The organism is Paenibacillus sp. 1-8 (genome assembly GCF_056316205.1).
This window is the reverse complement of sequence record NZ_CM149995.1, coordinates 5115062-5230404: the sequence shown is the minus strand read 5'-3', so window position 1 is coordinate 5230404 and position 115343 is coordinate 5115062. Positions and strand designations below refer to the sequence as shown.

The 115343-nt window shown below is 45.9% G+C and carries 103 protein-coding genes, 7 pseudogenes and 1 riboswitch (2 of these 111 running past the window's edge); of the genes and pseudogenes, 65 read left to right on the top strand and 45 right to left on the bottom strand.

Annotated features, from left to right (window positions below; translation table 11 throughout):
• A protein-coding gene (locus AC0WRU_RS24095; RefSeq protein WP_476126607.1) for an ABC transporter substrate-binding protein crosses the window boundary here: on the bottom strand, positions 1-1586 show its 5' portion. It extends 154 nt beyond the left edge of the window; the window shows 1586 of its 1740 coding nt (coding positions 1-1586); its start codon is at positions 1584-1586; its stop codon lies off the left edge, out of view.
• A 145-nt stretch (positions 1587-1731) separates the two neighbouring features.
• Between AC0WRU_RS24095 and AC0WRU_RS24090 the strand changes: the two genes are divergently transcribed.
• From AC0WRU_RS24090 to AC0WRU_RS24080, 3 genes are read left to right on the top strand one after another with little or no spacing between them, the layout of a single operon-like run.
• A complete protein-coding gene (locus AC0WRU_RS24090; protein ID WP_476126606.1) occupies positions 1732-3270 on the top strand; it encodes a DUF4153 domain-containing protein in 1539 nt (512 codons plus the stop codon).
• Between the two features lie 13 nt (positions 3271-3283).
• Complete coding sequence (locus AC0WRU_RS24085) at positions 3284-3850, top strand: hypothetical protein (RefSeq protein WP_476126605.1); 567 nt, start codon at positions 3284-3286, stop codon at positions 3848-3850.
• Between the two features lie 9 nt (positions 3851-3859).
• Positions 3860-4039: a hypothetical protein gene (locus AC0WRU_RS24080; protein WP_049827419.1), complete on the top strand. Its 180-nt coding sequence runs from the start codon at positions 3860-3862 to the stop codon at positions 4037-4039.
• Positions 4040-4055: 16 nt separating this feature from the next.
• Here the strand turns inward: AC0WRU_RS24080 and AC0WRU_RS24075 are convergent, their stop codons facing one another.
• The gene (locus tag AC0WRU_RS24075; RefSeq protein WP_476126604.1) at positions 4056-5000 is read right to left on the bottom strand and encodes a helix-turn-helix transcriptional regulator; all 945 of its coding nucleotides are present in this window, start codon (positions 4998-5000) and stop codon (positions 4056-4058) included.
• A 100-nt stretch (positions 5001-5100) separates the two neighbouring features.
• On the opposite strand from AC0WRU_RS24075, the gene AC0WRU_RS24070 reads away from it, so the two are divergent.
• Positions 5101-5529 (top strand): pyridoxamine 5'-phosphate oxidase family protein, encoded by a 429-nt coding sequence (locus AC0WRU_RS24070; protein ID WP_476126603.1) that lies wholly within the window; start codon positions 5101-5103, stop codon positions 5527-5529.
• Positions 5530-6030: 501 nt separating this feature from the next.
• On the opposite strand, the gene AC0WRU_RS24065 is transcribed toward AC0WRU_RS24070, so the two are convergent.
• Positions 6031-6123, bottom strand: a complete 93-nt coding sequence (locus tag AC0WRU_RS24065) for a hypothetical protein (RefSeq protein ID WP_476128707.1) — start codon at positions 6121-6123, stop codon at positions 6031-6033.
• Between the two features lie 56 nt (positions 6124-6179).
• On the opposite strand from AC0WRU_RS24065, the pseudogene AC0WRU_RS24060 reads away from it, so the two are divergent.
• The 7 genes and pseudogenes from AC0WRU_RS24060 to AC0WRU_RS24030 form a co-directional block, all read left to right on the top strand.
• Positions 6180-6293 (top strand): annotated as a pseudogene (locus tag AC0WRU_RS24060) (matrixin family metalloprotease); the annotation flags it as partial.
• A gap of 17 nt (positions 6294-6310) precedes the next feature.
• Positions 6311-6904 (top strand): cell surface protein, encoded by a 594-nt coding sequence (locus tag AC0WRU_RS24055; RefSeq protein ID WP_476126602.1) that lies wholly within the window; start codon positions 6311-6313, stop codon positions 6902-6904.
• A gap of 574 nt (positions 6905-7478) precedes the next feature.
• Positions 7479-7796, top strand: a complete 318-nt coding sequence (locus AC0WRU_RS24050) for a PTS sugar transporter subunit IIB (protein WP_025684653.1) — start codon at positions 7479-7481, stop codon at positions 7794-7796.
• Positions 7789-8121, top strand: a complete 333-nt coding sequence (locus AC0WRU_RS24045; protein WP_025684654.1) for a PTS sugar transporter subunit IIA — start codon at positions 7789-7791, stop codon at positions 8119-8121. Before AC0WRU_RS24050 ends, AC0WRU_RS24045 begins: the two co-directional genes overlap by 8 nt.
• 86 nt (positions 8122-8207) lie before the next feature.
• Complete coding sequence (gene celB / locus AC0WRU_RS24040) at positions 8208-9536, top strand: PTS cellobiose transporter subunit IIC (RefSeq protein ID WP_476126601.1); 1329 nt, start codon at positions 8208-8210, stop codon at positions 9534-9536.
• 75 nt (positions 9537-9611) lie between these two features.
• Positions 9612-11021, top strand: a complete 1410-nt coding sequence (locus AC0WRU_RS24035) for a glycoside hydrolase family 1 protein (protein WP_476128706.1) — start codon at positions 9612-9614, stop codon at positions 11019-11021.
• A gap of 200 nt (positions 11022-11221) precedes the next feature.
• On the top strand, positions 11222-11932 hold the full coding sequence (locus AC0WRU_RS24030; RefSeq protein ID WP_476126600.1) for a GntR family transcriptional regulator: 711 nt from the start codon (positions 11222-11224) through the stop codon (positions 11930-11932).
• 96 nt (positions 11933-12028) lie between these two features.
• Here AC0WRU_RS24030 and AC0WRU_RS24025 read toward each other — a convergent pair whose 3' ends face one another.
• Positions 12029-13570 (bottom strand): family 43 glycosylhydrolase, encoded by a 1542-nt coding sequence (locus AC0WRU_RS24025; RefSeq protein WP_476126599.1) that lies wholly within the window; start codon positions 13568-13570, stop codon positions 12029-12031.
• A 363-nt stretch (positions 13571-13933) separates the two neighbouring features.
• On the opposite strand from AC0WRU_RS24025, the gene hmpA reads away from it, so the two are divergent.
• Positions 13934-15163, top strand: a complete 1230-nt coding sequence (hmpA, locus tag AC0WRU_RS24020; protein WP_476126598.1) for an NO-inducible flavohemoprotein — start codon at positions 13934-13936, stop codon at positions 15161-15163.
• Between the two features lie 103 nt (positions 15164-15266).
• On the opposite strand, the gene serS is transcribed toward hmpA, so the two are convergent.
• From serS to AC0WRU_RS24005, 3 genes are all read right to left on the bottom strand, one after another.
• Entirely contained in the window at positions 15267-16568 is a 1302-nt protein-coding gene (gene serS / locus AC0WRU_RS24015) for a serine--tRNA ligase (protein WP_476126597.1), read from the bottom strand.
• 296 nt (positions 16569-16864) lie between these two features.
• A complete protein-coding gene (locus AC0WRU_RS24010; RefSeq protein WP_025684660.1) occupies positions 16865-17314 on the bottom strand; it encodes an AbrB/MazE/SpoVT family DNA-binding domain-containing protein in 450 nt (149 codons plus the stop codon).
• Between the two features lie 35 nt (positions 17315-17349).
• A complete protein-coding gene (locus AC0WRU_RS24005; RefSeq protein WP_025684661.1) occupies positions 17350-17781 on the bottom strand; it encodes an AbrB/MazE/SpoVT family DNA-binding domain-containing protein in 432 nt (143 codons plus the stop codon).
• Between the two features lie 134 nt (positions 17782-17915).
• Between AC0WRU_RS24005 and AC0WRU_RS24000 the strand changes: the two genes are divergently transcribed.
• The 4 genes from AC0WRU_RS24000 to ltrA all read left to right on the top strand — a co-directional run bounded on the left by AC0WRU_RS24000 (position 17916) and on the right by ltrA (position 22910).
• Positions 17916-19301 carry a helix-turn-helix domain-containing protein gene (locus AC0WRU_RS24000; protein ID WP_476126596.1) on the top strand — a complete coding sequence of 462 codons (1386 nt, stop codon included), beginning with the start codon at positions 17916-17918 and terminating at the stop codon, positions 19299-19301.
• A 229-nt stretch (positions 19302-19530) separates the two neighbouring features.
• Positions 19531-19710 carry a Spo0E family sporulation regulatory protein-aspartic acid phosphatase gene (locus tag AC0WRU_RS23995; protein WP_476126595.1) on the top strand — a complete coding sequence of 60 codons (180 nt, stop codon included), beginning with the start codon at positions 19531-19533 and terminating at the stop codon, positions 19708-19710.
• Positions 19711-20323: 613 nt separating this feature from the next.
• The gene (locus AC0WRU_RS23990) at positions 20324-21055 is read left to right on the top strand and encodes a hypothetical protein (protein ID WP_476126594.1); all 732 of its coding nucleotides are present in this window, start codon (positions 20324-20326) and stop codon (positions 21053-21055) included.
• Positions 21056-21518: 463 nt separating this feature from the next.
• Positions 21519-22910 (top strand): group II intron reverse transcriptase/maturase, encoded by a 1392-nt coding sequence (gene ltrA / locus AC0WRU_RS23985; protein ID WP_476125132.1) that lies wholly within the window; start codon positions 21519-21521, stop codon positions 22908-22910.
• An 869-nt stretch (positions 22911-23779) separates the two neighbouring features.
• Here the strand turns inward: ltrA and AC0WRU_RS23980 are convergent.
• The gene (locus AC0WRU_RS23980; protein WP_476126593.1) at positions 23780-23914 is read right to left on the bottom strand and encodes a hypothetical protein; all 135 of its coding nucleotides are present in this window, start codon (positions 23912-23914) and stop codon (positions 23780-23782) included.
• 82 nt (positions 23915-23996) lie between these two features.
• Here AC0WRU_RS23980 and AC0WRU_RS23975 point away from each other — a divergent pair, with 82 nt between their 5' ends.
• The 6 genes from AC0WRU_RS23975 (at position 23997) to AC0WRU_RS23950 (ending at position 33597) form a co-directional block, all read left to right on the top strand.
• On the top strand, positions 23997-26549 hold the full coding sequence (locus AC0WRU_RS23975; protein WP_476126592.1) for a DUF2339 domain-containing protein: 2553 nt from the start codon (positions 23997-23999) through the stop codon (positions 26547-26549).
• 161 nt (positions 26550-26710) lie between these two features.
• Positions 26711-28060, top strand: coding sequence for a sodium-dependent transporter (locus AC0WRU_RS23970; protein ID WP_025683841.1), 1350 nt, complete (start codon positions 26711-26713; stop codon positions 28058-28060).
• 271 nt (positions 28061-28331) lie between these two features.
• Positions 28332-30290: an acyltransferase family protein gene (locus AC0WRU_RS23965; protein ID WP_476126591.1), complete on the top strand. Its 1959-nt coding sequence runs from the start codon at positions 28332-28334 to the stop codon at positions 30288-30290.
• Positions 30291-30485: 195 nt separating this feature from the next.
• Complete coding sequence (locus AC0WRU_RS23960) at positions 30486-31442, top strand: polysaccharide deacetylase family protein (RefSeq protein ID WP_476126590.1); 957 nt, start codon at positions 30486-30488, stop codon at positions 31440-31442.
• 134 nt (positions 31443-31576) lie between these two features.
• Positions 31577-32785 (top strand): ATP-binding protein, encoded by a 1209-nt coding sequence (locus AC0WRU_RS23955; protein ID WP_476126589.1) that lies wholly within the window; start codon positions 31577-31579, stop codon positions 32783-32785.
• On the top strand, positions 32785-33597 hold the full coding sequence (locus AC0WRU_RS23950) for a PD-(D/E)XK nuclease domain-containing protein (protein ID WP_476126588.1): 813 nt from the start codon (positions 32785-32787) through the stop codon (positions 33595-33597). The genes AC0WRU_RS23955 and AC0WRU_RS23950 overlap by 1 nt, the downstream gene beginning before the upstream one ends.
• Positions 33598-33730: 133 nt before the next feature.
• Here AC0WRU_RS23950 and AC0WRU_RS23945 read toward each other — a convergent pair whose 3' ends face one another.
• The 3 genes from AC0WRU_RS23945 to AC0WRU_RS23935 form a co-directional block, all read right to left on the bottom strand.
• Positions 33731-34858: a glycoside hydrolase family 88/105 protein gene (locus AC0WRU_RS23945; protein ID WP_476126587.1), complete on the bottom strand. Its 1128-nt coding sequence runs from the start codon at positions 34856-34858 to the stop codon at positions 33731-33733.
• A gap of 50 nt (positions 34859-34908) precedes the next feature.
• Positions 34909-36441 carry an MFS transporter gene (locus AC0WRU_RS23940; RefSeq protein ID WP_476126586.1) on the bottom strand — a complete coding sequence of 511 codons (1533 nt, stop codon included), beginning with the start codon at positions 36439-36441 and terminating at the stop codon, positions 34909-34911.
• A gap of 111 nt (positions 36442-36552) precedes the next feature.
• Entirely contained in the window at positions 36553-37902 is a 1350-nt protein-coding gene (locus AC0WRU_RS23935; protein WP_476126585.1) for a right-handed parallel beta-helix repeat-containing protein, read from the bottom strand.
• 329 nt (positions 37903-38231) lie between these two features.
• Between AC0WRU_RS23935 and lepB the strand changes: the two genes are divergently transcribed.
• Positions 38232-38855, top strand: coding sequence for a signal peptidase I (gene lepB / locus AC0WRU_RS23930; protein WP_025683849.1), 624 nt, complete (start codon positions 38232-38234; stop codon positions 38853-38855).
• Positions 38856-38915: 60 nt separating this feature from the next.
• On the opposite strand, the pseudogene AC0WRU_RS23925 reads toward lepB, so the two are convergent.
• A pseudogene (locus AC0WRU_RS23925) lies at positions 38916-39676 on the bottom strand (CobW family GTP-binding protein).
• 282 nt (positions 39677-39958) lie between these two features.
• On the opposite strand from AC0WRU_RS23925, the gene AC0WRU_RS23920 reads away from it, so the two are divergent.
• The 3 genes and pseudogenes from AC0WRU_RS23920 to AC0WRU_RS23910 all read left to right on the top strand — a co-directional run bounded on the left by AC0WRU_RS23920 (position 39959) and on the right by AC0WRU_RS23910 (position 43320).
• Entirely contained in the window at positions 39959-41776 is a 1818-nt protein-coding gene (locus AC0WRU_RS23920) for a methyl-accepting chemotaxis protein (protein WP_476126584.1), read from the top strand.
• Positions 41766-41972: pseudogene (locus AC0WRU_RS23915) on the top strand (sugar ABC transporter substrate-binding protein); the annotation flags it as partial. The gene AC0WRU_RS23920 and the pseudogene AC0WRU_RS23915, both read left to right, overlap by 11 nt.
• 319 nt (positions 41973-42291) lie before the next feature.
• Complete coding sequence (locus AC0WRU_RS23910) at positions 42292-43320, top strand: NADH:flavin oxidoreductase/NADH oxidase (RefSeq protein ID WP_476126583.1); 1029 nt, start codon at positions 42292-42294, stop codon at positions 43318-43320.
• 153 nt (positions 43321-43473) lie between these two features.
• Here the strand turns inward: AC0WRU_RS23910 and AC0WRU_RS23905 are convergent, their stop codons facing one another.
• The 4 genes from AC0WRU_RS23905 to papA (AC0WRU_RS23890) form a co-directional block, all read right to left on the bottom strand.
• Entirely contained in the window at positions 43474-45204 is a 1731-nt protein-coding gene (locus tag AC0WRU_RS23905; RefSeq protein WP_476126582.1) for an ABC transporter ATP-binding protein, read from the bottom strand.
• A gap of 112 nt (positions 45205-45316) precedes the next feature.
• Entirely contained in the window at positions 45317-46720 is a 1404-nt protein-coding gene (papB, locus tag AC0WRU_RS23900) for a PapB family radical SAM/SPASM ranthipeptide maturase (RefSeq protein ID WP_476126581.1), read from the bottom strand.
• A gap of 146 nt (positions 46721-46866) precedes the next feature.
• On the bottom strand, positions 46867-47016 hold the full coding sequence (gene papA / locus AC0WRU_RS23895; RefSeq protein ID WP_476126580.1) for a freyrasin family ranthipeptide: 150 nt from the start codon (positions 47014-47016) through the stop codon (positions 46867-46869).
• Positions 47017-47091: 75 nt separating this feature from the next.
• Positions 47092-47241, bottom strand: coding sequence for a freyrasin family ranthipeptide (papA, locus tag AC0WRU_RS23890; RefSeq protein WP_476126580.1), 150 nt, complete (start codon positions 47239-47241; stop codon positions 47092-47094).
• Between the two features lie 294 nt (positions 47242-47535).
• On the opposite strand from papA (AC0WRU_RS23890), the gene AC0WRU_RS23885 reads away from it, so the two are divergent.
• From AC0WRU_RS23885 to AC0WRU_RS23870, 4 genes are read left to right on the top strand one after another with little or no spacing between them, the layout of a single operon-like run.
• Entirely contained in the window at positions 47536-48462 is a 927-nt protein-coding gene (locus tag AC0WRU_RS23885; RefSeq protein ID WP_476126579.1) for an ABC transporter ATP-binding protein, read from the top strand.
• On the top strand, positions 48446-49165 hold the full coding sequence (locus tag AC0WRU_RS23880; protein ID WP_476126578.1) for an ABC transporter permease: 720 nt from the start codon (positions 48446-48448) through the stop codon (positions 49163-49165). The genes AC0WRU_RS23885 and AC0WRU_RS23880 overlap by 17 nt, the downstream gene beginning before the upstream one ends.
• A gap of 29 nt (positions 49166-49194) precedes the next feature.
• Positions 49195-49929, top strand: a complete 735-nt coding sequence (locus AC0WRU_RS23875; protein WP_476126577.1) for an ABC transporter permease — start codon at positions 49195-49197, stop codon at positions 49927-49929.
• A 4-nt stretch (positions 49930-49933) separates the two neighbouring features.
• Complete coding sequence (locus AC0WRU_RS23870) at positions 49934-50038, top strand: putative holin-like toxin (RefSeq protein ID WP_476126576.1); 105 nt, start codon at positions 49934-49936, stop codon at positions 50036-50038.
• A 167-nt stretch (positions 50039-50205) separates the two neighbouring features.
• On the opposite strand, the pseudogene AC0WRU_RS23865 reads toward AC0WRU_RS23870, so the two are convergent.
• Positions 50206-51747, bottom strand: a pseudogene (locus tag AC0WRU_RS23865) (alpha-amylase family glycosyl hydrolase); the annotation flags it as partial.
• A gap of 115 nt (positions 51748-51862) precedes the next feature.
• Between AC0WRU_RS23865 and AC0WRU_RS23860 the strand changes: the two are divergent.
• Positions 51863-52819, top strand: coding sequence for an IS30 family transposase (locus AC0WRU_RS23860; RefSeq protein ID WP_476126575.1), 957 nt, complete (start codon positions 51863-51865; stop codon positions 52817-52819).
• Here AC0WRU_RS23860 and AC0WRU_RS23855 read toward each other — a convergent pair.
• The 4 genes and pseudogenes from AC0WRU_RS23855 to AC0WRU_RS23840 form a co-directional block, all read right to left on the bottom strand.
• Positions 52780-54387 carry a family 14 glycosylhydrolase gene (locus AC0WRU_RS23855; RefSeq protein WP_476126574.1) on the bottom strand — a complete coding sequence of 536 codons (1608 nt, stop codon included), beginning with the start codon at positions 54385-54387 and terminating at the stop codon, positions 52780-52782. The genes AC0WRU_RS23860 and AC0WRU_RS23855 overlap by 40 nt on opposite strands.
• A gap of 348 nt (positions 54388-54735) precedes the next feature.
• A pseudogene (locus AC0WRU_RS23850) lies at positions 54736-55029 on the bottom strand (alpha-glucuronidase); the annotation flags it as partial.
• Positions 54944-55543, bottom strand: coding sequence for an alpha-glucuronidase family glycosyl hydrolase (locus AC0WRU_RS23845; RefSeq protein WP_476128705.1), 600 nt, complete (start codon positions 55541-55543; stop codon positions 54944-54946). The pseudogene AC0WRU_RS23850 and the gene AC0WRU_RS23845, both read right to left, overlap by 86 nt.
• 52 nt (positions 55544-55595) lie before the next feature.
• A complete protein-coding gene (locus tag AC0WRU_RS23840; protein ID WP_476126573.1) occupies positions 55596-57791 on the bottom strand; it encodes a glycoside hydrolase family 52 protein in 2196 nt (731 codons plus the stop codon).
• Between the two features lie 181 nt (positions 57792-57972).
• Between AC0WRU_RS23840 and AC0WRU_RS23835 the strand changes: the two genes are divergently transcribed.
• Entirely contained in the window at positions 57973-58914 is a 942-nt protein-coding gene (locus tag AC0WRU_RS23835) for a helix-turn-helix domain-containing protein (RefSeq protein WP_476126572.1), read from the top strand.
• A 489-nt stretch (positions 58915-59403) separates the two neighbouring features.
• Positions 59404-59847 carry an Lrp/AsnC family transcriptional regulator gene (locus AC0WRU_RS23830; RefSeq protein WP_134911967.1) on the top strand — a complete coding sequence of 148 codons (444 nt, stop codon included), beginning with the start codon at positions 59404-59406 and terminating at the stop codon, positions 59845-59847.
• On the opposite strand, the gene AC0WRU_RS23825 is transcribed toward AC0WRU_RS23830, so the two are convergent.
• Positions 59833-61014, bottom strand: a complete 1182-nt coding sequence (locus AC0WRU_RS23825; RefSeq protein WP_476126571.1) for a serine hydrolase domain-containing protein — start codon at positions 61012-61014, stop codon at positions 59833-59835. The genes AC0WRU_RS23830 and AC0WRU_RS23825 overlap by 15 nt on opposite strands.
• A gap of 276 nt (positions 61015-61290) precedes the next feature.
• Between AC0WRU_RS23825 and AC0WRU_RS23820 the strand changes: the two genes are divergently transcribed.
• The gene (locus tag AC0WRU_RS23820) at positions 61291-61785 is read left to right on the top strand and encodes a hypothetical protein (RefSeq protein ID WP_476126570.1); all 495 of its coding nucleotides are present in this window, start codon (positions 61291-61293) and stop codon (positions 61783-61785) included.
• Between the two features lie 53 nt (positions 61786-61838).
• Positions 61839-62096: a SunI/YnzG family protein gene (locus AC0WRU_RS23815; RefSeq protein WP_025683874.1), complete on the top strand. Its 258-nt coding sequence runs from the start codon at positions 61839-61841 to the stop codon at positions 62094-62096.
• A gap of 648 nt (positions 62097-62744) precedes the next feature.
• Here the strand turns inward: AC0WRU_RS23815 and AC0WRU_RS23810 are convergent.
• Entirely contained in the window at positions 62745-63509 is a 765-nt protein-coding gene (locus AC0WRU_RS23810; protein ID WP_025683875.1) for an ABC transporter permease, read from the bottom strand.
• A complete protein-coding gene (locus AC0WRU_RS23805; protein ID WP_476126569.1) occupies positions 63506-64246 on the bottom strand; it encodes an ABC transporter ATP-binding protein in 741 nt (246 codons plus the stop codon). Before AC0WRU_RS23805 ends, AC0WRU_RS23810 begins: the two co-directional genes overlap by 4 nt.
• 143 nt (positions 64247-64389) lie before the next feature.
• Between AC0WRU_RS23805 and AC0WRU_RS23800 the strand changes: the two genes are divergently transcribed.
• Together AC0WRU_RS23800 and AC0WRU_RS23795 are read left to right on the top strand one after the other, a co-directional pair.
• Entirely contained in the window at positions 64390-64758 is a 369-nt protein-coding gene (locus AC0WRU_RS23800) for a TetR-like C-terminal domain-containing protein (RefSeq protein WP_476126568.1), read from the top strand.
• A gap of 173 nt (positions 64759-64931) precedes the next feature.
• Positions 64932-66338: an alanine/glycine:cation symporter family protein gene (locus AC0WRU_RS23795; RefSeq protein WP_476126567.1), complete on the top strand. Its 1407-nt coding sequence runs from the start codon at positions 64932-64934 to the stop codon at positions 66336-66338.
• 487 nt (positions 66339-66825) lie between these two features.
• On the opposite strand, the gene AC0WRU_RS23790 is transcribed toward AC0WRU_RS23795, so the two are convergent.
• Genes AC0WRU_RS23790 through AC0WRU_RS23775 form a run of 4 tightly spaced genes read right to left on the bottom strand, consistent with a single transcriptional unit; the run spans position 66826 to position 70231 of the window.
• Positions 66826-67545, bottom strand: coding sequence for a Crp/Fnr family transcriptional regulator (locus tag AC0WRU_RS23790; protein WP_476126566.1), 720 nt, complete (start codon positions 67543-67545; stop codon positions 66826-66828).
• A gap of 56 nt (positions 67546-67601) precedes the next feature.
• Positions 67602-67763 (bottom strand): rubredoxin, encoded by a 162-nt coding sequence (gene rd / locus AC0WRU_RS23785; RefSeq protein ID WP_476126565.1) that lies wholly within the window; start codon positions 67761-67763, stop codon positions 67602-67604.
• A gap of 2 nt (positions 67764-67765) precedes the next feature.
• Entirely contained in the window at positions 67766-68959 is a 1194-nt protein-coding gene (locus tag AC0WRU_RS23780; RefSeq protein WP_476126564.1) for an NAD(P)/FAD-dependent oxidoreductase, read from the bottom strand.
• 36 nt (positions 68960-68995) lie between these two features.
• The gene (locus AC0WRU_RS23775; protein ID WP_476126563.1) at positions 68996-70231 is read right to left on the bottom strand and encodes an FprA family A-type flavoprotein; all 1236 of its coding nucleotides are present in this window, start codon (positions 70229-70231) and stop codon (positions 68996-68998) included.
• A 256-nt stretch (positions 70232-70487) separates the two neighbouring features.
• On the opposite strand from AC0WRU_RS23775, the gene AC0WRU_RS23770 reads away from it, so the two are divergent.
• The gene (locus AC0WRU_RS23770) at positions 70488-70829 is read left to right on the top strand and encodes a cupin domain-containing protein (protein WP_025683884.1); all 342 of its coding nucleotides are present in this window, start codon (positions 70488-70490) and stop codon (positions 70827-70829) included.
• 88 nt (positions 70830-70917) lie between these two features.
• Here AC0WRU_RS23770 and AC0WRU_RS23765 read toward each other — a convergent pair.
• The 3 genes and pseudogenes from AC0WRU_RS23765 to hxlA form a co-directional block, all read right to left on the bottom strand.
• A pseudogene (locus AC0WRU_RS23765) lies at positions 70918-71112 on the bottom strand (D-mannonate oxidoreductase); the annotation flags it as partial.
• Between the two features lie 64 nt (positions 71113-71176).
• On the bottom strand, positions 71177-71734 hold the full coding sequence (hxlB, locus tag AC0WRU_RS23760; RefSeq protein ID WP_476126562.1) for a 6-phospho-3-hexuloisomerase: 558 nt from the start codon (positions 71732-71734) through the stop codon (positions 71177-71179).
• A gap of 5 nt (positions 71735-71739) precedes the next feature.
• On the bottom strand, positions 71740-72375 hold the full coding sequence (gene hxlA, locus AC0WRU_RS23755; RefSeq protein ID WP_476126561.1) for a 3-hexulose-6-phosphate synthase: 636 nt from the start codon (positions 72373-72375) through the stop codon (positions 71740-71742).
• 450 nt (positions 72376-72825) lie between these two features.
• Here hxlA and AC0WRU_RS23750 point away from each other — a divergent pair, with 450 nt between their 5' ends.
• Positions 72826-73701 (top strand): DNA-binding protein, encoded by an 876-nt coding sequence (locus AC0WRU_RS23750; RefSeq protein WP_476126559.1) that lies wholly within the window; start codon positions 72826-72828, stop codon positions 73699-73701.
• 190 nt (positions 73702-73891) lie between these two features.
• Here the strand turns inward: AC0WRU_RS23750 and AC0WRU_RS23745 are convergent, their stop codons facing one another.
• Together AC0WRU_RS23745 and pepT are read right to left on the bottom strand one after the other, a co-directional pair.
• Entirely contained in the window at positions 73892-74728 is an 837-nt protein-coding gene (locus AC0WRU_RS23745; protein ID WP_025683888.1) for a methyl-accepting chemotaxis protein, read from the bottom strand.
• A gap of 202 nt (positions 74729-74930) precedes the next feature.
• A complete protein-coding gene (gene pepT / locus AC0WRU_RS23740) occupies positions 74931-76166 on the bottom strand; it encodes a peptidase T (protein ID WP_476126558.1) in 1236 nt (411 codons plus the stop codon).
• Between the two features lie 177 nt (positions 76167-76343).
• Here pepT and AC0WRU_RS23735 point away from each other — a divergent pair, with 177 nt between their 5' ends.
• The 4 genes from AC0WRU_RS23735 to AC0WRU_RS23720 all read left to right on the top strand — a co-directional run bounded on the left by AC0WRU_RS23735 (position 76344) and on the right by AC0WRU_RS23720 (position 81345).
• Positions 76344-77426, top strand: a complete 1083-nt coding sequence (locus AC0WRU_RS23735; protein WP_476126557.1) for a LacI family DNA-binding transcriptional regulator — start codon at positions 76344-76346, stop codon at positions 77424-77426.
• 212 nt (positions 77427-77638) lie between these two features.
• On the top strand, positions 77639-79933 hold the full coding sequence (locus tag AC0WRU_RS23730; RefSeq protein ID WP_476126556.1) for a glycoside hydrolase family 2 protein: 2295 nt from the start codon (positions 77639-77641) through the stop codon (positions 79931-79933).
• A 235-nt stretch (positions 79934-80168) separates the two neighbouring features.
• A complete protein-coding gene (locus AC0WRU_RS23725) occupies positions 80169-80456 on the top strand; it encodes a hypothetical protein (protein ID WP_476126555.1) in 288 nt (95 codons plus the stop codon).
• A 148-nt stretch (positions 80457-80604) separates the two neighbouring features.
• Positions 80605-81345: a Bax inhibitor-1/YccA family protein gene (locus tag AC0WRU_RS23720; protein WP_476126554.1), complete on the top strand. Its 741-nt coding sequence runs from the start codon at positions 80605-80607 to the stop codon at positions 81343-81345.
• A gap of 110 nt (positions 81346-81455) precedes the next feature.
• Here the strand turns inward: AC0WRU_RS23720 and AC0WRU_RS23715 are convergent, their stop codons facing one another.
• Positions 81456-82304, bottom strand: a complete 849-nt coding sequence (locus AC0WRU_RS23715) for a DNA-binding protein (RefSeq protein ID WP_476126553.1) — start codon at positions 82302-82304, stop codon at positions 81456-81458.
• Between the two features lie 36 nt (positions 82305-82340).
• Positions 82341-82790, bottom strand: a complete 450-nt coding sequence (locus AC0WRU_RS23710) for an AbrB/MazE/SpoVT family DNA-binding domain-containing protein (RefSeq protein ID WP_476126552.1) — start codon at positions 82788-82790, stop codon at positions 82341-82343.
• Between the two features lie 227 nt (positions 82791-83017).
• Here AC0WRU_RS23710 and AC0WRU_RS23705 point away from each other — a divergent pair, with 227 nt between their 5' ends.
• Together AC0WRU_RS23705 and AC0WRU_RS23700 are read left to right on the top strand one after the other, a co-directional pair.
• The gene (locus AC0WRU_RS23705; protein WP_476126551.1) at positions 83018-84370 is read left to right on the top strand and encodes a helix-turn-helix domain-containing protein; all 1353 of its coding nucleotides are present in this window, start codon (positions 83018-83020) and stop codon (positions 84368-84370) included.
• 234 nt (positions 84371-84604) lie between these two features.
• On the top strand, positions 84605-84856 hold the full coding sequence (locus AC0WRU_RS23700; protein WP_476126550.1) for a Spo0E family sporulation regulatory protein-aspartic acid phosphatase: 252 nt from the start codon (positions 84605-84607) through the stop codon (positions 84854-84856).
• An 864-nt stretch (positions 84857-85720) separates the two neighbouring features.
• Here the strand turns inward: AC0WRU_RS23700 and AC0WRU_RS23695 are convergent.
• The 4 genes from AC0WRU_RS23695 to AC0WRU_RS23680 all read right to left on the bottom strand — a co-directional run bounded on the left by AC0WRU_RS23695 (position 85721) and on the right by AC0WRU_RS23680 (position 89798).
• Positions 85721-86293 (bottom strand): DinB family protein, encoded by a 573-nt coding sequence (locus AC0WRU_RS23695; protein WP_452485767.1) that lies wholly within the window; start codon positions 86291-86293, stop codon positions 85721-85723.
• A gap of 1313 nt (positions 86294-87606) precedes the next feature.
• The gene (locus tag AC0WRU_RS23690; RefSeq protein ID WP_476126549.1) at positions 87607-88122 is read right to left on the bottom strand and encodes a hypothetical protein; all 516 of its coding nucleotides are present in this window, start codon (positions 88120-88122) and stop codon (positions 87607-87609) included.
• A 192-nt stretch (positions 88123-88314) separates the two neighbouring features.
• Entirely contained in the window at positions 88315-88827 is a 513-nt protein-coding gene (locus AC0WRU_RS23685; protein WP_476126548.1) for a hypothetical protein, read from the bottom strand.
• A gap of 650 nt (positions 88828-89477) precedes the next feature.
• Entirely contained in the window at positions 89478-89798 is a 321-nt protein-coding gene (locus AC0WRU_RS23680; protein ID WP_476126547.1) for a hypothetical protein, read from the bottom strand.
• A 133-nt stretch (positions 89799-89931) separates the two neighbouring features.
• On the opposite strand from AC0WRU_RS23680, the gene gpmA reads away from it, so the two are divergent.
• Positions 89932-90681: a 2,3-diphosphoglycerate-dependent phosphoglycerate mutase gene (gene gpmA, locus AC0WRU_RS23675; protein ID WP_476126546.1), complete on the top strand. Its 750-nt coding sequence runs from the start codon at positions 89932-89934 to the stop codon at positions 90679-90681.
• A 60-nt stretch (positions 90682-90741) separates the two neighbouring features.
• Here the strand turns inward: gpmA and AC0WRU_RS23670 are convergent, their stop codons facing one another.
• Positions 90742-92235, bottom strand: coding sequence for an alpha-amylase (locus AC0WRU_RS23670; protein WP_476126545.1), 1494 nt, complete (start codon positions 92233-92235; stop codon positions 90742-90744).
• A gap of 262 nt (positions 92236-92497) precedes the next feature.
• Between AC0WRU_RS23670 and AC0WRU_RS23665 the strand changes: the two genes are divergently transcribed.
• The 5 genes from AC0WRU_RS23665 to AC0WRU_RS23645 all read left to right on the top strand — a co-directional run bounded on the left by AC0WRU_RS23665 (position 92498) and on the right by AC0WRU_RS23645 (position 97701).
• Positions 92498-93313 (top strand): HNH endonuclease, encoded by an 816-nt coding sequence (locus tag AC0WRU_RS23665; protein WP_476126544.1) that lies wholly within the window; start codon positions 92498-92500, stop codon positions 93311-93313.
• A gap of 594 nt (positions 93314-93907) precedes the next feature.
• Positions 93908-94339 (top strand): DUF1641 domain-containing protein, encoded by a 432-nt coding sequence (locus AC0WRU_RS23660; RefSeq protein ID WP_137060749.1) that lies wholly within the window; start codon positions 93908-93910, stop codon positions 94337-94339.
• 27 nt (positions 94340-94366) lie between these two features.
• Complete coding sequence (locus AC0WRU_RS23655) at positions 94367-95548, top strand: NAD(P)/FAD-dependent oxidoreductase (protein WP_476126543.1); 1182 nt, start codon at positions 94367-94369, stop codon at positions 95546-95548.
• Between the two features lie 221 nt (positions 95549-95769).
• Positions 95770-96798 carry a hypothetical protein gene (locus AC0WRU_RS23650; RefSeq protein WP_476126542.1) on the top strand — a complete coding sequence of 343 codons (1029 nt, stop codon included), beginning with the start codon at positions 95770-95772 and terminating at the stop codon, positions 96796-96798.
• A gap of 117 nt (positions 96799-96915) precedes the next feature.
• Positions 96916-97701 carry a copper amine oxidase N-terminal domain-containing protein gene (locus AC0WRU_RS23645; RefSeq protein WP_476126541.1) on the top strand — a complete coding sequence of 262 codons (786 nt, stop codon included), beginning with the start codon at positions 96916-96918 and terminating at the stop codon, positions 97699-97701.
• Positions 97702-97828: 127 nt separating this feature from the next.
• Here the strand turns inward: AC0WRU_RS23645 and AC0WRU_RS23640 are convergent, their stop codons facing one another.
• Complete coding sequence (locus AC0WRU_RS23640) at positions 97829-98872, bottom strand: stalk domain-containing protein (protein ID WP_476126540.1); 1044 nt, start codon at positions 98870-98872, stop codon at positions 97829-97831.
• 257 nt (positions 98873-99129) lie between these two features.
• Positions 99130-99306, bottom strand: coding sequence for a CsbD family protein (locus tag AC0WRU_RS23635; RefSeq protein WP_068939077.1), 177 nt, complete (start codon positions 99304-99306; stop codon positions 99130-99132).
• A 154-nt stretch (positions 99307-99460) separates the two neighbouring features.
• Between AC0WRU_RS23635 and AC0WRU_RS23630 the strand changes: the two genes are divergently transcribed.
• The 3 genes and pseudogenes from AC0WRU_RS23630 to AC0WRU_RS23620 all read left to right on the top strand — a co-directional run bounded on the left by AC0WRU_RS23630 (position 99461) and on the right by AC0WRU_RS23620 (position 100533).
• Positions 99461-99976: a DUF2179 domain-containing protein gene (locus tag AC0WRU_RS23630; RefSeq protein ID WP_025683910.1), complete on the top strand. Its 516-nt coding sequence runs from the start codon at positions 99461-99463 to the stop codon at positions 99974-99976.
• Positions 99977-100065: 89 nt separating this feature from the next.
• Positions 100066-100214 (top strand): annotated as a pseudogene (locus AC0WRU_RS23625) (cold-shock protein).
• 106 nt (positions 100215-100320) lie between these two features.
• Positions 100321-100533 (top strand): cold-shock protein, encoded by a 213-nt coding sequence (locus tag AC0WRU_RS23620; protein WP_025683911.1) that lies wholly within the window; start codon positions 100321-100323, stop codon positions 100531-100533.
• Between the two features lie 99 nt (positions 100534-100632).
• On the opposite strand, the gene AC0WRU_RS23615 is transcribed toward AC0WRU_RS23620, so the two are convergent.
• From AC0WRU_RS23615 to AC0WRU_RS23605, 3 genes are all read right to left on the bottom strand, one after another.
• The gene (locus tag AC0WRU_RS23615; protein WP_476126539.1) at positions 100633-101646 is read right to left on the bottom strand and encodes a substrate-binding domain-containing protein; all 1014 of its coding nucleotides are present in this window, start codon (positions 101644-101646) and stop codon (positions 100633-100635) included.
• Positions 101647-101847: 201 nt separating this feature from the next.
• Positions 101848-103035, bottom strand: a complete 1188-nt coding sequence (locus AC0WRU_RS23610; RefSeq protein ID WP_476128704.1) for a glycoside hydrolase family 130 protein — start codon at positions 103033-103035, stop codon at positions 101848-101850.
• The gene (locus AC0WRU_RS23605; RefSeq protein WP_476126538.1) at positions 103032-104207 is read right to left on the bottom strand and encodes an AGE family epimerase/isomerase; all 1176 of its coding nucleotides are present in this window, start codon (positions 104205-104207) and stop codon (positions 103032-103034) included. Before AC0WRU_RS23605 ends, AC0WRU_RS23610 begins: the two co-directional genes overlap by 4 nt.
• 321 nt (positions 104208-104528) lie before the next feature.
• Here AC0WRU_RS23605 and AC0WRU_RS23600 point away from each other — a divergent pair, with 321 nt between their 5' ends.
• The 11 genes from AC0WRU_RS23600 to AC0WRU_RS23550 all read left to right on the top strand — a co-directional run.
• Positions 104529-105851, top strand: a complete 1323-nt coding sequence (locus AC0WRU_RS23600) for an ABC transporter substrate-binding protein (protein WP_476126537.1) — start codon at positions 104529-104531, stop codon at positions 105849-105851.
• Between the two features lie 67 nt (positions 105852-105918).
• Positions 105919-106803 (top strand): carbohydrate ABC transporter permease, encoded by an 885-nt coding sequence (locus tag AC0WRU_RS23595; RefSeq protein ID WP_476126536.1) that lies wholly within the window; start codon positions 105919-105921, stop codon positions 106801-106803.
• 2 nt (positions 106804-106805) lie between these two features.
• Complete coding sequence (locus AC0WRU_RS23590; RefSeq protein ID WP_025683917.1) at positions 106806-107639, top strand: carbohydrate ABC transporter permease; 834 nt, start codon at positions 106806-106808, stop codon at positions 107637-107639.
• Positions 107640-107700: 61 nt separating this feature from the next.
• A complete protein-coding gene (locus tag AC0WRU_RS23585) occupies positions 107701-108750 on the top strand; it encodes a glycoside hydrolase family 130 protein (protein WP_476126535.1) in 1050 nt (349 codons plus the stop codon).
• A 12-nt stretch (positions 108751-108762) separates the two neighbouring features.
• Complete coding sequence (locus tag AC0WRU_RS23580) at positions 108763-109722, top strand: acetylxylan esterase (protein WP_476126534.1); 960 nt, start codon at positions 108763-108765, stop codon at positions 109720-109722.
• Between the two features lie 56 nt (positions 109723-109778).
• Positions 109779-109878, top strand: a riboswitch (purine riboswitch).
• Between the two features lie 68 nt (positions 109879-109946).
• Positions 109947-111125: an MFS transporter gene (locus AC0WRU_RS23575; protein ID WP_476126533.1), complete on the top strand. Its 1179-nt coding sequence runs from the start codon at positions 109947-109949 to the stop codon at positions 111123-111125.
• A gap of 52 nt (positions 111126-111177) precedes the next feature.
• Entirely contained in the window at positions 111178-111321 is a 144-nt protein-coding gene (locus tag AC0WRU_RS23570; RefSeq protein ID WP_162833912.1) for an RAxF-45 family protein, read from the top strand.
• A gap of 106 nt (positions 111322-111427) precedes the next feature.
• Positions 111428-113530 (top strand): ribosomal protection-like ABC-F family protein, encoded by a 2103-nt coding sequence (gene abc-f / locus AC0WRU_RS23565; RefSeq protein ID WP_476126532.1) that lies wholly within the window; start codon positions 111428-111430, stop codon positions 113528-113530.
• Between the two features lie 461 nt (positions 113531-113991).
• On the top strand, positions 113992-114168 hold the full coding sequence (locus tag AC0WRU_RS23560; RefSeq protein ID WP_134912015.1) for a gallidermin/nisin family lantibiotic: 177 nt from the start codon (positions 113992-113994) through the stop codon (positions 114166-114168).
• A gap of 169 nt (positions 114169-114337) precedes the next feature.
• Complete coding sequence (locus AC0WRU_RS23555; RefSeq protein WP_025684308.1) at positions 114338-115066, top strand: ABC transporter ATP-binding protein; 729 nt, start codon at positions 114338-114340, stop codon at positions 115064-115066.
• Positions 115063-115343: the beginning of an ABC transporter permease gene (locus AC0WRU_RS23550; RefSeq protein ID WP_025684309.1), read on the top strand. Its footprint extends 520 nt past the window's final position; the window shows 281 of its 801 coding nt (coding positions 1-281); the start codon lies at positions 115063-115065; its stop codon lies off the right edge, out of view. Before AC0WRU_RS23555 ends, AC0WRU_RS23550 begins: the two co-directional genes overlap by 4 nt.

Sequence of the window (115343 nt, the reverse complement as noted above, 5' to 3'; positions counted from 1 at the left end):
AGTCGGGTTTCGATATGCTCGAATTGACGCGCCCTGACCGTATGATCCGCTTCTCGTGCAATATCTCGCAGCAGTCTTTCGATATCAACGCGGCTATGCGGCTCGACATGCCCGGATACATTGAGATACAGATCGAACAGGCGCAATTGCTCATCACGGTCACGAAACAGAGAAAAGATGATCAGGTCCGACTCCATACGGATAGAGGAGCTTTTAAATTCATTCATGGATGCGGCCACGATGTTACAGGTATACCCGCACGATTCCAGTTGGGCCGCGACCCGGTCTGCATCGGCTTTATACTCGGGAATGGTGGCAATTTGCAACGTTGCCGGGGGTTCATACGAATCGTCGGATGCATCCACCATCGGAGGGAGGCGGCGATGATCCAGACACGCCACGATACGGGCACGTACTTCCGGGTTACGTAACGGCCCATCCTTGTGGGTATTGCATGTAATAAATTTACGCACCGAAGCCGCCGAGTGAATCTGACTCCATGCAGTATCCGTGTTCCCGGCCAATACGGGATTGTGGATGATATGAAAAGGCGAAGCCGAATCTGCGGTATCTGCCGCCGATTCTGGCTTGGCCGCCCACGGGAGCTGAACAATTTCCACCCGGTCGAGATGAGCGCGGCCCTGAAAATAAGGAGCGAATGCCTCCAGTATGCATAAGCTCTCGTTCATCTCCGTGACCTTGAAAGCCCCTGTGCCAACAGGACGGATGCCAAAGGCCGCTTCACCTGCCTGATTCAGCTCACGGGGTACGATGGCGGCACGACTGGTACACAGGAAGGAGAGAAACAGCTCGTTCGGTTCCGTCAGCTCGAAACGTACCATTGTCGGACTTAGCGCCTGTACGTGCTTGATCTGCCGAACGATAAAATGGTACAGTCTCCGTCCTGGCACGCGAATCAGCCGCTCAAAAGTATAGACCACATCCTCGGCGGTCAGTATTTTGCCGTTATGGAACAGCACTTCCTTACGCAAGAAAAAGGTCCATTGCGTACGGGTAGCGTCTACTTCCCAAGCGTGGGCCAGTCCCGGTAAAATCTCACCGCTCTCGTTCGCCCGCCGGGCCAGCCCGTCAAAGACATGGCTGGATACGAAGGACTCCGCGAGCCAGTTCATATACAGCGGGTCCAGTGTATACAACTGCTGGCGAATGGGCAGACGCAACGTATCAATCTGCTGCTGGTCGCCGCGAACCTCTGCATGATGCCCGAAGTAGTTCAGCAGCCAGCCTTGCAAATGCTCCTGCATCGTGGATGAACGCGAATGGGTCCGGATTTCATCCAGCGCGCGTTTGATGTCGTGACGGTCGATGGCCTGCATCATGGACTGCACCGCAATGTCCTCCGGCTGAATCAGGAATCGCAGGCTGGAGCGGCGGCCCCTGCCTCGGCGGGGAGTCCATTGTATCCAGTCATGCTGCTCCATTTTCTGAATAATCATTAAGGCATTGCGGTGGGTGCAGTCAAAAATAGCCGCCAGCTCATCCAGCGTAGTCTCTATCGTATGGTTCTCGTCCCTGTCGTCAGCGGTGTGCGAGTGAAGCCGTAAAAATTGGGCATGAAGTTTCATAAATGGTTGCTCCGTTTCCCTGTGGATGATTAAAGTGCAGTCGTATATATAAAATAGGAAATTTTACGTCGATTAATTTCTCTTTATCTTCTTATTTTATCATCTACAATAAGGCTTATAAAGCATAGTTGTGGAGGTATTTACCATGCATGACAAGTTGAGTGGAACGTCTTTGCCGAAACCGTCGTTTCTGTCTGCCTTTGCTGCCGCGATTGTGTTGGCACTGGTTCATCAATATCTGTTTTATGGGCATGCGCTGGGCGTGTCTCTGCCGATTTTTGTCATTTTGTTCTACACCTATATGTATGTCTATAACCGGGATCGTATCCGGCTGGACTCGTGGATGGGGCGATTGCTGTTTGCCGTGATTGTGCTGCTGTCACTGACATATGCGCTGTTTGATAATCCGGTTCTATATGTGTTAAATGCGCTGGCTATACCGGCTCTGATTAGTGTACATATGGTGATGCTGCTCGGGGAGAAGAGGCATAGCTGGTCGGAACCCGGTATCATCGGGCAGGCGTTAAGCCATTTGTTTTATCAAAATCTGCGGCATATTGTGACTCCGTTTCGGATGTTCAAGATAGCAGCCCTTCGGAATGTAAAGGATGAGCGCAAGCGTGTATTGGGGAAAGTGATAGTCGGTTTGCTGATCGCCCTGCCGCTGCTGTTCATCATTATATCTCTGCTAGCATCAGCGGATGGGATGTTCGAGGAACTGTTATCGGGTATACCTTCATGGATCGGCACGCTTTCATTTGGTAGCGGAATGCTGCGGCTAATCTGGACCTGTTTTTTTACCTTTTGTTTTTTCTGCTATTTGTGGGGATTTGTACAGCCTGCTCCGCGTAATACGGAGAGAGAAGTTCAGTCATGGCATGGGTTAGACGAGCGCACGAATGGTCAAGTACCTTACCATGAGCCGGTCGCGATCAAGTTTGATCCTGTGATTACCGCTACGGTGCTGATCGTTATGAATCTGGTGTATGTTGTGTTCGTCGTGTTGCAGTTTGGATATCTGTTTGGTGCATGGGAAGGCGCTCTGCCCGAAGGAACCTCGTATGCAGAATATGCGAGAAGGGGATTCGGGGAGCTGGTTATGGTGACAGGCATCAACTTTGTTCTGATGATCAGTGTGTTGAAGTGGACCGAATTCGGCTCAAGTCTATTGCAAAAAATGAACAACGGCCTGCTGTATGTACTCGTGGGCTGCTCGGGTGTGATGCTGTATTCGGGCTATACCCGGCTGGTCATGTACGAAGAGGCCTACGGATATACGTATACCCGTTATCTGGTACACGCGTTTATGATTTTTCTGGGCTTGCTGCTGCTCATTGCAGCGGTGCGCATTCATGTCCGTCAGCTTCCGCTGGCGAAATATTATGTTGTACTCGCTCTGGTGGCGTATGTCGTCGTGAATTATGTGGGCATTGATGTACGGATTGCTGAAAATAATCTCGAACGGTATCGCACTACATCGGTGATCGATAAGGAATATTTGAGTGAGCTATCGGCGGATGCTATTCCGCTGCTGATTGAATTTAGCCGTAAGGAACACGGAGCGATGGATGGATTTTTACAAGCTCGCCTGACGAGCATGACGAGGGAAGAAACGGCATGGCCGGCGTTCAATTGGGCAGAATATCGGGCACAGCGCAAGCTGCACGACTATATTTTGGAATGAGAGGTGCTTGGGAATGATCGGAACAGATGCAGTGCAGGGTATGGTGTTGGAGTTACAAAATGAAATGTCACAGTATCAGCATCAGTTTGTTGGAAGACGGAACGCTTTTCTCGCGGAGGCTATGTATCTCGGCTTGGGTGAGGGGGAGGCCCGCTCTTATGCTATCCAGAGCATCGGTCCGGTCGTTCCCGTCACATGTATGCCCACGCTGGCTCCCGGCAAAGCCCGGCCGCTCAGTCCGATGCTGGAAGCACGCTACCGTTATGCCGGGTACTGGAAGGACATGGGGGAGCATATGCTCTTGCCGGATGACGTGCTACGGATCGCAGGTACAGAGCGGTTTCGCAGTTGGATCAGCGATATGCGGAATTATTGGGTGGAATCGGCCCCATACCGATTTGGGGATGATCGCCTTTCGCTCCTGTCTGTCGCCAATGAGGAGGAAGGCCACTTTTCCATGCTGGTTTGGAAGGAACCCGGTGAAGAGCCAGAGGTGTGGACCTACGCTTCGCAGCATGAATACCGATTCAGCCATCTGTTGCATTGGTTCAAATGGCTGAACGGGCGAAGTGAGGATTGAGGGATAACCATGATTAAAAAGAATCGTAATTGGATCATCCTGTTCATCAGCATCGCTCTGATGGTGGGAGTTGCGGACTATTTTACACAAGCTAGACAGGCTACTCCTGAGCTTATCGTTCCAACCATAATCAGTAAAGAAAGCCTTCATTTATTTGATGATACGTTAGTGAATGATGCAGACAAGTGATGTTGAACAAGAAGAACTATTGCTCTTTCCTCTGCTTATATCGTTGGGACATTCTCTCAATTCTACGGATCATTTCTGCTCTTATGTCCGGTGGCTCCAGACATTCACATTGGTCACCGAAGCTGAGTAGAAGATGATAGCCGAAATCATCAGCGATAAATGGAAAATGAACAATGAAGTGGTGATCTCCATATGGCGTTATATGTTCGCTGCTACAATAATCCAGCATCCGATCTTTGAGCGTTTCGTGAATCAGTAATTGGATGGGTCTCTGTCTTTGAGACATGATACTGGTAAATTCGGAGACAGATTCAGGTAATTCCCTGCGTGTAAAGGTCTTATCCAGAACTTCCAGATGGGACATTCGGGATAATTTGAATAAACGGAAGTCCTGCTTATGAAGGCAAAAACCTTGAACGTACCAATGATTCTCCTTTAACGCGAGCTTGTACGGTTCAATCTTTCGGGTACTCATTTGGCCTTTTCGGTCGGAATATTGGAAGGATAGCAGGGAATGTTTTTGAAAAGCAGTTTTAATCATTTCTAAAAACATCTGTAAGTTTGCGTTGCCCATCCAAGGCTTGAGGTCGATCATAATTTGACTTGATTTCAGTTCTATTTCGTGAGCCTGTTCTGTTGGCATGAGGCTTTTGACTTTGGCAAGTGTACCTAGCATCTGTTCACGGGTCAGCATGGGTGAAATGCTTCCAAGCCCCATCAGAAGTGCTGTAATATCGGCAGGTGTGAACACCTTTTTATCCACTTTATATTCGTCCATGATACAGAATCCACCGTTAACGCCGGGAGCCGATACGATAGGTATACCCGCCATGTTGATGGTCTCCATATCTCTATAAATGGTTCTAAGTGAAACCTCAAACATGTCGGATAGAGACTTTGCACTCATTCTTTTACGTTCAAGCAGAACCATAATAATAGAAATCAGTCGGTCAATTTTCATGTAGCATCAGCCTTTTTATTTTCATTCTGAATTGTTGCCATATAGCTGTCAATGGTCGGTGATAGAATCATGTCGTAAAGCAATTTAGGAGGCTGATCATATGAGCAACATGCAAGGGTATTACGAGATTTTAGAAGAGACGAACAGGCTCGCTTTGGCAACATCGGTCGACAACATTCCCAACGTTAGAAATGTCAATTTTGCTTATGACGCCAACAGGCCGGGAGTTATTTATTTCACGTCAGATCGGAGAAATCAGAAGGTGGCCGAGTTTGGAAAAAATAACAAGGTAGCCTTTACAACGATTCCGACAGAAGGTATCCCTCATGTCCGTTCCCACCATGCTATTGTTGAAAAAAGTAAGTATTCGATAGACGAGGTGAAGGAGCTATTTTTGGCGAAGGTTCCGGGGTATGATGAAATCCTATTGGCTATCCGTGAGACGCTGGAGGTTTTTGAAATCCAAATGAAAGAAGTCACTATCATTTTGGGATACGATCAACAACCGGTTCAGATCAGGTTCGAGTAACTAACGCGCTTTGCTGAGAGCTTCTTTTCCGGCAAGGCGTTTTATATTTTTCCAGATTGAACGCATCTTTTTTCCAGTTCGCGCCATGTCACCATAAATATTTCCTCATTCCAGGCATGTATGCTTATTTTTGATCTACTGATATTTTTGAAATAAGGAGGTTTTTTCTTGGATCGCGTAGGAATGGTCAGGGACCTGGATAGCTTAGGCCGAATTGTCATCCCCGTAGATATAAGGAAGCGTCTTGGGATTGGCAAGCATACAGCCGTGGAATTTTGGATGACGGAGAGTGGTCTAATTATGCGACGGTGTGTGGGAGAAGCCTGTATTTTATGTGGAGAACTCCAGCATCTTACATACTTTAAGAATGCTTGGGTCTGTATCTTCTGTATGAATGAACTCAAAAATAAACGATAAAGCTGGCAATCAGATGATTCGGCATGTATGTTACAATAAAAGGGCGAGTGACCCACCACAAGTTTCTCGCCCAGTCGATTGCTGTCAAGCGATCGGCTTTTTTAATTTTGCATAGTACACCCGATTATATTGATTAATCAACTCGTCCAAAACCATAGATTGTCGGAGTACATCCATATGACCTAGTCCGTATTTCGCCTGCAAATCATAGAGCCACTGTCGATTTTTCTGCTCTTGGATTGGGTCATAATACAAGTAGTGATGTAATGTATATGTATGTTACGTCTATAACAACGCTCAGCGCTAATGATAAAGCTTTATACGATCTTGCTTATAAAAAATACTAATTAAGGAGGTACGACCAATGATAATTCACATGAAGAAAATATTTATTTTCTTGTCCCTTTTCACTACGGTTGCAATACTGGCTTCCGGTTGTTCGAATCCTAAGATAGACAAGAATATAACGAAGTCTGGCGAGGTTCCGACCAGTTATTTACATGCTTCATTTGATATCAATGTAGATAACCCTAAAGAGGTTGTAGGTTTTGTAGACTATGTATTTGTAGGATTTGTAGAAGAAATGACTGGAACCGATTATAAATTTCCTGTAACGAAAGAAACGGAAGATGGGCCCAAAGAATTGACAAGTCCCTATACGAATTATTCCATTAAAGTGCTTGATAATATAAAAGGTAATCTAAAGAAGGATGTTTCCATTCCTATTCAAAAGTCCGGGGGACTGAGTGAAGATAAGAGCACATATCTTTTATATGAAGATGACTGTCTCCCACAAAAAGGAAAGGCATACGTATTTACTGCTGCGACTCAGCCCGATGGTTCGTTGTTAGTATCAGGGCCAAATTCTAATATAGAAGTACAAACAGATTTCTTTTCAAAAAACAGTATCCAGGCGCTTAGTGAAGAGAGCATTGTCAATGCTAACCAAAACAGATGAGTATAAAACGTATCAAGATGCCTATAAAAACGAAATTGATAAAGATCGCAAAAGATTTACTTCCAAGTATGAGGCATCCTAAGTTGTCCAAAAAAACAGAAAGGGAGCAAGCCAGCGCTTGCTCCCGCTCCTATCTAAATTTGCAGTTAGATCTTTCGAATACTCAGCAGCGAGTTACCGTTACGTATAAACTCATACGGCACCTGGATCTTCGTCACCCGCAAGCCTTCCGACTCCACGCAGCACGGATACTTCGATTTCCTTCACCGTCGATACCAGCGTATCTTCGACGTATCCGGTTCATTCCCCGCCGCTTTAGCCTGCCCGCTGTTATCACCTATACATATTGACGCTTCAGCTCCTGCACCTGGGCTTCAATTCGTTCCGGTATGATGCGAAATAGTGAAGACCATTTAATTTTACGAAAATAAAGTTGGGCGAATTGTCATTCTAAAAAAAAGTCTATACATATAATTTAAATGTATAGACAAATCAAAAAAACGGATTTATAATTACGCTGTAAGCGGTTTCTAGTAGTTAGCATCCAATTAGACCTTGAGAGGAAGGAACAATCATGAAAAATATTTTACTGGCGTGCAGCTCGGGTATGTCTACAAGTTTGCTGGTTACCAAAATGCAGGATTATGCCAAGTCTATTGGAGACGAGGCTGAAATTTGGGCAGTAGGTCAGGATCAGGCAGCAGAAGAAATGGCTAAGGCGGACGCGGTATTGATCGGACCGCAAATGAGTTTTCTTAAAGGACAGCTGCAAAAGGAAGCTGCTCAATACGGTATCCATGTAGAAGTGATCGACATGATGGCGTACGGATTGGTCGACGGCAAGAAAGTCTATGAACAGGCTTTGAAGCTGGTGGAGCGTAAAAATGGATAAAGTCAATATAGCCGATCTGACGGAAGAGCAAATTAGTTTCCAACTCATTCTTCATAGTGGAAGCGCTCGCAGTAAAGTGATTCAAGCACTGAGCGAATACCGGAATGAGAACACGGAAGGTGCAGACGATCTCATTAAGCAGGCAAAGCAGGATTTGCGGGCTGCGCATGATATCCATTTTCAAATGGTGAAGAATGAAGCCGGAGGAACCCCAACTCCTTTGTCGCTCCTTCTGATGCATGCGGAAGATCATCTCATGTCCACGGTCACTATGAAGGATCTGGTTCAAGAGCTGCTAGAGCTTTTCAAATCCAGAAATTTATAATCTGTACACAAGAGTTTGTGAAATAGAGGGACATGAAAATTTCACAACAAACCTGATGCAAGTTACTTCGCGGGGAGGAATAGGCTTTGTTTGAAAAATTAAGCCAAATTTTAATACCTATTGCCGGTAAACTGAACAACAACCGCTATCTTACTGTATTGCGTGATGCATTTATGTTGTCATTTCCATTAACGGTTTTCGGCTCTATTATCGTCGTTATTATTAATCTGCCGTTTCTAAAAGGGTGGATGGGCGAGGGCAATCTGACGACCTTTCAGAATCTGCTGAATATTGCGCCTAATGCAACACTGAATATCATGACCATGTTCGTGGTCGTCGGGATCGGGTATTATCTATCCCGAAGTTATAAGGTAGAGCCGATATTTGGCGGCATGATCGCTTTGGCCAGCTTCCTGATGCTGACTCCGTTCATGCTGACTCAAGAGAGTGGCGCTACAATTGCAGGTGTTATTCCGGTCGACCGGATTGGGGCCAAGGGCATGTTCCTCGGGATGATCGTCGCTTTTATCGCGGCTGAGATTTACCGAAAGGTGACGCAGCGGAACATTATTATTAAAATGCCTCCGGGCGTTCCCCCGGCAGTTGCCAAGTCTTTTGCCGCATTGCTGCCTGCGTGTATTACGCTGGGAATATTTTTAATCATCAACGTAGTGGTCGCTTTGACGCTTCACAATAATCTGCATGACTTGATTTATCATGCCGTTCAGGCACCGCTGGTGCATTTGGGCAGTGGTATTATACCTACACTGATTGCTATTTTCTTTGTTCAGCTCTTATGGTTCTTTGGGCTTCATGGTCAAATTATCATCAACTCGGTCATGGACCCGATCTGGAATACGCTGGCACTTGAAAACTATGAAGCGTACTCCAAAGGATTGGAACTGCCACATATCATCACCAAGCAGTTTGTAGATATTTATACAGTAGGTATCGGTGGTACAGGTATGACACTGGCCGTGGTACTCTCGATTCTGTTCTTCCTTAAGAGCAAGCAATTGAAGCAGGTCAGTAAGCTGGCCCTTGGACCGGGTCTGTTTAATGTCAATGAGCCCGTCATATTCGGTTTGCCGATTGTGATGAATCCGCTTATTTTTGTCCCATGGGTCATTTCTCCAATGATCGTTACGCTGATTACTTACTTTGCCATGTCCACCGGGATTGTGCCGCCGCCAAACGGGATACAGGTTCCTTGGACGATGCCGTTGTTCTTTAGTGGAATGATGGCTACGGGCTCCCTAATGGGTGGTGTGCTGCAACTATTTAATATGGCTGTCGTCTTTGTCATCTGGTTCCCGTTCCTGAAAATTATTGACCGGATAAATGTGCGTAAAGAGCAGGAAGAGGAGCTTAGCCAAGCAGCCATTGCGGGTAAGGATCAAACTATTGGAATGTAATGTGAATGAGCTACTAGATTAGCGGCTTATTCTTTGCAAAAGAGAGAGGAGTAGAGAGCTGTGAATCATACCGAAATGAAAGATATAGAGCAGCAAACCATTCAATACCGTTTTCCGTCCGACTTCTGGTGGGGTTCCTCAGCTTCGGCTACCCAGACGGAAGGAACTGTGGAGGGAGACGGCAAAGGACCGAACATTTGGGATTATTGGTTTGAGCAGGAGCCGAACCGTTTCTATGACGGGGTCGGTCCAGCTGATACGTCTCGTTTTTATACGCGCTACAAAGAAGATATTGCACTGATGAAGGAGCTAGGCCATAATTCGTTCCGGTTCTCCATCTCCTGGTCGCGGCTGTTTCCAGCGGGAAGGGGTGTAATGAACGAGCAGGCCGTTCAATTCTACAATGCAGTAATAGAAGAGTTGCGTCAGGCCGATATTGAGCCGTTTGTGAATCTGTATCATTTTGATTTACCAATGGCTCTACAGGAAAAGGGAGGCTGGGTGAATCGGGATACGGTCGAAGCTTATGTGGATTACGCCAATACCTGCTTCGAGCTGTTCGGGGATCGTGTAGCCAAATGGTTTACGCATAACGAGCCAATTGTCCCGGTGGAAGGCGGCTATCTGTACGATTTCCACTATCCGAATGAAGTGGATTTCCGTAAAGCTGTACAGGTGGGGTATCATACCCTGTTATCGAGCGCCAGCGTCATTCAGGCATACAGAAAGGGAGGCTATAAGGGCAAAATTGGCATTATTTTGAACCTGACGCCAACCTATCCGCGTAGTCAGCATCCGGCAGACGTGCAGGCTGCTGAAATATGCGATGCGTTCTTTAACCGTTCCTTTTTAGACCCATCTGTGACGGGAGAATTTAATCCTTTGCTCGTGGAACTGTTACGCCAAGAGGATTTTTTACCAGTAACGGAAGAAGGGGACCGGGAGATTATACGTCAGGGTAAGGTTGACCTGCTGGGCATTAATTATTATCAGCCACGCAGAGTCAAGGCCCGCGAAAGTCTGCCGAACCCGGATGCGCCTTTTGTACCGGAACGTTTCTTCGATTATTACGTCATGCCTGGTCGCAAAATGAATGAGATGCGGGGCTGGGAGATTTATGAGAAGGGAATATACGACATTTTGACTAATGTCAGAAAAAATTATGGTAACATCGAATGCTTCATTTCAGAAAATGGAATGGGTGTTCAAGGCGAGGAAAAATTCAGGGATGCACAGGGCATGATCAACGATGATTATCGCGTTGACTTTATCCGTGAGCATCTAAAATGGGTTCAACAGGCCATCTCAGAAGGCTCTAATGTGAAAGGCTATCACCTGTGGACGTTTATGGACAACTGGTCCTGGTCGAACGCCTATAAAAACCGCTATGGCTTTGTATCAGTCGATCTTCAGGACGGAGGTAAACGATCCGTTAAACAAAGTGGGTACTGGTTTAAGCAGGTGATCGAGAATAACGGATTTTAAGGTGGTCCTCTGGACCGCCTTTTTTTCTTCATCACCGTCGAGAGCTGTGCTGTACGCCGCTGGTGAGAAAGTATAATGTTCGGTATACTTACTTATACCTAATACCTTAACGTCCCGCCTGCAGAACAAAAAGAACCAGCGCTACCGATGTTTTGGTAAAATGCTGACATAAAACAATTTTTAGTACAGGTGGTAGACTGATGAATAAATACGAGCGAATTGCACAAGAGGTCAAACAGCGGATTATGGATAAAACCTATAGCGGTGATGATCCGATTCCCGATGAAATCTCGCTGGCAAGTGAGTTTCAGGTGAGTCGGATGACGATTAAGAGGGCATTGGATACGCTGGTGATGGAAGGACTATTGAATCGTAAAAGAGGACACGGGACCTTTATCGTCAAATCGGTTCACAATGGACCTGTTAACGTCGTGGTGAATGAAATGCTGGGGTTAACCAACGTCCTGCGCGGAAAAGAAATCAAAAATAAAATTGTAGCTTTTGATGTTCAATTTCCATCCGAGGAAGTAGCGGCTCATCTATTTATTGATGCCAATTCTCCTGTATATCACGTCATCCGTCTGCGTGTTGTGGAGGGCGAGCCCTATGTTATCGAGCGCACTTACATGCCCACGAAGCTGATTAGCGGCATTACCGAGCAGGTGCTCTACGGTTCGGTGTACAAACATATTAAGGAGGAGCTGGGCCTTAATATTGTGGGCTCACATCGTACGATCCGGGCATCCAAGTCAACAAGACTGGATCGGGAGCATTTGGACTGTGCGGCAGACGATCCGATACTGGAGATCGAGCAGGTGGGTTATCTGGATACGGGTATACCATTTGAATACTCATTCTCGCGGCATCGGTACGATAAATTTGTGTTTACCACGGTGAATCGGATGCGTTGAGCGAGTGTGTACGAAACGGATGGTAAAAAGCAAACATGGCAGTAGAAGCTTCCTTATGTGGGTGCTTTCCTGCCATGTTCTTTTTAATGAAGCGAATTAATGACCAAGCAATCTTACTTCATGCACCGTCGGGGTATACCAGTTGTTCGGATTATTGAACAACACCGCAGTGACAAGATTAATTCGCACGTAGCGTGCCTGGAAGTTAACCTTGTCACTGGTAAACCCATACGCAGTATTACTGGTGCGGTCAATCGTGGAATAGCTAGTTCCATCCGTGCTGTATTCGATTTTATATTTATAATACGCCTCAGAACCCTTGTACATAAACCAGGAAATATCCACTTCGCTGATCGTCTTCGTGCTGCCCAGATCAACCTGCCACCAAGCGGGCCAGGATGCAGATGCAGTCTTCCATGAGGTTTGGGCGTTGCCGTCATTCGCCAGCGAAGCGGGAGAGCCAGATGCGGCTGAGTTAGCAGTCGCTGTTTTGCCTTGCGCGTGATTCACAAGAGAAGGCAAAATCACGTTGCCTGTCGTAGCATCCAGATCCCATCTGCTGTACCAGTTCAGCGTTGCTGTTTTACTGGAGTCATTCAGGGTCAGCGGTAGCCATATGAACTTGTGGTCGCTCAGATTGAGCGGATTCCAACGGTCGCCCATATAAATGTAGCTGGTGCCTGCGCTCCCTGTAATGGTGGCGATGGAGTGAATCTGCGAGCCGTAGGCCGCCGGATCACCGAAGGGTGAAAGAGCAGACCAGCTTCCCGTCATGGAGCTGGCGGTTGCATAAGCACCCTGATTCGGATACCAGCCGGATGCCTGCGAGGTAAACAGATAGTAGGTGTTGTTCTTTTTGACAACAGCAGGGGCTTCACGGTAACCATTCTCAAAAATCCAACCAACAAACGATTGCACTCCTATATAATCGTCGGTCAGTTTGAAGATCGCCATCGTATCGTTGGCGCCGCCATTTTTTCGGGAAGCAGTAACGAGGTAGCCACTGCCGTCGGTATCTGTGAACACGGTCATATCGCGGGATTCATAATTCAGCGGGCGGAAGCTGCCTTGATAGGCAAAAGTTCCGTCTGGTGTATCGCTGGTAGCGACAGCTACGCGGCCCAGCGAATAATCGGTGCCATTTTCATAATGCGCCCATAGCACGTATTTTCCGGTTGCTTTGTTATAAATGACCTTGGGACGCTCAATTTTGCTGGAATTCAGCTCAGGGGCGGAATCTTTGGTGAGAATACTGCTGCGGAAGGACCAATTTTTCAGATCGGTTGAGGTATATACGTTCACTTTTTCAAATTTCCAGTTCTCGGCATGCTCGCCGTACCAATAGTAGGTAGAGCCTACCTTTAAAATGTTACCGCTGTTCGCCTGAATCGGGTTACCTGCGGTATCCTTCCAATCCGTTCCGTTGGTAATGGCTGTGCTTGCTGTTGCGCTCAAGGATAGTTTTGCATTGGCGGCGTCCAAACCATTCAGCGCTTGGTTCGCCTCGGTCCCGTAGGTTGCTTGAGTCACGCCTGTCGCACTGGCATGTGCTGCATTAGGCTCAAGACCTATACCAGCCACTGCGAGTATGATACAAATCCATGCGCCTAACCATTTGCTGTTGTTGATCCACTTCACGATATCATATGCCTCCCTTAATGCGGATAGGATGGGCCAGAACAGCTTGTCCGGCACCTCATCTTCGATTTTATCTTAATTGAAAGCGTTTACAAGTGGAATAAATTGAAGTTTTTAGAAAGGCGTTTCCCTTTTATCTACTTGCGGAAAGGTCATTGCTTATATTCTGAAATGTTTACGATTGTGCGTTTTGTCATTGACACGTTCACAAATTATTTCAAATTTAAAGTGACTGCAATCACACAGGCGACGATTTCTCGTCGGTATACTTGGCTGTACTTAGGTGGTGCACAAAGGGTGGCATGTATGGAAGCGCCTTTTGCCTTTTGTTCACCTTATTTTAGAGAGAAGAGGGATGCAAAGATGCTAAGTGAGCAAATCATTGCAACGATCAAATCGACTGTACCTGTTTTGGAGGTGCATGGAACTACGATCACCAAGCGTTTTTACCAAATGATGTTCGAGGCTCATCCTGAACTTTTGAATATATTTAATCACGCTAACCAGAAGCAAGGACGTCAGCAGGGGGCGCTTGCCAATACTGTATATGCGGCTGCACAGTACATTGACCGTCTGGAGGAAATCCTTCCGGTGGTGCGGCAGATTTCACATAAGCATCGCAGTTTGGGAATTCAGCCTGAGCATTATCCCATCGTCGGAAAATATCTGCTTGCCGCGATCAAGGATGTGCTGGGTGAAGCGGCTACAGACGAGATCATGGCCGCATGGACTGAGGCCTATGGTGTGATCGCTAATGTATTTATAGACGTGGAAGCTGAAATGTACAAGGAGGCGGAACAGCAGCAGGGAGGCTGGTCAGACTTTAAGAGCTTTGTTGTGCAGAAAAAGGTCAAGGAAAGCGATCAAATTACATCCTTTTATCTGGTGCCGCAGGATGGACAGGTGCTGCCTGCATTCGAGCCGGGACAATACATTAGTCTACAGGCGCATATACCGGGTGAACCTAACACCCACATCCGTCAATACAGCCTTTCGGCTGCACCGGGCCAGCCTTACTATCGGATATCGGTGAAGCGTGAGGATGCCATGGCGTCGCGTCCGGCGGGGAAAGTATCTGTGTATCTACATGAGCGAGTGCAGGAAGGCGATGTGCTACAGGTATCTGCACCGGCTGGCGATTTCATACTGGATCGGGTAGATCGCAGACCTGTCGTGCTGATCAGTGGCGGGGTTGGGCTAACACCGATGGTCAGTATGCTGGCTTCCTTGGCGGCATCTGCACCGGATCGGCCCATCACCTTTGTCCACGCAGCAGTCAACGGTGATAACCACGCTTTGCGTGATGAGGTGGAAAAGCGGGTCGGGGCCCATGCACAAGCTACAGCTTGGTGGTGCTACAGCAGACCAACGGAGCAGGATCGGCTGGCGCAGGCTTTTCACAAGGAAGGCCGTTTGGAACTGGCCTGGTTGCAATCTGTGATACCGGAACGTGACGCACAGTATTACTTTTGCGGCCCTGAGGGATTCATGCAATCGGTATACGGCCTGTTGAAGGAGTGGAATATCCCTGCTTCGGATATCCACTATGAATTTTTTGGCCCTGCCAGTGCGTGGGAAGCCGAAGCGCAGTGAGGTGTTTAAAAAGGCGAAGGATAGCTTCCTTCGCCTTTTTTGATCATCACGTATGGGGATTATATTTATTTGGCTGCTCGTGTTACATAAATGCTGTTAATCCTCAGACCGTCCCGTCCTGAGCGGGAGGTCGCAGAAACGCTGCTTGCTGCGGCATATACTGGCGTAAAGCCTCTGGAATACGGATCGAACCGTCTTCTTGCTGGTGATGCTCCAGCAACGGGATCAAAATCCGGGGCGAAGCGACCGCTGTGTTATTGAGCGTGTAACAATATCGCAGTTCGCCGTCCGCATTGCGGTACCGGATGTTGGATCGACGCGCCTGAAAATCAAGCAACTGGGACGACGAGTGCGTTTCGCCGTAAGCCTGTCGGCTGGGCATCCATGTCTCAATATCCACCTGCTTGTAGGTTTTTTGCGCCATATCGCCTGTACAGACGGCCATTTTGCGATAAGGCAGCTCCAGCAGTTGAAGCAGATCTTCCGCATTGCGCGTAATCTCCTGAAACATCTGCTCCGAAGCGTCCAGACTGGCTTCACAGATCACCACCTGCTCGACCTTGGCAAACTGGTGAACACGATATAGTCCATGTACATCTCTTCCGGCCGAGCCGACCTCATTGCGGAAGCACACTGATACGGCCGCCAGTCGGATCGGGTCCGTAACATCCACGATCTCACCGCTGTAATACGAGACCAGCGGAACCTCCGAAGTACCGACGAGCCATTGGTCCTCTCCGGCGATGCGGTACGTCTGATCCAGCCCGAGCGGGAAAAAACCAGTGCTGCGCATCGCCTCCGCACGTACCATCAGTGGAACGTCCAGCAACTGGAACCCCCGTTCGGTCAGCAGGTCCACTGCAAGCTGCTGTACTGCCCGGTGCAACGCGACCCCCGCTCCAGTCAGGTAGTAGTTCCGGGTACCGGCTGTTTTGACACCTCGAGGGACGTCGATCAGCTTGTGAAGCTCACCGAGCGCCATATGATCGCGTGGCTCAAATCCGAAGTCCGGGACCGACCCGACCCGCTCCAGTTCTACATTATCCTCATCCGATCTGCCCCGTGGTGTATCTGGCGAAACGATATTAGGAACCATAAGCATGAGCTGTTGAAACTGCTCCTCCACTTCCCGATGCGGTGCTTCCAGACGGTCTAACTGTCCGTTAATTTCTTTGACCCGCCGCTTGGCTTCTTCCGCCTGATCGCTCTTTCTGGCATGAATCAGTGCGCCAATATCCTGACTACATTGATTCCGCGTCTGACGGAGTTGCTCCACTTCCTGAAGCAACTGCTTTCTCCGGTTATCCAGGGTGAGCAGCTCTGCAACCGAGACCTGTATTCCTTTTCCATTTGCTGCTGTCTGAATCTCTTCTTGATGTTCTCTGATCCACTTGATATCCAACATGACACCGCACTCCTTTTCGGATAAAAATACAAAAAGCGCCCTCATCCACATGGGACGAGGAGCGCTCTGATCTCGCGGTGCCACCCAAATTGACCGGACAGCATGACAGATGTCATGACTCTCCAATCCACTTTGCTCCGCTATAACGGGCGGTTCCGGTTCACTTAGGAATACATGTTCATATCGTACACTCATGTATGTTCCTTGGCGTAAACGCCTCCGAGTTGGATGCTCTTCACGGGCGTAATGTCGTTTTCTTTTTTGTTAGTATACGGATTTTTGGCAGGTTAATCAAGCTACAACAACTTTTTAAGCTGCGATATACGGCTTTGTGACACGCCAAGCCATTGTGCATATTCGCCCTGCTTGGCATGGGGATGTTCATGTACCATTTTTCTTAGACGCTCGACTAATCGTTGTGATGATTGGTTGACTCTCTTTCTTTTATACGCAGGTTTCTTAACCGTTCGAGCAGGAGTGCGACTAACGCCTATATTTCCTTTTAGCTCTTGTATACAGTTTTTACATAAAAGTGAATCCCTAAAATAGGTCAGGTCTTCGTCAGCATTACATAGGTTACAAGCGACCCCGATATACTTTCGTATACTCACAAAACCCGTTTCGATATCCATATAAAATTCTAAAGGATCGCCAACATCGATAGCCATAGACATCCGCATTTCTTTAGGAATAACGATTCGGCCTAATGAATCTAAAGATCGAGTCATACCTGTATTCTTCTTCATCTTGCTCCCTCCTACTTCATCTGTCTTGGCAAAGCTCATTCCTCCAGTTGGGCACTTGCCTGATCGAACACTTGTTGTATGAGCTGGCTTATGCGAGCTTCTGAGATACCCAACATGCCAGCATATTGCTGTTGTGTAGCATGTGGATGGCTTTCATATAGATCTAAAAGAAGTTGGGCCATGATCTCTTTGGGTTGAAAGACTTGTACACGCATAGATACGGTCTTGAGCATATAGTTGCAATTTTTACATATGAGAAAGCCTTTGAAACCACTTAATTCTTCGGTAGAGAGACAAAAATGACAAGACTGCCCATAGTATCTTTGTAGTAATAGCGTACCTGTCTTTTCATCTGCAAAAAATTCAATAGAATGACCGTGAAAAATATCGCATGTATATAGGATTTCCTTGGGAATGACCAAGCGCCCTGTAGGGTCTAATTTTTTTGTCATTTTTACATGAGGCATTGCCAAAAAACCTCCTATTAGCAAGATAAAAAGCAATAAAATAGAAGTATTTATTGTACTTCCAAAAGGTGGTATTATCAGGAGTAGTCAAAACTTCTATCATATTAAAGTTCACGCTGAAAGGGTGGTTTATTATGGAAATCACACCCAAGATTAGAGCAGAATTAGAAAGATACCTAAAACAAGCAGGCTTGAGCATGACCGGGTTTGGACACATTGCTGGCATGAATCCGGGTACGGTGAGCGGTATTATAACGGGTAATCGTACCATTTCGGTGCACCAATTGGATCGCATTACGTTAGGAATGAATTTACCAGCAGACCATTTCTATGAAAGATATATTGAAGAAAGTGTGATAGATGCACCGCTGAACTGGAAAAGAATTAGCCCGTTCTTGTACCGCTGTGTGCAGTTTCAGCGCGTAGACTGTTTGCAAAAAGTAGTAAGTGTGCTGCTGGATAATCTGGGCTATCTTCCTTATCTCTTTGCATTAGCAGAAGATTGTTATAAACAAGATTATCGGGAAGCAGCGGCTTACCTATACGAGAATATCGCCGAGGGCGAAAAACAGCAGCATTCGGAACGACTTGCGATCTGCCAATATCGCTTGTTCACCCTTGCGATCGGAAAGGATCAGAATCGCAATATGGACGCCGCCGCCAAATTCGAATCGTTTGTCCATCGTTTGCATGAAGCCGACCAACTGGATGCACTGAAAGATTTAGCGAATGTGTACAGAGCATTGAGCCAGTGGGACAAGGTATATAAGTATGCAAAGCAGATGGGACAATTAGGGCAGGTTCAATATGATTTGGTTCACAACTCCAAGCGTAAAGGAAAAGAGCCACAAAAGAAGCTAAGTAGGCCGCTTTTTGTATACATAGCTTATGCTGAACTGCTGTGTGCTAATGCCTGTGATGCCAAGGGAGATCATGAGCAGGCATTAGTACATCTTCAAGGCTATACTGATCTAAGCTGGGTCAAGGAAAGTGACCCGGACACGCTCCATTGGTTGGGTCTATTTCAGCACTGGGCGAAAATTAATACGTATGTGAACAAGCTGATGTCAGGAGATGTGACTGTCCTGTCGGATTACGTAGAATATATAGCTGGCGAGAAAGAGATTTTTGCAGAACTCTTAAACGTTATTGAAGCAGCCAATCGCTATAACATAGATGTGGATCATATCCTTCGGCGCTTTGAACCTCAAATTACGGCGTATCAGGAAGTATTATCTACGGATATGTACACACAACAATTCTTACCACAGCAGTATGCACGGTTTTGGTATAAGATGGCTAAATACAGCCTGAATAAAGGTAGATATTCATATGGTTTCGAGTGCCTTTTAGTTGCTTGGGAACATGCTCTTACAATGAATAATCAACTGATTATTTCAAATTGTGTACGATTATTTGAGCGCTTTAGTGTGAATGCTGTTCTTGAAACAGGAAGAAAACTTCAAAAAATGTGGAAAGAAAATGATCAAAAAGATGGCTTTGCTCTTGGCAGCAGCTAGCTTTGTACTGGTACTGGTACTACCAGTGCAGGCTAAAGACCCTACCCTTGGCACATTCAAACCGCAAGAACACATTGGTTCAGCTTGATCCGAGCATAAATTCTTTACCATTGACCAGCCTAGCCGCTGGTCTTTTTTTGCTATATTTTGCTGATTTTTGATTGCTAAAATAGCCATTCATATTTCCACATTCCATCCTAAAATGAGATACATTAGGAGGGAATGCGCTATGAATACAGATGAAACGTTAAATCAACAGTTGGAAGATGCCCGGCAACGATTGCATGATCTGTACAAACAGTATGGTTTCGGACATGCCTGTGTGCTTGAACAGTCTATGTTGTTGGATGAACTGATTAATCAGTACAACCGTATGTTTCAGGCCAAGAAGCTGACCCAACTGATATAACCCAACATCCTCATGCTTTCAAAGCTACATCACCTACATTGTTTTTCTTGCCTTAGCATGACGCCTGGTTTCGTTCAAGTAAATAAAACAGATGCTGTTTATGCAAAACTATTCCTCCTCTCATCTAACTAGTATAATCATTCTATATAATGGCTTTTTTAAAAGAAAAATACAATAACATGTCATAAAATGTAATAAATTTTGGGGTGATAAGGTAAGATTTAATGCACATATTAATTTCAAAAACCAACCAATGACCAATAAAATCTATCCTTTGACCTAAAGGAAATGGCAATTCAAGCTTGTTAAAAGCTTTGGAGGGTTAGCTATCTAGGAGAGGGGATTCATTTATAGGGGATTATTGAACATTTGCGTAGAAAAACAGAAATCGTGTGATATAATTATTATTGAAATAATTACCATTGATTAAAAATTATAATAACAATGCAATATATTTATAATGTGATTTCACATGCAATTTCCTTCACTCTACTTTTTGCTCGATTACATAAGATTACATACTCACATGTTTATTAGCGTTGTTAGTCGCTTTTTTTGTGATTTTCTATGCAAAAAAAGTTTCTATAAAATAATATTATTGGAGGAATAATCTATGAAAAAGAAAAGTATTGCAATGTTTGCTCTATCATTAGCTCTATTTTCTGTTCCGGTTGTATCTGTTGCAAATGCTGAGGTAACTAATTCTAATATTGCTGTTAGTGAGTCAGCTACTTCACAGCCTAAAGTAGTTAAAGCCTACATAACTACAGAGAGTGGTTTGGAAGAAATCTCGTTAAATGAGTATCAAAAACTTCTTTCTCAAGAACAGCCACAGACAGTCACAGCTCAAGTTTATGATAGTGGAAATAGAATTAGCCCAATGGCTGATACTGGCCTTGACTTTGTTTCTAAGCGTAAATTAATTCAGTCCTTATATTATCCTAGCCAATTACAAGTAGCTATGAAAAGCGATGTAACTGACTATATTAAAAATTCAAGTAAAACTACCACAATAACGCAAATGGTGGGTTGGTCAAAAAGTTATACGTGGAGTGCGAATATGACCGTTTCTGTTAAATGGTCTGACGCAATAACTCAAGTGCTAGGAGGTGGCTGGTCGACTAGTGATACCTATACTTATACTAGTTCTCTAACTGTTAAGCCTGGATATCAAGCGAAACTACAATTTACCCCTTTTTATAAAGTGGTTACAGGGGACCTAGTTGGTTATAATTATGTGGATACGGTATTAGAGCGCATCCGTAATGTTACCATCAAAACCCCTGTTAAACTTGCGGGTGGTAAAGTACAAGGTGTAATCACTGTAGTAGAAACAAAGCTATAGTAATTAATTCATAATGTAAAAGAAGAAGGCTTAGGCCTTCTTCTTTTTTTTAGTACGCCCAGCATGGGCGTCATCTCTAGGGTGAAAGTCCTGAACGGGGGCTGGCGAGCGCCTACCGTTAGCCAAGGGCAAGGGTGTCCACCGTGAGGTGGAATCTGAAGGAAGCTGGAGGCAAAAGCACGGGCCAAGGTACACGAACTGGATTTGAGGCTGTGTCAGTCGGATGAGTCACCTAAACATGACGAAATCCAAAGCCGCCAAGGACTGACGCGGTATACTCCAGTGGTCGCGGGCAGAAAGATGGCGTTCTTATCTGGGGAGACCTGTCAGATAAGCAAGAAAAAAAAACTTGTAACCGTAGCCGAGAGGCTACGCTGAACGGACAGGAGTCAGCAGAAGCCATAGTACGTAAGCTGTTGCAACAACTTACGGAAGGGCTGAACCGAAAGGAGAGAGGAAACCGATGCGTTCGCATGAAGAGCAAAGACAGCCGAATATCTCGCAAGAGAGCTGCCAGCAAAGAGAAGCGGTGAAGCCGTCAGGGTATGCTGGAGCGCTGAGTTCTTCGTCGGCACAAGTCGCCCTATCCTCTCGCGAAGACCAGAACAACTTGCTGGAACGAATGCTCGAAGGAGATAACCTCAGGCTCGCATACAAACGAGTGGTGCAAAACGGAGGAGCGCCTGGTGTGGACGGTGTAACGGTAGCCAATCTACAAGTTTACCTGAATACGCACTGGGCAAGGGTGAAAACTGAACTTCTGACGGGAACGTACAGGCCTGCGCCAGTCAAACGGGTGGAAATTCCCAAACCCGGAGGCGGTGTACGGCTTTTAGGCATCCCGACCGTAATGGACCGATTTCTCCAGCAGGCGCTTTTACAAGGGATGAACCCGATCTTTGACGCGCAATTTTCCTGGTATAGCTACGGCTTTCGCCCGGGGAAAAGTGCACATGACGCGGTGAAACAAGCGCAAAGATATATCCAAAGTGGACTTCGCTGGGTCGTGGATCTAGATCTGGAAAAGTTCTTTGACCAGATGAATCATGACATGTTGATGGGAAGGGTGGCGCGGAAAGTGACGGACAAAAGAGTGTTGATGCTGATTCGTGCCTATCTGAACGCCGGAGTCATGGTGGACGGAAAGCTGGAGCGTAGCCGGGAAGGAACGCCACAAGGCGGCCCGCTTAGTCCGCTATTGGCCAACATTCTACTGGACGATTTGGATAAAGAATTGACGGAACGTGGCCTGCGGTTTGTGCGCTATGCGGACGACTGCAATATCTTTGTGGCGAGTAAGCGAGCAGGCGAACGTGTGATGGAATCGGTAAGTCGGTTTGTAGAAGGAAAGCTAAAGCTAAAAGTGAATGGGGAAAAGAGCGCGGTAGCCAGACCCTGGCACCGGAAGTTCTTAGGGTTCAGTTTCCTGAGTCAGAAGCAGGCGACGATTCGAATAGCACCGAAGAGCCTCAACGCATGTAAAGAGAGGATTCGAGAGCTGACAAATCGAACATGGTCCATTTCCATGGAAGAACGGATTCGCCGATTGAACCGCTATCTGTTGGGTTGGCTCGGTTATTTCCGTCTAGCTTCGGTGAAGACGCACCTCCAAAAACTGGACCAGTGGATTCGGAGAAGACTACGAATGTGCCTGTGGAAGCAATGGAAACGAGTACGCACACGAATCCGTGAACTCCGGGCACTTGGGGTTCCAGAGTGGGCATGTTTCAAGATGGCTAACTCGAGGCGAGGCGCATGGGAAATGTCCCGGAATACCAATAATGCCCTTCCTACTTCCTATTGGAAAGAGAAAGGGCTGAAAAGTTTGCTTTCACGTTATCTGGAGCTTGGTTAACCTTTTGGAACCGCCGTATGCGGACCCGCATGTACGGTGGTGTGAGAGGACGGGGGTTTACCGCCCCCTCCTACTCGATAAATATTCATATTCACTTACAGCTAAGTAAGCTACTCCAATAATCAAAGCTATTACGGCAAAAAACTTTAAAGAATCAAACGTTACATTATAATTAGGATTTAACGTTCCGGCTCCTATAATTGATGCACTAAGAAAGTAAGAAGAATACAATATAGCAGATATAAAACAAAATATTGTTCCTATCACAGCCCTATACATTGTTTGTTCATCCTCCTTTATAATATTTTGAAATATGTCCAAAAAATATAAACATGATTATTATAATCCAAAAGGTTACACACATCAACTTTTGGAGATTATCAATAGTCCTCACACCTACTGACCCTCTCAATCATCCTGACAGAATCAAAACGAAGGATGGATTGTTTGTAAAAAAACTTCAGTCAAAATGAAGTAGTTTATGGTCAGTCAACAGATGAGGAAACGCAAGAGAGGATCATCTACAAGAAAAAAGATGGAACCTTGCAACTGTGAAAGGAAGAATCCTACGGGGTTCTTCCTTTTTTTGTGGAAATCTAGAACGCTTAGATAAATCTGAACTATACACTCTACTTTATTTCTTTGGATGACTTACTTTTTTTCATCATGATCCTTCTAATAAAAATAAATACAAACAAAGATTAAGATTAGTGGGAATAAGTAAAAAGCATCGTTAAATCCTGCGGAACAGGACGTATATCATATTATAATGTAAATATACGACTATAAATGGAAATTTCATTAAGTATCTGTGATCAAGGTGGCAACTTTCTGATTTCGCGGTACGACCTAAATTGATCGGACAGCCTTTAGCCCTTCCATACTGGATTCGTCTCCAGCTCCTTCAAGCCCGTTGCCGTTTTTTTCGTGTAGTCTTCCCTGATAAAAATATAATCCGGGTTTCGTTTTTGCGAAGGAAGGGAGTAGGCTTTATCCAAGTTCAAAATGGGCTATAGTCTCTATAATGCTTTTTTAATTTCATGTAAAATGTAATGATTACCAAAATGGAGAGTGATGGAGGGAAACATGAAGGATTTGAAAGATCGTTTACATACGATCCGCCAAGAGCAGAACAAGCTGCTTAAGGAATATCAGACGTTAATTGCCGACTATGAAGCCTCGGATGTCATTCTGGAGAATGAAGTGCTACGGAAGAAATTCGAGGAGGTTCAAGCACGCTGTATCCGTCTGGAAGAGCGGGTACAACATATCGAGCAGGAAAATGGACAGCTACGCACGGCGCTGACGGAGCAAATGCTGAGTGAGAAGGCCAATATGATCCGTATCTCGCGTGAGAAGCTGGAAACCTATTTTGCTTCCAGAATAGCAGAAGGGACGAACCGATTGACTGCCTTTGAGTACGGGGCTAAAAATCGTGTAGACCAGCTTATTCAGCAAAGCACTCATGTGCTTAAAGAGGATCAGGAAGAGATCGTCGCCAGATTGCGGCAGTTCTCGGAGGAAATCCGTGAGCGGATCATGGAGCAACGCCGACGCTTCCAAGAGGCTGAGCAAAACTTGCTTCATCATACGGCGAACGGGCTGGACCAGCTCCAAGAAGAAGAGATCAGCGAAGAAACGATGCAGAAGCGCATGAAGCAGAATCAGTTCGAAATGAAGCTGGGCTTGAACTGGATCAACAAGCTGGGGATTTTGCTCATTATTTTAGGTGTAGGAGCTGCCTTTAAATATTCATACTCCAACTGGTTTACAGGAAATATGAAGGGCGTAGCCTTCTTTCTGTTAGGAGCGCTGATGCTGGGTGGCGGCGAGTGGTTGTACCGCAAACAGAAGCAGACCTTTGCGCTCGGGATATTGGGCGGCGGTATTTCGGTGCTGTACGGGTCGATTTTTTACAGCTACTTTTTACTCGAAATTATAGGAATGTATACAGGCATTGGCCTATCCGTGCTGGTGACGGTGACCGCTGTGCTGTTGTCGTTAAGGTATGAATCCCGAACGATTTGTTCTTTTGGATTGGTAGGGGGATATCTCCCGCTGTTTTCCTATATGGCGGCCAACGGGCTGGAAGGGAACGCGGTTTACATCGCCATGGGCTACCTGTTCCTGCTGAACCTGCTGATTCTGCTCGTATCCTTCCGCAAACGCTGGGTCGTCGTGCAATATATCAGTTTTCTGCTGAATACGCCTCTGATGCTTGTACTGGTGTGGCTGTCGGATAGCACGGCTGCAAGCATGTTGTATGCAGTCATTACATTTGCAATGTACCTCGGGATGACGCTATGGGTGCCGTTCCAATTGAAAGAAAAGCTATCCTGGCTGGACTTCTCCCTGCTGGCTCTGAATACAGTCGTAAGCTGTGCCGTGCTGTACTCTCTGTTCGACGATGCGGGCCTGGATGATTACAAAGGCTTGCTGGCACTCGTCTTTTGCCTGGTATACGGAGGCTTGGCGCAATGGGTCAGCCGATATATTCCGGAAGAGAAACAGACGAAGGTGTTATTTTATGCTACCTCCCTGACCTTCGCCATTCTGATGATTCCGTTCCAGTTTGGAGTCAAATGGCTGTCGATGGGCTGGCTAATCGAGGCCGTTCTCCTGACGTTGTATGGCAACCGTTATCGATTGAAGGAATTGGAGCGGGCTGGCTGGGGCATTTTATTACTGTGTCTGGGCGCTTTCTTTTTCGTCGATTTTCCTATATATCTGCTGTCCGGATTTGAGACGGACTATTTTGGGCTTAAATATACGCTCATTACGCTGGGTATGCTGATCGTTACCGTCTTTTATGCGATTCAATTTAGCCGCCCGGATGCTTTCAAAAGCAATCGTTTGTACGAAATGCGTATCATGCAGGGTTTTAAATATGTGACACTGGTGAACGTGTATGGTTATTTGCTGTATGAGGCCGGGCATTGGTATAACATCGTCGTACCCGAAGGATTCACACACTATTCCTTTTACAAAGCGCTGCTGTACACCTGTGTATCGCTGGTTTTGGCTTACTCCTTGCCTAAAGTGAAGCTGCTGTATGATCAAGTGATTAAATACTACAGCTTGGCGCTGTATGTCATCGGCTATGCGTTGGGGCTGCTAGTTACCGTGGCCATTCCAACCTTGCATGACAACTATGCGCAAAATACGGCTGCCGATTATGTGGCGTTGGTGGTGCTGGTTGCTTTCAATGTCCTGGTATTTTTCAGCAGCAGGGATTTCCTGAACGCGCTGATGACCCGACATTATCGAAGCACAGAGCTGTATCCGGTCATCATGGGCGTATATTTGCTGGGCGTGATTACCGCTTTCCTCGGAGTTCAATTCCGTCTGGAGGATGCCGGGCTTGTATTTAGTTTGGTGTATCTGTTGCTGGCGATTCTGTATATTGTCTACGGTTTTCGCAAACGGGTTGTCTATATTCGCAGATTTGGTCTGGGATTAACTTTGCTATCGACAGGTAAGCTGCTGCTGTATGACCTGCATCTGTTAACGACAGGAAGCACGATCGTAGCTTACTTCTCTTTTGGTGTGGTATTGTTGGCGATTTCGTATATTTACCAAAAAGTATCTAACCGCATGGGAGAGACTCTAATCAAGAAGGAAGCAGAAGAAAAATTGTAGGTTTTTGTTGTATTGTGTAGATAAACAACATTTTGAAAATAAATTCGAAGATAGTGAAATAATTGCATGACCTTACATCCTACTTACGCTATAATGAGTAAAAATTATTCATGTACGCATGCTAATGTTTATGCGGAAGTAGAGAGAATGAGGGGGATATAATGAATTTGAGCAAGGGGCAGAATAGCCTGAACGATAAAAATGAACGCTTCTCGTCAGCCGGGTTCATATTGGCAGCGATCGGGAGTGCGGCAGGACTGGGTAACATCTGGAAATTTCCGTATATTACTGGTCAATATGGCGGAGCTGCATTTTTCTTGTTGTTTATTGTCTGCCTGTTGCTTGTTGGTTTACCTGTACTTTTAGCAGAGCTTGCGCTTGGTCGTGCAGGTCGAGGAAGTGCTGCTTCTGCAATGGTAAAAGTAGGCGGTCATCCGATTTGGGGCAAGATGAGCATCGTGTTTGTTATCGTGCCGTTTGTTATTTTATCGTTCTACGCCATTGTAGGAGGCTGGACACTGCATTATGCTGTAGAGGCATTTAGCGGAAATCTGTTTTCGAATAATGATTTTGCTGGACAGTTCGCTTCCTTTTCTTCCGGCTATGCGCCGTTGGTTTGGCTGTTAATTGTTTTTGCATTTACGGCAGTCGTGGTTACTCTTGGGGTATCGAACGGGATTGAAAAGTTCAATAAAATTCTGATTCCTGCCAAGGTCATCCTGTTGCTCGTGTTAATGATTAACGCTCTCATGCTGCCAGGCTCTGGTGCGGGCGTATCCTTCTTTCTGAATCCCGACTTTTCTAAGCTAAGTGTAGAGTCTGCATTGGTTGCTTTGGGACATGCCTTCTTCTCACTCTCACTGGGGATGGGGATTATGATCACGTACGGTGCGTACGTGGATCGCCGTCAATCGCTGGGTGGAGCCATGCTGGCAGTTGGTGGCGGGGATTTAATCTATGCGTTTATCGCTGGTATGATTATTTTCCCTACAACCTTCTCTTTCGGGATTAACCCGGCCCAAGGACCATCTCTGGTTTTCATTGCTTTACCTGCTGCGTTCTCTGCCATGCCTTTCGGCGCTTTCTTCGGCGGTTTGTTCTTCGTACTGCTGGCGGTTGCTGCGTTAGGTTCTATGGTATCTTTGCTGGAAGTACCCGTAGCCTATGTTATGGAGCGGTTTCGTTTGAGCCGGGTTCGCTCGGTTATCGTCGTATCGATCCTGTGCCTGTTGCTGGGCATCCCTTCTGCATTGTCCATGGGACTGGTGCCGGAATTAAAAGTGGGAGATAAATCATTCTTTGATTTCGTCGACTTCACAGCGTCCAACATCTTCTTACCGTTAGGCGGCTTGTTGATTGTTATATTCACAGGTTATTACTGGAAGACTGCGGCTGAACATGCGAATCTCAAACCCTTCTGGTTCCGCATATGGTTGTTCGGCCTTCGGTATATTGCACCAATCCTGATGTTGTTGGTATTCCTGCATACCTCAGGCATCATTAAATTTTAAGCTCAAATCAATAAAAAGGCATTTCTTCCTAAGGGAAGAGATGCCTTTTTTTGTATATGTATCAGTAGTTACCTAACTGTGGAAAGGAGTGATATAATAAAAACATTGTCATTAATTTTAACTTCAATGAAATCATTACGATTACGAAGTTTTATATAATGAACAAAAGGGGTACAAAGCATCGCACAAAACGATGTGCAGGAGAGGGAAAGGGCAGAAGAGCATTGAAACAGACAGGGAGCTTGAATTTGCATGAAGGATGGCGGCTGAAATGAAGTCTAATCCGTTGCCATCACAACGTCGGTATATGCCGGGTCTGGACGGATTAAGAGCATTAGCGGTTATCGCTGTCATTGTATATCATCTGAATCCGGATTGGTTGTCGGGAGGCTTGTTGGGTGTAGGTGTTTTTTTTACGTTGTCGGGGTATTTAATCACGGATATTATGGTAAGTCAGTGGGATACATATCATAGTTTCAAAATGAAAGATTTCTGGTTGCGTCGGGCCAGAAGGCTGCTGCCTGCTATGCTGATGGTTGTAGCTGTTATTGTCCTGTGCTCGTTGCTTTTCGATCCGTCACGGCTTGTAGCCTTGCGCGGAGATGTGCCTGCTGCATTGGTATATATGAGCAACTGGTGGTTTATTTTTCATCAGGTATCGTATTTTGAAAGCTTTGGTCCACCTTCGCCGCTCGGACATTTGTGGTCGCTGGCGGTGGAGGAACAATTCTATATCCTATGGCCATTACCACTGGCGATTGGGCTGAAATACATGCCCAAGCGTATTGTGCTCGCAGGCTGGGTAACTTGCCTGGCGTTGATCTCTGCGCTGCTGATGGCAGTGATTTACGTGCCGGGAACTGATCCGAGCCGGGTGTATTATGGCACGGATACGCGTGGATTCGCCTTGCTGATCGGTGCCGCGCTTGCCTTGGTATGGCCCAGTAGCAAGCTGAAAGGGCAAGCGTCTGACAAGGCACGGTTGCTGTTGGATGGCATCGGGGCTGTAAGCTTGCTACTGCTGTGTCACTGGGCATGGGCCTCAAATGAATATGACCCTTCTTTGTATCGGGGTGGCTTACTGGGCATAGCTTTGGTCACTGCTATTGTGGTCGCAGTGTTAGCGCATCCGGTGAGCCATTTGGGGAAGCTGCTTGGACTCAAGCCGCTGCGCTGGATCGGTGCCCGTTCCTACGGGCTATACCTGTGGCATGTTCCGGTTATCACCCTGACGACACCGCAGGTGGATACCGAGGGTGTGCATGTGCTGCGAATCATTTTACAACTATTAGCAACGGTACTGCTGGCTTCCTTCTCCTTTAAATATATCGAGGAACCGATCCGTCACGGAGGTTTCCGTCGCTGGGTTGCAGGAATCCGTACAGCGGTTCGCAGACAGGCACGGTGGAGGTGGATGCCTGCAACCGCAGCATCTATGCTTTTTATAGGAGTTCTTGCAGGCACCGTTCACCTGTACGTGGCGTCTACTGACGCAACCACGCAGGCAGCAGCGGCGAATGAAGAGAATCCAAGCGGGAAGACGAAGGCGATGCCGCCGCTTCATGGGACCGTATCCGTGGCTTCGAAGGAGCCGAAAGCCAAGCTGCAAGTATCCGGGGGCAACAATGTGCAGGACGAAGCTAAGGTCCAGGCTCTAGCCGGAACGCCAAAGAATACGGAGACTAAAGCTGGCACTACGGATGGGACTAAGGTTCAGTCGGATACTTCGACCCAACAAGCTACGTCCAAAGCAGATGATGGCTCAGGTGTGACCGCGATTGGGGATTCTGTCATGTTGGATGTGCAGACGTACATTCAGCAAGCTTTTCCAGGCGCGGTTGTAGACGGGCGCATCGGACGACAGATGGCGGAAGCGCCTGCCGTGCTCGAGCAGTTGAGACAGAACGGACAACTGGGGAAGACAGTCATTATTGAGCTGGGCACAAACGGGGCTTTTACCAAGGATCAATTGACCGATTTACTCGCCAGTTTGAAGGATGCGAAGCGTATTATCCTCGTGAATACCCGTGTGCCTCGGCCGTGGGAGAGTATCGTAAACAGGCATCTTGCCGAAGCGGCAGCCCAAGATGCACGGATTACGATGATCGACTGGTACGGAGCCAGCTCTGGCAAAAACTCGTATTTTGAACATGACGGAGTTCATTTGAAGCCCAAAGGCGCCAAAGCCTATGCATCTTTGTTGGCTCAGGCTTTGACGAAGCAATCTTAAATAGCAATCGTCAGGTAGCTGTGATGCGCAAATATCACGGCTCCTTTTTATTTTATTGAGCTAGCCTAAAGTGTAACAATTCTTTGCTATTTGGCTACAATTTTTCAATTTTCATTCTACTTATTTATGGTAAGGTTACCTATACGAATATGCCTAATTTCGGGAAATATTATTGTGGTGGGGGTACATAAGCTAATGGAAAAGAGTTACACACATAGCAGGACAAGAGAGCACCGCATGAAGAGGAACAAAAGAAGAATAATATTCATTGCTATTTTATTATTTGTGATCGGTTGTATTACGCTCATTGTGCTAAAGGTTTCAGATAGCAAATCACCGGCCCAAACAATGGAGCAAGTTAAAAAAACAAATACCGTATCCAATGCCAAATCAACAGGTAAACCGACTGCCGAATCGAATGGTAAAGCAGCTTCACATAAAAATGATGCCGGAGTGGAAGACGTGGCCTTTGTTGAAAAATATTTAAACCAACAAATGCTGGGGCAGATGCCTGATGGAGCTGACGGTAAAAAAGTAGCTTATTTATCTTTTGATGATGGGCCATCCGTAACCGTGACACCTAAAATATTAGATATTCTTAAAAAACAGAAGGTTAAGGCAACCTTTTTTGTCGTAGGAAAGGAAGCAGATGAGAATGAACATACGAAGAACATCATCAAAAGAATTGTTGCAGAAGGTCACGCTATAGGGAACCATACGTATTCACACAACTATAAGTATTTATATCCTCACAAGGCTGTAAGTACGAACAACGTCATGCAGGATATTGAAAAGAACAACCAAACCTTAAAAAGTATTCTGGGTCCGGATTTCTCGACAAGAGCGATCCGATTCCCCGGAGGTCATATGACATGGAAGAAAAACGATCCCAAGGGTATGGCCGCATTAGATGCAGCTTTACTAAAAAAGGATTACCACCAAGTGGACTGGAATGTGTTAACTAAAGACGCAGAGGGACCATCCAAGAAAGCGAACGGACTCATAAACCAATTCATAAAGACTGTTAAGGGTCGAGAAAAAGCCGTAATACTAATGCATGATACCTATGGTAAGGAAGAAACAGCAAAAGCCTTGCCGACAATCATAGAATATTTAAAAAAGCAGGGATATGAATTTAAGATTATGAAGTGAATATATGTTTATTTGCTCCATTTTGCTTGTATTCAATTTTGTAACGAGTTAATTAGTCTTAAAAGCCCTTTAATAGCTTATATAATAATATTTTTAGGTATATACTATACTAAAATAGTATTTAGGGGGAGATTATGCTGGTATTAAAATCATACGAGGTATTTATACCGGGGGCTTTCCCAACATATACCTACGTTTCGAGAAACACACCCGATACTTCCTATTCATACGAATTCAGATTAGCTCAATCACTTAAAACTATTGGTTATTTAACATCAATTATTGGCCCTTCAAAAACCGGGAAAACCGTTTTGTGTGAGAAAGTAATAGGGCAAGATAAAATTGTGGATTTGACAGGAAATGACTTTAAACATTCAGAAGATTTTTGGGTAACCGTAGCCAAAAAAGTAGGTTTATCACTAGAAAGCAACCATACAGAGCGTAGAGGTATTGAAGGAGAAGGAACTACGGGTCTTATAGAAAAAAAGTCAACAGCAATCACAGAATCATTTCGTTCTGGCAAAGATAAGATTATTCAATTTTTTAATGAAAATGATTTAGTTCTTGTCTTGGATGATTTTCACTATGCACCAGGGGATATGCAGCTAGAAATGGCTTATCAATTAAAAGATGCTATTCGAAAGCAATTTCGAACGATTGTCATTTCTTTGCCTCACAGAGCTGATGATGCCATCCGTAAGAATCCTGATCTGAGTGGAAGGTTGAATCTTATCAACATTGAGCCTTGGCAACTGGATGAACTAAGTGAAATCGCAACAACAGGTTTTCAATCATTAGGTATGAATATTGACTTAAGCTATGCTAAGGATATAGCTCTTGAAAGTCTTGCTTCTCCTCAGCTCATGCAATCTATATGTTTGAACCTTGCTATTCAACTGGATGTAGATCATAACCGTGAAAATGCACAGATTACGAGTAAGACCCAGCTTGAAGAAGCTTATAAGATGACAACAATTAATCTCTCATATAAAGACGTGGTAAGGAAGTTAAAGGCTGGGCCGAATCCAAGAGGGCAGCAGAGAAAAACCTATAAGCTTGTGACTGGTGAGAATGCGGACATCTATGAGCTATTAATAAAGGCAATTTCACTAAATCCCCCTAAGATTAGCATCTCTATAGAAGATATGAAGAAGAGAATTGATGAACTAATTAGTGATGGTGATGACAAGCCGGATAAGCCAAAGGTCAAATCTGCAATAGAGCAGGTTCAATCCATTATGCAAAATAGTGAGAGTATTTATCAGGTCTTCGAATATAAGGATGAGGAAATTTATATTTTGGAGCCACACTTTTTATTTTATTTACGATGGGGGATTCATTAATGAGAGAGAGCATGACCACATCAAATAGAACAAAAAGTGAAACAATTCAAGCTATTCAAGAACAGATTGATGAGGTTCGGCTACTGACTCAGTCCGAGAATAATAACGAGGTGAAGCTCGAAGAGTGGAGAATTTCAACAAGTAGAATTCTTCAGAGAGCTTTTTCAAATGCATCAGTTGCTCGTGAATTTTTGTTAAAGACCGATGCAAAAACTTTTCAAGATGCAGGTGTATCTTATTTAGAAGGATTGATAATTGATGTAAACAAGGGGCTATTTGAGAAAATATCTCCTCCCTTATCTTCGGGCTCAGATCTTATTGATCTTCAAAGCTTCCATGTGATTATCCGAAGAATTATGCGTAATTTTTATAAACATATAGAAGAAATGTATAAGAAACCTGTACACGGTAGGGGAACGATTCGACAAGAGGATCTTACTAAAATATCTCTAGGAAACGAGTACGATGTACAACGTATGTTATTTTCCCTCATTCGTCCGATTTTTCCAGAAGCAAGGGTCGAGATATCTGATGACGGCGGCTATAAATCTGTTAGATATGATATATATTTAAGGGAGTATGAAACTGTAATAGAAGTCAAATGTTCGCGTCCCAAAATGAGTGAACGTGAATTGACTGAACAATTGGGGTCAGACGCCTTCCATTATAGGGAGAAGTATGTATATTTCTTTATTTATGATAAGGACAAAATTATAGGTAATGTGGATGCCTTTTGTAAGACATATCATAAGAGTTTGGATATAGACGGAAAACAAATTGAAACCATAATCATGCAGCCTGTTGTAATGTAGACAAAAAATGAGTGCAAGGGAGATATAACAAGGCAGCTACCTATCATCTCTGTAGCTAAAACAAGAAAAGGACGAGGGCCATTGCCATTGGCCCCGTCCTTTTCTGTTATAGAAGGTATACAAATCGTCCGTTTTAGAGCCGTTCCGCTTCAGCCATCGCCTGAATGAAGGCTCCGATTCCTTTGGGATCGTTCGTCACAATCGGCTCGCTGATATAGTAAGCGAAGGTACCGTCCCGACGATCTTTACCGCCCAAACCGCTTACTTGCACCGTTTTGTTCAGATTCACGAGTCCTTCTTCGGTAGTCGTGATAAATTCATCAATAATGCCTTTGCGGATGATCTCTGCCTCTTGACGATAATGCTCTGGCAGATAACCTTTGCGAACGCCTTTGGCGATAGCATAGAGAATCATGCAGGAAGCGGAGGATTCCAAATAGTTGCCTTTCACATGGCCCAGGTTGAGCACCTGATAAAAGACTCCACTTTCTTTATCACGTACTTTCAGCAGAGCTTCCAGTGTTTCCGTCAGCATATCGAGCAAGGCAGGGCGATCTGCGTGATCTTCTGGAATATAGTCCAGCACGTCAACGAGTGCCATAACGAACCAGCCGATAGAGCGTCCCCAAAAGTTCTTGGAGCAGCCTGTTTGCGGGTTGCACCATGGCTGTTCAAGCTTCTCATCCCAAGCGTGGTAGAGCAGGCCTGTTTGAGGATCACGCGTATGTTCATAGCAGAGCTTGAATTGTAAGGTAACATCGTCAAACTCTGACGGATCTCCAAATTCGCGGATAAATTCAGCGTAGAACGGGGCACCCATGTACAAGCCGTCCAGCCAAATTTGATACGGATAAATTTGCTTATGCCAGAATGCGCCCTCGCTTGTGCGAGGGTGTTTTTCCAACTGACTGCGTAATTGGTAAGCTGCCTTTTTATATCGTTCGTCTCCTGTGGCACGATACAGAGAGAAGAGCAGCTTTCCGTTATTCACGTGGTCAATATTGTACTCATCTACTTTATAGCGCTGAATCACGCCATTTTCGTCAACAAAATGATCCATATGTTTTTTTACAAATTCCATAAACTTGGGATCGCCTGTCAGTTCGCCAACCCATTCCAGACCTCTGTAAATAACGCCGTGGTCATATTCCCATTTTTCGTAAAACTCCGGACTTCGCTGTAGAACAGAATCGCTCATGCGTACAGCCCAAGAATCTGTTTTTGTAGGATTGGTTGTCGGTTGTGATGTTGGATTTGCCATGACACAGTCACCTCATTGGTAAATATTTGATTGGTAATCGTTGTTTGTGCTTACATGGAAGGCGTATGTGATTTAGGGTCAGCAGGTTTGTTCTTGAAACCTACATTATTGTTGCCCCAGCACCGGTCGTAAGTGAAGCCTGTCAGATCCTCGAATACCTTTCGAGCTTCCGGTTTGGCTGACTTCATGGAGCCGCCGTTTTTGAGACGATCAATTTCGGTAATCAGCTTCTTGTGGCTGTCGATATCCAGCTTCATCACGAGAGACGCAATCATACCGATGATCGCCAAAACGATGGTTCCAACGACGAGCACGTAAAATATAGCATGCTGAGCTGCGATCGGCTGACTATCAGCCCCGGATACGAATCCGAAATGCTGTAACACCCAGCCAAGTATGAAGACGACGACGGCTCGCACCATTTTACCTGCGAAAGTCATCATACCTGCATAAATTCCTTCCCGGCGACGGCCAGTCAGTGCCTCATCTACATCAGCAAGGAACGTATATTGATTCCAAGGAATATAGTAGACCCCGCCTGTACCAAGACCCATAAACAGTGTGATGACATATAGCCATACCATCGTATTGGAGGCTCCCGTTATATAGAGCAGGCCGTAACCCGCTACGCTAAAGCAAACGACGACGAGTGCGGCGATAAAAGGCATACGGAACCCTTTGCGCACACAGAACTGGATGAAGAAATAGGTGGAAATTAATTGAATGACAGAGTTAAAGCTATTCAGATTAGATACCATCTCCGAGCTTTGGAACAGGGAAAACACAATAAAGTACGTAAAGGCAGAAGTGAACAGCCACTCGGCTGAAAAGCCGCCCAGATACATGCCCAGATGATGACGGAACGTCTTCACCCGGAAGGTCGAGGAAATGTCGATAAAGAGCTTTTTCATGGAATCTATAAAGGAAAGCGGAGCTTCACCTTCCAGTTCCTTTTGCAGTTCCTCCGTAGGGCGTTCCCAGGAGTTTTTGTACAAAAATGCCATCGCAATGAGCAAGATACCTGCAAACACGAGTCCGGTATAAAAGAAGGGCAATGGAGAGTCTTTGCCATACTCCGCGATAAAGCGACCAGGGATAAAAGCGGCGGCAAAATTGGCAATTTTACCGAACATGGCCTTCCATCCGGTCAATCTGGAGCGCGCGCCGAAGTCCCGGGTCATCTCTGAGGCGAGTGCTTCATAGGGCACCATGACAGAGGTATACACCAGTTCAAACAGCACGTACGTACTTAGGTAATACCAGAAACCCAACCCATCTACCCAAAGCAACGGATACACGAGCATCAGTGGAATACCCATCATAATGAAAAAACGGCGTCTGCCGAATTTACGGCCCAGGCGGGTTCGATGAAAGTTGTCGCTAATAAAGCCCATGATCGGATTGCTGACTGCATCGATGATGCTGGCAACGGAGAAAATGGCTGCGGCCTGAACGGGAGACAGTCCGCAAAAGGTTGTATAAAAGTACATTAACCATGCGCCACTAATAGCAAGTGCACCGCTTCCCAGCATGTTGCCGCTTCCATAGGCGAGTGTATGTTTCATTGTGATTTTTCGTTCCATGATCTGTTCACCTCATATTTTGTCTGGTTATGAGGACTATCACCGGTCGCTATATTATGCTGAATGTCTATGTTGGTAGATGGGCCAGGGCGTCCTGATTGGGTTGGGCTTTTAGCGTGCCCCTATATTGTTGCCGCTCGGAGTGCCCGAGCCGATCAGATCGCTTCCTGAAGCCAGCTTGAGGAAGTTACCTAGCTGGATGGAACCGTCTGTGTTTCTAGTAATGGAAGGAACGAGACTGACAAAGTCATCAGCGCTGGCGAGAAGACCTTTCGCATTGGTGCTTTTTTTGCTTTTCCACCAGACGTTAGAATTGTCTTGATCGGTTCCACTGGTCTTGTCACTGGCTGTTCCTTCAAAGGAAAGATTGTTAATAAATACGTGTTCACCCTTGTCAAAAGCAAAATTGCTTTCGCCATTGCTCCATGAGGTATTATTAGTCAGGGTAATGGAGCCGGGGTTGCTATTGTAGGTAAAGCCGTGCTTTTTATTCTGAAAGGCAATACTGTTTTTGACGATATGGTCGACCTTGATTTTGTCCCCGCCCAGCTTAAAACCATTGCCGTCACTGCTAGCGGTGGACGTTCCGTCAGAAGTCTGTCCGTTGTGGTGGGCGACACTGTTCAAGATCGTTACCGCTCCGATAGGTCCGGTTGCTGCTTTGGTAAACAGATCCCAACCGTCGTCTACGTTGTACGCAGCCAGGCAGTTATCGAACACATTGCCCGGTCCTACGGTCAGCTTGGCGGCAAATCCGTCGGCATCCTCACCGTTATCTGGATCAGCATTATCATGAGAGTAGGAGTTCAAGATTAGGTTGTTCGAAGGCCATTCACTGTTAGCGGCTGTAGTGGAGTAGCGTCCGAGCTGAAGACCGGTATCCCGGTTATGGTGAGTTTCCACATTTTCAATCCGGTTGTTGCTGCCGCCGATATAGATACCGTTATCCCCGGCACCCTTTACTTCAAGGCCTTTTACCAGCCAATAGTCTCCGAAAAGCTGGAGTCCACGGTTAGTAGAGCCCAAGGCTTGACCCGAAAAATCAAGTACAGGCTTTTCACTGTCGTAAGCAACCAACCCTTTGAGGGAGCCGTCGCTTCCATTATTTCCATGCTGAACGGTAATCGTTGAGGAATAGACGTAGTTGCCTCCGAGCAGGTAAATGGTTTTACCAGGAGCTATTTGTGTAAGTGCGGCTTCAAGAGTAGTAGGACTGGATATGGTGCCTGGATTGGACACGTTACCATTTGGTGCTACATACAAGTCACCTGCTGCCAGTGTGGTGGAGATAGTAGATGAATCCGTTGCACTGACAGCCTCTTCTGAAAGGGAAGAAGAAGGGGCATTGGATGACGTATCTGCGTAAGCGGTTCCAATAAGAAAAGAAGAAGCGAATACAAAAGAAACACCGAGTCTTAGAGCGTTAAACCCGTTTTTTGGACGTTCATTTCGTTTAAACATGTAAATTCCTCCTTATTTCATCTTTTATTTTTTTTTAAAATAGCACTATAAAAGCGACTTATGCTGTCTTTCATGCGAAACGAGGACACCCCCCTGGGTGATGGATTAACTGGCATATGTCTAAAACTCTCTAAGAAGTATAAGCTCAGTTTAATATATGTTAACGTTTGCATCAACTGTTTTTTGATAATATTTTGATGTTGTGAAAAAAAGTTCACACTTTTGTTTCAACTAAAAACACGGTTTTGCCAAACTGGGAAAAGTTGATTATACTTATACAATATACACATATTAGGAATAGAATCTATGAGAAAAGGCGGTTCTGACGCATGGATCATGGGAATCATTCGACGAGTCCAGCTACACAGAAAGTTTTGGAAAAGCAGCCGCAAGTTAAAAATGAGATCGTGGATTGGCTTAAAGCGATTATGGTAGGTGTTGTTCTCGTGTTCATTATACGTTGGCTGCTATTTGTACCATCTATCGTTGAGGGAGCATCTATGGAGCCGAACTTTAAGACAGATGAGCGAGTTGTCGTGAACAAACTGATTTATGATTTTCATGATCCCAAGCCTAGCGAGGTGGTTGTGTTCCACGTGAGAAAAGAAGGGAAGGATTTTATCAAGCGTGTCATTGGTGTTGCGGGAGACACGATTAAATATCAAGGCGACAATCTTTACGTGAATGGTAAGAAAGTAGAGGAGCCATACATTCAGGGAGCTGTCCAAGAAGCACATGCCAAGGGCGAGCTGTACAACAATGTGGACTTCCCGAATGCAACAATAACCGAGTCCAAGGTTCCCGAAGGTACTATTTTTGTCATGGGCGATCATCGAAATAACAGTAGAGACAGTCGTGCGATTGGCTTTGTTTCGATTAAAGATATTGTTGGACGTGCAGATGTGGTTTTCTGGCCGCTGGGCAGCGCGCAGTGGGTAAAGCATGATGAATAGAAGAGCGCCTAAGACGGAATGCTGTTCCCGTTTTAGGCGCTCTGCGTGTCTCTGAAGCTGTTATATTTTTGGGGTAAAAGGCTCAGGCAGCTTGCGCCAGTCCTGCTTCATCTCTTCAGGAGTCAGCAGCTTCTCATCCAGCGTACGCTTAATTTCTTCCCGATTCATATCTATGCTGATAAATACGAGCTTAGTCACCTGCTCGCCGTATTTTTCGTCCCAATCGGGTGTTTTTTCAAAAGCTTCTCCGAGATAGTGTTGGCGTTCTTCCTCGGTCAAAGCAGATACCCACAGTCCTGCGCGTGCAAATTGCTTGGAGCTGCCCGCCTGACTGAATGTAAAGGCGGTGCGGTTCTGCGTGGCGAACCACACCAATCCCTTGGAACGGACAACCTCGGCAGGCCATTTGGCCAGCCATTTTAACAAACGTTCCGGGTGAAACGGGATTTTGCGCTTGTACACAAACGAAGCAATACCGTATTCCTCTGTCTCCGGTACGTGTTCTTCCTTGTTCATCTCATGGATCCAGCCTGCCGCTTGGCTGGCTGTTTCAAAGTCGCAGCGATGCGTGTTCAAAATCTCCTTTCACATTTGTTAATAATCAGCACATCACAAAATTCCACCAGCTTCTCATCCACGCGGGATAATCCTCCGCCATCCCGAACGAGATCCGCATCAATGTTTACCTCGCTCATGTCATTGACAATGACGGCTACCCGCAAGCCCTCCCGGTTATTCAGCACATGATTGAGCAGCGTGGTTTTGCCTGAACCGAGATACCTGCTAAGTACCGTAACCGGTATTTTCTTCTCCAATTCCATAGTGTTTGCCAACGTAATCACTCATCCCTTCGAAAGTGTTCATGAAATGCTGAATGTGTTGTAGTGGCTACAATGTCAGATAAGGAAGCTACATGAAAAGGGGAGAAAAAAATCAACAAAAGAAGTGATCTATATATTATTCGGTGCCGTATCATACCTGGAATGTTGTATATTCAATAATTGAAACTTATGCATCAAATTTAACTGTTTCAAATGATAAACAAGCGTATAATAACCCAATAGACCTAAGAAAATTATCCCATACAAAGGAGATATTTCAGAATGAAAATTGGTAAAAAACTATCCATTAGTTTTGCAGCCGTATTATTGCTTACATTGGTTGTGGGTATTATTGGTGAGTATGCTACTTCGTCTTTACATAAATCATATCAAAGCATGATTGATGATAGCGTCGCTAAAATTTTAATGATTAAAGAATTGGAGTACGATGCTGCGAGTCAGACCAAGTATTTTCGCGGGTATCTGGTGACTGGCGATCAGGACGAAATGAACAGTTATCTGAAAGAACGCGAAACCTTTGCAACGACCATGAAGAAGCTGCAATCAACGCCAGCACTGGACAAGCCCAAACAAATGGCAGAACAACTCCAGCAGATGGAGGCTGAATATGCAGATATCGTGAAGGAAATTACCTCATATAAGCAGCAGGGGGATGTGGCGACCTACACGAGATTAGTGGAGGGAAAATGTAAGCCGATGGCGCTTGCTCTGGAACAACAGTCACAGGTGATGGAGCAATACCAGATGGATCTTCTGAATCAATCTCAAGTCGAGCAGGGTGAGAAGCTTCAATATGTACAGACGATGATTATCATTGCGATGGCGCTCGCACTGGTGATCGGAGTCGCATTGGCGTATGTAATTACCCGCATGATTGCCCGTCCGGTGGTTCAGGTGGCTCAAGCCGCGCGGCGTATTGCAGAAGGAGACCTGACACAGGAGGATATTCAAATTCGACAGAAGGATGAGATTGGTGAAATGGCGCAGAGCTTTAACGATATGAAACGCCAGCTTCGTTCGCTGCTGCAAGTGATCTATCAAAACGCACAGGGAGTTACGCTGGCTTCGGGTGAGCTGTCCAATGGCTCCGGACAGGTGGCGGAAGGTACACGGCAGATGGCGGAGACGGTACAGGGAATCCATGATTCGGCGGGCAATCAGGTTGAGCGAAACCGTGAAAACCAGCAGGCGGTCAAGGAAAGTGCAGAAGGCGTTCAAAAGATTGCCCAATCCGCATCCATTACCGCAGAGTTGTCCGAGCGAGCGATTCACGAGACAGAGCGCGGCAATGCAGACCTGGAGGAAACGGTTGTACAGATGCGCCATATTCAGGATACGATGAAGGATTCGGTCAAGGTCATTCAGGACCTGGGCGAGCAATCGAAGAGAATCCAAAGCGTAACGCAATTTATTCGGGATATCGCCAAGCAAACCAATTTACTGTCGTTGAACGCCTCCATTGAAGCGGCTAGAGCCGGGGAATCGGGTATGGGCTTTGCTGTCGTGGCGGGTGAAGTGAAGAAGCTTGCGGAACAGACGGGTCAAGCTTCCCAGCAGATTGCTGTCTTTATGGATGCCATGGCGGATACAGTGAACCAGGCCGTGGACTCGATCCAGAAAGGCTCCAGCGAGGTTGAGGCTGGAACAGATCTGATTCACCGCACGGGGCAGACGTTTAGCAAAGTGCATGAAGCGGTACAAACGGTAGCCGAGCATACGCAAGACGTGTCGGCTGCGACCGAAGAACTGTCTGCAATTACCGAGCAACTGCTGGACTCGGAGCAAAAGCTGGTAGGCTTGTCTCGTGAGATTGCAGAGGAAGCGGAGTCAGCTACGGCTGTATGCGAGGAGCAGCTCGCTTCTATGGAGGTTATTGCGGATTCTGCCAATTCGCTGCGTCATATGGCTGCTGAGCTAATGTCGGAAATACAGCATTTCCGCATTACAGACGATGCAGACGAGAATGCTTCGGCTTCGGGCCATTCAGGGGATACGAATGGTGGGCGCGGGACATTCACCAGACGTACATCTATGGATAGAATTCCAATTTCGGATACACCGATTCATCCCGCTTCCTGATCTGGAAATACCTAAGGAAATGGAAAGCATTTTGAAAACGTCCAAGTCCGGTGATCTGTCTGTTAACTACTCGCTGGATACGTTCCACCAAAAATTTGGCGAGCTGATGCAGGCTTATATCAGCGGCAACATGAACAAGGATCAGGCAGTTGCTGAGATTAAAAAAGCGTGGGTGCAACTAGGCTCGGCACAATAAGACTGATTTGCAGAGGGCGTCCGTAAGGGCGTCTTTTTGCTATAGCTAGAAGTCTGTGAGGGGGTAGACAAAAAAATATTTAATAATATTTAAATATTTACTTGCAAAAAGTTATTGAGTTGTGGATAATAGGTTGTGTGCAATATATCTACGACATACGACATACATAATGACTGCAAGTTGCAAATGTGAGAGATACCCCGTTTGGGGAATCTCTTTATTCCGTTTGGACTGTGCCGATTGAGTCTGGATAGACTGTGTGGTTTGGAAGGGTATCCTGATTTTGGTGGTAAAGATTAGAGAAGAGAGGGTGAACGTTTTGACGAATTCGTTGTTTACACCTTATAAACTGAAGGATTTGGAATTAAAAAATCGTGTAGTGATGGCCCCGATGTGCCAATACTCGGTGACAGCCAAGGACGGGATTCCGAATGATTGGCATCATGTTCACTACCTGAGCCGAGCTATTGGAGGCACGGGTCTGATTATTATAGAAATGACGGACGTGGAGCCGGATGGACGGATTACAGATTATGATCTGGGCATCTGGTCAGATGAGCATATCCCGGCTTATAAGAAGCTGGTTGACGGCATTCATGCGCACGGGTCCAAGGTAGGCATCCAGATTGCTCATGCGGGCCGTAAAGCTGAGGATGCAGCAGTGCCAGTGGCTCCTTCGGCGATTGCATACCCGGATGTGAATTATAAACAGCCGCGGGCGCTTACCACGGAGGAAGTACGTGGCATGGTGCAAAAATTCGCAGACGCCGCTCGGCGTGCGGTTCAAGCGGGCGTGGACACGATTGAGCTTCACGGTGCACATGGTTATTTGATTCACCAATTCCATTCGCTGCTCACGAACAAACGGGACGACGTATATGGTCAGGAGTTATCCCGTTTTGGTGTTGAAGTCATTCAGGCTGTACGCAAGGAAATGCCTGCGGGTATGCCGTTAATCTTCCGCATCAGCGCAGCCGAATACGTAGATGGCGGATACGATGTGGATCATACGATTGAATTGAGCCGGGCATATCAGGCTGCGGGCGTAGACGTGATCCATGTCAGCTCGGGCGGAGAAGGCCCGGCCGGAGCCAGAAAGCCGGGCAACTATCCGGGCTATCAAGTGCCGTTTGCACGCCAAATCCGCGAGGCGCTGAATATCCCGGTGATCGCCGTCGGCTCGTTGGATGACCCAGCCTTAGCGCAGTCCGTTATTGGCAACGAGGATGCCGATCTGGTCGCCGTGGGGCGCGGATTGCTGCGCGATCCCTATTGGGCGACTCATGCAGCGGTGACGCTGCGCGGCGAGAAGCCTTCCATTCCTGAACAATATCAACGTGGCTACTAAGGCCTAAGTAATCCCACGTTGTTTATATATAAACAGGCACCTGCAACGAAGTGTACGCTTCGTTGTAGGTGCCTGTTTTGTTGTTTAGGACTGCCTTTCCTGTACTTCTGCTCACAGGTGAGGAAACTCAGTAGTCTATACAAGGCAGTTTCCTTATTTGTAGGATGGCTCCTGTACTTCATTTTGTAGATAATCTTTTTGTTTCATATAAGAGTTAGAATAAATACTGCTATACGACATTAGATCAGCATGGTTGCCCTGTTCTATAATTTGACCATTTTGAACAACTAATATATGATCCGCATGAATGACTGTTTGGAATTTATGAGCAATAATGATGATGGTTCGCTTACCTTTAAGCTCATTTAAAAGATGCAGGATTAGTGATTCAGTTTCAGCGTCAAGAGCAGAGGTCAGCTCATCAAAAATGAGCACGGGTGCATTATGAAGCAATGCCCTTGCTATAGCCAGACGTTGTTTCTGACCTACAGATAGGTCATATTTTTCGGAAACGATGTAAGTATCATATTTTTCGGGAAGTGATGAGATATAGTCATGTAGCCCCACCTTTTTTGAAATATCAACAACTTCATATAAAGTAGCATTTTTGTTACCGAAAGCAATGTTTTCGAATATGGTTCCAGTTGTTAATAATTCTTCTTGTGTGACTACCGCTATATTTTTATAGAAGGAACTTTTATTCAAATCGTGTAATCTGTAATCCCCATAGAGGATCTCACCCTGAGTTGGAATGACTTCCCCGGTTAGAAGTTTCACAATAGTCGTTTTACCAGATCCACTTTCCCCTACGATACCTAACATTTGATTTTTTTTGATTTTAAAAGAGATGTCATTAAGAACAGGAGCTAGATTATTGTAAGAAAATGATACGTTTTTTACATGTATTTCATCTTCCACGAATCCCCTAATATTTTTACCGTTCCAAACATCATTTAAATTGAAAAAGGTAAGAATCCTTTCGGCTGAAGCTACCGCTGATTGTACACCTACGTTTAATTGTGATAAGCGTGATACCGGTTGTAGCAACTTGACTATATATGTACTGAAAGCGACCAGCGTGCCTAAGGTGATCTCTCCTTTAATTAGTAAAAAACCTCCAATAACTAGTAAAAGTAAAGGGAAAAATCCGCTTAAAAAATTACTGATTATACCTAGTAATAGTTCTCTAGCAAAAAGTTTTTTCAAAATACGAATCAGAAGGATTTGTTCTCTGCAGAATAAGGCACTACTATATTTCTGGCGGTTGAATCTGATTGAAGTCCATTTTTGTTTTAAACCTGATTGAAGGGTTTCTGTCATATTTTCATATTGTTTTTTGTAGGCAACATTTAATTGGTACACTTTCTTTTTGGAATTGTAGTATAAGAAAAAGTAAATAGGGATAAAGATCAGGGAGACTGTTGCTAATTTCCAATTCATAAAATAGAGAACAACAACGGTTGCGATAATTGTCAAACAATCCGTAAACATAGCTATAAACGCTTGATTTAGTAATCCAGTAAGAGCCTCGACATCATTATAGAGTAAGGCAATAACTTTTCCGTTAGGCTGATGACTTCTTAGATTAAGATTTTGATGATAAATATCATTCCTCAATCGAAACTGTAATAAATTACGGATTCTAAAAATAATTGTATCTCTCAGTGCTCCTGTCAATCCTCCACCAATTAGTAGTAATAAAAAAAGGCTACCTAAATAGCTGATTTCTTTAGCCGAGAGTGTTTCTGTGTTATAGGAATCTATTAGCCTTTGCATTAAAATAGGTTGGTAGATCATGAACAATATATTTATGATAATGATACAAAGTACAGTAATTTGCAGTGTCAGTAAAGGCTTAATGTATTTTCTGATTAGCTGGAACATAAAATAGGCCCTCCATATTTGGGGATAAAGCCAAATCGAATCAAAGTAGCTAGATCGGCATTGTTAATAAGTGCATATGAAGTGATAGAGGTACAATGCCGAGTGGTTATTACTAGCCCAGAAGGATGCTTTTTTGTTCTTGGGTAAGTTGGAGGTATAAATTTATAGTAGCGTTAATGAAGTTCTTAGTTACTTTGCAAAGTTTACCGACAGGTTGATTGACATTTCCGTTCTCTGCGAAGTTCTCTTGATGGCATCCACCACCACAAAGATTTTTGGCCCAACACTTTGAACAGGTGGTTCTATTTCTTACTGTTGAATTCTCAATGAAATCATACTGTTTGCTCAATGGATCTTCATCAAATAGATTGCCAATAGAGCATTCATCCTCGCCTACGAAACGATGGCAAGGGAACAGATTTCCCCTAACATCAACAGCGGCCGCATTCGTACCCGCTCCACAAAAGTGGATTCTAGGACCGCCGGAATGAATTTTACTAAGCATGCCAAGGACATTGGACATTTTTTTGGCTGTAACATAGTCTTCACGTTCCAGTAACTCTCGGAATTGCTCTACGAGTTTAACCATTTCTTTTGATAAAGTATCATAATGCTCGTCCGATAGGGAATAAAGTGCTGGAGATAAATATATTTTTCTAAACCCCAGTTTCACTAAATGGTCAAAGGACTTAGAAAGGTTAAGTTCTGCGGGGGTTACTGTGCCACGTGCGCCTATTTTACGATCATTCCTCATTTCTTCTGTTCGTTTTAATAGTAAATCGTAAGAGCCTTGTCCGCCTTTGAAAAAGCGATTGAAATTATGTGTTTTTTCATCACCATCTATGCTGGTCTGCACAGCAAAATGATGTTCGTAAAAAAAGTTTTTGATTTTAGGAGTGATGAGTGTACCATTTGTAGTTATTGAAAAGGAAAATTTCTTATTATGAATTTCGGATTGCTCATGAACATACTGCACTGTCTCTTGTATGAGGGGAAAATTTAACAAGGGTTCTCCCCCGAAAAAAGTAATATTCAATTCCTCTATTTCTCCCGACTGTTTGATTAGAAAGTCTACGGCAGATTGGGCAATCTCTAAAGTCATTTTCCCTTTTTGATTATATTCTCCTTCCTCCCCGTAACAGTAAGTGCATCGAAGATTACACTCTTGGACCATAAATAAGGTCAGAGAGGATAATTTGAAGACTCTTTGCGAGTTATCAAGCACACCGATTTTTTCCACTTCTGATATGTTGGTATCTGTGGCAATAATGTATGCTTCCTTCATATTTTGTATGGCTTCTCTTACTTGTGATAATTCATAACGTTCGGATAAGTCCTTAACAACGTGTTCCTCGTTTTTTCCTTTACTATGTAGAATATCGATAATTAATGAGTCAATCTCAAATATGGCATTTGTTACCACATTATAAAAGAAGGTTTTTGAGTCGATTTCAAACAATTTATAAGGGTGAAAATGAATGATTTCATCTTTTTTATCCTGAATCAGATTAGCCATTTCAAAGACCTCACTTTTATTATTGGGATATTTTAAGAAAGGGGAAACGGGATTAATTTTATTTAATCCCGTTTTGAAAATGGAAAGTTAAACATGATATTAACTGTCTCAAACTTAGTAATGGACAAAATATTTATAGATACATTCTAGGTATCCGTGTTGTTACACCAATCAGATTTGTCACATGCTCGACAATAATCTTGAGTGTCACAGAAATAGCAATAATCGTTTACTGAACAGCCATAAGCGCGAATTGGTTCTTTAACTCCAGCAATGACATTAATTTGTTTCAGCATAGTTTTCACCTCCTTTTATTTTGATGATACGAATTGTAAGTATCTTAGTAATGAACAAAATATTATAGATACATCCTAGGTATCCGTGTTGTTACACCAATCAGATTTGTCACATGCTCGACAATAATCTTGAGTGTCACAGAAATAGCAATAATCGTTTACTGAACAGCCATAAGCGCGAATTGGTTCTTTAACTCCAGCAATAACATTAATTTGTTTTAACATAAGTTTTTCACCTCTTTTCATTAAGCTATACGGTGTATGAATATGTAAGGCATATAGAAATCATACACTCAAAAAGGAAAAATATGTGTTACAAAATTTTGTATAATATTATTATTTTTTGTATTATTTAAGCAACTTATATCACATCTTTAACTACTTTCAAGATGTAAAATAAATGGTTTTTGTTATATATGTAAATAAGGTTTTAAAAAAACTAGAGTTGTAATTTTTTATTGATTCATTACTACAATAAATGTATGATAAATGGTGATTATTGTAATGGGAGGTTTAGAAATGGAGTATATTATTGAAACGAAAAAGCTCCGTAAACAGTTTGGGATGTCAGCAGCCGTAGACGATATATCCTTACATGTGGAGCGGGGCAGTATTTACGGTTTTCTCGGTGAAAATGGAGCTGGCAAGACCACTACCATCCGCATGCTGATGAGGCTGATAGAGCCTACAAGTGGGGAGGTTTTTTTATTTGGCGAGCGGTTGGAGAAAAACTATCCGTCTATCTTCTCGAAAATAGGCACGATCATCGAAACACCGGGTTTATATGAAAACCTGAGTGCACGTGATAATCTGAGAATCTGCTGTACGTACATGGGGGTGCAGGATGATGTGAGAATTGAACGAACCCTAGCTACGGTAGGACTAGATCATACCGGTAAAAAGAAGTTTAAGGATTTTTCCTTAGGAATGAAGCAGAGACTAGGGATTGCGAGAGCGCTTGTTCATGACCCTGAGTTACTCATATTGGATGAGCCGACGAATGGACTGGACCCATCTGGGATTAAGGAAGTCCGTCAGCTATTGAAGCGGTTGTGCGAGGAAGACGGGAAAACGATTCTTATCTCCAGCCACATCTTGAGCGAAATTCAGCAGTTAGCTACACACATCGGGATTATACATAATGGAAAACTGTTAGCGGAAGATCGTCTGAGTCAGTTGGAGGACGGTTTTGAGCAATACACAGATGTAAAGGTAGACGATGCAGAAGCAGTACAAACGTTTCTGCAAGAACACATGAAGCAGCTACAATCTCAGGTGATATCCCCACAACAACTAAGAATTCATAGTCCGATTGAGAATACAGCGGCGTTCAATAAACAGTTAATAGATCATCAGTTTTCAGTCTATGAGATACACACCTCAAAGCAGACACTAGAGGAGTACTTTCTGACTCTCATTTCAGGAGAGGATGGGCGACGTGATTAGAGCAGAACTTATTAAGCTTAAAGGCTCTAAAGCCTTCTTGTTGAGTTATATTATATTGCTGGCTGTTATACTGCTGGAATTCGCCTCGAGCGCTATTTTTTACAGATATTCAATTGATAAGAGAGGTTGGACCTACTATTTTAATGGAATAGTTCTTCTGGTCAATGTTGCAGCCGGATTTATCAGCTATTACATTTTAACTGGTCATATTTTTGCAAGAGAGTATCAGGAAAACACGCATCTGTTTATGTTTACAACGCCTGTCACCAAAGTTAAATTTTATTTTAGTAAATTGATCATTATTTATGGATTTATTATTGTGTCCTTATTTTTCGTTCTGTTTTTGTCTGCATTATTAGGCATGTTCATTACAGATCGACCTTTAACGATGGCTATCTGGGTATACCATTTCCAAGTATTTTCCAAAATGTGTGTGATGCATGCGATGTTAATACCGATAGCCTCTTTTTTTGCTATACGCTGGAAGAGCATTATGGTGGTTGTACTCGTAGTTTGTACTGCTATATTTTTAAATTTTATGTACAAAAGTGAATGGTACCCTTGGATTGTGCCCTATCTTTTATCCCCCAATGAAGGAAGCGCGGTCAGACACGTCAATATTCCCGTAGCGTGGTTGAGTTTATCCATAACCTTTCTTCTTGGATTGTTTTTATCTATATGGACATATCAAAGAAAAGACTAAATGGGGAGTTTTTTGAAAGGAGGGTTACTATGCTTGACCTGTTTAAAGCAGAGTGCTTAAAGCTGAAAGGAACCAAAATTCTTTGGTTGAGTGTGATAATTTTAGTATTAACCATTGTTTTGGAACTATACAGTTACGCGGGTAGTCCCAAGTATTCCATAGATCGTGATGGTTGGAACGACTTCTTTATGAGTATTGTTATTCTTATTAACTTTCTAACCGGGTATATGAGCTACTACATTTTGACCTGCTATATCTATGCGAGAGAGTATCAGGAGAAAACCCATATTGCCCTGTTTACAAACCCAGTTCGCCGAACTCGGATTTACTTCAGCAAGCTGCTCGTTATCTATATGTACATCGCTGTTAGCCTGTTGTTGGCATTGGTGATAACTGCAGTATTGGGTACATTTATTACGACCAGACCGCTAACCTTTGAAATCGTTATGTATCAGCTCGGGATCTTCGCTAAAATGATTGTCATGCATGCAATGCTTATCCCGATCATCACGTTCTTCGCCATTCGTTGGAGAAAATTTGTGCCCGCCATTATTGGGATGTGTACGGTTATGTGTTTAAACTTTGTTTTAGTTAATACACCGGGGAATACCTTTTATCCATGGACAGTGCCATTATTGTTTTCTCCCCATGGTGACATGGGCAGAACATTTACGTATGTTCCTGGAGGGATCATCAGTATATGTTTCATTTTTGCGCTTGGGCTTTTTTTGGCGTTGAGAAGTTATGTTCGTATAGAAAAATAGTAGAATGTGTGCTCTGACATTAATGATGATGTTCGGCACGCTATTAGTAGCGTTGATCGGATTAATCGTTACGATTGTTATTGCGTTGAACCAAAACAAAAAGAAATAGACCGCCCTGCTCAAGGGGAAAGCGGTCTATTTCTGTAGATCACCTTTTTCAGCCGACCGCTCTTCAAAGCGGCTGTTGCCAAGAGTAGGGATGTTACCAGCATCCTTGCTCTTTTTTAGTATATCCTTCTATCATTTATGTTAGCACAATGGAATAATCGATGTAACTCATTTGGTGAAAACTTTAACTTCCTTTGGAGCGAGGGTCACGGTGATCGAACCGTTGTTGATCTGAATGGGGTCGTTGCTTAATTGGTTGGTCAGGCGAGTGCCGTTGGACAGATTGTCGAAGTTGCCAATCGTGCGGGTTTGACTGTTCCACGAGTTGTTGATGAGTACGATGGCCTCGTCGCCGTTTTTAGATCGCTGGAAGCTGTAAAAGGAGTCGTCCGCCCATTTTTCCTTTTGGCTGCCGTTTTGCAGAGCGGGGTGGCTGTTGCGCACACGGTTTAACTTGGCAATGTACTGGTACAGCTCATGATTGGCGTTGAAAACGACGTTTTCCCGGTTGGCGGGATCATCTCCGCCACTAAAGCCTTGCTCGGTGCCTTGATAGATGATTGGAATACCGCGTGAGGTCAAAGTAAAGCCCAAGGCTGCCTTGAGCTGGGGCCATTTGTCAGAGGTAGCACAAGGCTTGCCGGAGGCGTCATTAAGGAAACGTTTCACATCATGATTGTCGATAAATACGCCGTTGGTCTGGGCATCGCGATAGTGACGATCATCCGTATAGCGTTCCTTGATTTTCCTCATAGATTGATCATGTCCGAACACATCCTTGATTGTATAATACATCGGAAAATCCAGTGCGGCATCGAGATACCGGGTGTAATCGCCCACATAAGCAGGATCGCCACTGTAAATTTCACCGAGGGTGAAGGTATTGGCGGCCTGGTCAAAATCCTTCAAAAAGCCTTTCGGTACATGCTTGGCGGTGTCCACTCGCAGTCCGTCGATGCCCGACTCGTTCAGCAGCCATTTGATCCAGTTTTTGAGTTCATTCGCTGTATCTGGGTTGTCCTGATTCAGGTCATCCAATCTGGCCACGTCACCATTTTCGATTTTCGATTGGTTGTTGGAGCTGTAGTCTGCCCCTGTGATGTCGCCATTGTGATGATACCAGTCCGCTTTGTCAAAAGGAGCCTTGGCGAAGCCGTTCCCCGGTTGGAAATCACCTGTGTGATTCACGACTACGTCCAGCATCACAGCGATATTTTTGTCGTGTGCTTTACGGACCAGCTCCTTGAACTTGTCCATGGTACCGAGATGTCCGTCTACCGCATAAAAATCATACGTATGATAGCCGTGGTAAGCGTATTCGCTCTTTTGCATCGTTACCGGAGTAATCCAGATGGCGGTAAACCCCATATTTTTAATGTAGTCGAGTTGGTTAATAATACCTTGAAAATCGCCACCATGCCACTTGCGCTGATCGCTGTTGTTGGAATTGAAACCACCGTAATTATCGTTGGATGGATCTCCGTTGCTGAATCGGTCTGTCATGATAAAGTAAATGCTCTGTTTGCTCCAGTCTGTGCTAAGGGGAGTTGGATTGGAGGGATTACCCGGATCAGTGGGAGTAGAGCCGCCCGAAGGCGACCCCGTTTGGACAGTTCCTGCGGCTCCGTTAGAGCCGGGTGTGTAGGTAGAAGTTCCTGTGCTGAAGAAGTAATTTTTGGTGTTGTTGCTACCCCAGTTGTTATTACCATGACGGATTGTAATATGAAGTGCGACACCCGCTGGAAATAAATAAAAAAGGGCCCATGGCCTGATTCGTGTAGAATGAAAGTTACCACACCAGCATTCACACAAGGAGAATCAGTCCATGAGTTATTCACATCTTAGCATAATCGAACGAAGCAAGCTAGAAATCCTGCATCAGCAGGGGAAAAGTGCAAGAGCGATTGCCGTGGAGTTGGGACGACACCACGGCACCATTAGCCGTGAAATCCGTCGGAATGCTCAGCTACCATCCTACGAAGCAGAAAGCTCCCAACACGCTTACAAGGAGCGCCGTAAAGCTTCTGTACCCCAAGGCAAATGGACAGAAGAACAAGCCAAAGAACTGGAAGAAAAGCTACAGGCGACCTGGTCTCCGGAGCAGATCGTGGAGCGTTTTAGAACAGAAGGCAAGCCCACCGTGTGCTGCAAGACCATCTATCGTTGGATCTATGCCGGTCAACTTGCCCAAGTGGACTTGAAGGTACTGCGGCACAAAGGTAAACGGCAACAGCCTGCTGAAAAACGAGGGAAGTTTGCCGTGGGCAAGTCGATTTCCGAACGCTCCAAGGAGGTGCGTTCCCGGGAAACCTTTGGACACTGGGAGCTGGATACAGTGGTGTCTGGTCGAGGAAAAAGTAAAGGCTGTGTAGCGACCTTCATTGAACGGAAGACTCGCCTGTACACTGCGATTCAAATGCCGGATCGCACAGCCTTGTCGATGAAGATTGCCTTTGGCGTAGCCGCTTCACAGTATCCCGCTGGAGCGTTTCGAACCGCTACGGCTGATCGTGGAAAGGAGTTCGCTTGTTATGCAAATCTGGAAGCCACACATGGCGTGCAGATCTACTTTGCTGACCCATACTCTTCCTGGCAACGCGGATCAAACGAGAATGCCAATGGCCTACTTCGAGAGTTCTTTCCCAAGGGTACAGATTTCGCACAGATCACAGATGAAGCATTGGAGCGTTCCCTGGATTTAATCAACCATCGTCCACGAAAATGCTTGGGTTGGAAAACGGCTCACGAATCGTTTACAGAGGAACTGTCGCACTTGGCTTGACAATCCGTCCCATCATTAAAGGCGGCTTCCAATTGGGAGGCAGAGCCGATATCGACGGTAATTTTAGCATAGCCGCTAATCTCGGCCTCCTGCATTTTCACACCAGGTACAGCAGTCCAATTTCCGCCAGCAGGGCGGTAGTGAATGTAAGGCGAGTTGAAGCCCTTTTTGTAGTATACGGTTACTTTGTTGCCTGTACCGCCTCCGTTATCTCCAGGCTTTGCCTTGCTTACGATATACTGTTTGAATCCATCCATATCTCCGGTGGGTGAGCCATCACTGTTAACGAGATTATTAAGGCGCAGTAGTGTAAAGCCGTGGTAGCCGAACTTCGTGATTTTTTCTTCAATTTTCTGGAAGCCACTGCCTCCCGTTGGGAGTGCGTTTTCACCATTCAGGCGAACACCCTTGGCATTAGCGATCGAGGAGACGGTATCTACCAGTGTGGACGGCAAGGAATAATTCGGTGCTGTGCCACTGTCGTTCATCTCCAGTGCAGTAAAGGTCAAATCCAGATCAGCGTCCTTGAACTTCTGAATGAGACGGTTGTAATCATAATATCCACCTGCATGCTCTGTGCTGTGAGGCATTGCAGGATTGTTCATCTGCCAGTGCAGGCCGGAAATCTTCGCTCCGATGCGGACACCGAACACAGAATCGAAGTTTTTGTGGGCAGCAGCTCCGATGACACCCAGATGGTTTTCAAGCACGCTTTGGTACCACGACAGGAAATCCTCCCCGTACGTGGAATTATCCCCATCGTTCGTGTAAAATCCGTCCCCGTCGGTCGGAGGATTAATTTGGCTAAGGCTGCTCAGCTTGGTCCCCCAAGCTGCATTGATCTTGTCCAATGATCCATACTTTTCTTTCATGGCCGTGCGGAACGCATTTTTGGCTGTTTCGGTGTAGGCTTGGAATTTGCCCCGTGCAGGATAGCTCCATCCCGCTGCCGGATAGTATGAAGGATATCGCAATTCTCCAGACGGCCCACCGCTTAAATAAATTTTGGGAATGATGCTTTTGAAGCCAGCAAAGGTTTCAGCAAATGACGCATACAGCTCGTCATATTGTTTACCAGTCCCGCTCCATAGCGGTGAAAGGGCCTCGTTATTCACATAGCCGCTTTCATCCTTGAGTTGCATTTCATCTGCACTGCCCTTGCTCCCCAGCCAGCTTGGAAGCGGGATGTTGCAGTCATCACCCACATTTCCACCGCACTTGTGCGTAGAAATGATGGGGACCCACTTCAGTCCCACTTCTTTCACGGCATCTGCATAGGTTTTGTAGTAGCTCCAATCGAACTGGTTATCTCCTGCGCTCTCGACATAGCCCCACCATACGTCGGTGGTAATGGCATACACGCCGTTACTTTTCAGCGTTTGCAGTTGCTTTTTGAAGGCACTCCAGTCACTGATTTTCGCCAAAGGTCCCATGACAGAAGCTTGAAAATCATTAGCAACCGCGGCGCTCGCCGTATTGGAGGGTGAGCCAATGAAGGCGGTCAAAGACAGCACAAGGCTTAATAGAATCAGGCATCCTTTGTTCCATAGACTTCGATACAAGGTCAAACCGATCATCCTCCCCAAAGCATAGTCTATTTCGACAACATATTGTAAACGCCTACAAAAATAGTATAAAGCAAGCGATTGCATAAAAAGAAGAATTTATTGCACAGTCGGGGTGGAGAAATATGACTAATTCGCTAGTGACATCTTGTTATAGACAGACAAAAGAATGCTCCTGTATATGATTCCAAACGTGTTTAAGTCAAAAAAAGCATAGGTCTAAAAATCAGACGTATGCCTTTTAGTGTTGTGCAAAATAGGCTGGAGGTGACATTCCATACAGAAGTAGGTGAATTTGAGAGCTTGGGAGCCTCATTTATGCATATATGCAGTGTTACACGGAGGGCTAGTTTAATAAATATGGCGATTTTGCTGGTCGGAAATACCGCTTTTACGGTAAAAGTAGGTGTTAATCCGATCCCGCCACTCCTGAGCGTGCTCAGTTTGATGCTCCAGACGCTCTAGCACCTGTGCATAGATCGCCTCATCCAGATGATCCCGCAAACTAATCCATGCGTCTCTAAGGTCGGCCGCACGTTCCGCACCTTCAAAGTGGGTATCATAAATATGCTGTATGACCGTTCGGCCGGAGTGGAGCGTGTGCGTATAAGGAACATGGTGAAAAAATATTAGCCGGATTGGACAATACATCCAGTAACGGAACATCCGATGATTCGGATGATTTGCTGGTGGCTTGTAGCAGTAGTTCGCCATCCAGTCTTCCTTGTAGCCAGCGCAGTAGATGAAAGACTCCGTACAATACGCCTTTGGGGGTCTGCCCGGCGACTGTAACGTACTGTCCTTTGATATCATCGTTACCGTGCGAAGCTGAATATGCCGGATCTGGCATCTCTATCCCGCGAATTCGGTAGCCTTCTGCGCTCACTTCTGCCTGTTCCTCTGCGCTAAATCGTTCTGCGACCCATGAATGCTTTTGGAACGTACCCAGCGCAATGAATGGAGCATTCACAGGAACGACGCTGATCTTCGGCTGCTGTCCGAACATGGAGGTAAATCCGCATTGAAGCTCATTTGCAGCGGTTTGGAGCACTTCATCCTCTCCGGTGACCACGATAACATTGCACCATGCAGGCCGATTCTCTGCATGACTGCTGCGGCGATAATGCAACCAAGCGTCATAGCCGCTCTCTTTTGGCATATCCATACGCTTGCTCATATTCGATCCTCTTTTGTGCAGATGAAGGTCCGTCTCAGGCATGCTGCTGCTGCCCCATATGCTGCGGTAAGGTCAGGCGATTGCCCTTGCCTTCATATAGCCACAAAATAGCGGTGACTCCGCGCGGGTAGTATTTACTACCGTGGGCAATACCGGAGAGCATTTGGTCACTCCAGCACCAATAGGATTCCTCGGGGTGAAGGAGCCAAGAGACGTGGGCAGCATCCGCAGCCTGCCCAGCTTCCTCCCAAGGCAGCTCCAGCAGCTCTCGGGCAATGAACTGCGACAGGTAGATTTTACTCAGCCAGGAGTTGTTACTGGTGGAGGACAGCTTCCAACCCCCGTTATCGAACAGGCAGACACCTGGTACCAGTACGGTTTCCAAATGACGTCGCAACGCTTGCATATACCCGCCAAATCGCCCATCGAGCTTAAGTGCCTTCTCACATCCTGTAAAGTAGGGGAAGATCAGCCCCTCGATGGCAGGGATAATCTGTGAATCATTGCCCTCCTGAATGACAGCAGGAATATAGCCCTTATCTGTCATCTGTGCCGTGATCGCTGCTGCGCATTTGTCCGCCTGGGAGCCAGCTTCCCGTGAAAGGGTATCGAGTCCTTCCGAGGCAAAAAGCTTCTCCAGCGCAATATATACCGCCCAGCATTTGCTGCCCAAATAGATGTTGTTGCGGGACTGCCCCAAGGAAACGTCCAGACTATCGTAGGTTGTGATTTCCGCGCCCCCCTGAGTTCTGGTGCTGTCCAAGCCCATTAAGCCGTTTCGGCGCGACGGATCAGGGTGATCCCGTTGTAACATGCTGGCGAAGCATTCACGCAAAACGGGCAGCATACGTGTCGTAAACGCCCGATCCTGTGTCTGTTGGATATATACCGTGGCGCAGCATAGCCAGTTCACCAGCTCCTCGTGGCTCATGTAGGAGAAGCAGTCGTCAATCCCTGCCAGCTCATACGCGGAGTACCCCGGACGGGAAAATACATTGGCTACGCCCATATCATGCGTAAACGTGATGCCGCCCGGATAGGTCTGTTCCTCTGTCGGGAATCGTACCTCATCGCGGTAGCTGTACCGTTTTACAAACCACTCCAGTTCGTTGCGTACCGTCCACGGGTTCAAAATCAACTCAAAGTAAAGCTGATCTGCCGTTAAATCCAGCGTATTCATCATCCGATATTCGCCTTCATTGACGATCCAGATGGGTTCTCCATCCGCTTGCTGACTGAGTAATTGGGTACTGCCGTAGTAGCTGTGGACCGCCTGTGAGAGCATAAATTCCTGATCCTTGCTCAAGTCTGCCGACTCAATCCAGTGATTCGCCTGGATACAGGATGCCTTCAGGGCTGTAAAATGCTCCAAAGCATAACCTGCCACGTCTTCAATATCCGTGAACAGCCGGGTGTAGTAATACGCTGTGTCGATACCTGTAGTGACGATGCCGCCCCGGTAAAAACAGACCGCAAAGGCATACGTGCGCTTCTCGCCTGCGGGAACGTCCATCAGGAGCGCAGCCGTCCCACCTAGACCAAAGGATAAGTTCTCGGCAATCGACTCCCCGAGCAGCTTCTCCAGTGTAAATCCGCAGGCAGGTACCGCTTCACTGCTGTTAGTCACAATTGCAGTGCTGCGCCCTTGCCCGATGCCCGTGATTTTTCCCAACGTTCCAACATTCAACCCCACAGCTTCCCCGCGCGGGTCCTCGCCTACAATGCGCATACCGCTGTACGGATCACTGCCCTGATAGCCGAAAAAAGCTTTCCGCGCAGCCGTTCCCTGCGTGTTATCGACCGTAAGCTCGGCAAATATCGCCGGAACCAGCGCAGCCCGCAGCTCATCTACATCCGCTTTCCCCGGTTCTGGCACCGGACGGACAGGAGAATACAGCCGGAACGTCAAATCTCCGGCGCTCCATGTATCTGTGCCAGCTTTTAGCTCACGGGTAATGTCTTGATCGGCAAAGGGAACAAGCTGTGGCTCCGTTCGTTTATCCTTTTTCTCCACATCGTATCGGGCGCTTTCGTCCTGTGCGGCTGCAAAAAAGGGGAGCGCCTCATAGACCTCGCCGTCTCTGGATTGCAGCCCGATATATACATTTTCATCCGCGGGCTTGCCTAGCTCCAAGCCGAGTCCACCTCGATTACCCTTAAACCCGAGCGTAAAGCTGGAAAAGGCACCGACAGGTGAGTGTTGCGTGTTATAAAATATATTTTTCGGCATATAATGAAACCCCTTTCAATATAAAGAGTGACTTTCAGATACAAAAGTGTTTTGCAGCATCCTTATATAGAGCCTAGCATGCTAAGATTCAGGGAACCATTGTCAAATCGCTCCATCATTTATCCAAATCGCGCTAAAAACGATATACTGGAGTAAAACCATCAACGTCAGGAGGGGAAGCATGTCGTCACCACATTTACCGAACTGCCCAGAGCCTACAGACCTTACGGCTACTGGAGAGGAATTCTTTTTTCCCGATGTGCGAACGACGGTCAATCTGTTTGCCATCCATACGCGAAGAGTCGGAAGGGAATGGAGCTACCCGCCACATACGCATCCTCAATATGAAATTAATATCGTGCTTGCAGGAGAGCAGGTGATGGTGGTGGATGGGCGCAGCTATACACAACGACAAGGTGATCTGGTGCTGCTGAGACCGGGAATTGTTCACTCCAGCCACAGCAGCGGGGAGGGCTTTACGTATTTTTGCATGCATTTCGACATTGATGACAAGCTGTTCCTCTCGTTACTGAGCCGACTGGAGCAGGTATTGTTTCCAGCCGAAGGTGCGGTGGCGAGGCAGATAGGACCCGCGCTGGATAAGCTGCTCGAACTTTCCACACCCAATGCAGAACAAGCAGGGGATTCGGTGGCCAAGCGTATGCGGATTCAATCTGCCGTGTTTGAGCTGTTCGCTACGTTATGGGAGGCGGTATCTAGCGAAGCGGCGCATCTGCCGGGGCGCGGATACGTGCAGGCTGAGCTTGCCCATCAGATTGCCAGCCGACTTCAAGGCAGGGTGAATCAGCATTTTGGACAAATCGACTCTGTGGAAAAGCATGATGGGATTGAGGGTATTTCATCCGAGTTGGGTATTAGCGTGTCCCATTGTAATCGTGTATTTCGTAGTGTTTTTGGTGTATCTCCCCGTGTGTATCTGTCTGGTCTTGTCCTGCACGAAGCCAAGCTGCTGTTGGCAGATCCGCAATGGACGGTGCAGCAAATTACCGATATGCTCGGCTACGGAAACATTGCGCATTTTAGCAGGCAGTTCAAGCGCTGGTCCGGTCAGTCGCCGACATCCTACCGTAAAAGCACTGTGCAGGAAAGCCCATCCGAATAAAAGTATGTGTGATCATGAAATAGTTACAATATAATCCCTTTAAAGGAACTGAGAATAATATGACGGCCCCGAGGGCGAACAGCGGGCGCAAGCTTTTGAGGAATACAAGGAAGTAACCTTGCTCCATCGGGTGGGTTATAACGAGGAAATCGTGCATACCGTGCTGTATCTGTTGACGAACAAGTTCACCATCGGAAGCGTGCTGTTCCCGGAAGGCGGCTATACGCTGATCTAATCCAAGCCACACGCAATCAACAGGTAGGAAACCTATTTTCTAAACAAAAACCGGTCTAACACGTATGCATCGTGTTAGCCGGTTTTCTTTGGCTATAGGGTATCAAGTCCTTCTCTAAAGCAGTTCTCTTTACCGTCATAGTTTTACATGGTAATATTCGATTGTTGGATATAATTCAAAGTCATTGTCTGAATAGATGATAAAAAATAAAGCATATATGCAATATAGCCTTGTATTTAAGGAGTGGATTACCTATGGACCAAGTGGATCATAAAATTTTGTTATGTCTACAAAACCAGGCACGCATCTCTATGACCGAGCTGGGCAAGGAGGTTGGACTTTCCCAGCCCGCTGTCACGGAAAGAGTAAGGCGCATGGAGGATAAAGGCATTATCACTGGATATCGTGCCATGGTTTCACATGAGAAAGTCGGAAAGCCGATCATGGCTCATGTGCTTGTGCACACGAATCAATGCAACTCATTTGTTGAGTTCTGTCAATCTGCGCCTGAAGTCATTGAGTGCCATCGAATTAGCGGCGAGCAAAATTATCTACTTAAGGTTATGGCCGAATCCATGCTGAAGCTGGAGCAATTCGGGGATGAGTGCGGAAAGCACGGTCACTCTACCACGTTAATCGTCCTGTCCTCGCCTGTAGAGCATAAACATGTAACTCCCGCTTTATTAGACCCTATTTGAGCTGCCGTAAATGGCTTGGCAAAGCTCGGTTGTAAACGGACCTGACATGCCTTCGAACGCCGTATTGGTAAAGGCGACAACGCTGAGTCTTTGCGCAGGATCAACGAACCACGAATGACCGTAAGCTCCTCCGAGACGCCACGTTCCAGGGGATTCTGCTGTTTCGCCTTCGTCGGGATTTTGGAGTACGGTGAATCCCAGTCCGAAGCCCCGTCCCGGCCAGCCTGCCAAGGGGAGGTTCCCGGTCTGGATGGTGCCCATTTCACGGACCCATTCCTCTGGCAATAACGGATTGCCGCCGTTTCGTAGGGTTTCCAGTAGCCCCATGAATTCTTTTGCGCTCCCGATCATACCGGAGCCGCCAGAGTGGAAGGCTGTGGGATCAAAGGCTCGTGCAGGCTGAAAACGAAGCCCCGCTGTGCCTTCAAAAACCTGCGCAACCTCAAGATCACGCATCCGGCGGGGTTCCAGAGTATCGTTGACATAAGCGGCGGCAAGCCGTTCGGGATCAGCAACCGTGAAGCTAGTGTCTTGCATACCGAGGGGGTCTGTAACGAGCTTTTTAACAGCCTGCTCAAGGGTTGTGCCGCATACGCGGCTAATGATTGCACCAAGCACATCGGTCGCTATCGAATAGCCCCACGCCTTACCCGGTGTATATAGCAGAGGTGCGGAAGCCAGACGGTGCAAGTTTTCGTCAAGCGTAAGATTTGAAAAATCCATGCCATCCGAAACGCCCGCACGATGATAAGGGCCGCCCCCTTCTTCCTCCAAAAAGCCATAGGTCAACCCGGCAGTATGTGTGAGCAATTGGCGTACCGTAATGGGTGGCTGCTCGCCGCTGATCAGTCGGGGCCGAAAATCCGGCAACCACCGTTCGATAGGTTCATCGAGTCCAATCAACCCTTGGGCAGCCAAAACCAAGGCCGCTGTAGATACAATCGGCTTGGATACAGAAGAGAGCCGAAATAAGGCATCCTCGCGCATAGGACGATGTTCTTCTCGATCAGCCAGCCCAGCCGCTCGCACATACACGGGTGAACCATCGATATATATCATAACGACTGCGCCGACCAGGCGCTTCTCGGCAAGGGTTTGATCTATGACTGCATTCACACGTCCGTCTAGACCATCTTGTATCGCAAAAACTCTATTTTCCATACCCATGAATATCTCATCCTCTCTATGATCCAGCGGTTATCGCTTGATGGACTTAGTTTACAGGACGGCAAGACGACATTACATAAGGTAACAAAGGTATTCATTGAGTATTCACGTTAAAATAAAATTATTTTAAAAGGATGGCCTTGGATTTAAATGAATGGGGTTTCACAAGAAGTTATGCTCTGCGTTTTACAATAGCTTTTTAAGCTGAGATACACGCCGCCCTTGTGATACGCTGAAAATAGATGGTAAAATTTACAACAAAGGAGGTTTTGTTTATTGAAGATTGCACTACGTAAGAAATTGGCTTGCTTGGTTGTCTTAGGAGGGATTTTGACTGTAATTGCTACAGGTTTTGGAGGGGATAAGAAACCTTATAAACTTCCCGATAAGCCCAAAGAGGCCGCTGTCTCGATATTTTCAGAATATATGAACGCTTCTATGAGTCGCGATTACGATAAGATGCTTTCACTGTCTGATGATTATCGTTTTAAAACAGAGCGGGCACGGCTTAATTTTCTAAAAGCCCAGGGAACACCGATTGATTATCGTATCGTGTCTGTGGATGATGCTGACCCTTCCAAAATTGTTGTTTCGTCGATAACGAAGTATGAGGATATGGAGTTACCTCCCATCAAGCATATTCTTGCTTTTGAAGAAGGAAAGTACAAGCTACAAATGAGGAATGTTGTGGTCAATATGATTCCTTCATCACCTGACTATAAAACAGTCGAGTACGAGCCTGATAAGGTAGAAGATAATTTCAATGGTTAGAGATATGATGGTGACGGTACAGACTTTGGCGAAAAAATTTAGGAGGAAACGGCATGTTGGGAATCGGTATAAAAAAGGAAAGTAATAACTTAGTTATTACTTGGCAGTTATCTAGGATAGAAGTATCTCTTGGGGATATTGAGGATGTTTTGTTTGATAATACTTATGCAGGACAAGAGAAAAGTGCAATAAGAATTGGTACCCCTTATGCTACAACGGATAGAGTTGTAATTAAAACAAATTCAAAGACATATATTTTGTTTACTACAAATGGTCAGAATATTCTTGAAAAAATACAGTCCTACCTTTAATTAGCTGTCCATAAAAATACAACATTTATTTTTAGCGAGTTTTAATTGCTTAACCAAACAATCCAAAACGTATCCAATAAAAAGCCAGAAAACTAGTGTAGTAAAGTAAACGACTGCTATGGGGATGTCTGCTTTTCGCACAAATTGGAATGATTCATACATCCAAACTAACGGGCTAATGATAGCTAATAGTATATTATAGTCGTCGTACCCCGTAATATTTACAGTAATAACTAGACATGAGATTAGGACTAGCCAAAAACGAAATGGTTTCATTTGCACTATACCTAAAAACAAATATTTACAGTTAACATAAATTTTAGTTGCTGTAGTCGTGAAAAATAATACAACGCAAGTTAATAACCATGATGATCTGGTTATTACAGTATTCTTTTACACAAAAGCCTATCTGCCGATATTCAGGCAGATAGGCTTTTGTAAAATAAACTTCACTATATATACGCTAAATTACACGAACGATATATTCCTTATCGTCAGTTATCTCTACGCTGACGGACACGGGCCTCGCTACCTAAACGCCCTGCTTCTTCGTGACTCAGTTTGTCATTTTGGTTGTTGTTAGCCATGTTCAATCACTCCTCATCGAATTTTAGTAAAGCGTGTTCGAGTATCTATTAGCCTTCGCCTTTATCCGCGCTCCCATGCTTCTGTGCGCAGCTGCTGCTGGCGGGTAAATAATGCTGGATAAATAAACAGGCTGAGCAGTACGCTGGTCAAAATTGCAGAGGTCATGGTGGTAAATACGATCAGCAACTGCAATCGGACAGCGGCAATCGGATTGGCACCTGCGATGATCTGCCCGGTCATCATGCCGGGAAGCTGGACCAGCCCCAGCGTTTTCTGTCCCTCAATGGTTGGAATCATACTGGAGCGTATGCAATCCTTGAGTATCGGGAAAATAGCTTGTCTCGGCGTGCCGCCCAGTGCCAGAATGAGCATAATTTCAGGCTTGCGCAGCAGCACTTCCGACTTGAGCCGGGACACCAGCAGGCTGGACAAAATCATGGAGCTACCAATGATCATGCCGCTAATCGTAATCATATATCGGGCTGTCGCCGGAATGATGTGCAGGCCAATCAGAAATGCCTGTGTAACGATTTCCACACACAGCAGCGTCAGGAACGACTTCCACATGAGGCCGGGGATAAATCGTCCTTTGCGCGCAACATTTTGAGAGGCTACAGTGATCATGAGCAGAATGAATAATACGATAAATCCGTAGCTCTGCATCCCGAAAATCAAATGCAGCACATATCCGATGGCCAGCAACTGAACCGATGCTCTGATCGTGGCGATAATGATGTCCCGATCCAGACCGAGCTTGAAGGATTTGGACATGACGATGGCGATGAACACAAAACCGAGGGACAGAATCAGGGCGACAATCGTCATACCCATTCTCCTGCTATAAACTTGCGGGTTTCATTGTGCTGTGGTGCATGGAAAAAAGTCTCGGTATCCGCTTGCTCCACGAGCTTTCCGTCGATCATCAGCCATGTTTCATGGCCTACTCTGCGTGCTTGTTCCATATGATGCGTAATCCAGATCATCGTCGTTCCCTCTTCTTTATTCATTTGAAGCAACAGTTCCTCTACCTCTTTGACCGAGGCCGGGTCCAGTGCAGAAGTAATCTCATCCAGCAGTAAAATATCCGGGCGGTTCGCGAGCGTTCGCGCCAAGGCCAAGCGCTGTCTTTGACCTCCGGATAGCTCTTGCGCCTTTTGCTCCAGTAGATCGCGGGTAAGCCCTACACGCTCTAACAGGCCGGATGGATCATGCAGTACCGTACCGTGCAATCGTTCTACAGTCTGGAGATTGTACAGAACGGTTCCTTGCAGCATGGGGGCATCCTGAAAAACCAGTGCGACCTTTCGTCTCAGCTCAGGGATTTCCCATTCGGAAAGGGGCTTGCCGAATACGCTGATTTCCCCTTCATCCGGCGTCAGTAGAAGATTACACAGTGAAAGCAGCGTGCTTTTACCAGACCCGGACGGGCCGACCAGCGTGGTTATTTTGCCGGGAGAGACTTTTGCCGTAATTCCATTCAGGACAGCACGTTGCCGTTCAGACCCGGTAAAATATTTGGTGACGTCTTTAAATTCAATGGCTGGAAGTGACTTGGACTCCATAGATATAGCTATCTCCTTTGCATGGGATCGAAAAAGTGGTCAGACCCGCTCTATGATCTTGTTTCGTTCATTATATCAGTAAAAGCTGATATGCTTGCAAAGTGCTGGCTCTGCACAGCCTGCGACAGTTGGAGGAAGCTTCGATGAGCGCGGCGGTTGGCAGAGCGGGTGACGATGCAATGACCGCTATGGGGAAAGCCTATATGCGATATGCCCGCGAGCGACCCGGTTTGTATGAAGCGATGCCGTATGCAACAGATCGAAATGATCCCGAAATGAGGCGTGCTGCGGATCGCGTAGCGGGGCTTGTTATTTCTGTTCTGTCCAGCGGCTACGGATTTAAGGAAGAGGATTGTGTTCATGCGGCGAGGGGATTCCGCAGTCTGCTTCACGGTTTTGCCTCGCTCGAACAAAATGGCGGTTTTGGTTTACCCGTGGAAGTGGATCGGAGTATTGAAGTCATGATGAATACTTTTTTGGCAGGGCTGCATGTGCAGCAGAAACGGGGATAACATGAGAAACGAACACGGTTTCCTTTCCTGGTAATGGTTTCTATTCAGTAAAATGTATAATTATCTGTTCTGTGCGGCAAAAAATTGATATACTCGAAAAATACTGCTTAACAGCCGGATGTGGAACCGGTTTTACAGAGGAAATGATTCAAAGGATATTAGGGGGATTGTGGATGCAACAGGTTTTACAGGATGTGATCGGTGTGATTAACGACTTTTTCTGGTCCAAGTTGTTGATTGTCATGCTGATCGCGTTGGGACTATTTTTTACGTTCCGCACTAAGGGTCTGCAAGTACGAATGATCGGAGACATGTTCCGGGTCCTCAAAGAATCAAAACGCGGCTCCCGAGACAGCATTTCGCCTTTTCAAGCATTTTGTATCAGCATGGCGGCGCGCGTGGGTACGGGTAACATTACAGGGATTGCTCTTGCCATTGCGCTGGGCGGTCCGGGTGCGGTGTTCTGGATGTGGATCATTGCGATCATCGGCTCGGCCTCGAGCTTCGTCGAAAGTACATTAGCACAGGTATATAAAGTGAAGGACAAAGACGGATTCCGTGGCGGGCCGGCGTATTACATGGAGATCGGATTGAAAAAGCGGTGGATGGGTATCGTTTTTGCGATACTGATTACACTGAGCTTTGGTCTGGTCTTTAACGCGGTGCAGTCCAATACGATTACGCTGGCTTTTGAAAATGCCTTCGGCACGAGTCGGCTGGTCGTGGGTCTGCTGATGGCGGCTGTGTTTGCGGTCATCATTTTTGGGGGGATCAAGCGGATTGCCAAAATGTCCGAATATATCGTCATCGTACTGGCGGTGCTGTATATCGGAATTGCGCTGTTTATTGTGATCATTAATATTCAGCAATTGCCGCAGGTGTTGTCCCTGATTGTACGTAGTGCATTCGGTTTCGAGCAGGTTGCAGGAGGCTCCATCGGGGCAGCTTTGATGCATGGCATCAAGCGTGGTTTATTTTCCAATGAAGCAGGAATGGGGAGCGCACCGAATGCGGCTGCTACCGCAGACACCAGCCATCCGGTCAAGCAAGGCTTGATTCAGGCATTCGGGGTGCTGACAGATACGCTTATTATTTGTACGAGCACGGCAATGATTATTTTGTTATCCGGTGCATATACGAAGCCGGGACTTAGTGGTATTGAGCTGACCCAGGCGGCTCTTAGTGTGCACATCGGCCCGTGGGCGTCCGGTTTTCTTGCCATCATGGTATTCCTGTTCGCTTTCAGCACATTGATCGGTAACTACTATTACGGTGAAACGAACATCGAGTTTATGAAATCCAAGAAAATCTGGGTATGGCTGTATCGCGCTGCTGTAATTGGCATGGTGATTTTCGGAGCGGTGGCTAAAGTGCAACTGGTGTGGGATTTGGCTGATTTATTTATGGGTATGATGGTTGTCGTCAACCTGATTGCCATTGCTCTTTTATCCCGAGTGGCTTTCGCAGCTTTAAAGGATTATTCACAGCAGAAAAAGGCGGGTCAGGACCCTGTTTTCTATAAAGATAGCATTCCGGGGCTGGAGCAAGTGGAGTGCTGGGAGCGGGAAGCCAAGCTTTAAGACAACACCTGATCGCAAACTCGGCGCACCGATCTGATTGCGTCTTGAACCATAAGGTGACAACTACGGAGAAGCTTAAGATATTCGCTAGAAAACAAAACACCATAACGATTAACAGTAGACCCCGATATATCGGATAGGACAAATGAATGCCTTTATCGTAAATGGAATATTTCATTACTCTTTGCGATTTAATCAGCGGTTGTTTACCCGTCGTACTATGGAAGCACTAACCCTGAAATATCAGCAAAGCTTATTGGGTATCATTGATCATTGTGTTCATATAGGATTACAAAAAGTCTAAATAAGGGTTGATTGAATACAATCTTAGTGTGGTTTCGTTATGGAGTTATTTTATGTGTGACCTTGGTAAAAAACCGCCCTTTGGCGAAATGGAAGTGGCAGGTAAACCAGCCATAAACCATTAAGCCAAAGAAGCGGTTTTTTTATTGCTCTTCATGCTAGAACAACATTGGATTGTTGTGCCTCAATCTATATATTCGTTCAGTTTCTGTACATCGCAGATGGTAATCTCTCGTGTACCCTTAATATGAATAATCCCCAGCTGTTCAAATTTTGCGAATTTGCGACTGATGGTTTCGCGTGTGACACCAACATAATTAGCCATTTCTTCGCGTGAAAGGGGGAGATTTATTTTAATGTAGGAGCCGTCCGGCTTGCCGTATTTATGCCCAAGTTCAAGAATCATATAGGCAATACGGATTTCCGGGTTCTTGGTAGCCAGGCTTTGAGCCAGCTTTTCGGTATGTGCCAAGCGTTTAGTAATGGTTTTGAGCAGCTTCAAAGAGATATCGGGATTGTTGCGGATCAATTGCTCCATATCATCCTTGGTGAGCATACAAATATCCGTATTTTTTAAGGCATAGGCACTAAAATTACTCAGCTCGTCACTGTTAAATATATTCAACTCGCCAAAAAAATCGCCAGTTGTCAGAATGTGCAGAATTTGTTCTTTGCCCTGAGGCGTCATCTTCAGAAGCTTGACATGCCCGCTTTTAATAATGTACAGCGTATCGGAAGCCTGTTCCTCCACAATCAAGGCCTCGCCTTTCTGATATTTTCGGTGTCGGATCATGGAACTGACCTTACACAAATCTTCGCAGGACAAAGAGGAAAAGATAGGCACTTTGCGGGCACAGGGCTCCTTTTCGCACTGGCAGGGGCAGGACAACTCATTCACATTCATTCACTCCATTCATAAGCCGGAAACTACAGGTTATAGCGCATGGTTGTTATTCTGCATCATTCTATTGGGGCAAAATGACTTTGATCCTCACCGCAGACTGGACAAACCCAGTCTTCCGGAAGGTCTTCAAACGCTGTACCGGGCATAACGTCTTCATCGGGGTCACCCATAGCAGGATCATAAATGTATCCACAGGGTTGACATACATATTTTTTCATCTTTAGTTCTCCTTGTCATCAAAAATTTTTGTGAGCTCTGGCGCGTCCGGTTTGAGTCCTTGGATGATGGCTGTTTTATATGAAAGTGAAGCGAGAGCATCTCCAAAGCCAATCACGCCGCAGATAGAGCCATTTTGTATGAACATACGTGTATAGGAAGCTCGATTTTTATTAATCAGGCTGGTGTCGCAGACTTGTTCATCTACTAGACCGATGGAAAAGAGAGGGGATTCGTAGCAGTTCGAAAGGGTTACAGGGAGGGTACGCTGATAGCTGACGGATGCGCCCGCCATATTAGCGCCTGCTATTTTTCCCTGCTCCATTGCGCTTTCCCATAACCCATCTACTTTACTCTGAAATTCGGCTGCATCACCTGCCGCATAGATATTGGCGGAGCTGGTCTCCATCTGCGCATTCACCAGAATGCCTTGTCTAATATCAAGGCCAATTTGGCGAGCAAGCTCCGTATTAGGTACAATTCCGATAGAATACACGACATGCTCGCAGGGAATTACAGAGCCATCCTCTAGTTCTACACCTTCTACGCGATCTGTGCCTGTAATACGCTGTACGCCTTGCCCAAGGTATACCTGAGTACCCCGTTCGGTCATAAGATCGGTCAAAATAGCGGAGGCCTTCTCATCTAGCTGGCGGGGCATAAGCCGATGCGAAGCTTCCAGTATGGTTACAGCATACCCTGCTTGCTGGAAGGACCAGGCGGTTTCCACGCCTTGAATACCGCCGCCGATGATACATATCCGGTCTTCCTGTCGCAATTCCGCTTTAAGGCTATCTGCATCTTGTCGAAAACGGATATTGTGAACGTTCCTTAGTGAAGCTCCGTCCAGCAAAAGCTCACGGTTGTGGGCTCCTGTACACAGCAGCAGCTTGTCATAAGCAACGGTCTGCCCATTTGCCGTTTCAATGGTGCAATCCTCTGCATGTATCGCGGTGACCTTGATGCCGGAATAAACATGAATTCGTTGATTGGCAAACCATTTTTCCTTTTTGATTAGGATTTTGTCGCTGTGCAAATCAGTGAATAGTCCCTTGGAAAGTTTGACTCTGTTATACGGAAAGGATGCTTCCTCCCCGTAAATAGAAATTTCGGCCAGCTCATCATGATCTCTAATCGCTTTTGCCGCGTTGACAGCGGCGACACTGCCTCCGATAATAACGTAATGTTGGTTACCCATTCAGTATCTCTCCTATTCGCTATACGCTACTGTGTTTTAAATAACACTAAGCAGTAGATCTGAGACAAATTCAGCGGCATTTTTAATTTTTTTCACTTTTTCAACTTCTGTAGGAGAGAAACGAATACGTACCGGGAATTCCACATGGGTCATACCCGTTGATTTGATTACATCTGAAGTACTCTGGACCTTCATATTGGTACCGTTCAAGTAATCCTGTACGACTTCAATGGCTTCCCCGCTCCAGCCGTAGGAACCAAAGGCAGCAGCCAGCTTGCCTTCCAGATTCATCTTTTGCATTTGTTGCAATAGGTCTTCCAATTTGCCCGTCATGTCGGCATATTTGGTAGAGCTACCGACGAAAACAGCATCCGCTGAGGCAATACTATTCAATATTTCCGTTTCATCGGCTTTATCCACGTCCCATAGCTCCACCTTGATTTGGTTATCCAAAAAGCAGTCTTTCAGGATGTTTGCCATTTTTTTAGTATTATTTTTTAGGGTGGCATAGACAATTGCTACTTTTTTATCATCCTTGGTTTCGGTACTCATGGATGCGTACAAATCGATAAACTTGGCAATATCATGCCGGATCGCGAAGCCGTGAGAAGGTGCAATCATCTCAATATCCAGATCAGCAACAGCTTCGATTAATGTACGCACATATCTGCGATGTGGATGAATAATAGCCTGGTAGTATCCGATAAAGTCCTCGGTGATATCAAAACCAGCCTCATCGGCAAATAGATGCTCTACAGCCACATGTGTACTGAAAATATCGCAAGGGAACAAGATTTTATCTTCTATGCAGTACGTAATCATGGTTTCTTCTGTATGGAGGTAAGGCGTTTCCTTGAACAGCAGCGTCTTGCCTCCAATATCCAGTTGGTCCCCGTCCTTGATTACGAGGAAATTGCGATGCTGAAGCTTGTACATTTGTTGAATTTCCGGAACGGCAATCTCAGTGCAGACAATCGTAGCGTTCGTTGCCTTGGAGGCAAGTGCCGCCAATCCGCCTGAGTGATCTGGTTCCGTGTGATTGACGATGATATATTGAATATCCAATGGATCGATCAATTCGGTTACAGCTTCGGCAAATTCTCTACCGAACGCCATATCCACGGTATCCACAATGGTTGGTTTTCCAGTTTTCAATAGATATGCATTATAGGTTGTACCCTTAGATAGTAGAAGACGATGAAAGGGAACCTCACGATTATCAATTTTTCCTACCCAATAAATATCCTTTGCCAGTTGAAATCCGGGCTTCATAGGAACAACCTCCTGCTTGTTTTTGTTTGTCTGACACCATTCGATTCTAGTTGGATGTGGCCATGAAAAAGAGGATTGAAATCAAATTTTTGAATATTTCAAAATATTTATGACTTAAATTTATATTTGTGATTGCAATCACAAGGCCGGCGTAATAATCAAATACAATAAGACCGTATAGATTGAAGCCTGAGAGCATGTCAGGTATCCAATCCATCATAGACAAATCCAATTTCAAACAGGAGAGTGAATCTACATGAAAAAATCAAACCTCATTCAATTTCAGGAATATAAAGAAGCTGCCTTTACTAAACGAATTGTGCATAAGGAAGCCGACAATGTAATTTTTATTCTCAACTTTACTCCTAATGCCGAACTGCCAACACATAATCATCCAGGAGCAAATGTATATTTGCTTGTTCTTGAAGGTAACGGTACTGTAACTGTGAATGGTGAAGAAACGGAAGTTGTCCAAGGGGATATGATCCATATTACCGGAGATGAGCGCTTTTCCTATCGCGGTGGTGCGGAGGCGAATTCCAGCCTGCATGTGGTGTTGACCAAAACGCCAAGTGAAAGCTATGCGCAAAATATATAAATTATAAAAATCAGAAGAAGAGGAAAAGAACTCCACATATAAAAAAGCCGCTTGGGCATTAAGCCAAGCGGCTTTCTTTAGTGGGGGGTCACACCCCGGAATACGCCATAAACCCACCGTCTACCGGGATCACTGTCCCTGTGACAAAGCCGGATGTTTGTTCATCCACGAGCCATAGCAGAGTGCCAAGCAGATCGTCTGGTACGCCGAAGCGAAGCATAGGAGTATGGGCAATGATTTTGTCCGCGCGTTCAGTGAGAGAGCCGTCCTCATGGGCAGGTAGTCTTCGCATGTCCATGTGACATGTAAAAGACGGCCTGCCTTGTTACCGTAAAAGTCTGGCAGCTCTACTCCAGATTAGCATGTTGACCAAACATAGATTCAGAGGTCAGTCTGCGTAGCTCCATCGTTCTGAGTACCAACGCATCGCCATACAACAGTAAGGTTTGCTCAAATAGTGAGCCCATAGGCTGAATGGTTTGGTAATCCTTGTTGGACGGGTCCTTGGGGGCGCCCGGAAGCTTGACGATAATATCAGCCAGCTTGCCGATGGTCGATCCGGGGGAAGTGGTCAGAAGCGCCAGAGAAGCACCGAGCTTCTTCGCCTTTTCTGCCATCGAGGTCAGACTTTTGGTTTCACCAGAGCCTGAACCGATAATCAGCAAGTCGCCTTCGCTCAAGCCGGGAGTTACTGTTTCCCCGACCACGTAAGCCTGAACACTCATATGCATCAGCCGCATCGCCAGCGAACGGATCATGAAACCTGAACGCCCTGCACCTGCCACGAACACTTTATTCGCGGATTCAATGGACTGGATCAGTTGTTCCGATTTTACATCACTGATGAGCTGTGGAACCCATTGCAGCTCCTTGAGCACCTCGGATAAATATTGAGAGGTTTCCATTGGAATTAACCTTGTTTAATGAGCTGTTGCATTTGGGAAGCAACGGCTTTTTTGTCGTCCTCGCCAGTGATCCCGCCGCCGACAATGACCAGATCCGGTTGAGCCTTAACGACCTCAGCCAGGGTGCTCAGCTTAATGCCGCCAGCAACGGCTGTTTTGGAGTTTTTCACGACTTTTTTAACAGTTTGCAGTGCTTCGAACGGGCTTTGTCCTTCAGCTTGCAGATCATAGCCTGTATGCACGCAGATGTAGTCTACGCCGAGAGCGTCGATTTCTTTAGCGCGTTGCTCCAGGTTTTTAACACCGATCATATCCACCAGGATTTTTTTGCCGCCTTGTTTTTTCGCTTCTTCTACCGCACCTTTGATCGTTGCATCTTCAGCTACAGCCAGAATCGTAACGATATCTGCGCCAGCTTCGGAAGCTTTCAGCACTTCGTAACCGCCTGCATCCATAACTTTCAGGTCAGCCAGCACTTTCAAATTCGGAAATGCTTCTTTCATTGCTTTTACCGCATGTAGTCCTTCGTTAATGACAATCGGTGTACCAATTTCTACGATATCAATATACGATTCTACTTCTTTTATCAATGCAATCCCTTGTGGGATATCTACTAAGTCTAAAGCCAATTGAAGTTCCATGTTATAACTTCACTCCTTTAGTGAATTTGTATTTGATGAACAGGTACATACTCTGTTGAGTGCTGCGAATACTTTGGTTTCATGCACAGGTTTGATTGTAAGCCCCCGGTATCCGATTGAAAAGTACGCACTAATCCGTAACGTAGTTACCCTGAGGATACTATGGCTTCTCTTTGGCCTCCTTTGGAGGGCCTGATTCGCGTCTTTTTTATGAATTAATTGAATTGACTTCAAGTTAGGTTTTGTCTATATTTGTAATATACTGGTATGCGAGAGGAACGAAAATGGGGATGCTCCTGATGGGAATACACTGTCGTTATGATCCGAATGTCCCTTCCAGTTACGCTCTACAGCAGAACCGGGAGGATGGAAACCAGCAGCACAGCTGCCCTGAATAACAACCATTTGTCTATGGGTAGACGCATTTTCAGGATATGGAGGCGGGTTTTAGTGGAAGAGGTCCTGAACCAGAGGGAAGCTATTTATTTGTTGTCGGACAGCCACGAACTCGACAAGGCTTGTGAGTTGTTTAGAATCAGCTACACACATAACGATTGGGATGAAGCGAACAAGGTTGCAGACTATCTGCATGCTTTGGCTGAAAGCCTGTATCACACCCAACTGAGAAATGCTGCGGACGGCAAGCACGAGACATTGAATACCAAACATCCGTTGGTATTTTATTATGCATACAGCTATCTGGCGAAATCTATTTATTATCAAAATAAAGGCAAGTATGACGAAGCCAGAGACTATATTATGAAGTATAGCGAGATGGGCTGGTTTATGGGGCTGGATGAGAGCGGCCATGAAGAAGTAGAAAGATTTCGTTTTCTCGCCAAAGCCAACCTGTACACGATTGAATTGCTTTCAGGAAAACGGGAGCTTCTGCCTGAATATGTTGAATTTCTTCACGCTAATGATGAGGAACTGCTTCCAGGACTGGTCGGTATTACCGAAGCAGCTAATTTGAACAACTGGAATATTGACGACCTGCTGAATGATTTTGCCCGCGATATTGAGATATTTGAAGGTTATGAAGATAGAGGAAACCGCGTATATTATGTAAAGCTGGTTAACCAATTAGCCATTTATTATTTCAAACAGGAGCAGTACACCGTTGCGTTGAATTATGTCCTGGTCTCTCTGCAATCCTCTGGTAGTGTAGAAACAGATGCCAATTTCAGGACACTGGTCGCTCTGTTTGAGGCTTATCGAGATTTGGCAACATCGTCACAGCAAGAGCAATATCAAACCATTTTATTAAGGGGACTTCATAATGAAAAAGGCTTTAATCTCGGTAACTATGGTCTTGGCGTTTCTTAGTATTGTGATTTCAGTGGGAGCTGCACTAGGAGAGCTGGAACCCGTGATTCCTTCCAATCATGGTGTTTTCTAAGTTACTGTTTAAACTTGGTTTGAATGATAAGTCTCGGCAGGGATTTTGTAATTAAAAGGAGCATACTTTAACGCTTTTGGCGATAAGTGTGCTCCCTTCTTTCGTGCGAAATTACATTTATTCTACGATATAAGAAGTCAGGTTATTAGCTAACTGCTGCATCGTTTCACTCGCTTGTTGCATACGCTCCATCACTTCAGTAAAAGAGCTTACGAGAGTCGCTTGCTCATGAGAGGAGGAAACGATTTGTTCAATTTCCTGCTCCATCTGACGAATGGAGTTTTGTACATCCTTGAGGGCTCCTTCGATATCGACCGTTGCTTTTTTGGATTCTACGGATAGCTTACGCACCTCTTGAGCCACGATGCCAAAGCCTGCTCCCGCTTCCCCCACACGTGCGGCTTCAATAGCAGCATTCAGTCCGAGCAGGTTGGTTTGCTCGGAAATTTCCTTGATAAATACAGCAACTTGATTGATTTTTCCTGAGTTTTGCACGGCAATTTGGGTGTTTTTCAAAATCTGTTCACTGGTAGCCTGGAGTTCCTCGGAATGCGCTGCTACATGTTGCACCATATCAATGAGATGCTCGGTGATGGAGCCGTTCTCGGATACGATTTGATCCAGTTGATTTTTGTTAGTCAAATTATAGGAGGCCGTAAATGCTGCAACGACTTCGCCCTTTTCGTCAAACACTGGAATACTGACCGTATCAAGAGGATATCCCAAAACTTCAGCAGGAATGTGGGTCAGGCTGGGTTCACGTCCATTTTTAAGCGTGGCAAAATTTTTGTAGCTCTCGAGCAGCTCCGAGCCAGGTTTATAGCCGAGATCCATACCCTCTGACTCGCTATAAGCCAGAACATGAGTGCGGTCGAAGAGAGAAAGGGTCACTTTCTCACGCATAATCTGTTGTATGTAGGGGATGGCTGCAATTAATGCATCTACTGTATTCAAATAGATAACCTACCTTTCTTTACTAGGTGTATTTTTTATAGTCATATATATATATATTTGTCGGTCTACGGAGGGATAAAAGTTATAAAAGTAATGAAAAATTTAACGAATATGAGAGTTTAAGAAAAAAGGCACACCGCTTCAAGCCAGGAAACGATATGCCTTTTCGTTTATAATGATGCAAAAGCTTCTTGTATTCGGGTCACTCGCCGCGCTGTTCGAATAATTGTACGATTTCGACAATGACCTTGGTTGCAAGCACCATATTGTCTACAGACACATACTCGAACTTGCCGTGATAGTTCTCCCCACCTGTAAAAATATTAGGTGTAGGTAGTCCCATATAGGACAACTGTGAACCATCTGTACCACCGCGAATCGGCTTGATAATCGGATCAATGCCCAGCTTTGTCATCGCTTCATGGGCAACATCCACGATGTGCTTGACGGGCTCGATTTTTTCCTTCATGTTGTAATACTGATCTCTCAGCTCCAGAACGATACGGTTTTCCCCATATGTGGCTTGCAGCTCTTTAACCACATTCGTTAAGTAAGCCTTCCGGTTTTCAAAGCTTTCACGATCAAAATCACGGATGATATAGTACAGTTTGGCTTGTTCTACCGTACCCTCAAATTCCAGCAAATGATAAAAGCCATCGTATCCGTCCGTGTATTCCGGAGCTTCATTCGCCGGCAATCGTCCGTTTAGCTCCATGGCAATTTTGACGGCGTTAATCATTTTGTTTTTGGCTGTACCTGGATGGACATTAACGCCATGAATAGTAATATGGGCGGCTGCGGCGTTGAAGCTTTCATATTCCAGTTCTCCGAGCGGTCCGCCATCGACTGTATACGCATATTCAGCACCAAAAGCAGCTACATCAAACCGTTCCGGTCCTCTTCCAATCTCCTCGTCCGGTGTAAATGCGACGCGAATCTTGCCGTGCGAGATCTCCGGGTGATCCAGCAGATAATGTATGGCTGTCATAATTTCAGCGATCCCGGCTTTGTTATCTGCACCAAGCAATGTAGTACCGTCCGTCGTGATCAGGGTATGACCTTTATATTGGGGCAGTTCGGGGAACTCGCGCGGAGAAAGGTTCACACCCAGCGATGCATTCAGCGTAATATCGCCCCCATCATAATTTTCCGTCAGTTGGGGCTTTACCCCTGCGCCAGTCATTTCGGTAGCGGTATCGAGATGGGCCAGAAAGCCGATAACCGGGACCTCTTTATCCGTATTGGAAGGAAGGGTTGCCATGACATAGCCGTTGTCGTCCATCGTTACATCTGTCATACCAATGGCTTTCAGTTCATTGACCAGCAGTTTGCCCAGTGTGAGCTGTCCTGGTGTGGTCGGGCAAGTGCTGCTGCTTTCATCGGATTGGGTATCCACCTGAACATAAGTGGTCAGGCGTTCAATCAGTTCTTGTTTCATGCGTATATCCTCCTAGTGGTCATTTCTGATATGCTACATATTTTATCATGATTGGACTTGTTATATGAAAAATTTGGCTTTACCATCTAAAACAACAGCTTGTGTTGCACAGAGACGACGAGTAAGATAATAGTAAAAGAACGTAAAAATGGAGTAAAACCATCAAAGGAGTCTGCAATGCCTACGTTAAAAGATATTGCTCAGGAGGCCGAGGTTTCCATATCGACAGTTTCCCGAGTGTTAAATTATGATGAAACATTGTCCGTTTCGGAGGAAACACGGCGTAAAATTTTCGAGGTCGCGGAGCGTATGAAATATACGACAGCCAAACGTAAAAACGGCGGTATCGGGCGTCAGCCTCGTAAAAAGGCCGAGGGGCCGATCCGGCTCGGTATGGTCCATTGGTTTAGCGCGTATCAGGAACTGGAGGACCCATATTATTTGTCCATCCGGTTCGGCGTGGAAAAGGAATGCCGCCAAAGCGGAGCGCAATTGGAGCGCATTTTCCGGCGGGAAGACCTGGCCGCACTGAAGACGCTGTCTGCACTGAAGACGCTGTCCGAAGGGCTGCACGGGCTGATCGTGCTCGGACACTTTAGCAGCGAGGAAGTGGAGCACATGGTGGAGCTTCCCATCCCTTGTGTTTTTCTGGATCACCCCGTGGAGCGAACGGGTGCGGACTATGTCGTCATTGACCTCGCTCGTGCTGCGGCGGACGCGCTGGATTATTTGATGGACGCGGGCCATCGTCATATCGGTTATGTGGGTATGGGTAAGGATGAGCAGGACCATGATTTCAACCAGACGGAGCTGGATGCGCGTTATGAGACCTTTTTACGGTATAAAGGGCAGCATGCGCTATGCACATCGAACGACGTTCATGTGTGTGGCGGAACGGCAGCAGACGGCTTTCGTGCGATGGAAGCGGCCATTCTGGCAGGGCCAGAGAACCTGCCTACAGCCTTCTTTGTGGCGAGCGATTCGGTGGCGATTGGTGTATTAAAGGCGCTGGAGCAGCATCAAATCGCTGTTCCTGAACGTATTTCAATCGTCGGCTTCAATGATATTCCGACAGCGGAATATTTGACACCGTCGCTGACGACGGTCAAGACGTATACCGAATTGATGGGGGAAACGGGCGTTCAGCTCTTGCTGCATACGGTGCGCAACGGTCCGAACGAGGTGGGTCGAAAGGTCACCATTCCGACCGAGCTGATGATTCGTAACAGCAGTGCGTCGCCGTTTACGGCTTCGGTATAGAAATGTGCTCCATTGTGTGTTTCATGACCTTTACAGCTCCGGATGCCGGAGCTGTTTTTTTGTATGAGCAGAAGAAAAAAACGGAATTGACAAATGTTTTGTAAATGATTACATTAAAAATATATTTATTTTACTAAGTTTTACTCGTTAATTTTACTTAAATATTTTACTGTGGTAAAAGAGTGAAAAATAAAAGGTTGAGGTGACTGTCTATGCGTACCATTTTGCCGTTGAATGACCAGTGGTTTTACCGTCCCGAGTATGTTGAGAGCGAAATAAGCGCAGGAATTGATGCGAGTCGGTATGAGCCCATTCTGCTGCCACACACCAATGTAGAGCTGCCATATAACTATTTTGACGACAAGGCGTTCCAGTTTGTTTCCACGTATAAAAGGGAGCTGAACATTCCGGCAGATACCAAGGGGAAACGGGTGTACGTCGATTTTGAAGGGGTCATGACTTACGCGCAGGTATATCTGAACGGGGTAAAAGCGGGGGAGCATAAGGGAGGCTACACACCGTTCAGTATTGAATTGACCGGACTTGCCGAATACGGCGGTTCCAATGTGCTGACGGTCATCGTCGATTCTACGGAGCGGGACGACATTCCTCCTTTTGGGGCAGTCATTGACTATCTGACCTACGGCGGTATTTACCGGGAGGTGCAGCTGCGAATTGTCGAGCCTGTGCATCTCGGCACAGTATTCGTCCAGACACCGGAGCCGCTTGCGGCAAGCAAGGCGGTACGTGTAGTCGTAGAGCTGGAGGGACTTGGCGATCAGGAGGAAGACTTGAAGGTTGCCCTACGACTTCTGGACGGAGCGAGCGTGAAGGCGGAGACCGAGCTGACAGCGGTGACGGCGGCGGAAGTGACGCTGGAGCTGAAAGAGCTAACCGATCTACAGCTTTGGGATATAGATGATCCCAAGCTGTATGAAGCAGAGCTGACGCTGCTGCGGAACGGGGAAGAGCTGGATCGGCTGAATGTGCGCTTCGGCTTCCGCGAAGCCGAATTTCAGCCGGACGGGTTTTACCTGAACGGGCGGAAGCTCAAGCTACTGGGCTTGAATCGCCACCAGTCTTACCCGTATGTCGGCTATGCGATGCCGAAAAGAGCACAGCGCCGTGATGCCGATATACTCAAAGAGGAATTGGGCCTGAATATGGTGCGAACATCGCATTACCCGCAGTCCCGTCATTTTCTGGACCGTTGCGATGAGATCGGATTGCTCGTTTTTGAGGAAATTCCGGGCTGGCAGCATATTGGCGGCGAAGCGTGGAAGGAACAGGCGGTAAAGGACGTAGAGGACATGATTATCCGCGACCGCAATCATCCGTCTATTGTGATCTGGGGCGTGCGGATTAATGAATCGCAGGATGATCATGAGCTGTACACACGTACCAATGAGCTTGCACGCAAGCTTGATCCGACTCGTGTGACTGGTGGGGTGCGTTATATTGTAGGCAGCGAGCTGCTGGAAGATGTATATACGATGAATGATTTCGTTCATGACGGTGGGCATCAAAAATATTTGGTGAAGGAAATCCGCAATTTCGAGACGTATGACAATGCAGATGGCGTAGATGGAGAAACAACAGGCTTGCGACCGCCGTCTTTGGTAACAAAGCTGGATCACCCAGTCCCTTATCTGGTGACGGAATATAACGGGCATATGTATCCGACCAAACGCTTTGATCAGGAGGAACGGGTGATGGAGCACGCGCTGCGCCATACGCGGGTGCAAAATGCTTCCTACGCTGACGCGGGGATTGCCGGAGCGATTGGTTGGTGTGCTTTTGACTATAATACACACGCGGATTTTGGTTCTGGCGATAAAATCTGCTACCACGGTGTCATGGATATGTTCCGCTTGCCCAAATTCGCAGCGAACGTGTATCGCAGTCAGAAGCGGGTCGAGCAGGAAATCATTTTGGAGCCAGTCACTTACTGGTCACGTGGCGAACGGAGCATCGGGGGCGTTGTGCCGCTGGTTGTGTTCACCAATTGTGATGAGGTGGAATTCATTTATGGTGACGAGCGCAAGGGCGTGTATCGTCCGAACCAGGAAAAGTATCCGGCGCTTCCGCATCCTCCAGTCGTCGTCGACGAATTGACAGGTCACTGGGGCATGAAGTGGGAAGATGCCGTGTTCATCGGTTACGTGGACGGTCAAGAGGTCATTCGCAGACGCTATTCCCGTAATCCCGTACCCACGGAGCTGCGTGTAGCTGCGGATGATACAGTGCTGGAGGCGGGCGATTGGGACGTGACGAGAGTTGTGGTGGATGCTCTGGACGAATACGGCAATGTCCTGCCTTTCTATGCTGATCCGGTTTCCGTGGAGGTCGAGGGAGCGGGCGATTTGATCGGCCCTTCAACCTTATCCCTGATTGGTGGACGTATTGCGTTCTGGGTTCGTACAAAGGGAGAGGCGGGTAATATCCGTGTGAAGGTTTCCGCGCCATCCCGTTTTGACCCGCAGGAAGTAAGTATTCGCGTGCAGTAGAGTTAAAATAGAACATTTAACGTTATATGACGTAGGTTATTTCTTCGTTTATTTAAGAAGGGGATGTCAGATCAGATTCTACAAAGAATCTGAGAAGGCAACCCCTTTTTGGCTTGTGCATAGGGACTTTAATCTATGAATCTGTTAATTTGTGTCTTATGGCTGAGTCAATTGACGTTGCGTTCATAGATTGGAAGCATAGAATACACTATCAAGCGTAAGGGAGGTGAATCCTATGGCGATTCTATTACCTCAGCAATTCTATTCTCTCGCTGCCAATATTGGTAAATCATACTTTGAAAACTTGAACGGTGGCGCGAATGCTACAATTACCGTTAATAATAACGGTCCGGCTCCGATCGATCTTGTCATTACTCGTGTCAACGCACCCGTGATCACTTATGTTATCCCTCCAACTAACAGTCTCACGTTGGCTGTTGCTTTACTGCTGGTAGCCGCTCTTCAGACTACCGCAGCTGGAGCAGCTACGGGTACGATCCAGATTGCGACAGCTGATTTTTAAGCTGTAACGAACTGATCCTCTAACTCTAGTTTGCCGCAAGGTGAGCTAGAGTTTTTTTGCTTTGATAATTTTCTGAAACTTTTTTCGGGTTGTGCCGATATATACATATGGCATAGTAAATAACACATCGAAAAGGAGTATCCCCTTTATGAGCTTTAGCAATCCGGTTTTACGTGAAGACATCTTCGTGCGTGAAGATGAAAGAGAAGTTAGCGAACAACGCATGACCATTGGAGGCACGATCAGCAAAACGCTGCTCTTGCTGGTTCTGCTGATTATCGCGGGCAGTATCACATGGTATATGACCTACGAAGGTACAGTAGAGGTCTTATCCTTGATCACCGCAGGCTCACTTGGCATGGTCGGCGTAGCGCTGGCTATATCCTTTTTTCCAAAATCAGCCCCGTTTCTATCGCCCGTTTATGCAATTCTGAGCGGTTTTGCTTTAGGCGGGATTTCAGCTTTCATGGAATATGACTATCCCGGTATCGTGGCGAATGCGATTTTGCTGACGGTGGGCATTTTGTTTTTGATGTTGTTTATGTATACACAGCGAATCATTAAAGTTACCCGGGGCTTTATCTCCTTCGTTGTTTTATGTACGTTGGCGATTGTTCTGGTGACGCTGGTCGACTTCGTTTTGAACTTTTTCGGGATGAACGTTCCTTATATTCATGAGACAGGCTGGCTTGGAATCGGTATTAGTCTGTTTATCGTTGTGATTGCGGCTTTGAATCTGCTGCTGGATTTTAATTTCATTGAAGAGCAAGCGGATCAGGGTGCACCGAAATATATGGAGTGGTATGGCGCGTTTGCATTGCTGGTGACTTTAGTGTGGCTGTATGTGCGGATTTTGGAGCTGTTGTCCAAATTCAGCAAAAAGGACTAAGCGCCTGCGATTTATGAATGGTTTCACTTCATGTGCAGATAGGTGCAGGATAAGGAGAAGAGGACGGCTGAGGGCCACCTGCTGATGCAAGTGGCCTTTGCTGTTACCCGTTAACACCGTGATTGAAAGGAACAATGGTTGAATTGTAAGATATTTTGATACTTTGTCAGCTGTTCCGTTGTTGCAAACGGACGAACGGTTTCGAACATGGAAATAGTTGTAATAGATTCCCTGTATAAATCCATTGTAACTGCTGTTTGCAAACAATTCAGAATATAATTTATGGCGACACCATACCGCTGCTGATTTATGTTATAGATAGCTAGTTGATTAAGTAATTTCACATAATACACACGATTTCCAAGGTCTTCAAAGCTGGAAAAATTCTCTAGCTGATCGGGAATATAATAATAATACTCGTCTATATTCCATTCATTTATGTTTGCTGCCTCAAAAATTGTGATTAATCCGGGCAATGTTTCCTCGTCGTTTTCTTGTATAAACTCATTGTACTCCTTCAATATTTCCTTATTCCCTGATAATAAGTCTACAGCGTATCCATTTGCCACTGAAAATCCTTTAAAACGTTCTATTTCTTGTATATCTTCGTCCGTAGCATTTTTGTACCATCCTAAGTCAGCATATTTAGCTATATATTCTCTTGCTCGATCAAAAAGACCTTGCTTCCGAAAAACGATGTATTTAGCCAGGTATCCGTATCCAAAATAAAATATAAGTGGGTGCTTTAGTACCTGATTTAGAGGAACAACGTCACCCCATTTTTGTCTACTGCTATAACTGCGTTCAGCCATACTTAAAATGTGATCAGCGACGCGATCCGCTTCTGCCCAATCATTTTGTCTATAATTTAGCCGAAATAATTCAAAAGCCTTATCCAAGGGATGCGCGTGTTCAGACAACAAATAAATTTCTTCCTCTGTTTCAAAACGATTCTCCATCACTAACGCCTCCATATTTGCTTTAAAAGTCGCACGCTATAATAACTTTTTAAGCTGGGAAATACGGCCTTGTGACACGCCAAGCCTTTCGGCATATTCACTCTGCTTGGCTGTCGGATGCTCGCGTTTGAGTCTTCTTAGGCTTTCAACCAGTTCTTGTGTCGACCGATTTACTTTTTTTTCTTTGTACGTAGACTCCTTAACAACAGGGGCAGGAATGGGACGAACACCTACGTTTCCCTTCAGGTCGAGTATACATTGCTTACATAAAAGTAAACTTTTGAAATAGGTTAAATCCAGAAATGAATTGCACAAATTACAGGAAACCCCGCTACTATACTTTCCTATGCCCATAAAGCCTTTTTCAACGTCCATATAAAATTCTAAAGGCTCGCCAATCTCAATCCCCATGGAGCTTCGGATTTCCATCGGAATAACAATCCGGCCTAATGTATCTAAGGGGCGTGTCATACCTGTTTTCTTCAATTGATATCCTCCTTATCGGGTTATAGAAACCCACTTCGTTCTCTGAACTGTCACCTGTGATTTCTGTACACATAATCCAATGTTCTCCAAAAAGGGGTATTTATTGTTGTGACAATAGATGGTATATTGGGAACATACAAATATTTCATTATATTATAAGTTTTCCAATTCTTCTTTTTGTTTAAATTTGCACATTCCAAAGCTCACACTGAAAGGGTGATTTATTCATGGAAATAACACCTACGATTCGGGCAGAAATTGAAAGATATCTCAAACAGAAAGGCTTGAGTATGACCCGGTTTGGTCATATCACTAATTTGAATGTAGGTACAGTTAGCGGCATCATCACAGGCAATCGTTCTTTATCTGTTAATCAACTGGACCGCATTACGATGGGCATGAATTTACCACCGGATTATTTTTATGAGCGATTTGTTGAAGAGTGCGTTGAAGAATCCCCACTCAACTGGCGGAGAGTAAAACCTTTCGTGTATCGTTGTGTTGAGTTAGGGCGGTTTGATTGCCTACAGCGTGCTGTAAGTATGTTTCTAGATAATCCGATCCACAGTCTTTCGCTCTTTAAACTAGCCGAGGACTTGTTCACCAAAGGTTATCGGGACACAGCAGCTTACCTTTATGAAAACGCGGCTGTGAGTGAAAGAAAGCAGCATTCAGAACGGCTTGCTTTATGCCAGTATCGGCTATTTAGCATCCGGACAGGGGAAAATCAGGCTCAAAATCTACAAGCGGCTGCTAAATTTGAATCTTTTGTCGACCGTTTGGATGAAATTGACCAACTGGATGCCTTGAAAGACTTGGCCAACGTGTATAGATCATTGAGCATGTGGGATAAGGCCTATAAATTTTCATGCCAAATGTATAAATTAGGACAAATTCAGTACAATTTGGTTCATAACTCCAAGCGAGAAATAAAATCGGTAAAGAAACTTAGCAGACCTCTGTTTGTATACATAGCTTATGCTGAACTGATGTGTGCACACGCTTGTGACGCGAATGGAGATCATGAACAGGCTTTAGAGCATATACGTGGCTATACTGATCTAAGCTGGGTTAAAGAAACAGATTCAGATACACTCCATTGGCTAGGTAAATTTCAGCGATGGGCCAAAATTAATACTTACGTAAATAGGCTTATGTCTGGAGATATTAGCGTGCTACCAGATTACGTTAATCATATATTAGGCGAACAACACATATTTAATGAACTTTTGAATTTAGTTGAAGCAGCCAATAAATACAATATTGATGTGGATCACATCCTCCATCGCTTTGAACCTAGAATTGCGTCGTATAAGGAACCATCTCCTGTTGAGCCGTTTTTACTGCAACAGCAAGCACGATTTTGGTACAAGCTGGCTAAGTACAGCTTTAACAAAGGTAGATATCCATATGGTTTCAAATGTTTAATAGACGCTTTTGAAAAAGCTGGTACAATTAATCATTCACTACTAATTGCCAATTGTGCAGGTTTGTTTGAACGTTTTAGAGCGTATGCCGATCCTGAAATGCTGGCTCATTACGACATGTGGGAAAGAAATGATAAAAAAGATAGCTTTTAACCTTAGTAACAGCTAGTTTCTTACTGGTATTCGTAGTACCAGTACCAGCTCAAAATCCAACCTTTGGAACATTCCAACCGCAAGATCATGTTGGCACAGCTTAATCAATAAGAATTATTACCTTGGCCAGCCCTTAAGCTGGCTTTTTTTGTTTATTTTGTTGTTTTGGCTAAAAAAAGAACATGCCGTATTTGTTCATTACCTCATAAAATAATTTACTAGGGGGTAATGAACATGAACATAGATGAAACCTTAACGTTAAATCAACAGATAGAAAGTGCCAGACAACGATTGCATGATCTTTATGGACAGTATGGTTTTGGACATGCTTGCGTATTTGAGCAGGCTATGATTTTGGACGAACTAATTAATCAGTACAATCGTATGTATCAGACTAAGAAGTTACATCACCACTATGTTCAGTCAGAAACCTCAGACACCACATCCTTTGTATGCAAAGATATTCCTCCTCTTAATCCCACATAACAATCATAATTATTCAATAAAATGGATTATTTGAGATAAAAATAAAAACGCAAGCCCATGTAATAAAAGGTAAAAAATTGGTGTGTAATTTACATTTATAGTAGCAGCCAAGCTGCTACGCCTGAAACGATAGTTCATGGTGAGTCGGATATGCGTTGGGATGGTAACGGGATTTTTATTCATTTTACTGGCTTCTGAGCCGTTGTCCGTTTCTGCCTTTCAAAATTTGAGAGGCGGGACAGGCGACCAGTGCATCGGTCGTTTTGAGCTTTAATTGGAGGAATATGTCTACAGACAATAAAGTTATGTACTAAACAATAAAGTTGTGTACTAATCGAGAAATAGACAATAAAGTTGTGTACTAAATATTAATGAAACATAATAAAAGAATCACTTTTAGTAAAATCAAAAGCCTGATGAACAAGTGTCATCAGGCTTTGTTAAAATCAGGACGGCTGCTTTGGTTTAAATAATAGAGAGCGATATTATGGTAAAGAAATATTAGAAAAATTAAAGACAGGAGAACATATTTATAAGGATTTAACGTACATATTTTTAGAATTTTATTAAAAAAATATTTGTAGTTGACTCGCTAGTACACAACTTTATTGATCGAAGATAGTGTCATAATTAGTGAGAAAATTTACAGGTTGAACGAGAAAAATTATCATAATTGATGTTCGAAGAAAATAAAGTTGTAGACTGGAGTTGCTGATTTTACGCGATTGTCCATTTCAAAGGTCGTCAGCTTTTGAGAAATATGTTTTAGACTGATCCGACAAATGCAACAGCGGCAGATAAGGACGCGAAAATAAAATTCTAGACTGGCCGCTGTTGTGGTCAACATTCAACTATCGTGTCCTGTTAGCCTAATAACTCTGCAGTTTGTAAGAAAGCGTCCAGCCGCTCCTTTTGAAGAAGATGATGACGGTAATGCATCTCCACCATCGTGAACCATTCGACCGCGTTTAACGCGCCGAAGGCTACGGCCGGATGAGTCGCCTTTCGCTGCAGCCGCTCTGGGTCTATGTTCTGCAGCGACGCCCCAATCTCATGCATGCGGCGCATTGCTTCCTCCAGCTTGGCGACAAGCTGCTCCTTGCTCTCTGGCTGAGGAGGCGTATATTGCAAGTCGGCCGGTACCTGAATGCGAACCGGTGGGAAGCTCCCTTGCTCAAACACGGCATGGCCGGCCTCCGTCTTCCCGCCGCCCTCCTCGCTGCCGCCACCGAGCGCCATGCACTGCTCCGCAAGACGGAGCTGCAAGTTCAGCGTGGAATGGGGCAGATGCAGGTACATTTGCCCAAGCGACCATTCGTTCTCGCTTGGCTTGCGACACAGTTCCGCCAGACTATACTTATCCAGCTCCCGAACATAATGCTTCGAAATCTCGTCGAACCTTACCAAAATATCCTTAATCCCTATGTTCTTGTTCATCAAGATCATCTCCTCGAATACTGAATTACTCTCATCATATGAGAGGGCTCAAGAAAAAAGCATATTCGTAGTTTATATCATTTATACTTTATTTTCCAGTCTAAGGCTATATTTTCTAATTACACCGTCCGCCGTCGCTAGCGCGCCGATCGCAAAGCTGGACTTCATTCCGGAAGAGCCGGGAGAGCAAGCTGCAGCTGCGCATGCGGGCCACGCGTCGCCAGTCTATAACTTTATTATCTCAGTCTAGTTCTTTATTGTTTAGTCTAAAACATTATTATTCGCTAACAATTGACAATGAAGAAGTAGAACAACTTCTTATTGATTGTATAAATACGCATTTTTAGAGTTGCGTATATTCTCATAAAATTTGAAAAATTAGGGTGGACCGAATAACTTCGAGTCAATGAGTTCTCACTAATTATGAAAATGATCGTTGAATTATCATATATTCAGCTTGTTGTTTACGTATATGAAGTTGTGTTCTAAGTATTAATGAAACATAAAAAAAGTACGCTCTTTATTGAAAACAAGAGCGTTGAACAAGTATCATCAGTCTTATGTTAAAATCAGGGGACGGCTGCTTTGGTTTAAATATAGAGCGGTAATATGGTAAGGCAATATTAGTAAAGTTAAAGATTTTAACGTACATATTTTTATAATCTTGATAAAACACAAATATTGGATTTTGGTACACAACTTTATTGTCCGAAGAGAGAATACGAAGGAGCGTCATCCAATTTAATAACAAGGGATAATTAATTGAATGGTCGTGAGTGTATGGGAAGAGTAGAATTTGTTAGCTGCAAAATGTGATATCTGATGGAACAGACTCAGAAAAAGGCTATGGTCGCCGATGGATATATCATTGGATAGATAAGAGAGAGTAGACAGAACAATAAATTGACCTTGGAGGAAGTGAATGACCTCATGGCTGCGTATGAGCTGCTTCTTCTTCAAAACCTATTCAACCTTTCAAAAGGCAATAAAAAAGCTACTCATCATTGAGCGACTTATCTGCCTATGTATTACGGTTATCAGCATGAAAATACCGATATCCGGCTTTTATATTACGCTTTATATACTTTATGTGCACCAAATGAACACAGGCGCTTATTTAAAACCCGTCAAACGGTCACTTAAGAAAATATCTTCAAATGAAGTAGCTGGCAAGGCACATTCTTTGAATTGCACACTTTTTTAAAGTTACCCTTACTTCAATAAATGCCCCTTACTACATAACATAAAACTATGCAGCAGGGGCGGGCATACAATTCAATACTAAATCAGTTTACAACACTTGTATCCTTAAATTACAATTCACTTCTTGACGAGCCTAATTTACCATAAGCTTGACCTGACATTTTAGTATTACTTGTGCTATAAGTAGCATAAAATTCTCCCGTAGGCCAAGCTGAAGGGCTTACCCACTCAAAAGGGACACCATCAGGACGTATCGTTGCTTCTTTTACAACCGAACCACTAGCTGATCCTTTGTGTAAAGCGAATTTAATATTCTCACTGCCTGTATTCTTCACCCATATTTTAACGTAACCCATTCCCGCTGGGATCTTAAAAGACGCTTCTGATTGTTGACCACCCAATGTAATGTCAAACGCAGGCTGTGTGGATTGAGGAGTGATAACATGACCCCCTGCTGTTGGTGTAGTCACATCAGTCGATGTGTTTGCAGATTGGGAGACTGCTGCTGAGTCAGTTGTAGCCGATGCAACATCGGTCGTAGCTGCTACAGAAGCAGTTAATGGAATTGCAAGAGCTAAAGACAAGACCGATAATAAAGACACTTTTTTAATGTTTTTCATATTCATAGCCTTTTCTCTCATTAAAATTTGTTTTTACCTAAACTGATCTTACCCTTAAAGAGTTAATAAAGTGACCCCTTCTTTGGATACCTTCTTTTTCCCGTTTGCTGATCGTGGAACATGGGCAACCCCTCCTTAATATAAAAAGGCCGGCACATTGGCCGACCTGATAACCACTCATAAGCGGTTTTGATATTATTATTCCAATTCGCCTCTTGTAGTACCTGTACGAACTGACAATTGACCCGACATATCAGCACTACCACTTGTAAGGTTAACATAAAAATCACCGGTAGACCAAGCACTTGAGTTAATAGGAGAAGACCAATCTTCACCGGGATATATAGTTCCACTAAGCTTAACCGTGCCTGCACCTGAGCCTTGAGTTACTGTTAACTTAATTTTTTGACTGCCATTATTGCGTACCCATACTTTAACGTATCCATACCCTGCACGAATGGTGAAAGGCTTTGACATTTCTGTACCCCTAAGTCGTACATCAAGCACAGGATCAGTGGCCTGAGGAGTAATGACGTGATCCCCCACTTTTGGCGCAAACACATCAGTCGATGTGTTTGCAGATTGGGAAACTGCTGCTGAGTCAGTTGTAGCTGGTGCAACATCGGTCGTAGCTGCCGCAGAAGCAGTTAATGGTATTGCAACAGCTAAAGACAAGACAGATAATAAAGACACTTTTTTAATGTTTTTCATATTCATAGCCTTCTCTCTCATTAAAATTTGTTTTTACCTGAACTGATCTTACCCTTAAAGAGTTAATAAAGTGACCCCTTCTTTCCAAGACAAGAATGGTCTTTATTAATCAACTCCATTATGTATAAGTTCCAATCTTGTCATATGACTAATAAAGAACGTTCAAAATACAGCCACACTATTAATAGCTGAATATTGAATTTTGTTGTCTTCTCTTACATTATAAGTTTAAAAATCTAATTTTTCAACAAAACTATGGGCAATAATTCCAATATCCTAATGAGGCACGCTGCGGAATTGAACCGCGCAAGGGGTCCGACCAGGTTGTTACCCATGTCCTCACCTTTTTCATGGCTTGGACACATTCAGTACAGAATCGGATGCCCAATGAAACATGCGTGGATGGCTTGTCACAATGGATACAGCGCCCTTCTTTGGATACCTTCTTTTTTCCCGTTTGCTGATCGTGGAACATGGGCAAACCCTCCTTAATATAAAAAGGCCGCCCTTCATAATACCTCCGGGTGAAGTAAGGTTAAGATAGAAATTACCAATAGACTAAGCAATTCCATTAATTCCATCAAATGTTTTACCCGGCTGTACTTTTCCGCTCATCTTAACTGGACCACTAGCTGTTCCCTGAGTTACTGTTATATTAATTGGGGCAGTCCCGTCGTTTGACACAAACACTCTAGCGTATCCATATCCCGTACAGCAAAAGGCACTTTGGCGGCTTTCCCGGAGAAGGTAGAGTAATGAACCGTCGGCAAACCGCTTAACGACGCTTGGTCCACGCCGGAGCGACAGCCTTTCCACGGCTCCAAGGCGGCTTGAGTCCAATACCGCAGGAGTTGAAACACTGTGAATTTGCGGGCTGTATCTTCATAGCCTTGTTCCTCAGCTGCGGCTTTCACTTTGGATTCGCTAAAGATAGATGGTAGCAAGTTCTGAAATAAGGTATACTGATTCATGAGGGTTGCCTCTTTTTGGAATGGTTGGTTGGTACTTTCTATTACCCGAAAAGGCGGCTCTTTTTATCCTATTTTTAGTTAATCAACAGGCCTGAGGTAAAACATAACGACAGTAAGTAAAGGAGTGGGGCCTATGTATCAAGTGGTGCTGGTGAGGCATGGAGAAAGCGTGTATAACCGCCAAAACCTGTTTACAGGCTGGACGGATGTGGACCTGACCGAGCAGGGAACCCATGAAGCCATAGAGGCGGGCCGTATTCTCAAGGAGGCAGGGTATACGTTTGATCTGGCGTTCGCTTCGGTGCTGAAACGATCCATTCGTACGCTGTATCACATTTTGGACGAGCTGGATCATTTGTGGATACCCGTACAAAAGTCATGGAAGCTGAATGAACGCCATTACGGTGCGCTGCAAGGGCTGAGCAAGCTGGATTCTGCTGTCCAATACGGCGAGGAACAGGTTCATATCTGGCGACGCAGCCTGACGGTGCGGCCTCCCATGCTGGATGAACAGGATGAACGCAGTCCTCACAGGGAGGAACGATACCGTAACATTAAGCCGGAAGAGCTGCCGCTTGGGGAAAGTTTGGAGGATACCGTGCATCGGGTCGGTGAGTTTTGGAAGCAGCGGATTGTGCCCTTGGTGCAAAAAAAGGAACGGGTCATTATTTCCGCGCATGGCAATACTTTGCGCGCCTTGATCAAGTATATGGAGAATCTGGACGAGACCGCATTGCTGGATCTAAATATTCCGACAGGCATTCCGCTGGTGTATGAGCTGGACGATCATATAGACCCTATCCGACGCTTTTATCTGGGTGATCCGAGTCATGTGGAGGCGAAAAAGCAGGCTGTGGCCAACCAAAGCAAGGTGACGGAGTAAGATGATACCCAAGAGGACAGGACGCTCTTTCGCATCCTGTCCTCTTGGTGTTGGGCAAAGTTAAGCTCCCAGGTTGTCTTCGGCTTCCGGGCTGTCATTGCCAGTGGGAAGCGCCCATACCGATACGCTGCCAGCGCGAACCGGAAATAAGCCGTAGCCGTCCTGCCCGATCGTTATAATGTGGTTGTGATGTCCTGTCAAATCAGTCCATTGCTCTCCTGCGCGCTGTTTCCCTACGAACATACGCTTTTCTCCGTTGTCTGCATTGGTGACCACTACAGCGCAGCCGGAGCCTTCCAATTCAGGAACGCCCTGACGCACCCATCCAATTGTATGGGGATCATCAAAATAATCCTTTTGCTCTCCATAGGCTTTATGGTATCGGGCATACAGGAGCGGATCTAACGCTGCCTGCTTGCCTTTCACGGGTGTTTGCCCCTGGATGCCGTAGTAATCGCCGTAGAACACGCAGGGGTAACCATCCTTGCGCAGCAGAATGAGCGCATAGGCGCTGGGCTTGAACCAGTCCTCCACCCAGGATTCGAGCGCTTCATGGGGCTGGGAATCATGATTATCGACAAAAGTAACCGAGTTCAGGGGGTGAGTATGAACTAGCGTATCCTCGAAAATGGTGCTTAGATCGAAATCCTTGCCACTCAAGGAAGCGCTATGTAGTTTATAGTGGAGGGATACGTCAAACAGGTCGATTTTATAATCGATGGTATCCAGGAACTTTTGGCATGATTCCAGATCCGGCTTCCAAAACTCGCCTACCATATAAAAATCCTGTCCACGCTTTTTGATCATTTCCGTCGCGAACTCCCGTACAAATTCATGATTGATATGCTTGATTGCATCCAGACGAAATCCGTTGCATTGCAGAGTGTCCACCAGCCATTTGCCCCAGCGAATCATTTCCCTGCGTACATCCTGATGATTATAGTCAATATTGGCAAACATTAAATAATCATAATTGCCGAATTCATCATCTACATGCTCGCTCCAGCTTTTATTTTTGCCTAAAATACGATAAATTCCTGTCCGGTCCCGACTTGCATCATAATCGGTTCCGTTAAAATGTTCAAAATTCCATTGGAATGTGGAATACTGACCCTGACGGCCGGGAAATGTAAATTTAGTCCACCCTGCGATATCGAAGGGCTCTGAAATGACCTCATTGCGGTTATCCGGGTTAACCTCGACGACCTTGAACACTTCGGTTTCATCCGCACCGGCCTTATGGTTCATGACCAGATCGACATAGACGGTCACACCGTGGCGAACACAGGCGGCAACAGCCTCCAAAAGGTCTTCCCTGGTTCCGTATTTGGTGCGTACCGCACCCTTTTGATTAAACTCACCCAGATCGTAAAGGTCATAGACGCCGTATCCCGTATCCTCGGGCGATTGGCCCTTGGTGACAGGTGGAATCCATATCGCGTCAATTCCTTTAGCCTTCAGTTCCGGTGCTAGGCGGGCAAGCTTCTTCCAGTGAGAACCGTCTGCTTCGACATTCCACTCGAAAAATTGCATCATCGTATGGTTCCTTTTCATGTGCGTCCCTCCTCCATATATAACAAGTTACCCACCAAGTGAGGGGGGCTAAACGTCAGACGGTTAATATGGTGCTAAACGAAGAACAGGCATCGCTGTATAACGTATGCCAAATCATTAAAATTTGTTATACCTTGAAGGCGTATATATTCGATTGGCTAGAAAAGAGAACGTGAAAACGGTAGAATGAATTTAACTTAACCATAGTTCGAGTTTCGGGTAAACCGTGAAGCGCGAGCAAAAGACGGAAGGAGGGGTGGACGTGACAGAACCGCAGCAGAACAAGGATGAAGCAAGCGGACCGCTGATGAAAAAATGTACGTATTGTCAGGAGCTGAAGCCGCTAACGGAGTTTCAGCGCAGAACCGGTCGCCGGGCAGGTCCATATTCCCGGCGTGGCCCTTGCCGTTCCTGCCGGGGGTTAGCGGCGCAGGAACGTGCGTCTGCGTCCGCGTCCGCTCCTTCCGGCGAGGGGACACAGCCCCTCACGGCTTCCCTGGCATCGCATGGCGCTGGGGACGAGGCAACCGTGCAAGGCATGGAGCCGTCAGCACAGCCTGATGCGCAGCCTCAGCCGCCCCGCAGGAAGCCAGTCACGGATAAAGCCCGTGAGCGTCATCGGCAGCGTGTTCGACATTTGCTCAGCAGACTGAAGCCTGCGGATACCAAGGTTCTGCGGCTCAACCGTAACGGCATGATTCGGTTAAGGGGCAAAACCGATCAGGGGAGACGTTGGCATCAGGAGATTGAATTTGATCTGGCGGTTACCCTGGTCAGAGAGCGCATGGCAGTGGTTGTTAATCCGTATACCATTCGCAGACTCTACAGCAATAAGGAATTCCGTCAATATGTGCTCAAGCGTGATCGCTATACCTGCTTTTTCTGCGGGGGTTACGGCGATACCATTGATCATTTGCTTCCCCGTGCCAAAGGAGGACACACAACGCCCGTCAATTGTGTATGTGCTTGCAACGAATGCAATCAATTCAAGGCGGCCCGCGATGTCGATGAATTCATCGAATCCGGTGTGCCGTTGCCGTCTTCTCATGATGTAGAGTCTCCTGAGGACTCCTTATAAACGCAGGGCGCTCCCGCGAATCAGACCGCAAGCGCCCGCGTCGTTGGAGTCCTGCACATCAATGACGAATGTATCAGGATTGGCCTTAATGTGTTGGCGTGCCTCGTATACATATTTTGTGGTGATTTTCATGTGATCGCGATATGAAATTCACTCCCTCTGTTACCCTTTCATGCTATGAAATGACCCTTTTTTGCGGAAAATTGGACAAAATCTAAGTTTATTCTAATTTTTATCTAAAATAACAAATAAAATTTTGCGGAAATTTGTGCAAATTTAAAATTTTTTCGACGTTTGTGTTGTAAACAGTGTAATATAGAGGTATAGGGTTCCGTTTCGGCCTGTTATAGTCACGAAGGAGCGCTTCGTGGGATATTCCGTAGCAGTAACAACAACAGAATACCGTCCGAGCAATATACAATTGGCATCTGCGATGATCAGTCTTGCCCTTTAGGGTATAGGCTTGGTTTTAGCTGTGCTTCTTACATGTTTAAGGGCGTGAATTCATTGAACGTTTTATTGCTAGAGTTTATGGATACAGGTTACGAGAAAGGAATGGACTTCTATTTTCACAGTAAAGGAGGACGTTCACGCATGTCTGAAAACCAACAAGAGGTGGCCGTAACACAAGAAGCTACCAAAGAGTCTCGGGATGTATTGGACCAATTGATGAAACCGGAGGTTCAGCAATCGCTGACCGTGCTGGTTGAGAATCTGCCCAAGTTGACTGAGATGGTTACTTTGATGACCGACGCTTATGATGTAGCCCGTAGTTTGGCAACCGACCCTGTATTTATCGGCGATATGAAAAGCTCCATGGGAGAGTTTGTGAAGCCTGTTACAGATTCGGCTAAAGGCTTGGCCTCTGCTGCTATAGAAGCAGGAGACCGCGTACAAACTACAGACGGCAGTGTAGGTCTGTTTGGCTTGCTCAAAATGCTTAAAGATCCAAATGTACAAAAAACGCTGCGTTTCAGCCAGGCTTTCCTGGATATTCTGAATGAGCGCCAACGCGAGAGCAAATAATTACCTGAACGAGAACGGAGGATGGACATGTCGAAGCAAATTTTGATCTTGGGCGGCGGATACGGCGGCTTGCTGACCGCTCTGACAGCACGCCAGCATCTGGACGCTAGCCAAGCAACCATTACAGTGGTAAACCGCTTTGCGTCGCACCAAATTATTACGGAACTGCACCGTTTGGCGGCAGGTACAATTGCCGAAAAAGCTGTTGCACTTCCTTTGGAAAAACTGCTGCGTAACAAAGAAATTATCCTGAAAGTGGATACTGTTTCCGAAATCAAACCGGACGATAAAAAAGTAACTCTGGCCAGTGGCGCTACGTTGAGCTATGACGCTCTCGTTATTTCCCTGGGCAGCGAAACGGCTTACTTCGGTATTCCGGGTCTGCAAGAACACAGCTTCACACTGAAATCAGTGGCAGAAGCAAACCGCATTCGCGCACACGTAGAAGCTCGTCTGGATGCTTACAAGCAATCCGGCAACAAAGCGGACGCTACAATCGTTATCGGTGGTGGCGGTCTGACTGGTGTCGAGCTGGTGGGCGAATATGCTGACAAGCTGCCTGCGGTTTGTCGTGAAAAAGGCATTAACTACGAAGATATTAACCTGTATTGCGTAGAAGCTGGACCATCTATTTTGGCAGGCTTCCCTCAAGCACTGGTTGATCGTGCAGTAACAAGCCTTGAAAAACGTGGCGTTCAAATCGTAGCCGGTGTACCAATTACGGAAATGAAAGCCGACGAAGTGCTGCTCAAAGACGGACGTTCGATCCAAACGAACACCCTGATCTGGACAGGTGGCGTACAAGGCAACGCATTGGTTGGCGCATCCGGTATCGAAGTGAACCGTGGCCGCGCAACCGTGAACGGTGCACTGCAATCGACTTCCCATGAAGACATCTTCCTCGCTGGTGACAGCGCAGTGGTGTTCCCTGGTGAAGGCGAGCGTCCATACCCTCCAACTGCACAGTTGGCTTGGCAAATGGGCGAGACGGTGGGTTACAACCTTTTTGCTTACTTTAATGGAGTAAAAATGGAACAATTCACACCTGTATTCTCCGGTACGCTGGGCAGCTTGGGCAGAACAGACGCGATCGGTACTGTAGGCGCGAATGGCACCCAACTGAAAGGTGCTGTAGCTACTTTGATGAAAGAAGGCAGTAACATCCGTTACCTGTCCCACATTAAAGGGCTTTTTGCATTGGCCTATTAATATTTTCTTACTTTTATATGCTTTATCGAAGAGAGCGCAGTTCTGCGTTCTCTTTTTGTTTTGTAGTTAAACCCATTATAAACCAGTATATGTAAAATGTCATGTTCATTTTTTAGTCATATGTTGTAAATTATGGTTGACGCGATATATTCGTGGAGGTATGCTAGTTTTGAAAAATAACTAGGAGGTTTGTGTATGTTTAGGAAAAAAAGTTTTTAGGCATGGGGTTGGCAACCATTCTCATGTGCTCCACACTCTCGGGAAGTCTCGCCTATGCGGAATCGAAATCTAGTACGTACGATGCTTCATTTTTTGAAAATCTCAAACAGCGGGCCATAGTCCATGAGCTTCAAGAACATAAGATCGCCGTTAACCCGAAAGCATCTATTGCTGATCTACTGAATACAGCGGATAGCACATCACTAAAGGGTAAGAATAATAGTGATCTAAAACAAAATCTGGAGAAGCTTAACAAATCGGAATACATATATCTTACGCTTGATGGAGAAGTATACAGCTCAGAAAAAGGTTATGTAGGCATGGCGGATAAAGTTGAACCAAAAGAGGATAGTGTAACGGATGCTACTTATATGGAAACAAGCTCTTTGAGTGAATCAAGCAACAAACATGATGTTTCTATATCAAGTAAATATAATCCCACTCCATCACAAGTAAGTGGAGGGACAACGGGAACTTTCTCAAGGGTTCAATTAAAATTTGACGGATTCGATGGTGTTTCAGGAAATTTTTGGCTACCTTATGTTCATCGCTTGGGAGATGGAGAGCAGCCATGGTTCTACTTCGGATTCGACTCAACAAAAGGACGGGGAGTTGAAGGAGGATTTTCTTACCAGACTGGTCGGAAAGTTTGGCAGGGCTATGTTAGAAACAGTAATCGGTTTGAATATTCTTACGGAACATGGTCAGAAGGAGCAGAAATCAGACCTATGAAATTCTACATTGACCCTAATTCTGCCGATTCCTATCTAATAGTTGGCTCCGAGAAAATTGTCGTTATGATGACTTTTTTTAATGAATCTGATTTTCCTTCGTTGTCTCTCAAAAGAGTTTTTTCAATAGCGAAAAATAACTTTGATGGGAACAATATTTATGGAGCGATAAGTGGGGATTTTTATAATTTACTAGTTTCCAAGGTGAACTCAGATTATTACTATTCTTGGGGAAATTACCCTGAATATTCATTGTGGGACGGGGAAAAATGGTATGGAACTATTGCTTGGCCTACTTAATTATATTAAGTACTATGATCCCGACACTAAGATGGCTAGTTGGATTCAAAACCAAAATAGATGATTAGCACATATTTATGGATGGTAACTACGTTATAAAGTTTATAGGAGAACAGTATGAAAACTAATTTTTTAATATGTTGTCTAATTACTTTATTGTGTTTAAATCCAATAATAGGGGACGCAAATGCTAAATCTCAAGAAATCCCTATTCATTTTAAAGTAAACAATTTTTACATCCTTTATACTCAACCTGCACCACCTTTTTTGGACCAGAAAGGCAGAATACTGATCCCACTCAAAGCAGTAAAAGATTTACTGGGAGGTAAGGTAGCATACAATGCCATGAATAAAACAGCAACGGTAAATTTATTAGGGCGCAGCGTAATATTTACCATTGGATCAAGAGATATTTTTATCAATAATGAGCCTGTAACAATGGATACCGTACCTGTTATGAAAGAGAATGCTATGTTTCTCCCTATTTCAGTGTTGGTCAAGGATACGGATGCCAAGATGCAATGGGACTCAGAACGGGGCTTACTGAAGTTGGAACATGATAGTTTTAATAAAAGTCAGGTGCTTCTTAGCTTTTTGGGGCAAGATCTTGCGGAGGTAACGAATAAGGAAGCCTTTGACCTACACAGTTATGAATGGAATGGTGTAGGAAAGCTAATAATTCACGCAAACTATGATGAAAGCTTGAAATTTTCCGAGAAACAAGTGGACATCCGCCCTTTAATAATGTATGGGAAAACATTTACTATGGATCCTTACTCTAAATCTATACCAGGAAGCAAAATTCAATGTACAGGAAAAGGGAAGCTGACGTTAAAACGCGATTTCGGGAATATGGGTGAAAAGGTGCAATATATTATTGCAGCGGGACGACTTGTTGATTAGAGCGAAGAGTAAATTATACTGTATAACTTAACCTCACGGTATATAATAAAGAGAGACCGGATCCATAATGATCCGGTCTCTCTTTATATGAATATTTTGATTAGTATAATATAAACAAGTCATAATCTTAGAAGGTAATGATTTGACTGCTGTTCCCTTTATTGCGTATAGTTCCATCGACTCTATCAATGGACTCTTCGTCTTTAAGAAAATCAATAATGCCATCTGTCAGGTTGCTTCTTTGTAAATTTGACATTTTGTTCCAATCATCCGGATTTACATACACATCCACGTTAGCTTTACTGCTGTCGCCTCTTACGCTGAAATCAAAGCCGTATCCGGCGTAGCTGCTGTATCTGTTGAATAAATCACGTTGGATACTGCTTGCGTCGAAAGATGTACCTATTTTTTTAATCGTAACATCGCCTCTGCTATTGGTTGTAAAGGTTGCTAATTTATCTCTATTACTAGAGTTCTTAACCGTACCCTCTACCTCGGCATCTTTGTACTCTTTCAAAATATCTTCAACGATATCTTCCAGATAGGTTCTTTGTTTGCTGCTCGATAAACCTTCCCATCTGGATTTCGTCATTTCGATGGTCACTGTAATATCGTTTTTGTTGCCACTGAGCTCAATATCCGAATTAGTATCGTAGTCATCGCTGTGATCATCGTTCAGTTCCTTTTGAAGATCCTTTAATGTATCCGTGCTACTTTTGCTGGCTGTATCTTTCAGCGCTTGATTGTCTTTTTGCAATTGAGCGATGGTAGCGTCTTTCGTCGTGTTCGCTGCTTTTGCTGTGTTGAGCTCCTGAGTCAGCGTCGTAATCTGGTTGTTCAATGCTGTAACTGTAGATTGATCAATTGGAACGCCTTTGTCAGCAATGACTACGCGTTTGTTGGTACCGTCCCAATCTACTTTTTTATCCAAAGCTGTACCTGCCAGACGAAGCGGGAGATAAGTCACGCCATCCAGCGTAAATGGTTCGGTTTTAGCATCATAAGGAACCTCAGTTCCGTTGTAGATGATTTTGATATTGTTATAAACTGCTTGGATCGGCTTAGTCACTTGTGCGGCATATGTGGATTGGCTGAAAAGAGCCCCGGATATGGCCAAGGCGGATACGGCAGTGATGATGACGGGTTTTTTCATAGATTTAAATGATTTCATTCGTTGGTCTACCCCTTTATTTAAGAATTATAGCCTGGTTCATAAACTAGAGTAACATTAATGCCTACAAAATCCAACACGTTTGGAGGGATATTAGCAGATGTGCTTATATTGGTTAGACGCAACAACAACAGTAAAAGTTGCCCTGTTTTCATAAATGTTTTTCGAAAAGCCGTCAAACAAAACAAGCCCGCTGCACAAGACAGCGAGGCTTGATGGGAAAATAGTGCGTCAAGGCTCATATCCAAAGCTCGGAATTATTTGCCGTCCTTCAGCTTGCCTGCTGTTTCCTGAAGATGGCCTTTGGCCTTATCCAGTTTACCTTCGGCTTGAAGGGACTTGTTATCTGTAGCATTTCCGATCTGATCCTTGATTTCACCTTTGGCTTTATTAACATTACCTTTGATTTTATCGCTAATTCCGTTATCCTTCATGTTGTAGCCCTCCTTATGTGATCGAACATTCATTCAGTATGCTGTAGTTAGTCATTACCCGAGCGAGGGTGATGCGAAACGAAAAGCTGTATGTGGTACAAGGGTATAATGATGGATACAGGCCAAATCAGAACGTGAAATGGGGAGTGGGCGTATGCTTAAAATTTTGTTATTTATTTTCGTTATTCAAATTATTTACGTGTCTGCGTATACACTGCGTATGATTTTGACGCTGAAAGGACAGAAGTACGTTGCTGCGCTCATAAGCACTGTAGAAGTTACGATCTATGTGCTGGGCCTGAACATGGTGCTTAAGTATTTGGACCAGGTGGCAAGTCTCGCGGTTTATGCCATCGGCTATGCGCTTGGTATTCTCATTGGAGCATGGATTGAGGAAAAAATAGCGCTCGGCTACGTAACCGTCAAGGTGATCAGCAATGAGGTCAACGGAGGTATCGCTAATGCGCTGCGTGACAAAGGGTACGGTGTTACAGCCTGGCTGGGCAGCGGGCGAGATGGAGATCGGCTGGTGATGGAAATTTTGGCTAAGCGGAAAAATCAGAACAAGCTGTACCAATCCATTCTGGATATTGATCCCAAAGCCTTTGTTATTACAGTGGAGCCCAAGCAGTTTCATGGCGGCTTCTGGACCAAGGCGATCCGCAAATAAATATTTTGGAAAAATACGCATATTTTTCAGAGGATGGAGCATATTAATACCCGCACAGGAGGGATCTAACAGATAAAGGCTCCGGCTTTATCGAGACAGAGGACCAGGTTATTTTTGTCCACTACAGCGCAATCGACGGCGAAGGCTTCAAGACGCCGGACGAAGGCAGCATGTCGAATTTAACGTGGTGAAAAGCCAGCGTGGGCCGCAGGCAGAACATGTCACCAAGACCAGCTAAAACGGGTCAGGACGAGCTGGATCAGAGGAGCCTCTTTGTCGCTTCGTTGGACGGAGCTCCCTTCTAATGTAGGGGATTACCCCATAAAACCGAGGGGGGAATGTAGATGTACAGACGCCAGGCTCCAGAGATTATCCCAGAGGAAGATACGGCGATTTGGTCGTGTACCAGCGAGGATTGCAACGGCTGGATGCGAACGGATTTCACCTTTTTGAGCGAGCCGGTTTGTCCGCTCTGCCAAGCCTCCATGGGACAGGAAACGCGGATGCTCCCGATTCTCAATCGAACGGGCAACTCTTTTGTGGCCCAACGCTCCTGAGTAAAGGCGAGTACGTTGACCACGTGTGTAGAATCTATAAACGTCAAAAGCCGCTCCAGCGACATGCTGAGCGGCTTTTGGTTGTGGAGTGGTCTTCGATTATGGTCTCTCGATACGCTGCACGGAGTCACGATACACAATATGGCCTTGCACAAGGACCCGGCCGAAGCGGCTGCCGGGGTGGCTGATTTTTTTCATCATGGAATCAATAGCTGTGCGTGCCATCTGTTCAATGTCCACTCCGACCGTGGTCAGTTGGGGGGCAATAAGGGTGGCATATACATCATTGTCGAAGCCGACTACAGAGCAGTCCTCTGGCACGCGGTATCCCAGAGACGTCAGCTTGTGCACCAGATTGTGCGCGACCTGATCGCAGTTACATACGAAGGCAGTTGGTAGCGGCTGAGGCAGCTCCATTTCTACATAAGTACCTTCGTCGTCCCGGTCGCTGAGCACCCACTCGTTACGAAGGGGCAACCTATGCTCCAGCAGGGATTTATAGTAGCCGAGAAAACGATCCTGAATACTGCTGGTGGAGTAGAGATTACCCACATATGCAATGTCCCGGTGTCCCTGGGCGATCAAATAGTTGGTCAGCTCGTAGGCCCCATAAAAATTATCCGTAACCACCGAGTCGATATCGGCATGCTCATCATAAAAATCCAGAAATATTTTGGGCAGATCCATGGATTGAACCAGCTCGATATAAGGCTTGCTCACTTGGCCCAGGAGAATGAAGCCGTCCACCTTGCGATCGTAATAGATGCGTGGCAGATTAAGCTGTTCTTCGTCCTCCCGATGGAGGATGTGAAGGATACCGTAGTAGCCATACTGCTCCAGTGCCCGTGAAATATGCTGGTAGATGTGCAGATAGAACGATTGGCCGGGGCCGGTAAAACGCTCGGGGATGACGACACCAATGTTATAGGTGAGACCCTCCTTCATGGACTTGGCAACGGTATTGAAACGGTAGCCCATTTCGCCCGCGAGCGTCTTGATGCGCTCTTTTAGCTCATCGCTAACCCCATCCTTGTCATTGAGCGCCTTCGACACGGTCACGCTGCTGACTCCCAGCTTATCCGCAATATCCCGCATCGTTACGTTGCTCTTCATTTCCTGTTCCGCCTTCCAATTTTAAAAAGATATAGCTGCGCTGAAAGATAAAAAACGTTTGCAGCATGGCTGTCCCCAAAGATAACAACACTTGCAGCATAGCTGCCCTGAGAACAACAATTAGCCTGCGGGTAACAGTTGTTCTCAGGATAGTATACATCGTTCCGCAAGCTGGATAAAGCTTGCGTCATGCATTTGCTGCTAAGGGCGGGAGTACGCTTGTAGCAATGCCTCGTTGCGCTGAATCAGCTCGCGGCGGACAGTTGCGCTGCCGAGCGACCGCAGTGGGTCAGGCGGCGTATTGAACGTGTAATCCTCCAGTCTGGCCAGGCTGGTTGTTGCCACGTGGATACGGGTGTCGCTGGAGGCATAGTAAATAAAGACTTCATCTAGTTCGTTGATGACTGCCCCATTGCAAAAAATCACGTTCGAGACGTCACCGACGCGTTCCTCATCATAAGGGGCGAGAAAATGCCCGCCAGGCTTGGCGATGACGAGTGAAGGGTCTTCCAGACTGGTGGCAAAGGTGTACAGGACATAGCGCAGCCCGGCGGCAGTATTGCGCACTCCATGAGCGATATGAATCCAGCCCCGGCTGGTTTTGATCGGTGCGGGGCCTTGCCCGTTCTTGGCTTCATACACCGTATGATAGCAGCGCTCGTCAATGACCGTTTCGCTCTCAATCATGGGCTTTGTAATGTCTTCGCACAGGCCGAAGGCGATGCCCCCGCCCGAGCCAGTGGAAATAAACCCGTCCTGCGGACGAGTGTAGAAGGCATATTGACCGTTCACAAATTCGGGATGCAGGACAACGTTGCGCTGCTGCGGGGACTGGGTAGTGATGTTGGGCAGCCGGGTCCATGTGCGAAGATCGCGAGTGCGGACCAGTCCGGCCTGAGCGACAGCACTGGAAGTGTCGTGGGATGGCGCGTCAGGGTCCTTTTTTTCCGAGCAATAAATGCCGTAAATCCAGCCGTCTTCATGCTTCACCAGTCGCATATCGTACATGTTCGTTTCTTCCGGGTCGATATCATCCCATACTAGTGGTGCGTCTATGAATCGGAATTGGTCAATACCGTTATCGCTCTCGGCCAGGGCAAAAAACGATTTCCGATCCAGCCCCTCGGTGCGCGAAACCAGTATATATTTGCCCTCATGATAGATTGCGCCAGGGTTTAGCGCTGCATTCACGCCCAGACGCTCCATGAAAAACGGGTTCGTCTGCTCGTTCAAATCAAACCGCCAGTGCAGCGGGACGTGATGACGTGTGAGTACAGGGTAACGGTAGCGTTCGTAGATGCCATTGTAAAAGGTGGTGTTGACCTCATTCGGGCGTGTAATCAGTTCCTCTTGCTGCGCAAGCAGCTTATTGTACTGGGTATGAATCATTTCGTTCCCGTCCTTTCCAGCATTTCGATGCAAAATCGGCTGTTGTGATAAGGGCATTTCCAAGGTCCTGCAACTTCTTTTGGATCAGGTTTGCCATCCGCTTGAACGGACCAGAACCATTCACCTCCAGGTCGTGGATCTACGATATACTGCCGGGTGTAGGCCCACAAATCCCGTACAATCTGTAAAAAACGTTCGTCCTGTGTTCGTTGATACGCATTGTAAAAGCCGACGATTCCTTCTGCCTGTACCCACCATATGCGCGAGGTGTCTACCCGATCGCCTTCCCGTTCGTTGATCAGTGAACCATCTGGCTGAACAGCACGCTCGGCTACCGCATGGGCGATATCCACCACCATGTCCACATATTCCGGGGGATGGTGACCCAGTACGTTCATAGCTTCCTCAATCAGCCAACTGGCTTCAATGTCGTGACCATACGAGGTCAGGTCGAGGAGAGAGCGCCAGTCACTGTCGAAAAATACTCCCAACCGCCGGGCGGAAGCATCGTAAACACGACTGTATAAAATGTCCAATACATTCACCAGTGCATCTCGCACGCTTTCATCCGGCCATACACGAAGCAGTTGGGTATACGCTTCCAGAACATGAATATGTGTATTCATGGTGATATGCGCGGTTACTCCGTTTTCGCTGAGCAGCTCATTAGGCTGCGTGTTCCACATCCGGTCAAATTGTTCACCGTATGCCTGGCGGGTGCGATCATATCCTTTTTGCTCCAGCAGGTGAAACAGCTCCTTAGCTAGTGGCAGTGCATCAGGGTCGTCCGTTGCCCGCGCATATTCGGACAAGGCATAAATGGCGAATGCCTGTGCATAGACGTGCTTGCATGTGTCGGCAGGACGGCCCGTATGATCTGCCATCCAGTACATTCCTCCATATACCGGGTCTATCAGGTGCTCTTGCAGGAACAGGAAAGCGTGTCGTGCGGCATCCTTATAGATGCGTTCCCCGGTCACACGGGCTGCCGCCGAGAATGACCAGAGTAATCGTGCAGTAGCAATCCCACCCTTGTTCGCCTTTGTATGGATGTGCAGATCGACATCCACCGCACCATAAAATCCACCGTGCGCTTCATCCTTCAACCTTAGCCAGAACGGGAGTATATGATCCTTCCATTCCTGTCTGATCTCATGTAGCAACGTGTCCAAGAGGCAAGACCCTCCTTTGTGAATTATATTAGGTTACCGTTGACTTTATTTAAAATCATAATCACGTATTTCAAAGCTGTCAACTCTCCTGAAACATAACCGTTACCCCAGAGCTAATGGTTATGTTTCAGGGCAGCTATGCTGCTGTAGTTATTACTCTGGGTGGGAAGCAACATCCGACTTATATTGACATTATGGAATTTTTATAGCTCCGCTTATATATTCACAAAATAATAAAATTGACATAGTAAGCGTTATCATAATAAAATGACTTTGTTAGTTTAACGATAACCTTATTTTAAAAACAGGAGGGGTCGTTTTATGAAGTTGTCCAAGGTTTTGGTGCCGTTACTATCGGTGCTATTGTTAGCGGGGTTGTTTGCAGGGTGTGCCCCAAAAGGATCAGATACGCCAGCAGCCAGCTCTGATCCGAAGGATGTGGAGGGTGAAATCACGGTCATTACACAACGGACAGACATTGTGGATACGGTGTTTCAGGACTACGCCAAGGAATTTAACAAGCTTTATCCGAACGTGAAGGTCAATTTTCAGGCATTAGCCGATTATGAGAGCCAAATTAAAATTCGGATGGGGACCCGGGATTACGGAGATGTTTTGCTTATTCCTACCAGTATTCCCATTGCAGAACTACCCGAATTTTTCGAACCACTGGGCACTTATGAAGAGATGAAAAGCAAGTATACCGGTATTGAAGAACGTATGGTGGACAACAAGGTCTACGGTATTCCGGTAGCGATGACGTACTCCGGTGTGATTTATAACAAAAAAGTGTTCAAGGACGCGGGAATCACGCAGCTTCCCAAAACCCCGGATCAATTTCTGAAAGCGCTACAGCAGATTAAGGACAAAACCAAGGCGGTACCACTGTTTACGAACTACGCCTCTGGATGGGCACTCACCCAGTGGGAAGCTGATTTGGCTACAGTGGCGGGTACGAAGGAATATGTGAATGTCACTCAGCCGAATACAGACGACAATTTTACGAAGGGTCAGCCTCACTATGAGCTGTATAAGATCATGTACGATGCGGCTAAAAATGGTCTGATCGAAAAAGACCCAACCACCACGGATTGGGAGACCTCCAAGGCGGATTTGGCTCAAGGGAAAATCGGTACGATGGTACTTGGCTCCTGGGCCATTGATCAGATCAAAAGCACAGCTACCAATAAGGATGATATCGGGTTTATGCCGTTTCCGACAAATGCCTCCAAGGTGCTTGTTCCGTTGGCAGGTGATTACAACCTCGGCATTAACGTAAATAGTGAAAATAAAGCAGCGGCCCGTGCCTGGGTGGACTGGTTCACCGAGAAGTCCAACTATGCTGTAGAGCAGGCGGGTAGCATCAGTCCGCTACAGGGTGCAAAATTACCTGAAATTTTGAAGCAATACGGAGATCAGGGAGTTGTCTTTGAAACGCTCACTCCTTCGCCAAAAGGGCAGGAAGGGATTGTCAATAAAATCGACACAAAGGGAGAAATCGGTTTGTGGCAGCCGGACTTCAAGAAACGCATTATTGAGGCAGCGCTTGGTAACCGCTCGGAATCATATGACACCATTATGAAGGATCTGAACGACGCATGGGTGAAGGCGCGTGCCGAAGTGGCTGCGAAGGAAGCCAAATAGTCATCTGAACTGACGATTAGAAAGGATCGAAGTAGCAGTCGATGGACGGATAGCCAGGAGGTGCAGCATGTTTAAATTTTCGAATCTCAGCTACTCCAAACAAAGATTGGCGATTATTGCAGCCTTTTCATTTATTCCGCTGGCGCTGCTGATCACTTTTGCGTACTTGCCAGTGATCAACATGTTCAAATACAGCTTTTCGGACTGGAACGGCTATAGTAAGCGTCTGGAATATGTGGGCTTTGAAAACTATATCAAAATCTTTACCGACCCTGAGTACTTCTCGGTGTTTAAGGTCAGTTTGTATTACTTTGTCGCCACGTTTGTACAGATGGGCCTGGCCCTTTATTTTGCAACCATTCTCAGCTTTCAAACCTGGTTTAAAAATGTGTTTAAAGGCATTTTATTTTTCCCTTCCCTGATGAATGGGGTGGCGATTGGTTTTATTTTTCTGTTTTTCTTCAAACCGGACGGCACACTAGATACACTACTTCAGTCACTGGGGCTGGGTTCGTATATCAAGCTGTGGCTGGGCAATCCGGAGATTATCAATATTTCGCTGGCTGGCACGTCGATTTGGAGATACATGGGCTTTAACTTTATTGTGTTTCTCGGTGCGATTTCCTCCATATCAAGTGATCTGTATGAAGCGTCTGATATGGACGGGGCCAACCGCTGGCATCAGTTTCGGTACATTATTTTGCCGAGTATCAAGCGGATTTTGCAGCTGAATCTCATCTTGGCGATTAGCGGTGCGATCAGTGCATTCGATATTCCGTATATTATGACTGGCGGCTCCAATGGCAGTAAAACGTTCGTCATCCAAACGATTGATGTGGCGTTCAAATACAGTAAGGTTGGTCTGGCTTCTGCGATGGCGGTTATTTTGCTGCTGATCGTAGTTGTGGTTACGCTGCTTCAACGTCTGCTAATTCGGGGGGAGGAGGACTAATCATGTATATGCTGAAGAGAATGCTGGCGAACAGCATCAAGTATGCCGCACTGTTGCTGGGTGCATTCGTCGCGTTGCTGCCGATTGTCGTTATTTTATTCGCTTCCTTGAAGACAAAGACTGAATATGCGGCTACCAGTCCTCTGACTCCCCCGGACAATTGGTTCAATTGGGCCAACTATGCCAAAGCCTTTGTGAACGGCAACATGCTGACCGGATTCATGAACACGGCCTTTATTCTGACCATTTCGATCATCGGAGCGACGCTGACCGGCTCTATGATCGCGTATATTTTGAATCGCTTTAAATTTAAAGGCAAAAGCCTTATGCTCGGGGCGTTCCTGCTAGCCACCCTCATTCCGGGGGTAACGACACAGGTATCGACGTTCCAGATTATCAATAAGCTGGAGCTGTTTAACACGCCTTGGGCTGCTATTTTGCTATATTTGGGCACGGATATTATTGCGGTATATATTTTTCTGCAATTTCTGGATTCCATCGCGGTGGCACTGGACGAATCGGCCATGCTGGATGGGGCCTCCTATCTGACGATCTACTGGCGCATTATCTTGCCCCTGCTCAAGCCCGCCATTGTGACGGTCATCATTATCAAGGGCGTTAATATTTACAACGATTTTTACACCCCGTTCCTGTATATGCCCAAAACAAGCCTTCAGGTCATTTCGACGGCGTTGTTCAAGTTTAAAGGGCCGTATGGCTCGCAATGGGAAGTCATCAGCGCGGGTATAATCATTGCTATTATTCCGACGTTAATTGCATTTTTGGCATTACAAAAATATATCTATAACGGATTTGCACAGGGTTCAGTGAAATAGAATAACGGTGAAATCGAAAAATCGATAAAATCAAGTGTCTCGGTGAGAGGAGAGTATATGTATGAGTAAATTGAATGTGGATTTGGATGCAGGTAACGTACGAATTGTGGGAGACAGTCTGCCGGAAATGCCGTGGCAGGATAAGCCTGAAGGCAGTGAGGCTCCGGTATGGAGACATAGTGAGAATCCAGTCATTGGACGGAATCCGGTGCCGGGCATTGCCCGTATTTTCAACAGTGCAGTAGCTCCGTATGAGGGGCGGTTTGTGGGGGTGTTTCGGGCGGAAACGATTAATGGACGCCCGCATTTGCATCTAGGCTGGAGTGACGACGGGTTGGCTTGGGACATTGAAACGGAACGTTTGCATTTGGTCGATGAGGAAGGGAACGATTACCAGCCCAATTATGCTTACGATCCGCGTCTGGTCCGAGTGGAGGACACGTATTATATCATCTGGTGTACAGATTTTTACGGTGCGGCGTTGGGGATAGCTCAAACGAAGGATTTTAAAAACTTTGTACGATTGGAAAATCCGTTCCTGCCGTTTAATCGAAACGGTGTGCTATTCCCCCGCAAACTAAACGGAAACTATGTGTTGCTATCCCGTCCGAGCGACAGCGGTCATACGCCGTTTGGTGATATTTTTCTCAGTGAAAGTCCGGATCTGGTGTACTGGGGCAAGCACCGTCACGTGATGAGCAAGGGCGGACAGGGCTGGTGGCAATCAGTGAAGATTGGCGGCGGGCCGGCTCCGATTGAGACGACCGATGGCTGGCTGATGTTCTACCACGGGGTGACGGGCACGTGTAATGGGCTGGTATACAGCATGGGAGTAGTTGTTCTTGACCGGGATGAGCCGTCTAAAGTTAAATATCGTTCCTCCAATTTCGTGCTGACCCCGGAAGAGTGGTATGAGGAACGTGGCTTTGTGCCAAACGTAGTGTTCCCATGTGCTACGTTGCATGATGCGGACACCGGACGGATTGCAATTTATTATGGAGCCGCCGATACGTATGTAGGTGTCGCATACACGACAGTATCCGACATGATGAAGTATGTCATCGCAACGGATGAAGTGGTCGCAGACGACCATGAGTCGGGCCGGATGTAGGAGGGGACTCGAATGCCGGAGGATATGTCTTTACAGCAATTGCAGTCGTATACGGGCAGTAGTCCGAAGCCGCCGGATTTTGATGCGTACTGGGAACGGGCGCTACAGGAGCTGGAGCGGCAGCCGCTGGATTATACGCTGGAGCCAGCCGATTTTGTCTCTCCGCTGGTGGAGTGCTTTCATCTGTATTTTACAGGAGTAGGCGGAGCGAAGGTTCATGGAAAGCTCGTCCGACCCAAGCATTTTACAGAAAAAGGTCCGGCTTTGGCGATGTTTCACGGATATTCCTGTGACAGTGGCGACTGGTTCGATAAAGTGAGCTATGCGGCACATGGATTTACCGTGCTGGCTCTGGACTGTCGGGGGCAAGGCGGTTTGTCTGAGGACAACTTGCAGGTTCAGGGAACGACGATTCGCGGGCATATTATCCGGGGAATCGACGATCCGGACCCGGATCGGCTCTATTACCGTAATGTATTTCTGGATACGGTGCAGACGGTGCGTATTCTGATGTCAATGGAGCAGGTAGACCCTGATCGAATCGGCGCATTCGGCTGCTCGCAAGGGGGAGCATTGACGGTTGCCTGTGCTGCATTGGAGCCACGTGTGCGTGTAGCCGTTCCGGTATATCCATTCCTGTCGGACTATAAAAGAGCCTGGGCGCTGGATGCCACCACATCCGCATATGAGGAGCTGGTGTATTATTTTCGCTGGTTCGATCCGAATCATGTGCGCGAGGAAGAGTTATTTCACAGATTAGGCTACATCGACATTCAACATTTGGCAGATCGTATTCGTGGTCGGGTGCTATTTGTGACGGGGCTGTCGGATACGGTTTGCCCACCCTCCACGCAGTATGCGGTGTACAATAAAATCGTATCGGACAAGGAAATTCTCCTGTATCACGAATACGGCCATGAATACTTACCGTATCTATCGGATCGCGCCATGAACGAATTTTTACAGCTTTAGGGGGTTGAACTTCGGTAAAAGCTCCTTTATAGTAATGTCTATAACCTTCGTGATGCGTGATCAATGAATGCCCCATTTGTATAACCTCAATAATATGGTTTGAGGGTCTCTACCAGGAACCGATAAATCCTGATTACAAAAAATGTGCGTCTTGTACATTTCTTGTGGTCAGGATTTTTTTGCGTATATCGAGGGATTTACATGATAGCAAAGGAGCTTATGTAATGAACTTTAAAGTAGTTATCTTAACGATTGCGACCTTTACGGTGGGACTGGTGGAGTTAATTATCGGTGGCGTCCTGCCCCAGATTGCGCAGGATTTGAATGTCTCCGTAAGCACGGCGGGACAGCTTATTATGATCTACGCGCTTGTCTATGCTATCGCCGGGCCGACTTTATTGGCGCTGACCGCCAGAATTGAACGAAAACGGCTGTATTTGTGGTCGATGTTTATTTTTATTCTGGGAAGCCTGTTGGCCTTCTGGAGCCCGAATTATGCGGTCTTGTTTATATCCCGTATCGTTACCGCCGCAAGTGGATCATTGATTGTGACGTTATCGCTGACGATTGCCGTCAAAGTGGTGTCCAAGGCTTATCAGGCCCGGGTTCTCGGCGTGATCTCCATGGGGGTTAGCTCTTCCATCGTGCTTGGTATTCCAGCCGGGGTGCTGATTGGAAATGCGTTTGGCTGGCGGGTGCTGTTCCTGATTATCGCCGTGTTGACGGTAGTTGCTATGATCGTCATGAACTTGTTTATGGAGCGGATTCCGACGGAACATGTCGTGCCGATGCGCGAGCAACTGAAATCCTTGAAAAATGTGAAGGTGATTAGTGCGCATCTGGTGACTACGCTAACATTGGCGGGTCATTACACACTGTATGCGTATTTCACTCCATTTATGGAGAATATGATGGGCTTGAACGCATCGTGGATTAGTGTCGCCTATTTTATATTTGGACTTTCGGCTGTTGGGGGCGGTTTTATTGGCGGCTCTTTGGCGGATCGTTTTGGCACAGCGAAAAGTATTTTGATCATTGTGGGCGTATTTATCGCCGTGATGTTCTTGCTGCCATTCTCGGTTCACTCGATGTATGTATTTGCGCCGTTGCTGATCATCTGGGGAATATTGAGCTGGGCCTTGTCCCCGCCGATGCAGAGCTATCTCATCGAAAATGCCCCCGAATCAGGAAGTATTCAGCAAAGCTTCAATTTCTCCGCTCTCCAGATCGGGATTGCCCTCGGCTCAGCCCTGGGCGGTGCAGTGATTGAGAACAGTGAATCGGTTGCCACGAACGCCTGGGTAGGCGGTGCCTTTGTTATTGTCGCTTTTGTATGCGGCGTATTTTCGATTACGAGAAGCGGAGCATCGCAAACAGTTAGTGGGCATCGCCCTCTTTTATAAGGCGAGAAAATATGCTATACTACACACAATTATGAAGAAGGAGGTGAGGTAGGTGAATCACGAGATGCTGAACAACCGTATTAGCCAGCTGCCGATTGCTATGGCTGGCATTGTGCATGCTTTTCCATTCAACGGGAGAAGTCTGTCCAATTTTAATCATACGGTTGTAAACATCGCGAGAAGACGCCTACCTTAACTCGAACGGATTGCTGTATCATCCAAAGAGTCGCGGGCTACTAGCTCCTGCGGCTCTTTTTGTGTTGCGCGGGTAAGGGTCTTCCTAAATAAAGGAGAGCCTAGACATGTATATTGTGAACGGTCAACAATTGAAAAAATACCACGGTGCCAATCTGATTCTGGACGGTGCATCGTTTGATATTCATACGGGGGAAAAGGTGGGGCTCATCGGCCGCAACGGAAGCGGCAAAACCACCCTGCTACGCCTTATTGCGCGTTTATCCCGACCGGATGAAGGGCAGCTCGTCATCGCTAAGGATACGAAAATCGGCTATTTGCCGCAAATCCCGGCGGAGTTTGAACACTTGAGCGTGTACGAAACGTTGGCTTACGCCTACCGAGAGCTGAAGGATTGCCACAATCAGATGAGTGAGCTGGAGCGTGAAATGTCCGATCCCGTAGTAGCTTCGGATGCAAATCGTTTGGAAAAGCTGCTGCAATCGTATGCCGCCTTGCAGGAACGGTTTGAGCGAAGCGGCGGCTATGAAATGGATGCGAATATCGATCAGGTAGCCGACGGGCTGCGTATCCCCAAAGCCATGTATACGCGCAGCTTTGGTTCGCTGTCCGGCGGGGAGAAAACGAAAATTGCACTCGCGTCCCAGTTGATTGGACGACCGGATCTGTTGCTGCTGGATGAGCCGACCAACCATTTGGATTTAAAAGGTCTGGAATGGCTCGAGCAATTTTTGCAAGGCTATATGGGCGCGTGTGTGGTTGTATCCCATGATCGATATTTTCTGGATCGCGTTGCCGTCAAGATGATTGAGCTGGAGGATGGCGAGGCGTTTACGTATTATGCAAACTACAGTGGCTACGTCAAGGAGAAGGAAGAACGGCTGCTGCTGCAATTCGAGGACTACAAGGAACAGCAAAAGCGGATCAAGAAGATGAAAGAGGCCATTCGGCGTTTTGAAGAGTGGGGACGCAATGGGGATAACGAAAAGTTTTTTAAAAAAGCGAACTCGATCCGTAAAGCATTAGAGCGCATGGAGCTGGTGAAGCGGCCTGTACTGGACCCGCAAGGGGCTGAGTTTAATTTGAGGCTGGAGGACCGTTCGGGCCGTCAAGTGCTGCATTTTGAAGAAATCGCCAAAGCCTACGGAGAGCGCCAGATATTAAACGGGGCTACAGGAAGTCTGGAATTCGGGGAAAAGGTGGCTCTGTTAGGAGATAACGGTTCGGGAAAAACGACACTGCTCAAGCTGCTGCTCGGTCAGGAGAGTGCGGATGCAGGCAGGGTGCAATGGGGCGCACGCGTGGAGTATGGATATTTGGCGCAGCAGGAAAGAGAGCGGGATAGCCGTGCGACCGTGCTTGTTTACTTCAAGGAAGAAGCGGGTGTCGAGGAAGGCGAGGCGCGCGGGCTGCTGGCGAAGTATTTGTTTTACGGAGCAGATGTGTTTAAGCCTGTTAGCATGCTGTCTGGTGGTGAGTGGTCCCGCTTGCGGCTGGCGTTGCTGGTCATGAAAAAGCCGAACTTGCTGGTGCTGGATGAGCCGACCAACCATTTGGACATCGACTCACGCGAGGCGCTGGAGGAAGCGCTGGACACGTACACGGGAACCGTGCTGGCGATCTCGCACGACCGTTATTTTGTGAATAAGCTGGCTGGGCGCGTCTGGGAGCTGGAGGACGGAAAGCTGGCCACTTATCTGGGCGGCTTCGATGAATACCGGACGAAGAAGCGGGAGCTGGAACACGCCCGCTTGCAGCGCGAGGCGGAAGCAGGGGTACGCTCGGCATCCGGAAGCAGAGCCGCATCAGGTGGCGGCTCAGGCCTGGGCGGGGCTGCATCTGCCAGTGCAGCCAGCAACGGAACGGCTTCGGCTGCGCGGACAGGAGCGCCTGCCGAGGCCGATGCGAGCCGCACGCGTCCGGGTGCGGCAGGCCGCTTGGACTCGTCCGCCGCAGGTGGCGGGTCGTCCGCTGGCACGGGGGCACGCGGAGCGAAGGCCGCGAAGCCGTCCCGCACGCCAGCCGTATCCAGCGAGCGGCTGGAACGGGCGATTGCCGCCAAGGAAGCGGAATTGGCGGCGGCGGATGCCGAGCTGGAGCAGCTCGGCACAAGCGACGACACGTCGCATATGGCGGAGCTGTGGGATGCGCGTGAGCGACTGCAAGCGGAGCTGGACACGCTGCTCGGCGAGTGGATTGAACTGGAGTAGGTGGCGGGATGGTCACTGAATGAGCATTGCTAGAGCAACAAAGGTATAATTTTATACAAAGCATAGCCCTGAGGTAGAACGTTCACCGCAGGGCTATTTTGGTACGGTTTATAGAAACAACGAATGATAATTAATAGCCATATATTAAAATAAATGAATATTTATTTAATATATTCATGCATTTGGTACATACCTTTTTCATTTTGCAACATGTGATATTCTTGTGTCTGTAGAAATAATTTCAATCATTGTTAGAAAAAGTTTTTGATGCCAACAAAGAACATACATACAGATTGTCCACGTAGTATATGGCAATATTTCGAGTGGGTGACGATCTGGTCGGGGTGTTGTTCATATAAATCCTTCTTTACGTTATAAAGAAGGAAAATCATTCGACGGGCGAATTTTTGGAAGCTCGTTGGAGGCTAATGATGCATCTAAAACGAAAGGGGGAGAATGCAATGGCTGACAATTTATTTGATCTGGATGTTCAAGTAAACAAATCTCAGGGTTCTGTGGAACCTCAAGTATTGAGCATTGTGGCATGTTCTAGCGGATGTGGTAGCGGTAAAACAGCTGCCAGTTGTGTTGCAACCTGCGGAAACAAATGCTTTACCAACGTCGGTTCACTTTGTTAATCCGAGTGTTGCCTTTATGACATAATGAATGGCTATTGTATATTAATAATCAAGCAAAAGAAGAAGGGACCTGGAAATCCCTTCTTCTTCCCTTGAAAAAACATGGATTTTTCAGCTGTGAAACGGTTGGAAATATCCTTTATATCGGTTTGGTAATGGAGGGAAACGTATGTCTGATGCCTTATTGGAAGTCCAGCAGGTAACCAAAAAAATGGGGAAACGAGATTTGTTAAATAACATTTCCTTCGAGCTTGAAAGAGGGAAGATATATGGTTTCATCGGACCGAATGGAGCCGGGAAAACGACGATGATGCGGATTATGACAGGACTCATGCAGCCAACTAGCGGCTTTGTAAGGATTGCCTCATACGATGTGCAGACGGACCGGGAAAAGGCGTTGTCTAAAGTAGGCGCTATCATTGAATCCCCGGTCTTTTTTGATTATATGACAGGCAGACAGGTATTGCGTAATTTGTCTCGGCTGCACACGGAAATTAAATCTTCGGATCGGGAGAATCATATTGAGGAGCTACTAAAAAGGGTGGGGCTGGAATCTCGGGGAGATGACAAGGTCAAAGCTTATTCTCTGGGGATGAAGCAGCGGCTCGGCATTGCCCAATCTATGCTGGGTAGCCCGGAGCTCCTTCTGCTCGATGAGCCATCCAATGGTCTTGATCCTATGGGAATGCGAGAGCTGAGAGATATTATTCTTCGTTTGCGCGATTCAGCGAATTATGCTTTTTTTATCTCCAGTCATCTGCTGGATGAATTGCATCAAATGTGTGACGAGCTGATTGTCATCAAAGAGGGAACGCTAGTTTGGAAGGGGCCTGCTGATCAACTGGTTGAGGAAGGTCAACGGCTGGAGGATGCCTTTATAGGGCTTATGGGACTATGAAGCTACTCATTTACAGCGAGTTTGAAAGATTGTGGAAAAGGAAATGGTTCTGGCTCCTGATTTTATGTACACCGGTGTTGGCTTATTCTACAGGGGGATATTTTCTACGCATTATGAAGGTTCCTATGGATGTACTATCTAAAAGTTTTATGGTTACAGGCTTGCGTGAAAATTTGTATTTAGTATGCAATATTGCCGTAGCTGCCTTGGTTGCTGCTGTGTATACAGAGGAATTTCGGAGTGGGCAGATGCGTTTGCTATTTATGCGTCGATTTAC

Excerpts from the sequence above, each read along its gene's own strand:
- AC0WRU_RS24090 (WP_476126606.1), top strand. The coding sequence starts at position 1,732 with ATGCATGACAAGTTGAGTGGAACGTCTTTGCCGAAACCGTCGTTTCTG.
- AC0WRU_RS24085 (WP_476126605.1), top strand. The coding sequence starts at position 3,284 with ATGATCGGAACAGATGCAGTGCAGGGTATGGTGTTGGAGTTACAAAAT.
- AC0WRU_RS24080 (WP_049827419.1), top strand. The coding sequence starts at position 3,860 with ATGATTAAAAAGAATCGTAATTGGATCATCCTGTTCATCAGCATCGCT.
- AC0WRU_RS24075 (WP_476126604.1), bottom strand. The coding sequence starts at position 5,000 with ATGAAAATTGACCGACTGATTTCTATTATTATGGTTCTGCTTGAACGT.
- AC0WRU_RS24070 (WP_476126603.1), top strand. The coding sequence starts at position 5,101 with ATGAGCAACATGCAAGGGTATTACGAGATTTTAGAAGAGACGAACAGG.
- AC0WRU_RS24065 (WP_476128707.1), bottom strand. The coding sequence starts at position 6,123 with ATGGATGTACTCCGACAATCTATGGTTTTGGACGAGTTGATTAATCAA.
- AC0WRU_RS24055 (WP_476126602.1), top strand. The coding sequence starts at position 6,311 with ATGATAATTCACATGAAGAAAATATTTATTTTCTTGTCCCTTTTCACT.
- AC0WRU_RS24050 (WP_025684653.1), top strand. The coding sequence starts at position 7,479 with ATGAAAAATATTTTACTGGCGTGCAGCTCGGGTATGTCTACAAGTTTG.
- AC0WRU_RS24045 (WP_025684654.1), top strand. The coding sequence starts at position 7,789 with ATGGATAAAGTCAATATAGCCGATCTGACGGAAGAGCAAATTAGTTTC.
- AC0WRU_RS24035 (WP_476128706.1), top strand. The coding sequence starts at position 9,612 with ATGAAAGATATAGAGCAGCAAACCATTCAATACCGTTTTCCGTCCGAC.
- AC0WRU_RS24030 (WP_476126600.1), top strand. The coding sequence starts at position 11,222 with ATGAATAAATACGAGCGAATTGCACAAGAGGTCAAACAGCGGATTATG.
- hmpA (WP_476126598.1), top strand. The coding sequence starts at position 13,934 with ATGCTAAGTGAGCAAATCATTGCAACGATCAAATCGACTGTACCTGTT.
- serS (WP_476126597.1), bottom strand. The coding sequence starts at position 16,568 with ATGTTGGATATCAAGTGGATCAGAGAACATCAAGAAGAGATTCAGACA.
- AC0WRU_RS24010 (WP_025684660.1), bottom strand. The coding sequence starts at position 17,314 with ATGAAGAAGAATACAGGTATGACTCGATCTTTAGATTCATTAGGCCGA.
- AC0WRU_RS24005 (WP_025684661.1), bottom strand. The coding sequence starts at position 17,781 with ATGCCTCATGTAAAAATGACAAAAAAATTAGACCCTACAGGGCGCTTG.
- AC0WRU_RS24000 (WP_476126596.1), top strand. The coding sequence starts at position 17,916 with ATGGAAATCACACCCAAGATTAGAGCAGAATTAGAAAGATACCTAAAA.
- AC0WRU_RS23995 (WP_476126595.1), top strand. The coding sequence starts at position 19,531 with ATGAATACAGATGAAACGTTAAATCAACAGTTGGAAGATGCCCGGCAA.
- AC0WRU_RS23990 (WP_476126594.1), top strand. The coding sequence starts at position 20,324 with ATGAAAAAGAAAAGTATTGCAATGTTTGCTCTATCATTAGCTCTATTT.
- ltrA (WP_476125132.1), top strand. The coding sequence starts at position 21,519 with ATGCGTTCGCATGAAGAGCAAAGACAGCCGAATATCTCGCAAGAGAGC.
- AC0WRU_RS23975 (WP_476126592.1), top strand. The coding sequence starts at position 23,997 with ATGAAGGATTTGAAAGATCGTTTACATACGATCCGCCAAGAGCAGAAC.
- AC0WRU_RS23970 (WP_025683841.1), top strand. The coding sequence starts at position 26,711 with ATGAATTTGAGCAAGGGGCAGAATAGCCTGAACGATAAAAATGAACGC.
- AC0WRU_RS23965 (WP_476126591.1), top strand. The coding sequence starts at position 28,332 with ATGAAGTCTAATCCGTTGCCATCACAACGTCGGTATATGCCGGGTCTG.
- AC0WRU_RS23960 (WP_476126590.1), top strand. The coding sequence starts at position 30,486 with ATGGAAAAGAGTTACACACATAGCAGGACAAGAGAGCACCGCATGAAG.
- AC0WRU_RS23955 (WP_476126589.1), top strand. The coding sequence starts at position 31,577 with ATGCTGGTATTAAAATCATACGAGGTATTTATACCGGGGGCTTTCCCA.
- AC0WRU_RS23950 (WP_476126588.1), top strand. The coding sequence starts at position 32,785 with ATGAGAGAGAGCATGACCACATCAAATAGAACAAAAAGTGAAACAATT.
- AC0WRU_RS23945 (WP_476126587.1), bottom strand. The coding sequence starts at position 34,858 with ATGGCAAATCCAACATCACAACCGACAACCAATCCTACAAAAACAGAT.
- AC0WRU_RS23940 (WP_476126586.1), bottom strand. The coding sequence starts at position 36,441 with ATGGAACGAAAAATCACAATGAAACATACACTCGCCTATGGAAGCGGC.
- AC0WRU_RS23935 (WP_476126585.1), bottom strand. The coding sequence starts at position 37,902 with ATGTTTAAACGAAATGAACGTCCAAAAAACGGGTTTAACGCTCTAAGA.
- lepB (WP_025683849.1), top strand. The coding sequence starts at position 38,232 with ATGGATCATGGGAATCATTCGACGAGTCCAGCTACACAGAAAGTTTTG.
- AC0WRU_RS23920 (WP_476126584.1), top strand. The coding sequence starts at position 39,959 with ATGAAAATTGGTAAAAAACTATCCATTAGTTTTGCAGCCGTATTATTG.
- AC0WRU_RS23905 (WP_476126582.1), bottom strand. The coding sequence starts at position 45,204 with ATGTTCCAGCTAATCAGAAAATACATTAAGCCTTTACTGACACTGCAA.
- papB (WP_476126581.1), bottom strand. The coding sequence starts at position 46,720 with ATGGCTAATCTGATTCAGGATAAAAAAGATGAAATCATTCATTTTCAC.
- papA (WP_476126580.1), bottom strand. The coding sequence starts at position 47,016 with ATGCTGAAACAAATTAATGTCATTGCTGGAGTTAAAGAACCAATTCGC.
- papA (WP_476126580.1), bottom strand. The coding sequence starts at position 47,241 with ATGTTAAAACAAATTAATGTTATTGCTGGAGTTAAAGAACCAATTCGC.
- AC0WRU_RS23885 (WP_476126579.1), top strand. The coding sequence starts at position 47,536 with ATGGAGTATATTATTGAAACGAAAAAGCTCCGTAAACAGTTTGGGATG.
- AC0WRU_RS23880 (WP_476126578.1), top strand. The coding sequence starts at position 48,446 with ATGGGCGACGTGATTAGAGCAGAACTTATTAAGCTTAAAGGCTCTAAA.
- AC0WRU_RS23875 (WP_476126577.1), top strand. The coding sequence starts at position 49,195 with ATGCTTGACCTGTTTAAAGCAGAGTGCTTAAAGCTGAAAGGAACCAAA.
- AC0WRU_RS23870 (WP_476126576.1), top strand. The coding sequence starts at position 49,934 with ATGTGTGCTCTGACATTAATGATGATGTTCGGCACGCTATTAGTAGCG.
- AC0WRU_RS23860 (WP_476126575.1), top strand. The coding sequence starts at position 51,863 with ATGAGTTATTCACATCTTAGCATAATCGAACGAAGCAAGCTAGAAATC.
- AC0WRU_RS23845 (WP_476128705.1), bottom strand. The coding sequence starts at position 55,543 with ATGCCAAAAGAGAGCGGCTATGACGCTTGGTTGCATTATCGCCGCAGC.
- AC0WRU_RS23840 (WP_476126573.1), bottom strand. The coding sequence starts at position 57,791 with ATGCCGAAAAATATATTTTATAACACGCAACACTCACCTGTCGGTGCC.
- AC0WRU_RS23835 (WP_476126572.1), top strand. The coding sequence starts at position 57,973 with ATGTCGTCACCACATTTACCGAACTGCCCAGAGCCTACAGACCTTACG.
- AC0WRU_RS23830 (WP_134911967.1), top strand. The coding sequence starts at position 59,404 with ATGGACCAAGTGGATCATAAAATTTTGTTATGTCTACAAAACCAGGCA.
- AC0WRU_RS23825 (WP_476126571.1), bottom strand. The coding sequence starts at position 61,014 with ATGGGTATGGAAAATAGAGTTTTTGCGATACAAGATGGTCTAGACGGA.
- AC0WRU_RS23815 (WP_025683874.1), top strand. The coding sequence starts at position 61,839 with ATGTTGGGAATCGGTATAAAAAAGGAAAGTAATAACTTAGTTATTACT.
- AC0WRU_RS23810 (WP_025683875.1), bottom strand. The coding sequence starts at position 63,509 with ATGACGATTGTCGCCCTGATTCTGTCCCTCGGTTTTGTGTTCATCGCC.
- AC0WRU_RS23805 (WP_476126569.1), bottom strand. The coding sequence starts at position 64,246 with ATGGAGTCCAAGTCACTTCCAGCCATTGAATTTAAAGACGTCACCAAA.
- AC0WRU_RS23800 (WP_476126568.1), top strand. The coding sequence starts at position 64,390 with ATGAGCGCGGCGGTTGGCAGAGCGGGTGACGATGCAATGACCGCTATG.
- AC0WRU_RS23795 (WP_476126567.1), top strand. The coding sequence starts at position 64,932 with ATGCAACAGGTTTTACAGGATGTGATCGGTGTGATTAACGACTTTTTC.
- AC0WRU_RS23790 (WP_476126566.1), bottom strand. The coding sequence starts at position 67,545 with ATGAATGTGAATGAGTTGTCCTGCCCCTGCCAGTGCGAAAAGGAGCCC.
- rd (WP_476126565.1), bottom strand. The coding sequence starts at position 67,763 with ATGAAAAAATATGTATGTCAACCCTGTGGATACATTTATGATCCTGCT.
- AC0WRU_RS23780 (WP_476126564.1), bottom strand. The coding sequence starts at position 68,959 with ATGGGTAACCAACATTACGTTATTATCGGAGGCAGTGTCGCCGCTGTC.
- AC0WRU_RS23775 (WP_476126563.1), bottom strand. The coding sequence starts at position 70,231 with ATGAAGCCCGGATTTCAACTGGCAAAGGATATTTATTGGGTAGGAAAA.
- AC0WRU_RS23770 (WP_025683884.1), top strand. The coding sequence starts at position 70,488 with ATGAAAAAATCAAACCTCATTCAATTTCAGGAATATAAAGAAGCTGCC.
- hxlB (WP_476126562.1), bottom strand. The coding sequence starts at position 71,734 with ATGGAAACCTCTCAATATTTATCCGAGGTGCTCAAGGAGCTGCAATGG.
- hxlA (WP_476126561.1), bottom strand. The coding sequence starts at position 72,375 with ATGGAACTTCAATTGGCTTTAGACTTAGTAGATATCCCACAAGGGATT.
- pepT (WP_476126558.1), bottom strand. The coding sequence starts at position 76,166 with ATGAAACAAGAACTGATTGAACGCCTGACCACTTATGTTCAGGTGGAT.
- AC0WRU_RS23735 (WP_476126557.1), top strand. The coding sequence starts at position 76,344 with ATGCCTACGTTAAAAGATATTGCTCAGGAGGCCGAGGTTTCCATATCG.
- AC0WRU_RS23730 (WP_476126556.1), top strand. The coding sequence starts at position 77,639 with ATGCGTACCATTTTGCCGTTGAATGACCAGTGGTTTTACCGTCCCGAG.
- AC0WRU_RS23725 (WP_476126555.1), top strand. The coding sequence starts at position 80,169 with ATGGCGATTCTATTACCTCAGCAATTCTATTCTCTCGCTGCCAATATT.
- AC0WRU_RS23720 (WP_476126554.1), top strand. The coding sequence starts at position 80,605 with ATGAGCTTTAGCAATCCGGTTTTACGTGAAGACATCTTCGTGCGTGAA.
- AC0WRU_RS23715 (WP_476126553.1), bottom strand. The coding sequence starts at position 82,304 with ATGGAGAATCGTTTTGAAACAGAGGAAGAAATTTATTTGTTGTCTGAA.
- AC0WRU_RS23705 (WP_476126551.1), top strand. The coding sequence starts at position 83,018 with ATGGAAATAACACCTACGATTCGGGCAGAAATTGAAAGATATCTCAAA.
- AC0WRU_RS23700 (WP_476126550.1), top strand. The coding sequence starts at position 84,605 with ATGAACATAGATGAAACCTTAACGTTAAATCAACAGATAGAAAGTGCC.
- AC0WRU_RS23695 (WP_452485767.1), bottom strand. The coding sequence starts at position 86,293 with ATGAACAAGAACATAGGGATTAAGGATATTTTGGTAAGGTTCGACGAG.
- AC0WRU_RS23690 (WP_476126549.1), bottom strand. The coding sequence starts at position 88,122 with ATGAATATGAAAAACATTAAAAAAGTGTCTTTATTATCGGTCTTGTCT.
- AC0WRU_RS23685 (WP_476126548.1), bottom strand. The coding sequence starts at position 88,827 with ATGAAAAACATTAAAAAAGTGTCTTTATTATCTGTCTTGTCTTTAGCT.
- AC0WRU_RS23680 (WP_476126547.1), bottom strand. The coding sequence starts at position 89,798 with ATGAATCAGTATACCTTATTTCAGAACTTGCTACCATCTATCTTTAGC.
- gpmA (WP_476126546.1), top strand. The coding sequence starts at position 89,932 with ATGTATCAAGTGGTGCTGGTGAGGCATGGAGAAAGCGTGTATAACCGC.
- AC0WRU_RS23670 (WP_476126545.1), bottom strand. The coding sequence starts at position 92,235 with ATGAAAAGGAACCATACGATGATGCAATTTTTCGAGTGGAATGTCGAA.
- AC0WRU_RS23660 (WP_137060749.1), top strand. The coding sequence starts at position 93,908 with ATGTCTGAAAACCAACAAGAGGTGGCCGTAACACAAGAAGCTACCAAA.
- AC0WRU_RS23655 (WP_476126543.1), top strand. The coding sequence starts at position 94,367 with ATGTCGAAGCAAATTTTGATCTTGGGCGGCGGATACGGCGGCTTGCTG.
- AC0WRU_RS23650 (WP_476126542.1), top strand. The coding sequence starts at position 95,770 with ATGGGGTTGGCAACCATTCTCATGTGCTCCACACTCTCGGGAAGTCTC.
- AC0WRU_RS23645 (WP_476126541.1), top strand. The coding sequence starts at position 96,916 with ATGAAAACTAATTTTTTAATATGTTGTCTAATTACTTTATTGTGTTTA.
- AC0WRU_RS23640 (WP_476126540.1), bottom strand. The coding sequence starts at position 98,872 with ATGAAATCATTTAAATCTATGAAAAAACCCGTCATCATCACTGCCGTA.
- AC0WRU_RS23635 (WP_068939077.1), bottom strand. The coding sequence starts at position 99,306 with ATGAAGGATAACGGAATTAGCGATAAAATCAAAGGTAATGTTAATAAA.
- AC0WRU_RS23630 (WP_025683910.1), top strand. The coding sequence starts at position 99,461 with ATGCTTAAAATTTTGTTATTTATTTTCGTTATTCAAATTATTTACGTG.
- AC0WRU_RS23620 (WP_025683911.1), top strand. The coding sequence starts at position 100,321 with ATGTACAGACGCCAGGCTCCAGAGATTATCCCAGAGGAAGATACGGCG.
- AC0WRU_RS23615 (WP_476126539.1), bottom strand. The coding sequence starts at position 101,646 with ATGAAGAGCAACGTAACGATGCGGGATATTGCGGATAAGCTGGGAGTC.
- AC0WRU_RS23610 (WP_476128704.1), bottom strand. The coding sequence starts at position 103,035 with ATGATTCATACCCAGTACAATAAGCTGCTTGCGCAGCAAGAGGAACTG.
- AC0WRU_RS23600 (WP_476126537.1), top strand. The coding sequence starts at position 104,529 with ATGAAGTTGTCCAAGGTTTTGGTGCCGTTACTATCGGTGCTATTGTTA.
- AC0WRU_RS23595 (WP_476126536.1), top strand. The coding sequence starts at position 105,919 with ATGTTTAAATTTTCGAATCTCAGCTACTCCAAACAAAGATTGGCGATT.
- AC0WRU_RS23590 (WP_025683917.1), top strand. The coding sequence starts at position 106,806 with ATGTATATGCTGAAGAGAATGCTGGCGAACAGCATCAAGTATGCCGCA.
- AC0WRU_RS23585 (WP_476126535.1), top strand. The coding sequence starts at position 107,701 with ATGAGTAAATTGAATGTGGATTTGGATGCAGGTAACGTACGAATTGTG.
- AC0WRU_RS23580 (WP_476126534.1), top strand. The coding sequence starts at position 108,763 with ATGCCGGAGGATATGTCTTTACAGCAATTGCAGTCGTATACGGGCAGT.
- AC0WRU_RS23575 (WP_476126533.1), top strand. The coding sequence starts at position 109,947 with ATGAACTTTAAAGTAGTTATCTTAACGATTGCGACCTTTACGGTGGGA.
- abc-f (WP_476126532.1), top strand. The coding sequence starts at position 111,428 with ATGTATATTGTGAACGGTCAACAATTGAAAAAATACCACGGTGCCAAT.
- AC0WRU_RS23560 (WP_134912015.1), top strand. The coding sequence starts at position 113,992 with ATGGCTGACAATTTATTTGATCTGGATGTTCAAGTAAACAAATCTCAG.
- AC0WRU_RS23555 (WP_025684308.1), top strand. The coding sequence starts at position 114,338 with ATGTCTGATGCCTTATTGGAAGTCCAGCAGGTAACCAAAAAAATGGGG.